Genomic DNA, 115343 nt, shown 5'->3' with positions numbered 1-115343 from the left:
TTGAGGATTTCCTGCAAGCGCGTGCGAGCACGGCTGACACGGCTCTTGATCGTGCCGACAGCACAGCCGCAGATTTCCGCAGCTTCCTCATAGGCAAAGCCCGAAGCGCCGATCAGAATGATCGCTTCGCGCTGATCGTCGGGCAATTGCTCTAATGCTGCGCGGAAATCCTGCAGATCAAGCGTGCCATATTGCGAAGGATGCACGGCGAGCTGTTCGCTGAACACGCCATCCGTGTCCTGCACTTCGCGGCCACGCTTGCGCATCTGCGTGTAGAATTCATTGCGCAGGATGGTGAAAAGCCAGGCCTTCATATTGGTCCCCATTTCAAAGGACTCCTGCTTGGCCCATGCTTTCATGATCGTATCTTGTACGAGATCATCTGCCTTGTCGTGCTGGCCAATCAGCGACACCGCAAAGGCGCGCAGGCTCGGCAGCGATGACAGAAGCTCTCGCTTGAACTGTGCATTACTCTCAACCGACGGACCGGGTGCTGTGTTCACGCATACTCTCCTGTTCAGCCTGATCGAGTTTTTGGAGAAGATCGAGGAAGCGATCCGGGATCGTCTCATCCTGTATCGAGGTGTACAGTGCCTTTAGTTTCAATCCGACTTCACAATTTGGTCCTAGTATATCCTTCTGAACGCGACGGGACGACCTGACCCCGGCTCCGTTCATGTGAAGGTTCTCTTTTTCTGCCATATCTTGATCGTTCCGGGCTCAATGCCCTACCCTATTAATCTAAGCCCCTGCTTGTCCGGAAAATGCGCGGCTTACCAAAAAGTTCCCTAATATATCTCCCAATCTCGGAACTTTTTTCAAAGCGCCCCGTTTAGAGTACCATAATGCTGCGCTCAAAGCATGGGCGGGAGGGGTCTAGAACCGTGTCCGCCAATGTGCATTCAATGAACGAAAGCGGCAGTTGAGGAGTTCCAATACCATGACGTTATCGACGCGTATCGCGCCGCACCTTCCCTATCTCCGTCGTTTTTCTCGTGCTCTTACCGGCTCCCAGGCTTCCGGCGACGCTTATGTTGCGGCTGCCCTTGAAGCCCTGATTGCCGATGTGAGCATTTTTCCGGACGCCTCGTCCGACCGGATCGGCCTCTATCGCCTTTTCTGCGATCTTTATAAGACGGCCTCGGTTCGCGTACCGGAACCAGCATCGGAATTTGCATGGGAACAGCAGGCTGCAAGAAATCTTTCGCATATCGCGCCCCTTCCGCGACAGGCATTCCTGCTTGTGGCGGTGGAAGGTTTTTCCGACAAGGAAGCCGCCGAAATTCTCGAACTGGACGATGTTGAACTGAGCCGTGTTCTCTCGGCTGCATCGACCGAGATTTCGCGTCAGGTGGCAACGCGCATCATGATTATCGAGGACGAACCGCTGATCGCGATGGATATCGAGCAGATGGTGGAAAGTCTCGGCCATGAAGTCGTCGGCATTGCGCGCACCAAGGATGAGGCTCTGGCGCTCTACAAACAGGAAAAGCCGCGTATGGTTCTGGCTGATATCCAGCTGGCCGATGGAAGCTCGGGCATCGATGCAGTGAATGAAATTCTGCAGAACGACACGATCCCAGTTATTTTCATCACCGCTTTCCCGGAACGTCTGCTGACCGGCGAGCGCCCGGAACCGACCTTCCTCGTCACCAAGCCGTTCAATCCGGATATGGTGAAGGCGCTGATCAGCCAGGCACTCTTCTTCGAAGAAGCCTCGCAGGTCGCAGCTTAAATTCAAAGGTCATAAACTCCCGAAAGGCGACAGCTTTCGGGAGTTTAATGTTGGCGCTTCAATACACCGCCAAATCACACCGCCTTAGGTCCTGACATGAGTATTTAGAGTTGTGAGCGCCTTAATTTACCCGGAAGCACGGAACCAACCTGGCCTGGATGTCGTTTCTCCTTCACACAATAAAAAGGAGACCGGACATGCTTTATTATGCGCTCGTATTTCTTGTGGTGGCACTCGTAGCAGGTGCGCTCGGTTTCGGCGGCATCGCTGGTGCGTCAGCCGGTATAGCGCAGATTCTGTTCTTCGTGTTCCTTGCTCTGCTCGTTATTTCGCTCATCGCTTCGGCGATCCGCAAGGCGTAACAGATATAAAATCAAAGGCTGTTTTTGACCTTCTGACTCACCAGCCTATATTGCTTCTTAATGAAATTCGCCGCCGCATCACGTCATGCGGCGGTTTATCGGTTCCAGAATTCGGGCCAGTTCAAGGATCACAAGACGATCGCTCGATCGAGACCCGCCGACCAGTCGATGAAATGGATGCCATGGCACGCAAATTTCCGCATAACTTTTCCGGAGCTTTTGCCGCTTTGCCAATGCGCGACCCAAATATTTGTTTCGTCGCATTCTCCTACGCAAAACCGCTTCGCACTTTTGCTGGAAATGCTCTGAATTCGGTTGCGGGATAATCGGGGCAGACATGACCGCTGGCGCAAAAGTTACCCTGCAAGAAACGGAACCTGACGCAGCCCGGCTGCGAGCCTTGCTGAGGGCCGTGCGCAACAGCAATGTCTGCGTTCTCTACCAGACACCCGATCTGATCTATTCCTGGGGGGAAAACATCCCGCTCTACTGGCAGGAAAAGTGGAAAATCGGTGGAAGTGACTGCGATTTCATTTTCTCCGTCACCTTGCACAAACTCGACGGCGCGAAGCGCGCGGCACTGGATACCGGCGAAGCGCAGAATGTGGAGATCGCCATCAATGATGGCGACAAGCTGCGCTGGATCGAATTTCACATCGACTGCGATCGTGATGATAACGGCAATATACTGGGCCTTGTCACCACGGCTATTGAAATCAGCGAACTGAAGCGACGCGAGCAGGTGCTGAAGACCCTCTTGCGTGAAGTCAGCCATCGCTCCAAGAACCTTCTGGCCATCGTGCAAAGCATTGCCAGCCAGACGGCACGCTTCACCGATTCCATCGACGACTTTCTGTTGAAGTTCCGCGGACGCATCCAGTCCCTATCCTATTCACAGGATCTGGTGACCGATTCGAACTGGCGCGGCGCACTGTTTCGCGATCTCGTGCATTCACAGGTCGAAAAATATATCGACGTCAGCGACGAACGCCTGAGCATCGATGGCGACAATCCCTATCTGTTCCCAGGCGCCGCATTGCATGTCGGCCTCGCGCTGCATGAACTGGTGGTCAACGCCACTTCCTTCGGCGGCCTCTCGATCCCTTATGGCCGGGTAAAGATTTCGGCGAAGGTCATCCATGTCGCCAGCGGCGATGACAGGCTGGAATTCCGCTGGGAAGAAACCAATCCGGCAATGCCCGAGGTTTTCGAGCACGATCCGCGCTTCGGCAGCGCGGTGCTGCAACGCATCGTCCCCGCCTCCGTCAATGGTCACGCCGATTATCGTATCGACGGAACCGGGGCCGTTTATTCGCTCGTCATCCCGACCGAACAGTTCGACGCCTGATCAGGCGCTAGCTCCTCAACGGCCACAAAAAAAGCCGCCATGGTCAGACCTGGGCCTGAACCACGGCGGCTTGCTCTGAATTTGCGGAACGCCAGCTGCATAACGTTTGACGGTTAGCGCGGCATTCTCGCCGCTCGCCTCGTGCGGGGAGGTTGAGGCGAACTCTGAAGGCCGCGTTGTGGGGGCGGGGTCACGACCTTCATGCGCGCTTAACGCCGCAGAAGAAACTTGGTTCCGTCAGTTTCGTATTTTTTTGCAATAAAGTTCCAGCCGGTGATGCACAATCTCGTAACCGAGCGATCGGGCGATCTCTTCCTGCAGTTTTTCGATCTTGTCGGAGCGGAATTCCACCACATCGCCGGAATCCATATCGATGATGTGATCATGATGCGCGCCGCTTGCCTGTTCGAAACGCGAAGGCCCTCCGGCGAAGGCGTGCCGGTGGATGGCGCCGCGTTCTTCGAGAAGCTTCATCGTGCGATAAACGGTCGAAAGCGAGATGCTGCTGTCGATCTCGACCGCGCGGCGAAAAATCTCCAGCGCGTCGGGATGATCTTCCGTCTCGGTCAATATGTTCAGGATGATCCGGCGCGGCCGCGTGATGCGGACACCTGCCTGGCGCAGTTCCTGTTCATAATCGGGTTTCTTGTATGATTCACTCATGCCCCGATTATGCACCGTCGCACCGCCAGTTGCAAATTTTTGCAACTGGACCAACCCCAATCTCCCCAACCCATTCCTGTGAATGTACTTTAGTGACTAAGATCCACTAACCGTTCGAATTCGAACCCGACAGCCTTGTCGTTCAGATGGTATTGTCCCCTGCCCACCCGCACGAAAAGCGCGTTGCCTTCCGGTTGGTTGTCTGTGCAGTTTTCGGCAAGGAACGAGAAGTATCTGGAATAAGGCCAGCCTGGAGCAACCCGGCGCACATCTCTAGGCGAGAAAGGTTCGGAAAGAATACCTTTCACCCGGACAGCATTATGGATTTGAGGATAAATATTCGATCCATTTTTCCACATGCATTAACTTTACCACCAGCACGCGCAACATTCATATCCCGCGAACACGGGATAATTGCAGATTTTCCGAATATAACGTCCAGACTTCGCCGCCAAAACGCTCATGTAATCATCTGTGATCTAGCGCTACTTTTTGTCTCCCGTTCTATTGCGAATGCGCTGTATCGGATTGTGAAATACGCTTATCCGGTAACTACGGAGAAATTCATGAAAGCAAAAATCTTATTCTTTGGAATGGCAATTGCAGCTCTCACGTCTTTCGGTGCGATGGCCCAGTCCAACGGCAATATAGCGCCAAACCAAACAAAACTACCGACGCCATACAAGACCGCAAGTCTGCTGATAGTTCCCGGACAGTCTGGCCAATGCTATTACGCCACGGGTACTGACTGCGTAAGCCAATGCGACATGGGCATCTGCAAGAAATGCCGGAATGGCTATTACGCATGTACTAAATTTGATCCGCCTCCCGTCAAGAAGTGATCCCTTGTTTAGAGTTCCGCAACGGCGGAACTCTTCTCCCAAATCCACGAATGAAGGGCATGGAAAAATCAGAAAATGCTCAGATAGATGAGCGGAGACAGACAGAGGAAGAGGCCGATGACCGCAACAAAACTGCGCCAGTAAAACAGGCCCCAAAGGCCGAAGACTATCGCCACAGGCGCAGTATAGATGCTGAATATGACAATATATCCATCATCGCCGACGCCAAAAAGCACGATATAGAAGAATATGAGTGCCGTCGCAGCACCAAAAGCCAGCGACACCACAGCAGAAAAGCACCAGTCCCGCTTGCGCACTAATCGGTGCGTACCCGCTTTATCCAGAGCCATTGCCAGTGATCGTCAGTCAGCTGGTGCAAGTACCGTGAAGAGCGCAGCTCCATCACGATCCAGCTCTTTGACTGCCACCGGATAGATGTCGCCTTCATGTGATCGGAGGCCGACCGCCGATGCCCCCATCGCGTCGGATATTGCATCCTTGCTGCCCCAGAACTTGCCGCGCTTTGTGAGGTCCACGCCGTCATCGGGAATAGCGACGCTATATTCCACCGCACCTTTATCGATACCATCACAGATGAGGTTCGCCGATCCGGTCTTGATTGAAACGCTCATCGTTCCTCCGCGCCTGATTGATCTCTTGTCGGGATCGACCCTAACGCGCATCCGCGAAAGTGTAAAATACTGTCTCCGGAAGAAGTGATGGTACGCCCAAGGGGAATCGAACCCCTGTTTGCGCCGTGAGAGGGCGCCGTCCTGACCGCTAGACGATGGGCGCTTAAGCCATGTCGCTGATATAATCGCCAAAGAGAAAAAGTGCAATCCTCGAAGGGAGAAACAAACAAGGCGGCAATCATGCCGCCCTGATCAGCCTCTATCCGCTTCATAGCAGGGCGCTGAGATGCTAACGCTATCCACGCCCTGAAAATGCTCAGTCGCCGCACGGGCTTAACCAAGTCTCGGTGAGTCAAACTCAACGCGACTTGGTATTATTCGACATTGCCGAGCTTGATGCGCCCGATGATGCGCGATTCGCGATAGTCATAGATGATGAGTTCCGTACCGCCATCCGGCAGCAGGGTTTCCAGCGAAAGTTCATTGCCGGAAAGGCTTTGCGAGAGAAGACGGGTGCCCGGCGTCAGGTTGATCTGCGATTCGATCAGCTTCGGCGGTTCCGGCTTTGCCGGAGCGGACGCAGCCTGTCCGGGGATATCCGAACGGGCTTCTTCCGCTGGCGGGGTTTCCGGCGCGCGATTGATCTTGTAGACAACGGCGACAAGCACGGCCATAAGACCGATCAGCATGACACCGATGGAGACGGCCAGAAGCCGGATCATTTTGCGGCGCACACGTTCCATGGCTGGATCAAGCTGGGGCTCGGCCTGTTCTTCCGGGTAATAGCCCTGCTGATAGTCCTGATAGCCTGAATCCTGATTATTCTGGTATCTCGGATAGTGTGGATCCTGCATTCAACGACTCCGGTTCGAACTTCGCCATGTTATGGCGTGTGCCGCGTGATAGAGCATTTTGCAGCCAAATGGAAACATTTGACGCCGCATAAATGCGGTAAAACCAAGAGATAGAGCTGTTCTGACGATTTCGTTAAAACACGCCCGCTCTCATAGAGGCCCATTCTCTTAAAGGAAAGACACGAGTGAAAGAGCTTACGACCGACTCCGATGCCACAGGCAAGCGTCTCGACCAGTGGCTGGCCGCAGCATTGGGGCCGGAACTCTCGCGCAGCCGCGTTCAGTCCCTGATTGCCGAAGGCCATGTGACCATCGACGGCGCACCCGCCCGTGAAGCCAAGCAAAAGCTGCGCGAAGGCATGACAATCGCCATCGTGCTGCCTGAGCCGGAACCAGCCGAACCCATCGCCGAGAACATACCGCTCGATATTCTTTACGAGGATGATGATCTCATCGTGATCAACAAGCCCGCCGGGCTTGTCGTTCACCCAGGCAACGGCAACTGGACGGGAACACTCGTCAATGCCCTTATATATCATTGTGGCGATAGCTTGTCGGGCATCGGTGGAATTCGCCGCCCCGGCATCGTTCATCGTCTCGACAAGGACACGAGCGGCGTCATGGTCGTGGCCAAGAATGACCGTTCGCATCGGCATTTGAGCGAACAATTTGCCGACCATGGCCGCACCGGCGATCTGGAACGCGCCTATCTCGCACTCGTCTGGGGCATGACAGAGCGCCCGCAGGGCTTCATCGATGCGCATCTTGGACGCTCGCATCGCGACCGCACCAAGCAGGCCGTGGTCAATGAAGAGCGCGAGGATGCCCGACACGCCATCACCCATTATGTGACGGTCGAAAAATTCGCCCCCCTTGAAGATGCAACCGCACTGGCCTCGCTCGTCGAATGCCGCCTTGAGACCGGCCGCACCCACCAGATCCGCGTGCACATGGCGCATATCGGCCATCCGCTTGTCGGCGACATGGACTATGGCAGCGCCTACAAGACCAAGGCCAACAAGCTGCCGGAACCGTTGAAAGAGGCCGTGCGCGGTTTCCACCGGCAGGCACTGCATGCCTGGCTGCTCGCCTTCACCCATCCGGCCACGGAGGAACTGATGCGTTTCGAAGCGCCGGTGCCGGAAGATATGGAGCACCTCCTGGAAAATTTCCGGAAGCATTCTATATAATACTGGCAACTATCGTGGTTGGCCGAAAGGATGGATAGCTGATAAACAACAGGCTGTTTCCATCATCAAGATCGGGGGGCGCGGCTGCAGTGAAAGCCGCTCTCTTGCCGCAAAAAACAATTCATTTCAGACCAAAGCGCATCCCGAAAAGTGGGAACCGGTTTTCGGGACAAGATGCGCGCAAAATAAAAAGACAGGGTATTTTCTGTGTTTCAGGAAATGCAGAAGATGCTCCAGCCACGCAACCTTTGGCCCTGAGCAGCGTTCACATTGTAGTGACAGATTGTTTCATGAGTTAAAGGATCGTGTTTTCGCCAAAATCATGCCTATATATGAGGGCTCGCGAGAGGGAAGTGCAGGAGGCAGCCCCCGCGACAGGTTCGCCAAACGGGAACCTGAAATTATAAAGGAGGGTGCTCTATGGCCCAGATGAATCTCCCAAGCATCACGTCCGGTGACGGTGGCCTTACCCGTTATCTGGAAGAAATTCGTCGCTTTCCCATGCTTGAGCCGCAGGAAGAATACATGCTGGCCAAGCGCTACCACGAACATACCGATCCCAAGGCTGCCCACAGGCTGGTGACAAGCCACCTGCGTCTCGTGGCCAAGATCGCCATGGGCTATCGCGGCTACGGCCTGCCGATTGGTGAAGTAATTTCCGAAGGCAATGTCGGTCTCATGCAGGCCGTGAAGCGTTTTGAACCTGAACGCGGTTTCCGTCTTGCCACCTATGCCATGTGGTGGATCAAGGCCTCGATCCAGGAATATATCCTGCGTTCTTGGAGCCTTGTGAAGATGGGAACGACCGCCAATCAGAAGCGCCTGTTCTTCAATCTGCGCAAGATGAAGAGCAAGATTCAGGCGCTCGATGATGGCGATCTTAACCCGGATCAGGTCAAGCAGATCGCAACCAAGCTCAAGGTCAGCGAAGACGAAGTGGTTTCCATGAACCGCCGTCTGTCCGGTGACGCGTCGCTGAATGCGCCCCTGCGCGCTTCGGAAGGCGAATCCGGCGAATGGCAGGACTGGCTGGTCGATGACAGCAGCAGCCAGGAGCAGGTTCTGATCGAGCAGGACGAGCTGGAAAACCGCCGCTCCATGCTCGAACAGGCGATGGATACGCTGAATGACCGTGAACGCCGCATTTTCGAGGCGCGCCGCCTCTCGGACGACCCGATGACGCTGGAAGACCTTTCCAGCGAGTTCGGTATCAGCCGCGAACGCGTGCGCCAGATCGAAGTGCGTGCGTTTGAAAAGGTGCAGGCCGCGGTGAAGGCCGCTGCCTACAAGCAGCAGAAGGCGCTGAACCATGTCGAGGAAGCGCACGCCTAAAGTCACAAGGCACCAAACCGACGCTGACAAGTTCTTTCTGCCGCAGACGGACAACCGTTCTGCGGCAGAATTATTTGGGCGTTACTGAGCCCCCTCGCCTTTGGCGAGTTCAAATCCTTCATCTATCCAGCCTGTCAGCCCGCCCGCCATGATCTTGACCGGCCGGTCGAGATTGGCGAGCCGCAAGGCGCCACGCGCCGCGCCATTGCAATGCGGTCCTGCACAATAGGTGACGAAAATCGTTTCCTGCGACCATTCCGCCATCTTGGACTCGATAATCTTGCCGTGCGGCAGATTGATTGCGCCCGGAATATGCGCCTCTGCAAAATGCACAGGGCTACGCACGTCGAGAAGCACGAAATCGGCTCCTTTGGACAAGGCATCGTGCACGTCCCAGCAATCCGTCTCGAATGTGAATTCGGCTGCGAAATGATCCCGCGCCAATGCGCTTGGCGCTGGCGGGATGGCAGTTACGGCTGATTTCCTGTCAGTCTTTGTCACACTATCCATGGGCGATCTCCTTTGTCTTCGGAAAGATTGTCGCCCATAATCCAATTCACTTGCAATTGGCGTGATTGACAATGTACGTAAAGATAATGACAAACCAAATACCAGACCTTAAAGGCCCACTCGTCGTAGCGCTTCTCTATGACCGGCTTTGCACCTTTGAATTCGGTATAGTCGCCGAAATCTTTGGCCTGCCCCGCCCTGAAATGGGACCGGGATGGTATCGCTTCGCCAGTTGCCCGATTGAAGACGGCCCGTTGCGTGCACATGGCGGGTTCGTCATCACGCCCGATGGCGGTCCCGATCTCATTGACGAGGCCGACATCATCATTATTCCGGGCTGGAAAGGTGCGGACATTCCGGTGCCGGAAGCCATCAGCGAAAGGCTGCGACACGCCCACCAGCGCGGAGCGCGCCTCGCCTCCATCTGTTCAGGGGCTTTCGTCCTGGCTGCGACGGGACTGCTCGACGGTGGCACCGCCACCACGCACTGGCGCTATGCCGACGCGCTGCGTAACAAACACCCCGCAATAGATGTCGATGATGCGTCGCTCTATCGCGAACATGATCGCATCTTCACTTCGGCCGGCAGCGCAGCCGGAATAGACCTCCTCATCGAAATCGTTCGACAGGATTTCGGAGCCACCGCCGCAAATTCCGTTGCCCGACGGCTGGTCATGCCTGCTCATCGCACGGGCGGCCAGGCACAGTTTCTCGAGCGTCCAGTCACAAGGCGCGAAGGCACCGCAATCAGCCCGGTTCTGGACAGGATGCGCGCCAATCTTGCCACGGAATGGACAATCGAGCGCATGGCGGCTGCGTGCCGGATGAGCCCACGCACATTCCTGCGGCGCTTTACTGAGGCAACCGGCGCCACGCCCGGCGACTGGCTCACCATGGAGCGTATTGCGGCTGCCAGGGAATTGCTCTCTCAGGGACAGGCGAGCATTGACGATGTTGCTGCTTCAGTCGGCTTTGGAAGCGCCCACACGCTTCGCCATCATTTCCGTCAGAAGATCGGGATCAGTCCGGCGGAATATCGCAGGCGGTTCCTCGCGGAAACTGTCATCCAAGCAATATAAAACCGTCAAATCACTGTAATGGATTGGCTTTAGGGACGAGGGTGTGTTTCACCCTGGAGCGGGCCAGTTGAAACGGATTCGTCGGAACCGCTCCAGCCTTTTGTTTTTACGCATGTCTTGTTCCGAAACCGGTTCCCACTTTCGGGAGACATGCTTCAGCCCGAAGGTCATCCCATGAAAAAGCTCCTGCTCGCCGCAGCTCTTGCGCTTACCGCTGCCACCGCCGCATCTGCTTCCGAATATGTCTCCTTCCTCGATTATCCGCAGAAGGAACAGGACGGGACGGAGTTCTTCACAGCCATCGAAATCCCGCAAGGCAGCTTCACCAAATATGAAATCGATGACAAGACCGGTCACATCGTCGTCGATCGCTACCAGTCCATGCCTGTGATTTATCCGGCCAATTACGGCTCGATCACCAGCACGCTTGCTGGCGACGGCGATCCGCTCGACGCGCTCATCTATACGCGTGAACCGATTGTTCCCGGCGCGATCATCAAGGTTCGTCCCATCGGCGTCCTGAAGATGATCGATGGTGGCGACCAGGACGACAAGATCGTCGCCGTCCCGACCAAGGACATCGATCCGACCTATGACAACATCAAGGAAATCACCGATCTGCCGAAGATCGAACAGCAGCGTCTCGAAGCTTTCTTCCGCGTCTACAAGCAGTTGCCGGAAGGCCGTAAGGTCGTTGAACTGGGCGGCTTCGACAGCGCCGAAGCAGCCCGAAACGAAATCGCCAAGGCCATCAAGGCTTTCGCTGAAAAGAAGTAACCGGCACCATCCCGGCTCGCGTCAAAATAAAAAAGGCCGCTTAAAGCGGCCTTTTTCTGTTTCGATATGTAAGACTAGTTCGTGCCGAGCACGTCGTTGAACGCCTTCTCGCCCGGCACGCCCTTTTCAAGGCTGATAAGGGCGCGGCGACCGTTGCGATAGGAGATCGGAATATCGATCCACTGCAGGCGGCGCATCAGTGAAAGATTGGTGTCCTGCGCCGTGCGGGCGTCGTTCAGCCACACGATAAAGAAGTTGTCGCCGATCTTCGACGGCACGGCGATCAGCGGATTGCCTGCCGCCTGTTCCGTGTCCTTGAAGGTAATGCGCTGTACATTGTCCACGACGCCGCCGGTAAACCCTTCTGGCACGGTGAAGACCAGCTCGATCAGATGGCTCGCCGGGATGGACTGATCCGTATTCTTGCGGATGGTCATCTTCAGCTCGACCTTGCTGGTCGGCATTGTAACGGTCGCGCGGACTGCCGGTTCAGCGGGTTGACCGTCTTCCGGGCTTTCCTCGATCGTCGACCAGACCACATTGCCACGCTCGACCGAATCCGAACCGGCGCCACCGCGTTCTTCATAAAGAAGCGCCTGCTGGCCGACGGCAACGGTCTGGTTCTGTCCGGGCTGCGCACCGGTCTGTGTATTGGTTTCAGCAGGTGCAGGCGTGGAAGCAGCGGTCGACGTACCCTCGCCGATACCGTTTGCAGCACCGGCAGATCCACTATCGGTTTCGCTGCCATCAGGCATCAGCCGCTGCGTCATTTTAGGTTCGCCTGCAGGCTGCTGCGGCTGTTCCGGTGTCTGCTCGCCACCCGTTGTCGCCGTGTTGGTGTCGGCTGGCGGAGTCGTCGAATCTTCGGGATGCGTCCCGGTATCGGAACCGGTCGCAGGCGCATCGCTGCGTCCAAGGCTCGACGCCAGTTCCTGAATCTTGTCCTTGTTGGCCCAGACCGCATAGCCAGCACCGCCGAGAACCAGAACGGCGACCAGAGCTGCAATCAGCCCCTTATAGGAACGCTGCTCCTTCTTGGAGGTGCGTTCGATATATTCGCTGCGGCGGGCCTGCGCCTTTTCCTTGGCGCGGTCCAGTTTCCAGTCGTCGCTGCGCTCGGCTGCAAAGGCCGGTGCGTCATCATCTTCACTGGAGAAATTGTCGCGACGCTCATCGCGCGGTGCACTGGAGAATGCGGGTTCGTCATCATCTTCATGCGACGGTACGCGCTCTGCTGCGTCCTGATTCGCCTCCTGCAGGAAATCTTCCAGCGCATCATCGACCGGCTCTTCCGGCGCGGTAGCGGCTGGCGGTGCATAAAAAGCTTCGACCTCGGCAATGGCATCTTCGAGAATATTACGCTGGCGGACAGCGACAGCCTGCGAGGCATTTGCCGTAACAAGCTTTTGCTCGATCGTTGCGCGCGCTTTCGCGTAAACGCGCTGGCGCAATTCGGGCGACTTGTCCGCCTGCGCATCGATCGTCTTTTTCAGTACCGCTACAAAATCCGCCATTCCGTCTTACCCGGTTTCCGCCCGTCCAGATGAACAATAAGCACAGGATGCAATAAATGTCCCAATAATCACAATAATCAAGGGAAAGCAAAGTCTCTGGCTACGATTTAGCGAAGACTTTCAAAATGATGCGGTGAAATAGTGGCAAAATTCACCCTGATGCGAAGCTTTGTACGGCCGATTGCGTTCTTTGTACAACGGTCGAAAAAAAATCGGAGCAGCTTCCGGAAAAGCTGCTCCGAACATGTCGCTCATTGACTGCAAACAATCAGTCGTGGAACGGATCGGTGACGAGGATCGTGTCCTCGCGTTCCGGGCTGGTGGAGAGCATCGCCACCGGCGCGCCGATCAGTTCTTCGATGTGACGGACATATTTGACAGCCTGCGCCGGAAGATCATTCCACGAACGCGCACCTGCGGTCGTTTCCGACCAGCCCGGCAAGGTTTCATAGATCGGCTTCACCCGCGCCTGCGCGCCCATGGAGGACGGCAGATAGTCGATGCGCTTGCCATCGAGTTCATAGGCGACGCAAATCTTGATTTCATCCAGACCATCGAGAACATCGAGCTTGGTGAGCGCAATGCCGGTGATGCCGGAAGTACGAACCGTCTGGCGCACGATGACGGCATCGAACCAGCCGCAGCGGCGCTTGCGACCCGTCACCACGCCGAATTCATGGCCCTTGGTGCCGAGGAATTCGCCGATCTCGTCGTTCAGTTCGGTCGGGAACGGACCTTCGCCAACGCGGGTCGTATAGGCCTTGGTGATGCCGAGCACATAACCGATGGCCGTCGGGCCAAGACCCGAACCGGCGGCAGCCTGACCGGCAACCGTGTTGGAGGACGTCACGAACGGATACGTGCCGTGGTCGTTGTCGAGCAGTGCGCCCTGCGCGCCTTCGAACAGGATGCGGTCGCCCGCCTTGCGACGTTCGTCGAGAACGCGCCAGACCTGATCGATATAGGGCAGAATCTGATCGGCAACCGAGGTCAGTTCGGTCAAAATGGTTTCAACCGCAATTTCCTCAAGACCCATGCCGCGACGCAGCAGATTGTGGTGCGCGAGCAGACGTTCGACCTTTGGCTGCAGCGTCTCCGGCTCGGCCAGATCGATGACGCGGATGGCGCGACGGCCAACCTTGTCTTCGTAGGCTGGGCCGATGCCGCGCTTGGTCGTGCCGATCTTGAGACCCGAATTGGAGCCTTCGCGCATGGCGTCGAGATCGCGATGGATGGAAAGGATGAGCGGAGCGTTTTCAGCAATACGCAGCACATCCGGGTTGATGTCGATACCCTGTGCGCGCAGCTTCTCGGTTTCAGCAACGAAATGATGCGGATCGACAACGACACCGTTGCCAATGACGCTCAGCTTGCCGCGCACGAGGCCGGATGGCAGCAGCGAAAGCTTGTAGCTGACGCCGTCGATAACAAGCGTATGACCTGCGTTATGACCACCCTGGTAGCGCACGATGACATCGGCGCGTTCGGACAGCCAGTCAACGATCTTACCCTTGCCCTCATCGCCCCATTGCGATCCGACGACAACCACATTTGCCATTGAAGAAACTCCTTGGCTTCTATTTGAAAATCCAAGGATCGAAGCGGCCCGGTCATCGCCAGTTGAGGCTACAGGGTGCTGATCCCTCGTCTCTATACAGATTGAAACGGGATTGCGCGACTCTTTCGTGCAATAAATTCGCGATTTTTAGTGCGCGGAACTAGGTCGGTAGAGATTCAGTCTCTGGGGAGGCGAAAATGGTGATCTTTGAGAACCGGCGCGCAACGTACTATGAGTACGTGAGCACCGGAAGCGCAAAAGAGCGCCATTTGCAGACCGCCAGAGACTGAATATCACCGAACCTAGCCGGCGCGGACCATATAGAGCGCATCATCCGAATAGCTCTTGAGCTTTTCCTCAAGTGCCGGAAGATCGCGGACGACAAAGCCCTTCTTTTCCCAGAAGCCTTGCGAGCCGTTGACTGCAACGAGCGACATGGTGACGAAGCCGTCGCGTTCGGCTTGCGTGGCCATCAGTTCCACGACACGTGTGGCAGCGCCGCTGGAACGGGCGTCGGGCAGAAGCGCGATATCGTGGATATAGTAGGTGTTGGTATCATCCGGCAGTTCGCCCAGAACGGCGTTGAGAGCCGGAACCGTATCGAGCTTCCACGGATGGCTGATGCCATAACCAAGGATTTCGGTATCACGGGCGAGCACGAAGCAGCCCGCCGGATAGAGTTTGAAGCGGTCCCGGAAGACCGCCTCATCTTCAAAGAAGTCGAGATGGACAACATTAGCAACCGCAGTCACGCCCGCAATATCCTGCTCGTGCATGCGCCGCCATTCCGGCTGTACCATCTCTTCAACCATTTTCTCAAACTTCTCCGACGTTGAACTCAAGCGGTGTTGCCGCCTTGATTGCCTCTTGAGCCGTCAGTTCGTCAAGTGCTGCCTGTGGAATCTGTTCATCCACATAGAGCATGGCGATCGCATCGCCACCCGGATGGTCACGTCCGAGCGAGAAGTTTGCGATGTTGATATTATGCTTGCCGCAGATCGTGCCAAGCAGGCCGATCATGCCCGGAACGTCCTTGTTGGTGACGTAAAGCATGTGCGGGCCAACCTCGGCATCGAGATTGATTCCCTTGATCTGGATGAAACGCGCCTTGCCGTCCGAGAAGCAGGTTCCGGCGATGGAGCGCTCACGCAAGGTGGTCTTTACCGTCAGCTTGATATAACCGTCGAAGATACCGGACTTGTCGCGCTTGACTTCCGAAACGATGATGCCGCGTTCCTTCACCATGATCGGTGCGGAAACCATGTTGACGTCGGCAACCTGCGGACGGATGAGACCGGCCAGAGCCGCACTCAACAATGCGCGTGTGTTCATCGTGGCGGTGGAACCGTCGAACAGCACTTCCACTTCCTGGATCGGCTCATCCGTGACCTGACCGACGAAAGCGCCAAGCACATCGGCAAGTTTTACGAACGGCTTGAGGCGCGGCGCTTCTTCCGCCGTGATCGACGGCATGTTGATCGCGTTGGAAACGGCGCCCTTCACGAGATAGTCCGACATCTGTTCGGCCACCTGAAGCGCAACATTTTCCTGCGCTTCCGAGGTCGATGCACCGAGATGCGGCGTGCAGACGACATTGGGCAGCGAGAAAAGTTCGTTTTCCGTCGCCGGTTCCGTTTCGTAAACGTCTATACCGGCACCGGCCACATGGCCGGATTTCAGCGCTGCCACCAGATCCTTTTCCACGATCAGGCCACCGCGGGCGCAATTGACAATACGCACACCCGGCTTTGTCTTGGCCAGGTTTTCCGCATTGATGATATTGCGGGTCTTGTCGGTCAATGGCGTGTGCAGCGTGATGAAATCGGCGCGGGCAAGCAGCTCGTCAAGCTCGACCTTTTCAACGCCCAGTTCCTGCGCACGAGATTCGGACAGGAACGGATCGAAAGCCACCACATGCATCTTCAGGCCGATGGCCCGGGTCGCGACAATCGAACCGATATTGCCGCAACCGACGACACCCAGCGTCTTGCCGGTGATTTCCACGCCCATGAAGCGGTTCTTTTCCCACTTGCCTGCGCGGGTGGAGGTGTCTGCCTCCGGCAATTGCCGCGCCACGGCGAACATCAGCGCAATGGCATGTTCGGCAGTGGTGATCGAGTTGCCGAACGGCGTATTCATGACAATGATACCGCGGCGCGAAGCCGCCGGAATATCGACATTGTCCACGCCGATACCGGCGCGACCAACGACCTTGAGCTTCTTGGCAGCTGCAATCAGCTTTTCCGTGACCTTGGTGGCCGAACGGATCGCCAGACCATCATAATCGCCGATGACTTCGAGAAGCTTTTCCTTGTCCTTGCCGAGATCAGGCAGGTAATCGACTTCCACGCCGCGATCCTTGAAAATCTGGACGGCAGTGGGCGAAAGCTTATCGGATACGAGAACGCGAGGTGCCATGGAGGCCTCCTTCAAACATTTTCAGACCAAACATTTCCTGTAAACACAGACCGATCTGCTTCAGGAAATGCTATGAATAGAGCGCATCCCGAAAAGTGTGAAACGGTTTTCGGATAAGATGCGCGTGAAAACAATCACTTAGAGCGCCGATCTGACTTAATCAGATCGAAATGCGCTCTAAGGGGGATGCGGACCGTGGCCGCCCCAACGCGGACCACGGCGTCATGCACGAAATGCTCAGGCAGCAGCTTTCAGCGCAGCCTTCTGCGTTGCAAAAGCCCAATCCAGCCAATGCGTCAGCGCTTCCAGATCGGAAGTTTCCACCGTGGCACCGGCCCAGATGCGCAGACCCGAAGGTGCATCGCGATAAGCGCCAATGTCATAGGCAACGCCCTCCTTGTCGAGCGCAGTGACGATGCCCTTGGCAAAAGCGGCCTGCTCGTCGGCAGACAAGGCCGTTACTTCCGGATCGACAATCGTAAGGCAGACGGAAGTGTTCGAACGCGTTTCCGGCTTCACGGCCAGATTGGCAATCCACGGCGTCTTTGCGACAAAGCCGTCGAGAACTGCAAAATTCGCATCGGCGCGCGCAACCAGCGCATCGAGACCACCGAGCGATTTCGCCCATTTCAGCGCATCGAGGTAGTCTTCCACGCAGAGCATGGACGGCGTGTTGATGGTTTCGCCGACGAAGATGCCTTCGATCAGCTTGCCGCCCTTGGTCATGCGGAAAATCTTCGGCAATGGCCAAGCAGGCTTGTAGCTTTCCAGACGTTCGACAGCACGTGGGCTGAGGATCAGGATGCCATGTGCACCCTCGCCACCCAGAACCTTCTGCCAGGAGAAGGTCACGACATCGAGTTTCGGGAAGTCGAGACGCTGCGCGAAAGCGGCAGATGTTGCATCGCAGAAGGTCAGGCCCTTGCGGTCAGCCGGAATGAAATCGCCATTCGGGACGCGCGCGCCGGACGTGGTACCGTTCCAGGTGAAGACCACATCGCGGTCGAAATCGACCTGCGAAAAATCGACAATCTCACCATAAGGCGCTTCGAAGGTGCGAACATCTTCAAGCTTGAGCTGTTTGGTCACATCCGTGACCCAGCCCGAACCGAAGCTTTCCCACGCGACCATATCGACGCCGCGTGCGCCGAGCATGGACCACAGCGCCATCTCGACAGCGCCGGTGTCGGAAGCAGGCACGATACCGATACGGTAATCGGCAGGCACCTGCAGCACTTCGCGGGTAAGATCGATGGCCTCTTTGAGCTTTGTCTTGCCGATTTTCGCACGGTGCGAACGGCCAAGCGCCGCATCGACCAGCGCATTCAGCGACCAGCCGGGACGTTTTGCACAGGGACCGGATGAAAAATTAGGATTAGCCGGGCGAACTGCCGGCTTCGCAATCGTCGTCATGTTGTTTCTATCCTCTCAGATAGCACGCGTCTCGTTGGGGAGACGTGGCCCACTTACTGGGATAGCTGAAAGCGCATTTTTCATCAATACGCCTTTCTGGGAATATTTTTACCCAACCCGCCCGAATTGCTTCGGGCGGGTAGAATTTCGTTATCGTGTCGCTGTCTTCGTTTCAGACGGCTCTTCTTCCATGCGCGCATAATAGCTCGCAATCAGCGCACCGGAGATATTGTGCCAGACACTGAAAACAGCGCTCGGCACAGCCGCCAGCGGCGAGAAATGCGCATTGGCGAGCGCCGCGCCAAGGCCACTGTTCTGCATCCCGACCTCGATGCTGATCGCCTTGCGCTTGGCAAGCGACAGACCCGCGAAGCGCGCTGCGAAATAGCCTAGAACCAGACCGAAGCTGTTATGCAGAACGACAACCGCGAAGATCAGCAGGCCAGACTGGGCGATAGCAGCCTTGTTGACAGCCACGACGGCGGAAACGATGAGCACAATGCCGATGACTGACACGAGCGGCAACATGGGCACAGCCGCCTTGACCAAACCCGGCACCAGCTTTTGCAGGATGAAACCCAGCGCCAGAGGCAGGAGAATCACCTTCACGATGCTGATGAACATGCTCATCGCATCGACCGGCAGATATTGGCTGGCGAAGAACCAGACCAGGAAAGGCGTCACGAGAGGCGCCAGCAAGGTCGTGACGCTCGTGCAGGCCACGCTTAGTGCCACGTCGCCCTTCGACAGATAGGTCATGACGTTGCTGGCCGTTCCACCGGGGCAGCAACCGACCAGAATAACGCCCGCAGCCACTTCCGGTGACATCGGGATGATACGCGTCAGCAACACGGCGAGAAGCGGCATGATGATGAACTGGGCCAGCACACCGATGGCGACCTCGAAAGGTCGTTTGGCGACTTCCGCAAAATCCTTGCCGGAAATAGTCAGGCCCATCCCGAACATGATGATGCCGAGCAGAACCACAATCCATGGCGCAAATACGCTAAACGTAGACGGCAGAACAAAGCCCAGAATGGCAAAGACAATGACCCAGACAGCGAATGTCCGGCCTACGAAATCTGAAAATGCTGCAATTGCTTTCATAACCCTCCCCTTTTCAGGAAACGCGCTCGACGCGTTCTTTCACCTGTAAGGATTCGGGTCGCATATGAAAACGAAAAATTCGACGCAACTAAAACAATAAACTGCAAAGCGGGCCGAAAGGCCCGCTGCAATTATAGCAGGGCGCTAAGATGCTAACACATCACACCCTGAAAATGCTCAATTGCCGCACGGACTTAACCAGGTCTTGATGAGTCAAACTCAATGAGACTTGGTATTACCAGGTCGTGAAGCGCACACCGGCGCGCAGCTGATGGGACTGAATATCCTTGTCGCTGAGCGTGAGGCCTGCAGCACTTGCAATATCAGCACCCTCGATGACGCCATAACGATAGCCGATATCAAGCTTGATGTTGGATGCCACGTCGATGCCCACACCCGCCATCAGCGCCCAGGCGAGACGATAATCATCGTCGGTCTTGTAGTTACCATAGGCCGTATCGATGGAATAACGCACATTGGCAAAGCCGAGGCCCGCGCCGAGATAGGGCGTGAATCCATAGTAATTACCGAGGTCCACATAGGCGTTGGCCATCATGTCCCAGCTACGGACATCGACGTCGTAATCGTCAAAACTCTGCTTGGAGTAACCGAGTGTCACATCGCCGCGCAGATTATCCGTGAACTGATAACCGACACCGACGGACGGCACGACATTTTTGTCCAGATCATAGCTTTGCGATGCGCTCCAGAAAGATGTCTCTGTCTGAACCTTGACCTTGGAGGAGAGATTGTAGCCGATATCGCCGCGCAGATACCAACCGGACCCGACCTCGACCGGCTGCTGCACCGGAGCGCCCGGTTCGTAGCTGATCATATCGAGATCGGCGGCAAAAGACTGCGATGCGACGCATAATCCGGCCAGCAAAGCAGCCGACGAACAGAAAGCACGCCATTGCATAGACATGATGATATCCCCGCTTATGAATGTATCATCATGTATGAATGAACATGGTTAAGATCACATAAATATAGGGATATGTTTACTGTACTTCTAAACAAATAAGGCCCGGATGACCGGGCCTTATTTTCATCGCGCGATTTGCAATTACTTGTAAACGGGACCGTCTACGATGGTCGAAACCTGCTGCGGAGCATAGGCCGGGCCTGCACCGCCGAACATATAGCGCAAGCCAACGCGCACATCATGCACGTTCATGCCGTTGTCGTATCCGTCACCGATCCACTGATTGCCTTCAAACATCTTGCCGCCATTGATATGGCGATAACGATAGCCCGCATCGAGCTTGAGGTTCTGTGTGAGATCGACCGACGCACCGGCCATGAGCGCGTAGGTAAAGCGCCAGTTGGCAGCGCCTTCCTGCGTACCACCATAGCGAACATCGTCGAGATCGCCCCACTTCACCCGCGTGCCACCAATGCCAGCGCCGACATAAGGCGTGAAGCCGGCAAAATTGCCGAGATCGACATAGGCATTGGCCAGAATGGAGAGAGCCGAGAAGCGACCGCGTTCGTCGGAAGCGCAGTTGATGTCACCGTTACAGGCCGAACCATAAGTGTGGCCATCAAACTTGGCGCGGGTCATGTAGTCGACCGTCAGATCGGTACGGAAATAATCCGTCACCTGATAACCGACACCGCCGCCCACGAGGAACGACCCCTTGAGATCGCCATAAAGCGTGTTGCTGCCGAAGGTCGGCGAGCCGCCGCCGCAGGTCGCGCAATTATCGATGGTCGCGTAATCAGCGTCCTTGAACTTGGCCTTGGAGTAACCGATATCGCCGCGCAAATACCAGCCACCAACGGCGGGCGGAGCGACAACGACTTCCGGAACTTCTGGAACTGGTTCCAGAATGTCCGCAGCAAGTGCGACAGGCGCCGCAGCCATCAGGGCAACCGATGCCGCCACACCGGCAAAAAGAGCTTTCGTAAAACTTTTCATATGTCTGCCCCATCGGAGAATCGCGCCGCTGAAAGCGACGGGTACGGATGTTTGAGGGGAGACTATTCGGCAAAAGTTAAATACAACTTAACCTTGTTTTTTTACCAAGTTCATTAACACTCGCTAATGTATAAAATGCATTCCAAACGCAAAAGGCGCGGGACAAAACCCGCGCCTTTGCTCGCATTATCTTTAAAGTCATCAGGCCGCAGCGCTGCCCTCGGACGAGATCACGTCGATGATATCGTTGACGACCTTTTCCACCAGACCACGATCATCACCTTCTGCCATGACGCGGATAAGTGGCTCCGTGCCGGATGGGCGGATAACCAGACGGCCCTGAACGCCAAGACGCTCGGTAGCTTCGTCAATTGCGCTCTTCACGCGCTTGTTCTCCAGCGGCTTGCCGCCCGAGGTACGAACGTTCTTCAAAAGCTGCGGCACAGGATCAAATTTGCGGCAGATTTCACTGATCGGCTTGCCCTGCTCCTGCGCGACAGCAAGGATCTGCAATGCCGAAATGAGACCATCGCCCGTCGTCGCATAATCGGACAGAACAATATGGCCGGACTGCTCGCCACCGACATTGAAGCCATGTTCGCGCATATGTTCGACCACATAGCGGTCGCCCACCTTGGTGCGGGCCAGCGTCAGATGACGGTCGGCAAGGAAACGCTCCAGTCCAAGGTTGGACATGACGGTTGCCACGATGCCGCCGCCTTCGAGACGATCGCTTGCAGCCCAGCTTTCAGCGATCACGGCCATCAGCTGGTCGCCATCGATGACGGTGCCGTTTTCATCGACCAACAGCACACGGTCCGCATCGCCGTCCAGCGCGATGCCGACATCGGCGCGCACTTCATGAACCTTCTTCATCAGGCCGATCGGATGCGTCGAACCGCAATCCTCGTTGATGTTGATGCCGTTTGGCTCGTTGTTGATGGTGATGACTTCCGCACCCAGCTCCCACAGGGCAGCAGGGGCAACCTTGTAACCAGCGCCATTCGCACAATCGACAACAATGCGCAGGCCGTTCAGGTCGATATTGCGCGGCAGTGTACGCTTCGCGAATTCGATATAGCGATAGATGTCCCCATCGACGCGCTTGGCGCGGCCAACATCACCGTGGCTGGCCAGATAAGGGGTCAGATCACCATCGATCATCGCCTCGATCTTCAGCTCGATCTCGTCAGAAAGCTTGAATCCATCCGGACCAAAAAGCTTGATGCCATTGTCATAGAATGGATTGTGTGATGCGGAAATCATGACGCCAATATCGGCACGCAGCGAGCGGCAGAGCATTGCAACGGCAGGCGTCGGGATCGGGCCAAGCAGGAAAACATCCATACCGGCAGCGGTAAAACCGGCCACCAGCGCGTTTTCGAGCATATAGCCCGAACGGCGCGTATCCTTGCCGATCACAACGCGCGAAGTCTGGCCCTTGCGGCGGAAGATGTGACCGACAGCCATACCGACTTTCATGGCAACTTCCGGTGTCATCGGGAAGCTGTTTGCCTGTCCGCGAATGCCATCGGTTCCAAAATATTTCCGTGTCATCTGTTTCGCCTTGCGCTGAGCCATGAACCGCTCTCTATGTCTTCAAATATATGCCGCCTGAATTGATCGGCGAGCAATGGCTGCCGGTTGCCGGACAGCAGATTTTCGCTGTTCTTAACGCGAAAACACCCACAAATGCAATTTCGCCTTTTGCGGCAGGTTTAACGTTCCCACGTCCTAAGTCGTAATCTGACGCAATATGATGCGCCGAAATCCTTAATGAGCCTTTGCGGTAAGCCCAAACAAAGCCAGATAACAAGAAAGCCGGGACAAGCCCGGCTTTCTTGATTTCGCTTTCAGACAGCTTATTGCGGCTGCGGCTCCATACCCGGTTCGTTGCCAGGCTCGCTGCCCTTGCGCTTGCGCGGGCTTCCAGCCTTCGGCACACCCGAACCACGCGACGGCGTATCGTTGCCCTGATCGCGCGACGGCTTATTGCCCGCAATCAGTTCCTTGATCTCGTCGCCGGAGAGCGTTTCATATTCGAGCAGACCCTCGGCAAGCGCGATCCAGTCCTTCTTCTTCTTGGTCAGGATGCGGGTCGCCTCGGCATACGCCTCGTCGATCAGGCGACGCACTTCGGCATCGATGATCTGCGCGGTTTCTTCCGAAATATTCTGCGTGCGGGACACCGAATGGCCAAGGAAGACTTCTTCCTGATTGTCGCCATAGGCCACACGGCCAAGCTTGTCGGAATAGCCCCACTGGGTCACCATCGAGCGGGCAAGCTTGGTGGCCTGCTGAATATCGGAGGAAGCACCGGAAGTGATGTTTTCCTTGCCGAACTTCAGCTCTTCGGCCACACGACCGCCCATCATGATGGCAAGACGCGATACCATCCAGGTATAGGTGGCCGAATAACGGTCGCCTTCCGGAAGCTGCATCACCATGCCGAGCGCACGACCGCGCGGAATGATCGTTGCCTTGTGGACCGGATCAGCCTTCGGCACGTTGATCGCAACGATGGCATGACCGGCTTCATGATAGGCCGTATTGGCCTTTTCTTCCTGCGTCATGGCGGAGCGGCGTTCCGCACCCATCATGATCTTGTCCTTGGCGTCTTCGAATTCCTGCATGGTCACAAGACGCTTGTTGCGGCGCGCAGCCATGAGGGCAGCTTCGTTGACGAGGTTGGCGAGATCGGCGCCGGAGAAGCCCGGCGTGCCACGTGCGACAACCCTGAGATCGACATTGGGTGCAAGCGGTACATTGCGCACATGCACTTTGAGAATCTGTTCGCGACCGACGATATCCGGGTTCGGAACCACAACTTGACGGTCGAAACGACCCGGACGCAAGAGCGCGGGATCGAGAACGTCGGGACGGTTGGTCGCCGCGATCAGGATGATCGATTCGTTGGCTTCAAAACCGTCCATCTCCACCAGAAGCTGGTTGAGGGTCTGTTCGCGTTCATCATTGCCGCCGCCAAGACCCGCGCCGCGATGACGACCGACGGCATCGATTTCGTCGATGAAGATGATGCAAGGCGCATTCTTCTTGGCCTGTTCGAACATGTCGCGGACACGGCTTGCGCCGACGCCGACGAACATTTCAACGAAGTCCGAACCGGAAATGGTGAAGAACGGCACATTGGCTTCGCCTGCTACGGAGCGCGCCAGAAGCGTCTTACCGGTGCCGGGAGGGCCCACGAGCAGCACGCCACGCGGAATCTTGCCGCCGAGACGCTGGAACTTCTGCGGATCGCGCAGGAATTCGACGATTTCTTCAAGATCCTGCTTGGCTTCGTCAACGCCAGCCACATCCTGGAAAGTCACGCGGCCATGTGCTTCCGTCAGAAGCTTGGCCTTGGACTTACCGAAGCCCATCGCACCGCGCGAGCCACCCTGCATCTGGCGCATGAAGAAAATCCATACGCCGAGGATCAGGATCATCGGAAGCCACGACAGGAGAATGCCGATCAGCGAGCTGGAACCGTCGGTTTCAGGGCGCGCAGTAATCGCGACATCCTTGCTTTCAAGGCGCGAAACAAGACCTGTATCGCCCGGCGAATAGGTCTGGAAGGTCGAGCCATTATCAGCAAACGTACCGCTGATCCGCTGGCCGGTAATCGTGACCGATTTCACGCGACCGTTGGAAACGTCGTCAATAAACTGCGAATAGGAAACTTCACGGGAATTGGAGCGCTGACCTGGGCTTTGGAACAGGTTGAACAGCGCGATCAAAAGAAGAGCAATGATCGCCCAAAGGGCGAAGTTGCGATAGTTCGGATTCATATCGGGTCCAATCGATACCACGGCCATTCCGCGGGCACGGAACGATGTTTCGGTCTAACATAGGATCGAAGGATGGCCTTGCCAAGGCGCGTTCGACCCCGCATCCTCGATTCTTCTCACTCTGGTTTACAAAAATTAGGACATTTCCGCGCAGATACGTCCGATGCGGGCTTCCACAGCCCTTGCAAGATCGAAATCATGCCCCGGCAACACGTGATCGAAGATCGCAAAATGCCGTTCGATATGAATGTCTTGCTGAAATTCTCCATCCTGCAGAAACAGCAAGGCGAACAGCCTGCCTTCCCTATAAAGAGCAGGTGAAACCAGCAAGGCCTCACGTTTTCGAGATTCGATTTCGATATTCTGCGACTTCAGGAAGTCGGCAAGTTCCTGCCGTCCCGGTGCAGCGAGCTCAAAATCCATCATGCCTTCGTTCAAGAAACGGAATCGCCCGTCCCAGACAATTGGCTTGCCCGGCTCCAGATGGAGCTTTGGCAGATTGCGTTTTTCACGAAGAAACCGATGCGGTGAGCCACTGTCGCCGCGCTCGATGAGGGCGCCGAATACGGTCAGGCGATGAGTGTCATCATCTCCAGACAGAACCCGTTCAATACGCGACCGCTCGCTATCGCCCGGCAGGAAACGGCGTCCGCCAGCGATGGCCGCAAGCAATCCTGAGAACAACCGCCTCGCATTGCCGGGAAGCGCGGCGTAAAGCTGCGGATCGACGAGCAAGGCACCGTTCGCATCAGCGCGCAGGCTCGCCGGGTTGCCCAGCGCAGCAATCAAGGCGGCATTGTCCCGCTCGCGCGCAGCACCAGCCTCGGCGATCTGGTCGAGAACCGTCTGCCTGTCAGCCTCGGCGGCAATGCCATGACGAATTCTCGGTCGTTCATATTCGGTGTTGGCATTGCTGGGATCATCCACCCAATTGATACCCCTGCCCCGCAATTCATCGCGCAGTGTCTGCCGGGAAACGGAAAGCAGAGGACGATCAAGTTCAACCGAGCCTTCGAGCCCAAGACCGTCCAGCAACGAGCGCAACGACATGGCCGCAAGCCCGCGCGCCTCGGCGTGGGCGCTACGCTCCTTGCGCATCAGAAAGGTCTCGATCTGGTCGTCCTGCGTATGGCCGGTGACAATGAAGGCTCCGCCAACATCCCGCGCGGCCTGCACCAGCAGCCGATAGCGCGCCGTCCGCGCAGCAGCGGCAAGCCCACTTGTGGGCTTGGCCTCGTCCCAGACGAGAATGCGGTGTTCAATCCCGTATTGCCGGCAAAGCAGCCCGACATTTTCGGCTTCGGCCTTCGATTCGGCGCGCAGTTGATGATCCACCGTCACAGCAATCAGCCGGGGTGGGTTCTGGAGCATGGCCATATAATCCCGGACGAGGAAAAGCAGGCCGAGAGAATCGCTGCCGCCCGAAACGGCGGCTATGACGGCCTTGGCCTGCTCAAATCCGAATGGCTCGAATAATTTGGAAATATTGCTTGGGCTAAGCCCCACGAAATAACTCCGCAATCAGCACTTTGCGCGGCTGCGCTCATCGGCAACGCGCTTCAATATCGCGGGCGCTGCCTTGGGGTAACGTTCTGGAATCTGCGCGAAGGTCGCGCAGGCGACATCGCGATTGTCCATCTTTTCAAGCGTCATGCCGAGCTTGAACATGTTTTCCGGCGCGCGTTTCGAATCGGGATAATCGCGCTGCGTATCAATGAATACCGTCGCCGCTTCCGGATAACGGCCCTGACCGTAAAGCGATTCTCCGAGCCAGAAGCGTGCTTCCGCCGTATTGGGATCAGCCGGATAACGCTTCACATGCTCGCGGAAGCCGGTTTCGGCTGCCTTGTAATCGCCCGACATCAGATACTGATAGGAAGCCTGATAGAGCGAACTGGGATTATCGTCCGTCGGAAGGGATGCAACCGTATCGCCTGCAGCATTTCCTCCCGAGGTGGCGCCGGGTGCCGCACCCGGCTGTGCCGTGCGCGGTGTGGCATCAAGCGTTTCGCCGATTACATTGCCATTGGCGTCGAACCGGATGGAACCCAGCGACTGCGGCGGCTCGCCACGTTCCGGTCCACCCTGTGCGGGTGCGTTCGAACCAATAGCCATGGAATCGGCGCCAGAAGACTGGTTGGCCGCAGTCTGCGAAGAAGCGTTGTATCCACCGTTCTGCGGGGCGCTTCCGGAAACCCCGCCAACGAGGTTTCCGTTATTGCCCTGACTGGTCCCTTGGCTGGAACCAGCATCGGCGAGCGACGTGTCGCCGCCAGCCTGCTGCACTTCCGCATCGGCGCGTTTGCCGGTTTCCAGAAACTGGAAACGGCCTTCGTTTGCTTCCTGCATCTTCTGCATCTGATCCTGCATTTCGAGGATCTGGAAGTTCATGGCTTCCGCACGCGCACCCAGCGCATCTGCTATCGCAGCGGGGTTGCCCATGCCCTGCGCGCAGAGATCGGCGCCCGGCGATGCTGCCGCGGGAGCCGCTTGAGCTGCACCACTGGAAGCAGGCGGGGTTACGCCGTTCTTCTTTTCCAGTTCTTCAAACCGGAATTCATTGTCTTCCTGCGTCTTTTGCAGCTGATTGTCGGTGAAAGAAATCTGGGCGTCCACGTCCTCGACCTTTCCGGTCAGGTTGCGCACCAGTTCCTGCTGCAGGCCGGGACTTTGATAGCCGCCGCCCTGACCGCCGCCGCTGCCATTATCACGCATGGCGTCATCGAGAATTGCTGTCGAACCGATGCTGACATGATTCTGGGCGCCGCCACGGCCCTTCTCCAAGGCCTGAAAACGCGCTTCGTTGTCGCGCTGGATTTTCAGCATCTTGTCGCGAAGCTGCAAGATGCGCGCATAGGACTGGGCGTTTTGATGTGCCAGATTGCAGACCTGCTGCGAAAACTGATCGCCGCCGGGAGCACCTGCCTGCGCGAGCTGAATCCCCCCTTGCGAAGAAACAGATGCCGCCAGAACCGGAGCACTCACCAAAAGCGGCAGCATGGCAATTGCCAGCGTCACTTTCCTCATTGGTTTCCTCATTCCCTTTTGCCCCTGCTAATTCATCCATCCGATTCACCCATCCAATTCGGGGCGAACACGATGATCGAGTGTCGCGCCTGAACAGACGCTGAACATGATTGCCGCACGATCAGCTCCGCTTTTAGAGCATTTCCCGCAAAAGTGCGAAGCGGTTTTGCGTCGGATAATGCGAAAAGCGAAGGCCTTTTGACGCTCACTATGACAAGTGCGACTTCGGCCAAAGTTTGTCGAAACGACCAAACAGGCGGTCAAAAACGAAAAAAGCGGCTCGAAAGCCGCTTTTCCGTAACACTGTCAGGTGCCCGCAGATTAGCTGCCTGCACCGTTGAGAACGGTGACGGCGCGACGGTTCTGCGACCAGCACGAGTCGGCATCGCAAACTGCGACCGGACGTTCGTTACCGTAGGAGATGGTGCGCATACGGTTGGTCGGGACGCCACGCGAAGCGAGGAAGTCGCGGGTGGCAGCTGCACGGCGCTGGCCGAGAGCAAGGTTATATTCACGCGTACCGCGTTCGTCGGCATGGCCTTCGACCGTGATCGAGTACTGCGGATAACGTTGCAGCCACTGGGCCTGCTTGGAAAGCGTCTGCTGTGCATCGGCGCGGATCAGCGAAGAATCGAGATCGAAGAAGATGCGGTCGCCAACATTGACCGTGAAGTCCTGCGAGGAACCCGGCGTTGCAGCGCCTGCACCGAGACCCAGATCACCGGCATTGTTCGGAAGGTTCTTCTTGGACGCACAACCGGCAACGGCGAGCGACATGAAAAGGGCAATAGCGATCGGGCTACGTGCAATCGACTGGATACGGCGCATGGGCCGGAGCTCCTTAAGATTTGATGTTCCTGCGTAACCATCCAATAATCATATTGAGGTTAAGACAGGCTCAAGAAGTATGGTTAATATTTTCTTGCGGCCAGATGCAACCGGCGATTTCCGGCAGCAGTTCTGGTGTTAGCCCTTGGGGGCAAAATACGGCAGAAACACGGCTTCCTGGCAATGATTGTGGCAATTTGAGCATTTCCTGCAAAAGTGCGAAGCGGTTTTGCGTGAGGATAATGCGATAAAACAAGGAGATAGAACGTTTTCCCGTTTCCGGTTGAACCGGAACCGTTCTATCCATGAAAAAGGCGCGAAACCGGAGTTTCGCGCCTTCACTTTCCATAACTATCCGCGAATCCGCTATTCGAGCAGCGGTGACCAGGCCGGATCGGATGCGAAGTTCGGCGTCTGGATCTGGCGCTCGTTGCGACCGGTCAGGTCGATGGTGAAGAGCTTCGGACCGCCTGCACCCGCCGCCTTGCGGAAGAACATCAGCACGCGACCGTTCGGAGCCCAGGTCGGGCCTTCATTGTGGAAGCCCGAGGTCAGCAGGCGTTCGCCCGAACCGTCAGTTTTCATCACACCAATGGAGAACTGGCCCTGCGACTGCTTGGTGAAGGCGATGAGATCACCGCGCGGAGACCAAACCGGCGTGGAATAGCTGCCGTCACCGGCCGAGATACGGCGCGGATTGGAGCCATCAGCACCCATGACATAGAGCTGCGGACGTCCACCACGGTCGGAGGAGAAAACAATCTGCGATCCGTCCGGTGAATAGGACGCGCTCGTATCGATCGCCTGACTGTTGGTCAGGCGCGTGGTCGAACGATTGCGCAGGTCCATCGTATAGATATTGGCGCTGCCGTCGTCCTGAAGCAGGCTCATCACAACCTTCTGGCCATCGGGCGAGAAACGCGGAGCAATGGTCATGCCGGGGAAATTGCCGACGAGTTCACGCTGGCCGGTTTCGAGCTGCAGCAGATACACCTTCGGCGAACCGCCTTCGAACGACATATAGGTGACTTCCTGACGGTTCGGCGAGAAACGCGGCGTCAGCGAAATGGCGCGACCGTCGGAAATGTAACGCACATTGGCGCCGTCCTGATCCATGATGGCAAGACGCTTGACGCGCTTCTGTGCCGGGCCGGATTCATCGACGAAAACAACACGCGTATCGAAGTAGCCCTTTTCACCGGTCAGGCGTTCGTAGATCGCATCAGCGATGATATGGGCGACGCGGCGCCAGTTGTCCGGCGTGGTGAAGAACTGCTGGCCGATCATCTGCTGGCCACCGAACGTATCCCACAGGCGGAACTCAGCCTTGAGACGGCCATCCGGCTGTTTGGTGATGCGGCCCGTGACAAGCGCCTGCGCATTGATGACCTTCCAGTCCTCGAAACGCGGAGCCGCGTCCGGATTGGAGATCTTCTCGATGAAGGCGCCCTTGTCGATCGGTGCAAAAAGACCAGACCGCTCAAGATCGGCCGCGATGACCGACGTGATATTCGGCCCGAGCTGATCAGCCGAAAGGAAATCGGTGATGGCGATCGGCAACGGTTCGATCACCCCCTTGTTGATGTTGATTTCCACGACGGCGCGCGCCGGCATGGTGCAGACAAGGCTTGCGGCAATCATACACGCGAAAGCCGAAAAGACCGTCCGGATCTTTGTATTGATGATGCCGATTTTCATGTCTTCTGGGACCTCTTTGTCCTTGCAGTAAGTTGGTTGGCGACCGGAAACCCGGTCAGAACATTTCGCTCGGGTCGAAGTTGACGATCACTTCCGACCATGAATCATATTTGTCGACTGGCAGATTGTACGGCGCGCAGCGTGCGACAGCGCGCTTGGCGCTCTCGGCTGCTGCACGACCAACACCGTCACCGCCGCCGCCCGATGTCACTTCAGGGACACCCTGAATGGAGCCATCCTGATTCAGCTTCATCTTGACGGTCACGACCAGTCCCGGCGCGTCGGCCACACCGGCAGGCACGTTCCAGCATTTGGAAATCGCACCGCGCAACGCATCCATTTCGCTCTGGCTGAGCTTGGAGCCGCCAGTATTCTTCTTGCCGCCCAGCGATGCCTGATCGGTGGAACGCTTGGCTCCGCCGCCTGCCGCCTTCTGCTTATTCAGAAGGGCAGCAACCTCATCGGCAATCGCATCATTCTTCGATTTCGAAGTCTGAGCGGCGTTCTGCGTCGGCTTCTTATCTTCCGTCGGTTTGCGGTCCGGCGTCTTTGCTGTCTGCGCCTGCGGCGGCTTCGGCTTGGCGTCGGGCGCTGGCACCTTGTCCGGCAGCTTCGGCGTTTCAGCGTCAGGGGTTTCCGCCTGTTTCTCAATGGCTTCCGCCACCGGATCAGGCTTCACTTCCTGCTTTTCTTCCGGCTTAGCCTGAACTTCCGTCGCCGGAACCGGCGTCGGCTTGGTCTCAGGCTTCTGTTCCGGTTTCGGATCAGGCTTCGGTTCCGGCTTTTTTACCGGTTCCGGTTGCGCCTTGGGTTCTTCCGCCGCCTCGATTGGCTTCGCCTTTGCATCGGGCTTTGGCGGCGTCTGGGTATCGATATCCTGATCGCCAAAATTCTCGGCGTTTGGAACAGTCTGCGGTTTGGTTGTCGGCACAGGAGCCGACTTTTCCTTCATGGGCGCAGTCTTTTCGCCCTGCTGGATTTGCGTCATCGACTCGATCGGTACGATATCAACCGGGAACGATTCCGAATCCTGCACGTCGAAAGCCTTCGGCGAGGAAAACGAAACCACTGCCAGCGCGACCGCAACGGCATGCAAGGCAACAGAAGATGTCAGGCCAGCCTTCATGATGGCGTCAGCTATCCTGCTCCTGGAGGGTCACAAGGCCGATATTTTTGAAACCGGCGGCGGAAATGCGGGCCATGACTTTCATGACGGTGCCGTAATCGGCAGCCTTGTCACCACGCACGAAAATGCGCTCTTCATAGCCCGTCTTGGCGATAGCCTGGAGTTTCGGCACCACTTCATCGATCGGAATTTCGGTTTCCTGCAGGAAGATCTTGCCTTCGCTGTTAACCGAAACAGTGATCGGCTGCGTATCGGCATTCATCGCCTTGGCCTGCGTATCGGGCAGGTCAATCGGCACGCCAACCGTCAGCAGCGGCGCGGAGACCATGAAGATGATGAGGAGAACGAGCATCACGTCGACGAATGGCGTCACGTTGATTTCGCTCATCAATGCCTTCTTGCGGCCGCGCCTGCGGCGCCCGCCCGACTGCATTCCCTGATTTCCTACCGACATGCCCATTGCAAGATTCCCGAAGGCTGAAACTACACTCGATGCTTGAAGCCGCTTAATTACGCGGCGTCAGCTTCTCATCAATTTGGCGCGACAGTATGGCGGAGAATTCATCCGCAAATCCTTCCAGCCGTCCGCCGATCTTGCCCGCATCCGCCGACAGCTTGTTGTAGGCAATAACGGCAGGAATAGCGGCGAGAAGACCGATTGCCGTTGCCAGAAGTGCTTCGGCGATACCCGGCGCCACAACGGCAAGACTGGTGTTCTTGGAAGCGGCGATTGCCTGGAACGAGGTCATGATACCGACAACCGTACCGAACAGACCGATGAAGGGGGCTGCAGAGCCGATGGTCGCCAGAAAGCCCAGACGCGAGTCGAGCTTTTCACTTTCGCGCGCCAGCGCGACATCCATGGCCTTGTCGATACGCATCTGCAGGCCAATGGGCGAGCGAGCGCCCTTCTCGAATGATTTCTTCCACTCACGCATCGCGGCCATGAAGATGGACGCCATGCCGGTGGTACGGCGTTCGCCAAGATTGCGATAGAGTTCCTCCAGCGACTGGCCGGACCAGAACGTCTGCTCGAAGCGATCAATCGCGCGCCGTGCCCGTCCGTAAGCAATCGTCTTGTCCACGATGATAGCCCAAGTCCAGATCGAGGCGAACAGCAGGCCAAGCATAACCAGCTTGACGACCCAGTTCGCCTGCATGAACAGGCCCCAGAGGGTAACATCGGCGGCGGGGGCCGCTAACGCAACATTTTCCATCGATCTACCGTCCTCGAATCCAAACGCCCGGCCACATGACCGGGCGGTATCGCAAATCCGTTACTCAACGTCTGAAAACAGACGCTCCAAACCTGCGCAGCTTTTCAACTTGAAGCCGTACCTGCCCGACGAGCGGCCGACACTTCGCACCGCAACCGCCATTCCGGATTTCAACTTTAAATCCATCACGCGCTTGTTACGGTTAATTTTGGTGAAAGGAAGGCGCTGCGCTTCAAGCCTGCCTCTCCACCGATTCCGTCAGGGTGATTAATGGAATATTATGGTTAAAGATGCGTTAGCATTCGCCCAAATAGGTATATTTGCCGCTAGCGCATCGAATTCCGCACGAACATGCCAGTGAAGACAGTCATTGGAGCGGTCCTGGGACTCAGTTCTTGCGGTTGTTGGTGAAAGCTTCCCGCCATTCGTCGGGAATGCGGCGCGGATGGCCTTCTTTGGTTATCATGACGGCCTCTACCTTCGCCTCCGAAAGCAGACGCTCCCCGCAGGTAATTTTCTGCGCCATGATGACCCGCGCGCCGCGAATTTCGCTGACGCGGGTTTCAATCAGAATAAGATCATCCATCTTCGCGGGCGATTTGTAATCGATCTCCATGCGGCGAACGACCCAGACCATTTCTTCGCCAAGCGCGCCCTCAGCCAATTCGATATGATGAACGTCCTGCAGACGCAGGAAATCCGTGCGTCCGCGTTCGTAGAATTCCAGATAGCGACCGTGATAAACGAAGCCGGAAAAATCCGTATCGGCATAATAGATGCGCGCATAGAGCAGATGCGCGCCGTCTTTCAGTTCGCCCGATACGGCAGCCTGCGCCAATTGTTCCTGTCGTTCCGTCATTCGTCTTCCATGAAGAGGCCGTATTGCGACTGCTGGATGATTTCAGCAGGCGCGGGCAATCCGAGATGCTGCCAGGCGACAGCCGTCAAGACGCGACCGCGTGGCGTGCGCTGCAGGAAACCCTGCTGGATCAGATAGGGTTCGATAATGTCTTCAATTGCGTCACGCGGCTCAGACAGGCCGGCGGCAATGGTTTCGATCCCCACCGGACCGCCGCCGAAATTGCGTGCGATAATATTGAGGTAACGCCGGTCGAGCTGATCCAGCCCGCGGTTGTCCACTTCAAGGCGTGACAGCGCCTCATCAGCGATCTTGCGATCGATGACATCGGCGCCGGCGACCAGCGCGAAATCACGCACGCGGCGCAACAACCGTCCGGCAATACGCGGTGTGCCGCGCGAACGGCGGGCGACTTCCAGCGCTCCATCCGGCGAAATACCCATCTGCATGATGCGCGCACCACGCCGCACGATATATTCCAGTTCCTCAACCGTATAGAAATTGAGCCGTGTCGGAATGCCGAAACGGTCCCGCAACGGCGTGGTCAAAAGCCCGAGACGGGTCGTTGCCGCAACGAGCGTGAACTTGGCAAGATCAATCTTCACAGAACGTGCGGCAGGCCCTTCGCCGATGATGAGATCGAGCTGGAAATCCTCCATGGCCGGATAGAGGATTTCTTCCACAGCCGGGCTCAGGCGATGAATTTCATCGATGAACAGAACGTCGCGCTCTTCCAGATTGGTCAGCAGAGCCGCAAGATCACCCGCCTTGGCAATGACTGGGCCGGATGTGGAACGGAAATTGACGCCCAGCTCCTTGGCCATGATCTGCGCCAGCGTCGTCTTGCCTAGACCCGGAGGGCCAACGAACAGGACGTGGTCAAGCGCCTCGCCACGCACTTTGGCGGCCTCGATAAAGACTTTCAGATTTGCGCGCGCTGCCGCCTGCCCGACAAAATCGTCAAGCGTCTGCGGGCGCAGCGTATTGTCTTCGTCTACGCGTCTGTCAGCATCAATGAGAGGGTTGCGGTCGCTCATGCCTTCCTCCTCGCATGAACATATCGCTCAGGCAAGTAAATCACCGCGACAATTCCTTCAGACCCAGGCGGATGAGCTTGGCCGAATCGGCATTCTCCCCCGCTTCCTTCAAGGCCGCGGCGACGGCATTGGCGGCCTGATCACGAGAGTAGCCGAGATTGGAAAGCGCCGACACCGCATCGGCAACCGGCGCCGGAGCAGCGCCCGCGCCAAGTTCCTGCTTGAGTCCGATCGTGCCGCTCGCATCACCAGCGAAGGCAGGCGCCTTGTTCTTGAGTTCGGTCACGATGCGCTCAGCAACCTTCTTACCGACACCCGGCGCGCGCGAAACCATGGCGATGTCACGCAGTGCAATTGCATTGGCGAGTTCCGACGGCGACAACGTGCCGAGCACGGCGAGAGCCACCTTGGCGCCAACGCCCTGCACATTCTGCAACAGGCGAAACCATTCGCGCTCGAGCTGATTGGCAAAACCATAAAGGCGGATCATGTCCTCGCGAACATAGGTTTCGATGAACAGGATAGCCGCTTCGCCCACACCGCCGAGATTGCCAAGCGTGCGCGCCGAACAAAACGCAACATAGCCAACACCATGCACGTCGATGACGGCATGATCCTCGGCAATTTCATCGATCACACCCTTGAGCTTACCGATCATGGCCACCTACGCGATAAGTTGTTGCAACCGGCGCGCACTTGCGATGCTTTGCCGGTGATGCGCATGACAAATGGCAATGGCAAGCGCATCGGCGGCATCGCTCGTATCGAACGATGCGCGCGGCATCAGCACTTTCACCATCATATGGATTTGCTGTTTTTCACCGTGTCCAACGCCGATTACAGCCTTCTTCACGGCATTCGGCGCATATTCGGCAACGGGCAGTCCAGCCTGCGCGGGCGCTAACAAGGCAATGCCGCGCGCCTGACCAAGCTTCAGCGTCGCCGTTGCATCCTTGTTGACGAAGGTGTGTTCAACCGCCGCCTCATGCGGCATATATTCATGCAGGACTTTGGAAAGACCTTCATGCAGCTGGCAAAGGCGCGATGCGAGATCCATCTCGGCATTCGAGGTTACAGTCCCCGAACCGATGAAATGCAGTGAATTGCCCAACGATTCGACAATGCCCCAGCCGGTACGGCGCAGGCCCGGATCGATACCAATGATGCGAATCGTTTCTTTCATAAGCGAACCCTATCCTCAGACGGATTCACTTGACAGCAGAAAAGTGAACAAAAGAGAAACATGCGCCACGAAGGGAGCACATGATCGATCGTTATGAAGCGCCAAAAGCAGTTTTGAGCAATACGATCTGTTCGGAAACCGGATTGCCACGTGGAACGCCCTGCAGCGAAACCACTTCACCGTAAACTTCGCGGTCCATACGGCGCACACGTGCCTGAAGGCGCATCGAACGTTCGACCAGCTCCATGAATGCTGCAGGCAGTTCGGACCAGCCTTGTGCGATTTCACCCGCCGATGGCGTGTCTAGACGCACCTTGGCTTTCTCGGCTGCAACCTGCTGACGGGTCATTTCACCGTTCCGCGCCGCGCGCTGGAGCAGCAACCACGAAGCAACCTGCATCAGGCGCGTGGTCAGACGCATCGATTCGGCGGCATAGAGCGTCGCAGCCACACGCGAAAGATTGCGCGCATCCTCACGGCCTTCGCCGTCGAGATAGCTTGCCGCTTCCTCGACCATATCCATGCCTTCTGCATAGATCGGCTTGAACGAATCCGAGAAAACCATGCGCTCTGCGAGGCTGATCATATTGCTCGGCATCTGGCTCTGTTCGCTAATCACTGCTCTGCCACCTTGCATGACCGCCTGTATCGACGGCCCATTCCGTTGCCGTATTCGTCCAGTGGGATATGCCAGACGGATACGAATAAAACCATTGAACCGCTGTTCGACCATGGAGGAGGCTGAGACGGAACAGCTGTGCTAAACAAGTCCACGATAAACTGCACCTTCATACACCGTCGCGCAAGTTTATGTTTAACATTCGGTTAACATTTTCAGAGGCTTTTGACGAAAGCTTGTAAATAGAACGGATTGGGCAGTTGTTCCGTTCCGCACGCCTGCATGTGGAAATCGATATTCCCCCGATATGCAGCAAAAAGCGCACAAAAAAAGAGCCGCAATGGCGGCTCTCAGGAGTTTAACAGGGAGGCGTCAAACAGAGTGGCTAAACCACTCGGTAAGAATCCAGCCGAACTGGATGTAAACCATTTAACATTCTTAAGATTAATGAATGGTTAATTTCTGCGTAGCGCTGTGGATAATCTCACGCAATCCGGCACTTTTCACTCAAAGAAAAGCCGCCCGAAATGGGCGGCTGATCAGTAGTGGTTAATAGCGCTGCATCGCGGGTTTGGAGCTTGACGCAACCTGCATCTTGACGGGTTCGGCAGCAGGAACAGCGGGCTTTGCCGAAACGGGAGCCCCCTTCTTGCCCCAACCGATGGTTGGCAGCCATTCCAGATAATAGGCCAGTGCGAACTGCATCACGATGCCGGTTGCGATCAGCAAAGTGTCATAAGGCAGGCCGCCCGGGTTCACGAGCTTCATCACCTGCGCAACCATTGCCAGCAGCGTACCGGCAATGAAGACCGGCAGCGAATGCTTGCCGAGAACGGCGAGAGGATTATCCGGCGCCGTCCGGGCAATATTGTTCAGCGTCGGAACGACGGCGATGAGATAGGCAATCGCCAGCACGTGCAGCAGACGCGGACCCGACAGGAAAGTCTTGTCGAAGCCGGTAAGAACCATGGGCAGGCCCATCGACGCATCGATGCCCCAAAGCGGAATACGCACCCATGCCAGCGCCAGCACCAGATAGCCAACGGCAAGGCCGATCAGCAGCGGATGCTTCGGCAGCTCGCCACCGCGACGCACATGAATCACGCCTGCAATACCGATTGCAAACAGGAACTGCCACGACAGCGGATTGAGGAACCAGACGCCTTCGGTCGGATAATTTACCGGCGCAACGTGATAGAGGCCTGACAGGAACCAGACCGTGCCGGAAACACCGAGCATGAGCGGCAGACTGATGCGCGCCAGCAGAAGCAGGATCGGAGTCAAAACCAGCATCACGGCATACATCGACAAAATGTTGTTATAGCCGAGCTGGTGACCCATCGTGACGATGCCGAACAGCGCTTCGACCGGGTGCTTGACCAGCGGCGCGATGTTGATCTGCGTAAGCAACTCCGAACGCTTCAGGAAGATAGCGGCAGCGGCGAAAATGGCGATGGTCGCCATGGTCGTCATGATGTGCGTCGTATAGAGCACACCAGCGCGGCGCCACATTTTCAGCGACAGAAGCAGGCGATTGCCGGGAGCGAATTTAGATCCATAGGCAAGCGCCACGGCCATGCCGGAAATCAGCACGAAAGCTTCAGCCGAATCGGAGAAGCCCAGATTCTTGTGCGTGAAATGCTCGTAGATCGTGCCGGGCACATGGTTGATGAAGATCGTTAGCAGCGCGAGCGCACGAAACACGTCGATGCGCGTGTCGCGCATTTTCGTCGGTTGTGCGGGCATCGCTTCTCTAGCGGTCGCAATATTCATTTACCAGCCTGCCTATCTTTGAAGGAAAGTGCCTGCACTTGGGATTGCGAGCCTTTCCACTTTTCTTCGTGTCATTCCGGATGGGTGCCGGAACAGTTTCACACGTTCTGCCGGAGCGTTCAGCGCCCGGTCTTGGTGTGGCTTATATACGCGTTAATCCCGGCAGAACCGGGTTGGTTCCGATCAACTTTCGTTCCAGTGGATAACATTATGCCAGCTCGGACAGGCGCGGGCCCGAGAAGGTTTCGCCAATGAATACTTGCCGAAGCCCGGTTGCGTCGCATAAATGCGACAAAACAAATAGATAGAGCCCCGCTTCCGTTTCCGGTAAACAGAACGCCTCTATTGCCCGAATTCCATCACGTTTTTCCCGTTAGGCTTGGCTCATGAACACGCCCGCTCACCAGACTGAAACCGAACGCTGCCGCATCGTGCTGGTTGCGCCTCCACTTGCCGACGGCGCGGCCCTCGCAAAGCTTTTGACGGCTGCGCTCTCGGGTGGCGACGTTGCAAGCGTCATTCTCGACACCGGCGATCTCGACGAAGCCACTTTTCAGGCCACGGCTGAAAAGGTCATCCCCGTCATTCAGGAAAAAGGCGCCGCCGCGCTTATCCTGAACGATACGCGCATCGCGGGTCGCGTCGGTGCAGATGGCGTTCATATCGAAGGCAAGGCTGCCGATCTGGCAGATGCGATCGAAAAACATACGCCGAAGATGATCGTCGGCACCGGCAATCTGCGCGACCGCCATGGCGCAATGGAAATCGGCGAGTTGCAGCCCGATTATGTTTTCTTCGGCAAGATCGGTGCGGATAACAAGCCGGATGCCCATCCGCGCAACCTGTCGCTGGCCGAATGGTGGTCGCAGATGGTGGAAATTCCCAGCATCGCGCAAGCCGGAAGCACACTGGAAAGCATCATCCCCGCAGCCGAAACCGGCGCGGATTTCGTTGCGCTCGGTCGGGCGGTCTTCGACGCCGAAGACCCTGCAAAAGCTGTCGCGGAAGCCAACCGGCTTCTCGATGAGAACGCGCCACGCTTTGAAAACTGATCCCTTCATCAAGGTCTTGCCGATGCCCATGAAGAACAAACTTCTTCTCGCTGCCATTTTGACAATCGCGCTGCCGGTCCTGCCTGCTCTGGCAGCGGGCGAGCCGGTGCACGGTCAAAAGAACAGCCATCAGGGTGATCGTCAGGATAAGAAAGCCGACAAGCCTGCCAAGCCGGTGATGCTGCCGCAACCGGCAACGACCGAACCGATGCCCCACATCGACCCAAGCCGTTTCGGCGACAAACCGGCAGACGAGGCTTTCGGTGCATTTCAGCGTGGCCTTTATCTGACCGCTTTCAATCTGGCCAAGCCACAGGCTGAAAAGGGCGACCCAGCATCGCAGACACTCATTGCAGAAATTTATGCGCGCGGCCTTGGCATCCCCGCCAACCAGAAACTGGCGGCGGAATGGTACGAGAAAGCAGCCAATAACGGTGTTGTAGAAGCGCAGTTCCGCTATGCCGCACTTCTGCTTCAGGGCACCTACGCCAGGAAAGACCCCGTCAAGGCAGAGGAACTGATGAAGAAGGCTGCCGAGGGTGGCAATGCCATGGCGCAGTTCAACTACGGCCAGATGCTGATGGAAAAAACGCCGGGCAAGCCGGGCATCGATCTCGCCTTCCCGTGGTTCGAGAAGGCGGCCGGGGCCACGCTGGCCGATGCACAATATGCACTCAGCCAGATTTATGCCAACGGTACCCCGACCATCCCCCGCGACGACAAGAAAGCGCGCGTCTATCTCCTGCTTGCTGCCGCACAGGGTTATGATACGGCGCAGTTCGATCTGGGCCGCTGGCTGATTGAGGGCCGCGGTGGCGACCGCGACTACGAACAGGGGTTTGGCTGGATGCGTCTTGGCGCACAGCGCGGCATGGTGATGGCACAGGCCTGGCTCGCCCGCCTCTATCGCGATGGCATTGGCACAGAAGGCGATCTCGTCAAAGCAGCGGCCTGGTATATTGTTGCCCAGCGCGCCGGTTTTCGCTCACCAGACCTCAACGACATGATGGACGGACTGGCTGATGACCAGATTAAACAGGCCATAGAAACCGCCAACAATCTGCGCGTCCGCTGATTTTTGGGCGAATTTTGAGGCTGGATTGGCTCTCTTTTCGCGCTCAGGCTTGCGCCAAGCGCCTTTTTATGGTCTTGAGACGCCGATTATCGTGGTTCGAGTATAAGGCAGGTGCGCAATCTCCGGAATAATGCCGGACGGTTGCCTTTTCGTCGTCATGCGTCGAACCGCACATGGTTTCACATTTTCATTCCGGATCAAGCTCATGAAGATCAATGGTAACGAAATCCGCCCCGGCAATGTCATCGAACATGCTGGCGGCTTGTGGGTTGCGGTCAAGACCAACGCCGTCAAGCCTGGCAAGGGCGGCGCTTATAATCAGGTCGAACTGAAGAACCTCATCAACGGCACCAAGCTCAACGAACGTTTCCGCGCTGCAGAAACCGTCGAGCGCGTTCGTCTGGAACAGAAGGATTTCTCGTTCCTCTACGAACAGGGCGAAGCGCTGATCTTCATGGACACCGAATCCTACGAACAGCTTGAGCTGGCCAAGGATTTCGTCGGTGACCGTGCCGCTTTCCTTCAGGACGGCATGATGGTTACTGTCGAACTCTATGAAGAAAAGCCAATCGGTATCCGCCTTCCGGATCAGGTCACGCTTGCCATCACCGAAGCCGATCCGGTCGTCAAGGGCCAGACCGCTGCTTCGTCCTACAAGCCGGCTGTGCTTGAAAACGGTATCCGCATCCTCGTTCCGCCGTTCATCGCATCCGGCGAACGCGTGATCGTTGATACCAACGAACTGACCTACGTCAGCCGCGCTTAATACGAAAAACGAGATTTGTGGTGCCTGAATCAGGCACCACTTTATCCATGTCGCAAAGTTTGCGACCGTTCTTTCTCAGATCGCTCAATTCCTCGACCTCCACCGAATGTGTTTCGGTTCGGATGTTCGACATTCTGTTTATGATTAACTGCTTGATCCCTTTCAAAATCCACGCTTCGGGATCGTGCTTACAAGGACAATGAAATGGCCCGCTCAGCCCTTCTCAACGTTATGGTACAGGCCGCTATGAAGGCCGGCCGCAGCCTCGCTCGCGATTTTGGTGAAGTCCAGAATCTTCAGGTTTCTCTCAAGGGCCCCGGCGACTATGTCAGCCAAGCAGACCGCCGCGCCGAACAGATCATCTATACGGAATTGAGCCGCGCCCGCCCGGATTATGGCTTCCTGATGGAAGAATCCGGCGAGGTTGAATCCAAGGACGGACAGCACCGCTGGCTGATCGATCCTCTCGACGGCACCACAAATTTCCTGCACGGCATTCCAGTTTTCGCAGTCTCCATCGCTCTCGAGCGTCAGGGGCAGATCGTCGCCGGCGTCATCTACAATCCGGCCATGGATGAGCTTTACACCGCAGAACGCGGCGGTGGCGCATTCCTCAATGACCGTCGCCTGCGCGTCGCATCACGCAACAAGCTGGTCGATTCCGTTATCGGCACGGGTATCCCGCATCTGGGTCGCGGCCATCACGGGCATTATCTGGTCGAACTGCGCAATGTCATGGCCGAAACCGCAGGCATTCGCCGCATGGGCGCTGTTGCACTCGACCTCGCCTATGTTGCAGGCGGCCGTCTGGATGGTTTCTGGGAAGATGGCATGCATCCGTGGGATCTCGGCGCAGGCATTCTTATGATCCGCGAAGCCGGTGGTTTCGTCTCGGACAAGAATGGCGGTCAGGACATTTTCGGCACCAAGACCATCGTTGCAGGCAATGAAATCATTCAGAAGGCATTGCTGAAAACGATCAACAAACCGATCTAAAAAAGACCTGCTGCTTTGTCGATCCAATGGTTTGTTTCACCTGGGTCATCTCCAGCAATCTAAAAACAAGGCCGAGCGCTTAAATGGCTCGGCCTTTTTATTAATTTAGAGCGTATCTATAGAAAATTATGCTACAGTTGGCCGAGAAACTTTCCCAGAGCCTCAAGTATATTCCCAAGAATATTCCACCAATTCATGCTTAGTCCCTCTCACAAAGTTGAGTGTACGAAGCAATAATTATCAAAATTAGAAAACTTAAAAATAGCAACTTATAATTTATTTATTACCATCAATTATATAGGTATATATAAGAAATAAATTATATTAAGATCACGGGATTTAATATTATAAACTTTTTGCTCTACGATATTCAGACCATCCCGCGAGCCTGACAGCACACTCCACAAATCCGCGTAATTTTCTTGTTCCAATGATTCCGCTTCACGAATTAATGAAGTAGGCTTCTTTTCAAACACGCGACCATGGAGCGGAACGCATGAGCGATTTGAGAGTTTCCCGGGACCGTCTGGACGAGGGACGCGATTACGACCCCTACCGCCTGTCGAGCCCGCGCATTGTCATTCTCTCCATGGCGATCTTCCTTATTATCGTGGCTTTTCTGGCCGCGATCCTGATGCGGCAGATCCATACGTTCTTCGTCACCAATCCCGGCCTTAACGGGCTCATTCTCGGCGTTCTTCTGGTCGGTATTCTGCTGGCCTTCGGACAGGTGTTGCGACTTCTGCCAGAGATTCGCTGGGTCAACTCATTCCGCGACGGTGACCGCGACGGCACCACGCGACCGCCCGTCCTGCTTGCACCGATGCGGGCTTTGATCGGCCGCCGCCAGTCGATGGCGCTTTCCACTGCCTCCATGCGTTCGATCCTCGATTCCATCGCGACACGTCTTGATGAAAGCCGGGATATATCGCGCTATCTGATCGGACTTCTGGTCTTTCTTGGTCTGCTCGGAACATTCTGGGGCCTTCTCGAAACGGTCGGCTCCATCGGGCGCACTATTCAGACCCTCGACCCGAATTCAGGAAGCACCGGCGATGTGCTGGATGCGTTGAAGGCAGGCTTGCAAGCTCCGCTTTCCGGCATGGGCACAGCCTTCTCGTCTTCGCTGTTCGGTCTTTCCGGCTCGCTGATTCTCGGCTTCCTCGACCTTCAGGCGGGCCGCGCGCAAAATCGTTTCTATACAGAACTGGAAAACTGGCTTTCCTCCGTCACCGATCTCGGTTCCGATATCGGTGCCGACCAGAACGGAGGCACGGAAGAAATCCGCGTTCTGGCCGACCGATTGCAGAACCTGCATGGCGGCGACGCATCCACGCAGCGCACCACGGCAGCGCTGGCCAATCTTGCCGAAGGCATACAGGGCCTCGTCAAGAACATGCGCAGCGAGCAGCAGATCATGCGCGACTGGGTGGAAAAACAAGCGGACGAGCAGAAGGCTATCCGCCAGACGCTTGATCGTCTCACCAAGGCCATCGGCGAGCGCTCGCACGACCGCAAATCCGATCGCACGGACAAGGCGGAGTAAGCAGCCATGTCCCTCGCCCGCAACCGCCGCTCCCAGAGGCATGTCGATTACTGGCCGGGCTTCGTCGATGCCCTGACGACGCTGCTGCTCGCAATCATGTTCCTGCTTACCGTCTTCGTGCTGGCGCAATTCCTGCTCAGCCGCGAGGTGAACAACAAGGATAGCGTTCTCGCACGGCTCAATAGCCAGATACAGGAACTGACACAGCTTCTGTCGCTGGAGCGCAGCAATTCGCAGGACATGCAGGACACCATCGCCAATCTGCAGGCTTCGCTGTCCAGCACGGAAAGCGAGCGTTCACGTCTGCAAAGCCTTTTGAACGAAGGCAGCGGCGCAGGTGCTGCCGCTGAAAAGCGCGCTGGCGAACTGTCCGAAAGCCTTGATGCCGAAAAGCAGGTCAGCGCTCGTGCACTCAGTCAGGTGGAACTGCTGAACCAGCAGATTTCAGCCCTTCGCCGCCAGATCGCAGCACTTGAAGATGCGCTCAACGCTTCAGAAAGTCGCGACCGCGAATCGAACGCCAAGATCGCCGATCTCGGTCGCCGCCTGAATGTCGCATTGGCGCAGCGTGTGCAGGAGCTGAACCGCTATCGTTCCGACTTCTTCGGACGCCTGCGTGAAATCCTGTCGGACAAGGAGAATATCCGTATCGTCGGCGACCGCTTCGTCTTCCAGTCGGAAGTTCTTTTCCCGACAGGCTCGGCGGATATCAATCCTGCCGGTCAGGACGAGATGAAGAAACTTGCCGACGCGGTGATCCAGCTCAATCAGGAAATCCCGGATGACATCAACTGGGTACTGCGTGTCGACGGTCACACGGATAATGTGCCTCTGACTGGCACGGGACGCTTCCGCGACAACTGGGAGCTTTCGTCAGCCCGCGCAACCGCAGTGGTCAAATTCCTGATCGCCAATGGCGTCCCCGCCAATAGGCTCGTTGCAGCAGGTTTCGGGGAATATCAACCGCTCGACGCCTCCGACACAGCCGATGCCCGATCTAAGAACCGGCGCATCGAGCTGAAGCTGACCGAACGATAAGAAGAAATAACGGGGGCAACGCCCCCCGTTTCACTTCGCAGCGAAGGCTCCAGCACCTGCCTCGAATTGCAGCTTGGCGAGACGGGCATAGATGCCGCCCTTCTCGACAAGGCTTTGATGTGTGCCTTCTTCGACAATATGGCCATGGTCGAGCACCAGAATGCGGTCGGCCTTGAGCACGGTGGCAAGCCGGTGCGCGACGACAAGCGTCGTGCGATCAGCCATCAGACTGTCCAGAGCCTTTTGCACAAGCATCTCGCTTTCAGCATCAAGCGCCGATGTCGCTTCATCAAGAAGAAGGATGGGCGCAGCACGCAAGATTGCCCGCGCAATGGCGATGCGCTGGCGCTGCCCCCCTGAAAGCGTCACACCGCGTTCGCCGACTTCCGTGTCATAGCCCTTGTCGAGCGCCATGATGAAATCATGCGCAAGGGCTGCCTTTGCCGCTGCCACAATCTCCTCGTCGCTCGCTCCGGGTCTACCGAAGGCGATGTTTTCGCGCACGCTGGTGGCGAAAATCGCCACATCCTGCGGCACGGTTGAGATGCGCGCCCGAACGGCCTGCGGGTCAGCATCAGGCAAAGCCACGCCGTCGATCAGGATCTTGCCTGACTGCGGATCGTAATAGCGCATGACGAGCGCGAAGATCGTGCTCTTGCCTGCACCCGAGGGACCGACAATCGCAACAGTCTCGCCGGGCTTCACAGTGAAGCTGACGCCATTGAGCGACGGTGCATCCGGACGCGTCGGATAGGAAAAATGCACGGAATCGAACACGACCTCACCGCGTGGCGGCACCGGCATGGCAACAGGTTTCAAAGGCGCGGCAATACCCGGCTGCTCGTCCAGAATTTCGACAAGCCGCTCCGTAGCCCCTGCCGCCTGCGCCAGTTCCCCACCCACTTCCGACAAGGCGCCGAAGGAGCTGCCTGCGAACACGGCATAAAGCACGAATTGACCGAGCGTACCGGCAGACATCGTGCCGGCCAGCACATCACGCGAACCGAACCAGAGCACCGCAACAATGCTGGAGAAGATCAGGAAAATGGCAAAGGCCGTTAGGATCGCACGCGCCTGAATGGAGGAACGCGCCGCCTGAAAGGCTTTTTCTACCGCGCTGCCAAAACGCCCGACCACCATATTCTCGTTGGTGAAGGCCTGCAGCGTGCGCATCGCGCCGATCTGTTCGCTGGCATAGGCATTGGCCTTCGCCAGCATGTCCTGCGTCATACGGGAACGGCGACGCACCGAGCGTCCGAAGGCGATCAGGGGCACAACGATGATCGGGATGGCAGCAATGACCAGCGCAGAAAGCTTCGGGCTGGTCACGACCATCATCGCCAGCGCGCCGACACCCAGAATCATGTTGCGCAGCGCGACAGAGGCCGTAGCGCCCACCACCGACTTGATCTGCGTCGTGTCCGACGACAGGCGCGAAACGATTTCACCCGACTGTGACCGGTCGAAGAATTCCGGCGAAAGCGCCGTCACATGCGAAAAGACCGCATTGCGCAAATCCGCGACCACTCGCTCGCCGAGCGAGATCACGAAGAAATAACGCAGGCCCGACGCCAGCGCGAGAATGAGCGCCAGCAACACGAGCATGCCGAAGTAATTATTGACGAAGATCGCATTCGAACCCGTAAAGCCATGGTCGATCATGCGACGCAGCGCGACGGGCACGGCAAGGGTCGTTACAGCGGCCAGCACCAGCGAAAAGAGCGCGCCTGCAACCAGGACCTTATAGGGTGCCAGAAACGGCAAAACTCTCTTCAGCGGCTTCAGCGTGCGGCGTTTGCGGCCATCTTCTGCAGTCAATTCGTGATTCATATCAATTTCAGTATCCCGGTCGGCCATTCTTGTGTTTGCGCCCTTGTTATTGCCGTGCGCCTGATGTATAGGCTCGCCAACCCTTTTGGAAGCCGTTGCCTGTAGGTAATGGGTCTTCATATCTGCCATTGGGCGAAAGTGCCGCAGTTTCGATAGTCAAGGCTGCGCTTTTCACCCCAGACTTTCAGGATTGAGAAGATGAAAGCCAATATCCATCCCGACTACCACACCATCAAGGTCGTGATGACCGATGGCACCGAATACATGACCCGTTCGACCTGGGGCAAAGAAGGCGATACGATGAACCTCGATATCGACCCGACCACCCATCCAGCCTGGACGGGCGGTTCGCAGACCCTGCTCGATCGCGGCGGTCGCGTTACGAAGTTCAAGAACCGTTTCGGCAATCTCGGCATCTAATCTGATATTGCATCTGGTTGAAAAGCCCCGCCTCGGCGGGGTTTTTTTATGCCTGAATTTCATTCATCAGGGCACAAAAAAACTCCCGGATAACCGGGAGTTTTGCATCATTGTTGTGAGCACGAGAAATCAGGCGCTCAGCTTTTCCATCACTTCGTCGCTGACTTCGAAGTTCGTGTAAACGTTCTGCACGTCGTCATCGTCTTCGAGCACGTTGAGAAGCTTGAGAACCGAACGCGCCTTTTCCTCATCCAGCTCGGTATTGGTCTGCGGCTTCCAGATCGTCTTGATCGATTCGGCTTCACCGAGAGCAGCTTCCAGAGCCTTGGACACTTCGCCGATATCTTCGAACGCGCAGATGATGACGTGTTCTTCTTCACCGGACTGCACATCGTCAGCACCGGCTTCGATGGCCGCTTCCATAACCTTGTCGGCGTCGCCGACGGAGGACTTGTAGACGATTTCGCCAACACGGTCGAACATGAAGGACACCGAACCGGTTTCGCCCAGCGCACCGCCCGACTTCGTGAAGGCTGCACGCACATTCGATGCCGTGCGGTTACGATTGTCCGTCAGTGCTTCCACGATAACCGATACGCCGCCGGGGCCACGGCCCTCGTAGCGCACTTCATCATAATTCTCGCCGTCGTTACCCGCGGCCTTCTTGATGGCGCGCTCGATATTGTCTTTCGGCATGGACTGCGCCTTGGCGTTCTGGATCGCCAGACGCAGGCGCGGGTTCATCGTGGGGTCAGGCAGACCCTGCTTGGCAGCGACGGTGATTTCGCGTCCGAGCTTGGAAAACATTTTCGACCGCACCGCATCCTGACGGCCCTTGCGGTGCATGATATTCTTAAACTGTGAATGGCCGGCCATGGCACCCCTGTTCTGTTTAAAATGCTGTGCACGGAGAAAGCGTCACGCATGAAACAGAGATCAAGCAGAGAAGGGCCACATGCCGGGCCACAGTGCTTTCCGTGCAGAATGGCGGCGTTATAAGGAATTCAGGCCCATTCGTCCAGCAAAAGCGCCGGTGCCCCCCGAATCTCTGTCAACAAAAGCAATATTGCTCGACCCGCCAGGCAAAGCGGATTATCTATAAATTCATGATTCAGCCCGCCCAGAACACCCCCAGCGAAACCATCGCAGCCCGTATCAGCCGCATTCTTGCCGACCGCATCATCGCCGGTGAGATCGAGCCCGGCACGAAACTGCGACAGGATCACATTGCCGAAGAGTTCGAGACCAGCCATGTGCCGGTGCGCGAAGCATTCCGGCGACTGGAGGCTCAGGGGCTTGCTGTTTCCGAACCTCGGCGTGGCGTTCGGGTTGCATCGTTCGACATCGGCGAAATCAGGGAAGTGGCGGAAATGCGGGCCGCTCTGGAAGTCCTGGCGCTGCGCCATGCAGCCCCGCACATCACGCAGGCAACGCTTGATGCCGCCGAACAGGCCACACTGGAAGGCGACAAGTCACGCGATGTCAGAAGCTGGGAAGACGCCAATCGCCGCTTCCATCGGCTCATCCTCGAACCATGCAAGATGCCGCGCCTGCTTGCAGCCATCGATGATCTTCACGCTGCCAGCGCCCGGTTTCTCTTCGCGACCTGGCGGTCGGAATGGGAAACCCGCACCGACCACGACCATCGCGCCATATTGCAGGCGCTGCGCCAGAACGATGTCGAGAGCGCAGTGACCATTCTCGCTCGTCATGTACAATGGATTGGACACCGTCCGGTCAAGACCGCATCGGGCAAGACGCGCGATTCGTTTGCGATTGTCGGTTGATCAGGCGCTTGCACAGATAAGCACCTCTTTTTCATCGTCGCCATTCTGGTCACTCGTGCAGATTTTCGTCTGCGCGACAGAGTCTCGGCGCGCGTCTCCCACAACCACGCGCCGTTCTCTTTGCACCACCTCTTGCGTTTATCGTCAGGAGCTTTAAGAAGATATAGATCGAATCTCAATTTTATCTATAATTTGAGGAAGCTATGACGACCATCACCCAGACGCGCCCATCCTTCAGCCCGCTCAATCTGGAATCCCGCTCCCCTGCGATGCGCCTTGCGGCCGTTGCGCTTGGTACGCTGGTTCTCGCCATCTCGTCGCAGATCGAAGTTCCGATGATTCCGGTTCCGATCACGCTGCAGACCCTGATCGTTCCGCTGATCGGCGCGCTTTATGGCTGGCGTCTTGGCATGGCCACGGTTTTGGCCTGGCTCGGCGAAGCCATGCTCGGACTTCCGGTCCTTGCAGGCGGCGCTGGTGGTCTTCCGCATTTCGCAGGCCCGACCGCAGGCTATCTCGTTTCCTTCCCGATCATCGCCGCGCTGACCGGCTATCTGGCCGAACGCGGCTGGAACGGTAACCGCGTCGGCCTCGCCTTCGTTTCGTTCCTTGCCGCCAATGTGGTCTGCCTTGCTCTTGGCGCGGCCTGGCTGTCCAGCATCATTGGCCTTGAAAAGGCTGTTGCCTTCGGCGTGACGCCGTTCCTCGTCGGCGCCCTCATCAAGTCGGCTCTCGGCGCTGCGATCCTCAAGGCCATCGCCCGCGACGGCAAGGCCTGATCTGCCAGGTGACAGTACGCCTGCGCGGCCATCACCTCCTTTGCATGCTGACTTTTGTCGGCAAAGGCTACAGCCCGGCTTTCGTCGAGAACTACGACAGGATTGCCGGGCGGCTGAGCGAAGGAGAAGATATTCTTCTCGTCGATGGCCCGGACGACATTTGCGCGCCCCTGCTCTGCGGGGGCGATTGCCATTGTTACGAAGCGAGTGTTCGCGAGCGTGACCGGCTGGCATTGGAGGCCGTAGGCAAACTTCTCGGCCAGACGCTTTCCACGCAGAACCGTTTCGGGCTCGACGCAGAGCGGCTTGCCGTAATGCGCAGCGCTTTTGCAGAAGGCACACTACGCAAAGCCTGCGAGCGTTGCGAATGGTCGAACCTCTGCACGAGAATTGCCACAACAGACCAGTTTCACGGCGTTAAAATAACGAGGCCACCCGCCTCAGGATGAGACGGGTGGCCTTGTTGTATCTGGCTTTTACTGTTGGCTTTTGCGCTTTCGCCGGGCCATCATATTGAGCGCCTCGACCAGCGCCGAAAAGCCCATGGCGGCGTAGATATAGCCCTTGGGAACGTGGAAGCCGAAACCGTCGGCAATCAGCGTCATGCCGATCATCAGCAGGAAGCCCAGCGCCAGCATGACGATGGTTGGGTTCGCCGCGATGAACCGCGAAAGCGGATCGGCTGCAAGCAGCATGACGGTAACGGCTGCGACCACGGCAATGACCATAATGGCGATCTCATCGGTCATGCCGACGGCGGTGATGATCGAATCGACCGAGAAAACCAGATCAAGGATCAGGATCTGCACGATGGCGGCACCCATGGTGAGCTGAGCCACCTTGCCACCGATATTTTCCTTGCCATCATCGGGATCGACCGTGTGGTGAATTTCCTTGGTCGCCTTCCAGACAAGAAACAGGCCGCCAGCAATCAGGATGATGTCACGCCAGGAAAAGCCATGACCGAACGCCTCGAAGATCGGATCCTTGAGCTGGACGATGATCGAGATCGTGAAAAGAAGCGCCAGGCGCAGGATGAGCGCCGCGCCAATGCCGATGCGGCGGGCGCGCGCCTGCTGCGAGGCGGGCAGCTTGTTGGTAAGGATCGAGATGAAGATCAGATTGTCGATACCGAGGACGACTTCCATCGTCACCAGCGTAACCAGCGCGGCCCAGCCGGCAGGGGTCGAAAGAAATCCCAGATACTCGGCAAAAAAATCCATTGAGTTGCGTCCCCTTGCAAAAAAACTCGTTGCAAGGAGATAGTAGTCTGGAAAATCCATTCAACTGGCAGAAAGCTGCCGGATTAAAATAGCGGCCTAATTATAGATAACATCATACTTCAAGCTAAAATAAGACGTTATCGCCAGAATACCGGAATAGTTTCCTCCAGATGCGCACCGATGCGCAAGGGAGCGGCCTTTTCTGCAAGCCCCGTGCGATCCGAAATCTCTATGCCCACACCGCAGACGGTAGCCGGACCATTCGCCGCTTCGAACCGTCCTTTGGGCACTTTCGACAGGAAGCGGTTGAGTGGCTCCTCCTTGTCCATGCCGAGTGAGGAATCATAATCACCGCACATGCCTGCATCAGACATATAAGCTGTGCCATTGCGCAAAATCTGGCAATCGGCAGTCGGGACATGCGTGTGAGTCCCGACAACAGCGCTGGCGCGACCGTCGACAAAATGACCGAAACACTGCTTTTCGCTCGTCGCCTCAGCATGGAAATCGAAGAACACGGCATCAGCCTGCTCGCCAAGGGGACAGGCTTCCAGAATTTTCTCGGCCGCGATAAACGGATCATCGAGATCGGGATGCATGAACACCCGGCCCATGACGTTCGACACGAGAACGCGGGCGCCATTTTTGGCGATATAAAGCCCCTCGCCTTTTCCGGCTGTGCCTTTCGGGAAGTTTGCCGGGCGCAGAAAGCGGTCTTCGCGCTTGGAGAAATCCAGCGCCTCGCGTTGATCCCATACGTGATTGCCGGTCGTGACGACGTCGGCGCCAGCACGAATGGTATCGTGGAAAATCTCCTCCGTAATGCCGAAGCCGCCCGCGGCGTTTTCGCCGTTGACGATTATGAAGTCCAGCTTCAGATCGGAAATCAGCCCCGGCAGCTTTTCATAAACTGCATTCCGGCCCGACCGGCCCACCATATCACCAAGAAAAAGCAATCTCATGGGAGTGCCTTATAAACCTGCGCCAAGCGAACGCAAGCCGCTCTCCGTCAGGATCTGGTTGAGCGCGATATCATGCGGCTCATTTGGCACATGCTCGACTTCCTGGCAGTCGAAGGCCATGCCGATCAGAAGTGGCTGCAATCCGCGTTCCGTGAACCGCGCCAGCGCGCGGTCGTAGTGTCCTGCACCATAGCCAAGTCGATGCCCACGCTGATCAAAACCTGCAAGTGGCATCAACAGGATCGCAGGATCGACAATCGGCGCATCTGCTCCCGGTCCCATCGTGCCGAAACCCGTCTGACGCAATCTGGCATCAGGCAGATATTCACGAAAGGCAATCGTTTCCTTGTCCAGAACAACGGGGAGGCAAAGCCGGGCACCCTTGGCGCGAAGCGCCGATAATAATGGGCGTGGGTCGATTTCAGAACGGATCGGCCAATAACCAGCAATCAAGGTGCCTTTGGGAACGTCAATTGCAGCTTCACCTTTTTTGGCTGCCGCCAGCGAAGCCTCGTAATGAAAGCGCGGATCAAGCGCATCACGGACCGCCAGAACCTTGCGTCTAAGCTCCTGCTTTTCCAGACCGGGGCTGCGCTCCGTTGCCGTCATTCCAAGCCACTCCCTGCTGCCGTTTTTCACCATGCAGTGGAACCGCAAAGAGCCAATCCGTCAAGTGACCCCGCCCGCGCCATACGCGACCTTCTCCGAGCGGTCACGAATGACCTTCAAAACAACGCCGTGGAAGTCATTGAGGAACAGTTTGCCCCACAGGTCACAGTAAAAATCGATCGGCGTGGCGATCTGATAATGGGTCGTCAGCGTGAGACGCGTGTGACCATTCGTGAGAGGCTCAAGACGATAATCACCCTGCGCAAGCTTCAGATAGGTGCTGTCGACCTTGATATGCGCTTCCACCTCGGGCGGTATGGAGCCAGGGCCGAAGCGGAAATCCCACGCCAGAAGCCGATTTTCTTCCCATTGCGTGACGATTTCCTGAAAATTGACGCCATGCGTCCACTGCAAGTCGCGTACCGCTCCAACACCAGTACCGTTCAGCCTTGCATCCACCGGCTGCGGCACGCCAAGAATGCCATGGCTGAATGTCCACGACAGTTCGTCCGGGCGCACATTGCGGATTTCAACCGTCTGCTGCCAGACGACTTCCGGCGGCGCTGCGATCTCGATCACCGTGGTTACAGCGCCATCATGCGGGATGTAGGACATCTGAAGTTCGGCTGGCAGAACGAGCAGCGGCAGCGCAATCACCAGCGTCGTGGTGCGACGCGAACGAAATTGCCGGATGATCCACAAGGTCACCGTCGAACCGAGCGCCGAGAACACCATGAAAAACGGAGCGGCCATGGCCACGCAAATTCCTGCTTCATGGAAAAAGACCATGCTGATAACGACAAGCCCGGCGATGATAGCCCATCCCATACGGACATGCCGCCACAGGCTTTTTTGCGCACGCGGGTCGGAAAGGCTCGAAGCAAGGCTGGCAACAGCCATCGGTAACAGCATCAGGCCCGCAATGACGGGCATCGCATCCGCATATTGGCCCGACCAGATCATGACATAGAGCAGAAGGCCGTAGACGAATGCGATGGGTACCGCGACGGCCAGTCTTTCCGATGAATCGGGCGATGCTGTTTCAGGAGATTTCATCAAGATGCGCAAATCGTTGGAGCTTTGCGCATGTTTACGAACACATTGTCCGTTAGATCAAGCTCATAGCTATCCTGCGACAGCCAGAGGAAAAGAAAGCGGCGACCACGACGACCGATGGTAGTGATTGATCCCGGGAACCTACAAAGTAGGTGGGCGCCATATGCGAAAGCCCGCAAGCCTTCACAGGGACAGCTCCCTTAGAGATCAATAAGGCCCCGGGGATGCTGTTACACCTGTCGGGAAGCGCAGTTCGCCAAGGCCCAATATAGTACCTGCCCGATGGGAACGCCAGTGGCTTACACCGGCTTAACAGGAAAACTTTTCAGAAAAATCTGAACGAAGTTCAGCTGTTCCGTGGTGCGATGCGCGAAGCCACCTGCTCGATGCGCGACGCCACATCCGACAGCATGCCTGTCAAGGCAGCATCGTTGCTATCAGCGCGACCAAGCGCTTCATCACGTGCACGGCGCAGCGTTTCAACTTCGCTTTCCAGACCGTTGATACGTTTCTGCATCTCGGCCATTTCGTCCATCACCATGATCCCGGCCATGACGGTCAGGCGCAGATCGCCTATCTCCCCGAAGGACGTTTTGAGATGCGTGACATATTGATCGAAACGGTCGGCAAGCCCGGACAGGTGTTCTTCCTGTCCTTCGTCGCAGGCCATGCGGTAGGCCTTGCCATCAATGGTAACGGTTACGGTCGCTATGGTAGCCTCCTATCGGTCCAGAACGGCGCGGATTGTCTCCATCGCAGTCACAAGGCGGCGTGAAACCTCGCGATTAGCAGCTTCCAGCCGCTCGGCGCGCGCTTCCGACTGATCGAGTTCCTGGGCGAGACGGCTGCGATCCGCATTCATACGCTGCACCTCCTCCTCGGCCTCGGCGAAGTCGCCTTCTTTGTCCAGCCGCAGATCGACCGCTTGTTCAAGCGTATTGAGTGCCTTTTCCAGCCGTTCCAAGACTTGCCTGAGGGTCGTTTCGGGTGCCATCCATATCCTTTCCAATGCCAATTCGCGGGCCAACTTATGGGGATCGAATCGCGCCTGCGGGACGGGCATCTTTGAAAAGATTGTAATAATCACCCGCCCGATAAGCAACAAATGAGGGGCGCATCTAAACGTTCATGCACCGTTATCGGTGCAAAAACGGCTTTTCGGTGATTGTTCTACAGCTTTCCACACAACTCAATCGATTAGTCGCGGACAGTTTATTGCCCAAAAGTCATCGGTTTATTGACTCCTTATACGCAGGTGCTATGTGTCCCGATGCCTTCTGGAGCGTGATCCCGAAACGCATGAAGCCGTTTTGGACACGGATCGTGCTCAGGCAAAAGGCATCGCCGCAACCCCGTTAACCCCTCCCAAGGAAAGACGGCTGAGACCATGACCAATTCCGACAAACAAAACCAGATGGCCAACGCGATCCGCTTCCTCTCTATGGACGCGGTAGAGAAAGCCAATTCGGGCCATCCCGGCCTGCCGATGGGTGCAGCCGATATAGCGACGACGCTTTATACCCGTTTTCTCTCGCACGACCCGCAGAACCCGCACTGGCCGGATCGCGACCGTTTCGTGCTCTCCGCAGGCCACGGCTCGATGCTGCTCTATTCGCTGCTCTATCTTTCGGGCTACGAAGACATCACCATCGACGAGATCAAGAATTTCCGTCAGCTCGGTTCGCGCACAGCAGGCCATCCGGAATATGGTCACGCCGCCGGTATCGAGACGACGACCGGCCCGCTCGGACAGGGTATCGCCAATGCCGTCGGCATGGCACTTTCCGAACGTATCCTCAATGCACAGTTCGGCGACAGCCTCGTCAACCATTACACCTATGTGATTGCCGGTGACGGCTGCCTCATGGAAGGCATCAGTCAGGAAGCCATCGCGCTTGCCGGTCATCTGAAGCTGAACAAGCTGATCGTGTTCTGGGATGACAACAACATCTCGATCGACGGCCCGGTCACGCTTTCCGACAATACCAATCAGCCAGCCCGTTTCGCCGCTTCCGGCTGGAACACCATGGCTGTTGATGGTCACGATCAGGATGCGATTGCCAAGGCAATCGAACTGGCCAAGGTTTCCGACAAGCCGACGCTCATCGCCTGCAAGACGACCATCGGCTTCGGCGCACCAAACAAGGCTGGCACCAACAAGGTGCATGGCTCGCCGCTCGGTGCTGAAGAAATCGCTGCAACCCGCAAGGCGCTCGGCTGGAATGCTGAACCCTTCGTCGTTCCGGCAGAAGTGCTGGACGGCTGGCGCGTTGCCGGTCTGAATGCCGCCAGGAAGCGTCAGGAATGGGAAAAGCGCTTTGCTGCCGTCGAAGCGGACACCCGCGCTGAATTCGAGCGCCGGATGCGTGGCGACCTGCCTTCCAACTTCGATGCAACCATCATCGAATACAAGAAGAAGCTGTCCGCGGACAAGCCGAAGGTCGCAACCCGCAAGTCTTCGGAAATGGCACTGGAAGTCATCAATGGTGTCGTGCCGGAAACCATCGGCGGCTCCGCCGATCTCACCGGTTCGAACAACACCAAGACGAGCCAGACCAAGGCCATAACGCCGGAAGACTACGGCCAGCGTTACGTCCATTACGGTATCCGTGAGCACGGCATGGCAGCAGCCATGAACGGCATGACGCTGCATGGCGGGCTGATCCCTTACGGCGGCACCTTCCTGACCTTCTCGGATTATTGCCGTCCGGCTATGCGCCTTTCCTCGCTGATGGGCATCCGCGTCGTTTACGTGATGACGCATGACTCCATCGGTCTTGGTGAAGACGGCCCGACCCACCAGCCGGTAGAACAGCTTGCCGCCTTGCGCGCCATTCCGAACCACAATGTGTTCCGCCCTGCCGACGCTGTCGAAGCGGCTGAATGCTGGCAGATTGCCCTGCAATCGAAGAAGACGCCATCGACGATGGCTCTGACTCGCCAGAACCTGCCAACGGTCCGTACCGAGCATCGCGACGAAAACCTTTCGGCTTTCGGCGCCTATGAACTTGCTGCGGCAAGCAAGGATGCCAAGGTGACGATCTTCGCGACCGGTTCGGAAGTGGAAATCGCACTCAAGGCCCGCGACCTGCTGGAAGGCAAAGGCATTGCCACCCGTGTCGTTTCGGTTCCTTGCTTCGAGCTTTTCGAACAGCAGAGCGATGCCTACAAGACCGCGACCATCGGCAATGCGCCGGTCAAGGTGGCGATCGAAGCGGCAATCTCACTCGGCTGGGAACGCTTCATCGGCGAGAACGGCATATTCATCGGCATGAAGGGCTTCGGCGCTTCGGGCGAGATCAACGATCTCTACAAGCATTTCGGCATCACGGCAGAACATGCCGCTGAAGCTGCGGAGAAGAAGCTCAACGCCGCATGATTTTAAGAACGCCGGCGTCGTAAAAACGCCGGCGTTTGAGTTTCCATTCCAGTCCGGCCGGACGAATCCTGTTCGATTTGTCCGTTCCGACGGAGTTTTGAAGCACTGCATGTGCAGTACCCTATCGGGAGATTAAGAGAAAATGGCAGTTCGCGTCGCAATTAACGGTTTTGGCCGCATCGGCCGCAACATCCTTCGCGCCATCGTCGAGTCGGGCCGCACCGATATTCAGGTCGTGGCCATCAACGACCTCGGCCCGGTCGAAACCAACGCACATCTTCTGCGTTATGACAGCGTTCATGGCCGTTTCCCCAAGGAAGTTAAGGTTGCAGGCGACACCATCGACGTCGGCTACGGCCCGATCAAGGTTCATGCCGTTCGCAACCCGGCTGAACTGCCGTGGAAGGAAGAAGGCGTCGATATCGCTCTGGAATGCACCGGCATCTTCACCTCGCGCGACAAGGCTGCGCTTCATCTTGAAGCTGGTGCAAAGCGCGTCATCGTTTCGGCTCCTGCCGACGGCGCGGACCTGACTGTCGTCTATGGCGTCAACCATGACAAGCTGACCAAGGACCATCTGGTCATTTCGAACGCTTCGTGCACCACCAACTGCCTTGCCCCCGTGGCTCAGGTTCTCAACGATGCTATCGGCATCGAAAAGGGCTTCATGACCACGATCCACTCCTATACGGGCGACCAGCCGACGCTGGACACCATGCATAAGGATCTCTACCGCGCGCGCGCAGCAGCTCTTTCGATGATCCCGACCTCGACGGGCGCAGCCAAGGCTGTCGGCCTCGTTCTGCCGGAACTGAAGGGCAAGCTCGACGGCGTTGCCATCCGCGTTCCGACCCCGAACGTCTCGGTTGTCGACCTGACCTTCATCGCCAAGCGCGCAACGACCGTCGATGAAGTCAACAACGCGATCCGTGAAGCCGCCAATGGCCGCCTCAAGGGTATCCTCGGCTACACAGATGAGCCACTCGTCTCGCACGACTTCAACCACGACTCCCATTCCTCGGTCTTCCACACGGACCAGACCAAGGTTATGGAAGGCACCATGGTGCGCATCCTGTCGTGGTACGACAATGAATGGGGCTTCTCCAGCCGCATGGGCGATACCGCTGTCGCCTTTGGCAAGCTGATCTAAGCCTCCGACCATGTTTCGCGCCCTTCTCCCCACCGTTGCGCGCTGGCGTCCGCTGGAAGGAGAAGGGCTCGAACATCTCAATATCGGCCCCGCAGGCCGCACGATCCGTGCTGAAAGCGTGGTGATTGGCGACCGCGGAGACAATCCCTACGGCGTGCGCTACAGCATCGACTGCAACAGCGTCTGGCATGTCCTCCATTTCCTGATCGAAACTACAGCCGGGCACCGGCTGGAGCTTGTTTCCGACGGCGACGGTCGCTGGAGCACGATGGCTGGCGATGCATTGCCGGAGTTCGATGGCTGCATCGATATCGATCTGGCAGGAACGCCCTTCACCAACACGCTGCCCATCCGCCGCCTTGGCCTCACACCGGAAAGCGGCACCGTTCAGCTCGACATGCTTTACGTGCCGTTCGACAGTTTCCGTCCGCTGCGCGACCAGCAGCGTTATACCTGCCTTGAGGAAGGGCGGCGCTATCGCTACGAGGCCGCCGACCGCACCTTCACCGCCGAATTGCCCGTCGACGAGGACGGGCTTGTCACCGACTATCCAACCCTTTTCCGGCGCCTGCCTGTTTGAGCTCTCCTGCTCCACCGGCACCCGAAAGACAGTTCTGGGAGAAAGATCATGAGTTTCCGCACTCTCGACGATGCTGACGTCAAGTCCAAGCGCGTACTGGTCCGCGTTGACCTCAACGTGCCGATGGCGAATGGCGAAGTCACCGACCTGACCCGTATCGAGCGTATCGTTCCGACCATTGCCGAGCTTTCCAGGAAAGGCGCAAAGGTAGTTCTGCTCGCCCATTTCGGTCGCCCCAAGGGCGTTGCTTCGGACGAAAATTCGCTGAAGCATGTCGTGAAGCCGCTCTCCAAGGTGCTGGGACCCCATATTTCTGGCCGGAGTGTCCATTTTGCCGAAGACTGCATCGGCGAACACGCCAAGGCCGCCGTTGATGCACTGAAGGACGGCGATGTCCTGCTTCTGGAAAACACCCGTTTCCACAAGGGCGAGGAAAAGAACGATCCGGAATTCGTCGCGGCTCTGGCAGCCAATGGCGATCTTTATGTGAACGACGCGTTTTCGGCTGCCCACCGCGCCCATGCTTCGACCGAAGGCCTCGCACACGTCCTGCCCGCCTATGCGGGACGCGGCATGCAGGCCGAGCTTGAAGCGCTGGAAAAGGGCCTTGGCAATCCGGCTCGTCCGGTTGTCGCCATCGTCGGCGGCGCAAAGGTTTCGACCAAGCTCGACCTCTTGTCCAACCTGATCGAAAAGGTTGATGCGCTCGTTATCGGCGGCGGCATGGCCAATACTTTCCTGGCAGCGCAGGGACACGATGTCGGCAAATCGCTCTGCGAGCACGAGCTGGCCCACACCGCCCGCGAAATCATGGCCAAGGCCGAAACCACCAAATGCGCGATCATCCTTCCGGTCGATGCTGTCGTGGGCTGGCACTTTGCAGCCGATACGCCGAACAAGACCTATGGAGTCGATGCAGTTCCAAGCGACGGCATGATTCTCGATGCCGGGGCACTCTCGACCGATCTGATCGCCTCGGCCATCGATGATGCGGCCACGCTTGTCTGGAACGGTCCGCTCGGTGCGTTCGAACTGCGTCCGTTCGACACCGCGACGGTCAAGACCGCAAAACACGTCGCCGCCCGCACCAAGGCTGGCAAGCTGGTTTCGGTCGGCGGCGGCGGCGATACGGTCGCAGCCCTCAATCATGCTGGCGTAGCCGACGACTTCACCTATATCTCGACCGCAGGCGGCGCCTTCCTCGAATGGATGGAAGGCAAGCCCCTCCCCGGCGTTGATGTGCTGAAGAAGTAGAGCATTTCCAGCAAAAGCGTGAAGCGGTTTTGCGCGGAAGAATGTATAAGAACAAATAAAGCCCCGGAAATCCGGGGCTTTTTCTTCATGCTTTGGGGGTCAGCTTCAGGAGACGTCCCGGATTGTCATCCTCGATCAGCCAGATGGCCCCGTCGGGACCGACAGCCACATCGCGGATACGGTTTTCCATTTCAAAGCGCTCGGCTTCGTCCGCCTTGCCATCCTTGTCGATCACGACACGCACCAGCGACATGACCGAAAGCCCTCCGATCAAAGCCGAGCCGCGCCATTCGGGGAACATGTCTCCCTCGTAAAAGGCAAGCCCGGCCGGAGCGATAACCGGCGTCCAGTACACCAATGGCGGCTCGAATTCCGGACGTGTGCTATGGCGCGGGATCGGCCTGCCGCTATAATTGTCGCCATTGGAAACAACAGGCCAGCCATAATTAAGACCGGGCTTGATGAGATTGAACTCGTCACCGCCACGCGGGCCCATCTCGTGCTCCCAGAGCTTTCCATCGGGGCCGAAGGCCAGTCCGTACGGGTTGCGATGGCCGGTTGACCAGGTCAATGCCCTTACACCTCCCGCATCCGCATGCGGATTATCCTTCGGCACGGAACCATCGAGATTCATGCGGAGAATTTTCCCCATGGGAGCCTCATCGTCCTGCGCGGTTGCAGGCAACATGCGGTCGCCGACGGAAAGGAACAGATGTTTGCCATCCGGCTCGAATGCAATAATGCCGCCCGGCTGTCCGCCGCGAGCCACCGCATCCTGTTTCCAGATCGTGGTCTTGTCCTGCAGCGCTGCCTTGCCGTCACCTTCATCCAGCACAGCGCGCACCAGAACGACGCTGCTGCCGTTCTTCGCCGGTTCGTTATAGGAGAAGTAGACTGCCTTGCCCTTTTCGAAATCCGGAGCAGGCGCAATATCGAGCAGGCCGTTCTGGCCACTGAATGCCACTTCCGGCACACCATCGACAGCAGTTTTGTCACCCGATTGCGTGACGATGAAAATCTTGCCGCCCTTCTCCGTCAATAAAAGTCTGCCATCGGGCAGAAAGGCGATAGCCCAGGGCGTATCGAATTCGGCAACCGACGTTGCAGTAAACGGAGCACTTGCTTCGGCCTTCCTGCCACCGGCATTGATGCTCTCAGCCGAAACATCCAGCACCGGCAGGACAACCATTGATGCTGCCAGAACAAACGGCAGGCTCAAAAGGGCGCGTCGCATATCTCCTCCTCAAATCTGGACAATGGAAAACGGGCGAGGTTTTTCTCACTGGTTTCTTACATGGGGGTTGAGAGGCGGATATCAAAACGAGTTTCGGGAAAAACCTGAGATAACCAATCTGACGGCGTTTAGGAAAACTTGCTTCACCTAAACCGTTTGAATTTTTTTCAACCGTTTCAATGGCTTGCGCTCGCCATAGTTTTAACCAACACTCCCTCATCGCTTTGATAGAAGGAGCATTGCATATGACTGAACGTCTTGAAGACATTGCGATTGCACTGGTGGCAGCAGGAAAAGGTATTCTCGCCGCCGATGAAAGCTCGGGCACCATCAAGAAGCGCTTTGACTCGATTCATCTCGCCTCGACGGAAGAAACGCGCCGCGACTATCGCGAAATGCTGTTCCGCTCGGACGAAGCGATGAAGAACTATATTTCTGGCGTCATTCTCTATGATGAAACCATAAGGCAGAAGGCCAAGGATGATACACCGCTTGTCGAAATCATCCGCAAGGCGGGTTCTATTCCGGGCATCAAGGTCGATGCTGGTGCCAAGCCGCTTGCTGGTTTCGACGGTGAAACCATCACAGAGGGGTTGGACGGTCTGCGCGAACGGCTCAATGAATATTACGCACTTGGAGCCCGTTTCGCCAAATGGCGCGCAGTGATCTCGATTTCCGATGGCCTGCCCAGCTGGGGCGCGGTGAAACAGAATGCACAGGCGCTCGCCCGCTATGCAGCGCTTTGCCAGGAAGCAAACATCGTCCCGATTGTCGAACCCGAAGTGTTGATGGACGGCCGACCGGGCGATCATACCATCGACCGTTGTTACGAAGTGACGGAATGGGTTCTGAAGACAGTGTTTACGGAACTTTACGATGCTCGCGTCAGGCTCGAAGGTATGATCCTGAAGCCGAATATGGTCATCGACGGCAAGAAAACGCGCAAGGCTTCCGTCGAGGAAGTGGCGGAGAAAACTGTCCGCTGTTTCCGCAACACAGTTCCGGCAGCAGTGCCCGGCATCGCCTTCCTTTCCGGCGGCCAGACAGGCGAGGAAGCGACCGCCCACCTTTCTGCGATGAATGCGGGCTTTGACATGCCGTGGAAAATGACTTTCTCCTATGGCCGTGCCCTGCAGGCGGCAGCGCTGGACGCCTGGGGCGGCAAGGATGAAAACATCGCTGCTGGTCAGCGGGCTTTCGCACATCGGGCAAAGATGAACGGTCTGGCTGCCACCGGCGGCTGGAAAAAAGATCTTGAAAAAGCAGCCTGACTTGTCTTGAGAAACAAGAGCCCGGCCATGTCAGCCGGGCTTTTCTTCAGCCTTCGTGCAAGTGGAACCCCACCGCCAGTGCCATGATCAATATGGCGATGACTGCGATCTTCCAGAAATCGCCGCGCTGCTTCAGGCCCGGCAGGCCAAGCGGTTTGATGATGTGCAGCCCCATCAGAAGAACAAGCAGCACAGGCAGAATTTTGGTCACAAATCACCTCTCTGCCTCCTTGTGACGCAGACAGGCCGTCGCTGCAAGATGCGTGTAACAGACACAACCCTTTTACCGACAAGGTTCCATCTTCATCTTAAGTTTCATGGACGAGCCGCCGCCGGGCGGCGTAAACTGCATGCGGAGGTGATGAAAAGCGCATGGAGGAGATAGACCAGAACAGGTCGATCTTGCGCTTTCGTCAGCAGACTAATCAGGAAGCGACAACCGCCCGACGGGTGGCGTTGCGCATGCTTCTGGGAGGAAGAGCATGACTTCGAAATATGCCGAAACCTATGCCGCATGGCAGGCCGATCCTGAACGTTTCTGGGCTGAAGCGGCGCAGGCAATCGACTGGTTCAAGCCATGGGACCAGGTTTTTGCGGGCGACGAAGGTGTCTATGGACGTTGGTTCAAGGGTGCGCAGTGCAACACCTGCTATAATGCGCTCGACCGCCATGTCGCCAAAGGGCGCGGTGAACAGGTTGCGCTCATCTATGAAAGCCCCGTCACCGGCACGATGCGCAAATTCACTTATCGCGAACTGCTGGAAGAAGTGGAAGCGCTGTCCGCCGTCATGCTCGACAATGGTGTATCGAAAGGCGACCGCGTTCTGATCTATATGCCGATGGTCCCCGAAGCGGCTGTCGCCATGCTGGCATCGGCCCGTATCGGTGCAGTCCATTCCGTCGTCTTCGGCGGATTTGCCGCCACTGAACTCGCAACCCGTATTGACGACGCCAAGCCAGTCATGATCATCACCAGTTCCTGCGGTATCGAGCCTACCCGCATCGTGCCCTATCAGGCCATGCTCGATAAGGCGATTTCACTTGCGCAGCACAAAGTCGATCATTGCATCATATTGCAGCGCGAGCAGCACCGGCACGAACCGGTAGCAGGACGTGACCTCGACTATCGCGAGGCCGTTGATGCCGCGCGCGGTCGTCATGTTCCCTGCACGCCGGTTGATGCTACCGACCCGCTTTACGTACTCTACACGTCCGGCACGACCGGTGAGCCGAAAGGCGTCGTGCGCGACAACGGCGGACACATGGTGGCGCTTGACTGGTCCATGAAGAATGTCTTCGGCGTGAAACCGGGACAAGTATGGTGGGCCGCATCCGATGTGGGTTGGGTGGTTGGCCATTCCTACATCGTTTATGCCCCGTTGATCCATGGCGCGACCAGCATCCTGTTCGAAGGCAAGCCTATCGGCACACCCGATGCTGGCACCTACTGGCGCATCATCGCCGAACATGGCGTTGAAGTAATGTTCACCGCACCGACGGCGCTGCGTGCAATCAAGAAAGACGACGCGGACGGCAATTTCGTGCGTCGCTACGACCTTTCAAAGTTCCGCGCCCTCTATCTCGCTGGCGAACGCGCCGATCCCGACACGATTCACTGGGCAGAAAATCTGCTGGGCTGCCCGGTGATCGATCACTGGTGGCAGACGGAAAGCGGCTGGCCGATGGTCGCCAATCCGCTCGGCCTCGGTCTTCTGGAAACCAAATACGGCTCACCCGCTGTCTGTCTTCCGGGTTACGATATCCGCGTGCTGGACGATGAAGGCCACGAAGTCGAGCGCGGCCAGCTCGGGAATGTTCTCATCAAGCTGCCCCTGCCGCCCGGTTGCCTGCCAACACTCTGGAACGCCGATGAGCGTTTCCGCAAAGCCTATCTGAACGAGTTCCCCGGCTACTATAAAACCGCCGATGCCGGCTACATGGATGAAGATGGCTATCTCTACATCATGAGCCGCACTGACGACATCATCAATGTCGCTGGCCATCGCCTGTCGACCGGGGCGATGGAGGAGGTACTTTCCAGCCATCCCGATGTTGCCGAATGCGCTGTGCTTGGTATTTCGGACCCGGTTAAAGGTCAGGTGCCTTGCGGCTTCCTCGTGCTGAAATCCAACATCGACCGCGATCCGCAAGAGGTCGAGAAGGAATGCGTCAGCATGGTGCGTGACGTCATCGGACCTGTTGCAGCCTTCCGGCTGGCGCTGACCGTAAAGCGTCTGCCCAAGACGCGGTCTGGCAAGATTCTACGGTCAACCATTCAGAAGATTGCCGACGGCGAAGAATGGAAGATGCCGGCCACAATCGATGATCCGGCTATTCTGGACGAAATCAGCACCGTTCTGCGCGAGCGTCACACCGGTCTCGCCTTCGCCTGATCTTAACCGTCCCGACTATTGACCGGCGGTTTCCGCCGGTCCACTCTCCATGCAAATTGGAGATCGATCATGCAATTAGAAGGCAAGGTGGCAATCGTCACCGGCGCTGCCCGCGGTATTGGCTATGCCATAGCAAAGCGCTTCCTGATGGATGGCGCAAGCGTAGTCCTGTCCGACATCGACAACGCCGCCGCCATGCGCGCAGCCAAGGATCTGGAGCAATTCGGCCCGGTTCGCCATATGGCGGCGGATGTGGGGGACAAGCTCGATGTCCACAATCTCCTGACCTTCACCATCACCAATCTGGGTGAGGTTGATATTCTCGTCAACAACGCGGGTATCGTGCATCAGGCGGATTTCCTTGACCTCAAGGAAGAGGATTTTGACCGTGTCATGCGTGTCAATCTCAAAGGCGCGTTTCTGTGCGGACAGGCCGTGGCAAAACGCATGGTGGAGCGAGTCGAATCGGGCGGTGATCCAGGCACGATCATCAACATGTCATCGGTCAACGCAATCTTCGGTTTGCCGGAGCAGCTCGCCTATTCCGTTTCCAAGGGCGGATTGAACCAGCTGACACGTACCATGGCAGTAGCGCTCGCCCGTTGGGGGATTCGCGTCAATGCCATCGGCCCCGGCTCCATCGAGACCGACATGCTTTCCGCCGTGAACACAGACGCCGATGCCCGCAACAGGATTCTATCAAGAACACCACTGGGTCGCATAGGCCAAGCCTCTGAAATTGCTTCGATAGCGTCTTTTCTTGCATCGCGGGATGCGAGCTATGTAACAGGCCAGACCATCTATGCGGATGGTGGGCGTCTGCCCCTCAGCTATACAGCAGCACCACGCTATAAGGCATGATGTTGCGGCCCCGCTATATTAGGAAGATAATGAAATAAGGATTTGCTCCTGACAGAAAGCTGTCAGGAGGGGTGTGCGATACTGCGTATCCAAGGATGAGGGAGATTTCACCATGGCACTCGCAATCGCACCATTGATCGCAGTTTTGAAGGAATACAGGCGCAGGCATGATGAACGCCGTCGTTTCATTCGCACCGAGCGTGTGATCGATGGACTGCCGAAAGACCTGCGCAAGGATCTGGGCTGGCCGGATCGCTATCTGGAACAGCGCAACACCAAATACTGCAACGGAGAATAAAACGGAATGCGCCGTGCAGACCGCCTTTTCCAGATTGTTCAGCACCTGCGCGGTGGCAGGCTCGTCACCGCGCGCCAGCTGGCCGAGCGGCTGGAAGTCTCCGAACGCACCATCTATCGCGATATTTCCGATCTGCAGTCGACTGGCGTCCCCATCGATGGCGAAGCCGGTGTCGGCTATATTCTGCGGCAAGGCTTCGAACTCCCGCCGCTTATGTTCACGCGCGATGAAATCGTCGCTCTGGTTGCCGGGGCGCGCCTCATCCGCGCCTGGGGCGGCGTTTCCATGGCGCGTGGTGCAGAAGAGGCTCTGGTCAAGATCGAAGCCGTTCTGCCCAAGGAAGAACGCGCTCGTATCACAAGTACTCAGATACATGCGCCCACGGCCCGCATCAGCATGGACGAACGCCGTATCATCGACGCGGTGGAACGCGCCGTCGATCAGGGCAATGTACTCAATATCCGCTATCGAGATCTGGAATCGCGCGAAAGCGAGCGTGATATTCGCCCGCTTGGTCTGTGGTTCTGGGGCAAGGTCTGGACGGTTATCGGCTGGTGCGAATTGCGCAATGCTTTCCGCACATTCCGGACCGACCGTATCGTTGAGGCCAGCGACGCAGGCCGCCTCTTCCGGGCCGAACGCGGCAAGACGCTGGGCGATTTCTACCGCCTCATGGAACTGAGCGAATATAACGCTTTTAAAGACTGATCATTGCCTTCCAAGCCCAAGATGACCGCTAAGCCGTTCTGGGACTGGCTCTTCTATCGCTTTCCGAGCAGAATGAATTGTATGAACTTTCAAATGAGTTCGGTTCTGACGCGATCTGGCTAACGTTGACGGTCGACAGATATGGCAAAATGCCCGTTCGGTTGATCTTTGAACCCGCGTCCTTGCTGCTGTTTCTGCCGGTGTCACACTCAGAATATGTGGAACGGCTCTGCTTCGCACGCCGATATGCTTGAAGCAGATCGACGCGCGAAACTAGAGAGGAATTTTTGAACCCGGCTTATTTCGTCAGAGCGGCAATGCGATCAAGAGCGCTTCCAAAACCTTTGAGCGAGACCTTGAAAGCAACTGGCTGGCTGGGTTCAAGTGCGGTGGCAGTGATATTGAGATTGGCTGCCGTCTTGAGCTTACCGACTTGCTTGGCATCGAAAGAAAGTGGCGCCAGACAACCCTGCGGCAGGCAGGTCGAGAAGGTGAGCGCGGGTGCTTCTCCCTCGTCGATCTTCAATGTGGCGCCCTTCGCCAGATTCAACCCAAACGGCATCAAAAGCACGCCTTCAACCTTGCCGCCAGCGACATTGCGCAGTTCGACCGTCAGGACACGCTGGCCAGTCTGGGAGGAGTTCTGCATCTGGTTCATGATGCAGTTTGTGCTCTCTTTCTGCGCCTGGCAGGAGATGGACCAGTCCTGATAGGTTTCTGTGAGGGTGCTGGCGCCTCCGGGTAACGGCGCTGCCGAAGCTGTTGCCGTGAGAGCCAAGAATGCGGCGGCGGAGAGGAACGAATAACGATAGTTCATAGAAATGCCCTTGTGAAAATATTGTTTTGATGCGCCCCTGTAATGAATGCCAGGGACACTTGATCGTTTTCATCGCCTACAGACGATGGTGGAAGTTCCATGCGACTGGCGAATGCGTTAGGGCGCGTTTCGATTTGATCGATTCAGATCGACGCTTTGTTTGTTTTAAAGCGCATCTTGTCCGAAAGCCGCTTCACACTTTTCGGAATACGCTCTAATTGACGGTAGCTTTCGTTTGTCCGCGCAGTTGCTCAATCTGGGCCGTGATCTTGCTTAAATCCTCGTTGAGGAAGTCCTGCTCACGCTGGCGCAGCCATTGGTCCAGTTCCGGCTTGGTCGCTTGAGACGGCGCATTAGCGGCATTCAGCAGAAGAAGCGGAAAGGTTTCCTTGAGGAACTTTTCCCGGGCGCCACCCTTCTTTTCATCTATGGCGCAAACCATGGAGATCGCCGCATTGGCTATCGCCTCGGTTGCTTGCAGACGCGCTGCAAGGTTCAGGATCAATTGATGAAGGTGTTCAATATCGGTCATGGTTTTATCCTGACTGGCTGGTGTTGTATTCTGGTATGGAAATCAGTTCGTGGCCCGGCGCAACCTTGTCCGTTACGATGAGCACGCTCTCAACACAGTCGCCGCGTGGCTACACGATGCTAACGATGCCGGCCGTGCTGATGCCTGCGAACCACAGCAGAGCTTTCGGCGTAGGCAACTGTCCAGAAATATCCTCGACCAGAGGGGCAAATGCCCGCAGTACAAATCTTGGATATGGTCAGGCGCGTGCCAGGCCGCCACCTCAGATCGATGAACGGCTCGGACCGGACAAGGTCACCACCCGCGTCAACAAAGGCCGCCATCGGTCTTTCCTTTCTCGCATTCAAAGTGAGGCTCCCGGTCCTCCATTGGAGTTTCGGGAGCCTCAGATTGCAGAGCTCATAGCCCAGGCCTGGGTCTTACCACTTCAACTTGAAGCCGACGGTTGCCTTAAGAGCATAGCTGTCAGCGAAGTGATTGAGTGAGGTGTTGATCGAGCCCTCACCATAGACGGCGTATTTCTGGTCCGCCCAGGCATAGGTGCCACCGGCACCGATGCCTGCCCAGGTCTTGTCGTTGTCGGTGTCGATATCAACACCGGCCACGTTGATACGCATTCCGCCAAGGAAGGACTGGTAGAGGTTGGCGACACCATAGACCGAGGTGTTGACCATGAGGCCGTCTTCACCCGTCCAGTCGTTGCGGTAGTTTGCAGCAAGGCCAAGACGCGCCGTCAGGCTGTTGGAATTGTCGAGACCAACCCGGTTACCCATAATGTCCTGGAAAGCGTCCGCATCCAGCGACGACCACATCAGCTGCGCCTGCGGCGTCAGCGACCAATGATCATCGATGGCGACACGCTGGCCTGCTTCCACACTCATGGCATAACCGAAGGCCTTCGCGCCGGTAGCCAGTGCCGAATTCATATCATCGGAAGACAGGTCATTATCGAACCAGGTAAGCTGGCCCTGCGTGTCTACATAGAAGCCATTGTTGCCATACCAGGTCGCTGTTGCACCAAGGCTCCAGGCACGCGTGTCGGTATAGCCGTCACCGAAGAACGAGCTGGTATTGCCATGGGCCGTACCGTACTGCCCGGTGATGCCAGCAACCAGTTTTCCGTTGTCATCCTCGTAGAACTGACCGTCAACGCCTGCCTGCATGATGAAGGTATTGATGTCCTGCTTCATGCCGGTGACGCTTTGCGGTTCAAGCCGGTTATGCGCTCCTTCGATACGCGCCCAGATGCCATTTCCGTCGACCATGGCGCCGTTCGTCTGGCCGTCGCCATTCTCGCCCGTCCAGTACCGGTTGCCCACACGTTCCTGCAAGGTCGGCAACTTGTTCAAGGCCTGCATGTTCTGGCCGTACCCCTGATAGACCGGCACGCCAGCGCCATAACGGGGACCATTGTTGTCTGGGTTGTTTGGTTCCGTATCACCATAACGGCTCACGAGATACCAGTTACCATCCTTGTTACCGCTGCCCGATCCTTGCTGCAGTGTATAGGCATAGGCGCCAGCCCAGATAGCCTTCTTGTTATCCTTGGTTGTGTAATCGCTGACAAGCGAGAAGGTACCATTGGACTGCCCGGCAACATCGACAACTTCGATACCGTTGACCGTCTGGCCACCAAGCCCACCACGATTAACTACTTGCAGATTGGTAGTGCCTGAGGTGTCACCAGCAACCTTCAATCTGTCGGTCTTGGAGTTGTCGTCACCAAGCACCGTGTTGATGACGAGGGTGCCATTGGAGCCGGTGTAGTTACCAGCTACCGTCAGAGTGGTTCCGGCTGTCATGTCACTCAGAGTAACAGTGCCACCATTGTCGAGGGAGGCCACAGTCGTATCGTACCCGCCAATATCCAGCGTCCCGTTGCGCGTCGTCGTATAGGCCGATGCCGAACTGAATGCACCTTGGCTTCCCTGCGCCAGCGTCCCCTGCTTGACAAGCGTTGCACCGGTATACTGGTTGGAACCAGTGAGCGTCAGGTCAGCCGCACCGGATTTGGTGAAGCTGCCAGTGCCGGACAATACGCCGCTATAGGTCGAGTCCGCAGCTTCATTGACGGTGAAGGTTCCTGAGCCAATGTTGACCGTTCCGGCCCCACTGAGACCGCCAACCGTGTTGCTGGTACTTCCGAGATCTACTTTGCCATTATCCCCGACAGTCAGGACCCCGGTGCCGAAAGCATTGTCACTGCCCGCCTTTACGGTACCGCTGTTGACCGTCAGCCCGCCGCTGAAGCTGTTGTTTCCGCTCAACGTCAGAATTGTATTCGCACCGTCCTGAGTGACCTTGCCACCGCCGGCAATATTTCCGGCGAAATTGTAGTCCCCCCCCCTGCTTGAAGGACAACGTTCCCTCTCCGTTAACATCATTGGCAACTGTCACGTCACCTTTTATGTCACCCGAGTTGGTTCCGTCACCAAGCTGGAGCACACCGTTGCTGACGGTTGTTCCGCCGGTATAGGTGTTCTGTCCGGTAAGGACCAGTTTGCCGAGTTCGGTTTTATCGAGACCCTGGTTGCCGGTAAGCACGGACCCGATGGTTGCAGTCATCGCGGCGCCATCGACGGTTCCATCGCCAACCGCAATGATCGGCGCTCCCGTCGTGCTCGTCAGGTTGAGAGAGCCGCCATTAATCACATAACCATCGACAACGAAGCGCATACCGGCCGCATTAACCTGTCCAGCAGTGTCATCGACAGTGACATTACCCTTTTTGCCACCGAAGAAAGCGAATGAGCCATCATCGAAAGGCGCAAGCACACTGGCCTTATCGTCGGACCAGTTTTTATTGGTCGCGCTCCAGGTACCATCACCTCCGACAATGTTACCACTTTCGATATCGGCGATAGTCCCTTCCCCGTTCCAGTACTGAACCTTTGCGCCATAGGTGTTCACGATATAGACTGAGCCGGTATAGGCGGTCACGACCGACATACGGTCCTTCGCCGCCTGTCCTCCCGGTACGGTACCGAACGAAAGGCCATCATCCGTCAGTGTGCCATCATAGGTGAACAGTTTGTAGGTCCCTGAACCGAAACCGCCAGTATCGACCACATTGAGGGTACCATCCATCGTCAGACTGCCATCCACATGGAAAGCAGCCTGCTGGGACACGCTGCCCCACTGGACGCTGGTTGTGCTATTAGCGGCGAGGGTCAGATCACCTCCGATAGTCAGCGTCTGCCCGCCTTTACCGTAGAGAGTTCCGCTTGCCACATCGACATTGCCGTCGATCTTGCCAGCACCGCCAACTCCGGCTGTGCTGTTGACGAGATTTACATTGCCGCCCAGTTCATTGTCGACCTGCAGATAGCCGTTGTTGACAGACGCGGTCCCGGTAGCGGCACTTGCGTCACCGTTGATGATCAGCTTGCCGCTTCCATCCTTCGACCAATCCGTGGTTCCGGTCATATTGCCAGCCAATGTCAGGTCGGCATCGTTCTGGAATGTCGCTCCGGCATCGCCAACAACCACATCACGGTCCATCGTGAACTGCGCGGTATTCTGCAACGTGCCATTCTTGATTGTCAGAGAACCGCTTGTGTCGCCCATATTGGCGTCAGCCGAAACAGCCAGCGTTCCGCTGTTGATTGTGGTGCCACCGCTATAGGTGTTGGTGCCCTTCAATGTCAGCGCGTCACTGCCGGACTGTTCGACATTGCCGAAACCACTGATCGTTCCCGCAAAGACCGGATTGCTCGACATGTCGAAGACAAGCGTGCCGTTATTGTTTGCATCTGCACCGGTATTGACATTGCCCAGGATTTTTCCGGTTGTCCCGCCATTACCAAGCTGGAGCGTGCCGCCAGCTATTGTTGTATCGCCAACATAAGTGTTGTCCTTGGCCAGAACCAGTGTTCCAGCTCCGCTCTTCGTCAGGCCGCCATTACCTGAGACAACGCCGTCAACAATCGTGTCATTGACCGTGTCATCCGTTTCGATCGTACCGTTGCCTGCTCCGAGAGCAAAGGCGCGGGCACTGGCAAAGCCTTGACTGTATTTGAGAGTCCCACCGTCAATACTAACCTGACCGCTAACATTGCCGAGGTTGTTCTCGTTGCTTACGGAAAGCGTTCCGGCCGTGATCGATGTGCCGCCGCTGTAAGTGTTGTTCCCAGTGAGGATCGTTTCGCCGGTACCCTTCTGCGCAAACTGACCGGCCCCTGAGATCACGCCACCGAAGGTAAATGTTCCAGTTTTGTTAATAGCGAATGTTGCTATCTGCGGCCCTTGGGCATCGACGGAAATTCCATCAGCTTCATTGATCGTGCCGCCGTCGCCGAGTTCAAGCGAACCCTGCAGAACATCCGTTCCACCAGTATAGGTGTTGGCACCTGTTAGAACCAGAGTGCCATAATCGGTTTTCTGCAGGCCTTCCGTACCAGCAATCGGCGCTGCGATCGTGGCCGTCATGGCCTTGCCGGCATCGGTTGTATCCCCTACACGAATGATGGGTTTATCAGTTGAGGGAGTGTTTGGGTCATGAGCAAGTGTGATGGGATTGTTACCGGTCAGACTATATCCGTCCGCTTGGAACGCCATACCGGACGCTTGAATACCCGTATCAACGGCTACTGTTCCAGCCGGCCCGTTAAAGAGAGCAAACTCATAGTTGTTCCAGAGACCTGTAATGCCTAGATCGTTTGAGTCATGCCAGCTCGGATCAGTCTGGTTCCAAGTGCCGTCGCCACCCTTCCAGGTATTCAGAACAACACCAGCAGAGTTCATAATGTTTATTTGCTTGTTAACATCATCATAGACAATATAGGCATCAGATGATTGGCCGCCCGGTACGGTACCTATCTTCAAGTTTGCGGGATCGGTTCCGGTAGCTGTGCCCTGATAATCAAACAGGCGATAGGCTCCGGGGCCGAAACCGCCAAAATCCTGAATATTCACGGTACTGCCTTGGAAGCTCAGCGCACCTTGAACATTAAACAGACCTGTGCTGTTCGGAGCTCCGTAAGCAACCTGTATCGTGCTGCCTGCCTGCATAGTCAGGCTACCACCGAAGGTCAGTGTCGCGCCATCCTGGCCCTTCAGCATTCCGGCAACCGTGGTATTGCCTCCGATTGTGCCGCTACCACCAAGGGTTCCACCGGCTGCCACACTCATTGATGATGCTGCGCTGCCAAGGGTGCCATTCACATAGAGACTTCCTGCGGTGACATTCGTTGTTCCTTCGAAGGCACTGCTATCAGCCGTGAACGTCGACGATCCCTGCCCGTTCTGCTCCAGAATGCCGCTACCGCTTAAGACATCATCAAAATTAATGTTGGTATCTGCAGCAGCATCAAAAGCGAGCGTGCCATCGTTCAACACATCGCCTGCGAGAGAACCATTATTCGATCCATCACCGATCTGTAACTTTCCACCACTATCGATGGTCGTACCGCCGTCGATAACCGCAGAACCTGTCAGAATCGTCGTGCCTGCACCAGTCTGCTCCAGTTTTCCGCTTCCGGCGATATCACCTCCATAGGTCAGTGTGTCCCGGTTGAAGATCAGAGTGCCATTGTTCTCGATATTGCCCGTCAGACTCCCGCGCAAACCGTCATCGCTGCCGATCTGCAGTATTCCCTGCTCAATGGACGTTCCGCCACTATAGGTATTGGTTCCCGAAAGCGTAAGCTTGCCTAGGCCAATTTTAGTCAGTCCGCCCGTACCGGTAATATCGCCCGCCAGTTCTGGACTGTTCATCAAGGTGTCGATTGTGCCGCCCGCGGCCTGAAGCGCAATCTCACGGTTCGACTTGAAATCGCTGCCAGTGATCTGGAGCTCGCCGCCATTGAAGGAGAGGTTGCCTGTCGAAGCTCCCAGATTGTCATCGCTGCCGACCTGCAGCACACCGTCATTTATAGACGTACCGCCCTTATAGGTGTTGACACCTTCGAGTACGAGCGCGCCTTCACCAGCTTTCGTGAGACCGCCATCACCGCTGATCACCTTGCTGATCGTCGATGTTCCCTCATCAGTCTGGATCGTCGCATCCCCGTTCAGCGTGAAGGTGCGGTCCATTGTAACGCCATTTGCCAACTCAAGCGTGGTGCCACCAGCCATGGTGACGGAACCACTCGCCTCGCCAAGATTGGCATCGGCACTGATCTGCAGAATACCGCCGTTGATCGTCGTGCCGCCAGCATAGGTGTTGGTCCCCGACAGCGTAAGCAAGCCGCTACCTGTCTTCGTCAGACCACCGGTACCGGATACAACAGCAGCAAGCGTGTTGCTGTTCGTTCCGGTGTCGACAACACCACCATCATTGAGAGTAACAGCGTGGCTGAACGCAAAAGAATTTGTCAGCTTAAGGGTCGCACCGTTGGCGATACTTAGCGCACCGGTGCCCAGATTGTCGTCTTCGCTGATAGCAAGTGTTCCAGCCGTGATCGAGGTGCCGCCACTATAGGCGTTTTGACCGGAAAGGGTGATGGTGGTACCCGTTCCCGATTGAACGACCGACCCCGTTCCGGAAATGACCCCGGTAAACTCCTGATATGCACTGCTGCTAAATTCGAGAGTACCATCATTGGTCACATCACCTGTTATCCAGCCAGCACCGCTGAGACGAAGCGTACCCTCCTTGATGAAGGTATTGCCGCTGTAGGAATTGCCGGCATTTGTCAAAACCAGTGTTCCAGTGCCGTCTTTCGTCAATTCGCCAGTGCCGGAGAGAATACCACCAAGTGTGCCCGTATTGCCCTGGGTGTCGATCAGACCTCCCGCATCGTTGATTGTCATGGCTCTTGCAGTCGTGACATCAGCGGACAACTGTAGTGTTCCACCGTTGAAAGTGACCGCACCGCTGGTTGCACCAAGATTTTCATCTTTGCTGATCTGAACGATACCGCCGTCAAGGAACGTGCCTTTGTAGGTATTGGTCCCTGCAAGAACGAGTGTACCCACGCCGGACTTGTGCAATTCACCACCACCGACGACACCGCTCAGTGTGCTGGTACCCGCCATGGTATCAATAGTGGAACCCGTCGTTCCCAGCGTAATGCCTCTGGCGCTCGTCACGCCCTGGCTGAACTGCAGTTCGGCTTCACCGTCAATCGTGACGGCTCCCGTAGCTATACCAAGATTGGTATCGTCCGAAATCTGCAGGATACCCGCCTTGATATCGGTTCCACCTTGATAGTCATTTGTTCCGCTAAGAACCAGGGTACCCGTTCCAGCCTTGTTCAACGCACCGGTTCCGGTCAGCTTGCCGGTGAGTGTGTTGACGCCATCATCAAAAACATCAATCGTGCTATTGGCATTGGTGAGTTTGATGCCACGCGTGGTATCAAAACTTTCATCCAGACGCAGGGTCGCATCACCGATGATAATGCTGTTGCTGACATCCTGGCCAAAGTTCGCATCTTCAAAAACCGCCAGCGTACCGCCATCAATTTCGGTATCGCCGGTATAGGTGTTGATACCGGTCAGGGTAAGTGTGCCGGAACCTGTCTTGGTAAGGTTGCCTCCGTCGATCACGCCTGAAATCGAATTGTCATTCCCATTCGTATCAATTGTCGCCCCGGTGCCGTCAAGCGTCAGGTCATGCGTCATGATGAAAGCATCACCAAACTGCAACGTCGCATCCTTGACATACAAATGGCTCGTGGGATTTCCCAGATTGCTATTGTCGCTGATCTGCAAGGTGCCAGCATTCACATGCAAATTGCCGGTGAACGTATTGTCACCGCCCAGAACAAGCGTTCCCGTGCCCGACTTGTTGAATTGCCCGGTGCCATCAATGACACCTGTAATCGTATCGTTGTAAGTGCCTGTATCGATGGTACCGCCAGAGGCGCCAATCGAATAACCTCGCGTCGATGACAGATCAGCAGCAAACTGAAGTGCACCGCCATCGATATCGACGACGCCTGCAACATTGCCAAGATTATTGTCGGCAGCAACGATCAGGCTGCCGCCCAGAATATCCGTGCCGCCACTATAGCTATTGGCTCCGGCAAGCGTCGTCGCGCCAGTGCCCTTCTGAACCAGCGTTCCGCGACCATCAATTATGTTGCCCAGCGTGAAATTGTCGGAACGATCGATCGCCAGAACTGGAATATATTCCTCATCTGATTTTCCCAACGTGATGCCGCCGGTGACGCTGCCGGTCGTTCCGCCGTCCCCAAGCTGAAGCGTACCAGCCTGAACGGTGGTCTGGCCCGTGTAATCATTGGCTGCAGTGAGTATCAGGGTACCAAGATCGGTTTTTTCCATACCGTCTGTACCGGATAGTACCGCGTTAATGGTAGCCGAGAAGTCTGACGATCCGGCATCACCCACACGTATGATAGGCGCATCTGTAGAACCACTTGCTAGCGTCAGTGGATCCCCGTTAATTATATAACCATCAGTATAAAAATTCATACCTGCAGTAGTAACCGGACCGCTAACCGTAACCGTACCGGCTTGGCCGCTAAACATCGCATATTGAGTAGCAACCCAACTTGCATGCAGACCGCCATCTACATCTGTCCAGTTTGTTGTCGCCGCGTCCCAGGTACCGTCGCCCCCCGTCACCGATGAACCAGAGCTGGTTACAGAACCATCCCAATATCCGAGAACCATTCCCTGATGATTTGTGAGATAGAAATCATTGCCATCGCTATGGAGATCAATATCTCCAGCAACTACACCTTGTGGAAGAGTGCCTACTTGCAATGTACCAGAAACCGTTCCGCCAAAATGGAACAGGTTGTACTGACCCGGGCCAAAACCACCGAGAGAACTGATATTCACTGTATTGTTGTTTAAGTTCAGATTGCCACTAACGTTGAACAGCGTACCCGCACTGGCATCGAATGCACCGTAGGACACATTCAGCACACCTCCCGAAGCAAGCGTCAGGTTGCTTCCGAAGTTAAGCGTTGAACCTTGTGCTCCTATAAGTATGCCACCGCTGTTGATCGTCGTATCGCCGCCGATAGTACCTTCACTACCATTACCGCTAAGCGATGCACCGCTCGCAACCGTAACAGTTCCGGTACCAAGCTTCCCGTCGACGACAAGCCCCCCCGCGCTCACCGTCGTGGCACCGGAGAAGGCCGAGTTGTCTCCGCTTACAGTGAGGCTGCCCGTGCCCTGCTTTTCCAGCGTACCAGTGCCGCTGAGAACATGGGTGAAATCAATATTATTGCTGCGATCGACAATCAATTTACTGTTGTTGACGATATCGCCGTTGATAGAGCCAGTGCCGCCGCCATTGCCGATCTGAAGCGTACCTGCCGAGATGGTGGTCGTACCTGCATAATCATTGTTGCCGGTGACTGTCAGCTTGCCCGCACCGCGTTTTTCAAATGTACCCGAGCCACTGATCTTCTTGTCATAAGAAAGATCGTCCGAACGGTCCACGATAAGCGCCGCATTGTTTACAATATCGCTGTTGAGTTTTCCGCTGGTGCCGCCGGCGCCCAGCTGAAGCGTACCGCTGTCAATCGTCGTAAGACCAGTATAGGTGCTATCACCCGTCAGAATGAGCGTGCCCGTACCAATTTGCTTCAACGAACCTGTGCCGGTGATTGTGCCAGAGTACGTGTAGGAATCGGAACGATTGAACGCCAGAGTGCCGCTGTTGGTGACACTACCAGATATGGCGCCGGTAGCTGCGCCGTTACCAACCTGCAGCACACCACGCTCAATCACAGTATTGCCGGTATAGGTGTTTGCACCAGTCAGAATCGTAGTACCAGTGCCGCTTTGTTTCAGTACACCGGAACCACTGACCACTCCTGAGAATGTACTTGAGTCACTGCGGTTGAACGCCAGCGTTGCGTTGTTGACAACATTTCCCGTAATCGATCCAGCAGCCGCCCCGCTACCGAGCTGCAATGTACCTGCGGAAATTGTCGTGCCACCACTGTAAGTATTGGCGCCCGTCAGAACCAGCGTTCCGCTACCCGTTTTGGTCAGCTTGCCTGCGCCGCTTACAACACCACTGAGCGTATCCGCATCAGTGCCCGTATCGATTGTGCCGTTCTTGTTGGTAATACTGAATGCACGCCCGGACGTGATCGTACCTGCAAGGCTGAGCGTGCCGCCATCCAGTGTCACGTTGCCGGTTGTCGCACCAAGCTTGGCATCGCTGGCGACCTGCAGTGTGCCACCGCTGATGGTCGTCCCGCCGGAATAGCTGTTCGTACCGTCGAGAATGAGCGTACCGGTTCCACTCTTGACCACCGAGCCAGTACCGCTGATGCTACCGGAATAGGTCTTGTTGTCGCTGCGGTTAAAGTTCAATGCACCGTTGTTCGTGACCGCGTTGCTGGCAAGCCAGCCAGTCGTACCGCCATTGCCGACTTGCAGGGTTCCGGCGGAAATCGTTGTTGCGCCCGTATAGGTGCTGTCGCCCGTAAGCGTCAGCGTTCCGGCACCCAACTTGGTGAGACTACCGCCACCGCTGATGACGCCAGCATAAGCCAAGTCATTGGAACGATTGAAAACCACCGAACCACTATTGGCTATATTGCTTACAATCGAACCCGTTGTGCTGCCATTGCCGATCTGCAACACGCCTGCTGCAACCGTCGTCGGCCCCGTCGCGCTGTCGGCGCCGGTCAGAATCATCGTGCCCGCGCCCGTCTTGGTCAGCGCACCCGCGCCACTGATGGCGCCTGAAAAAATGCTGCTGCCAGTGACCGTTTCGATCGTGCCGCCGCCTGCGCCAAGCGTCACGGCGCGCGCATTGTCGAAGGCAGACGAAAGACGCAGCGTGCCGCCGTTGAGGTTCAGACCGCCAGAGGTGGCGCCAAGATTGCCATTCGAACCGGCAACCAGCGTGCCGCCATTGATATTCGTGCCACCCGTATATTGATTGGTTCCAGACAGAACCAATGTGCCAGCACCAATCTTGGTCAGAGCACCGCCCGCGCCAAGATTCTGGGCAACAGTGAAAGTATTGCCCGCTGTGCTCACATCGAACGTGCCGCCACCCGCACCCCACGTGATCGCGCGGCTCGTTGAGGTGTAAGTCGTTCCCGTAATCTGAAGCGTGCCACCATTGAACGTCAGCCCACCTGTCGTCGCCCCGAGGGCAGAGTCGGCAGCAACGGAGACAACACCACCCTTTAAAGTCGTTCCGCCTGAATAGGTATTTGCACCCGTCAGCGTGATCGTGCCAGTGCCGGCGCGGGTCAATCCACCTGTGCCGGAAATAATGCCAGCGTAGCTTGTGGATGTTGCACCGTCGATCGTGAGCATATTCGCGCCCAAGACGACCTTGCCGCTTGTTCCTTCCAGCGAGCCTATCGAAAAATCGGTAGTACGCGTACTGCCGCTTATATCAAACGCACTACCGGCTCCGTCAGTCTTGACCCGGGCACCGGCCGCCGTCGCCGCTCCAGTGAATAAAAGCGAACCTGAACCTTGAGCTAAAAGTCTGGTATTTGCTGCAGCGGTGTTGCCTTTGAATTCAACCACTCCAGAACTACCGGCAATCACCGTCCATGCGTTCGTTCCAAGCGTAATGTTGGACGCGGTGGCAAAATCTATTCCGTCAAACGTAATTTTTGCACCAGCGCCATACGTCCCGAATGCAGCCGAGTTATCGCCCAAAATCGACATGGTTCCGGGCAGGGCAGTCGTACTGCTTCCGCCCGTGAATGTTTCGGTGGCGCCGGCCTCAACGAGAACACCATAAGCCGACGCTCCGGTCGTGGATATTGAAGTCGACGCGTCCATCGTAACGCTTGAACCAGCATCCTTGACCCAGACACCGTGTCCATTGCCGGACACAGTCGAGATACTCACGTTTTTGAGAGTAATGCTGGCGCCAGATTGCGCCACAACACCCTGCGCTCTGCCTGCCCCTGTCGCCTTCGTTTCAACGCGCGTTCCGGTGGCAATGATTGAGCTGCCTGCCCCATTCGCATAAAGGCCAAAGCCGTTCGCGCCTTCCGTCGAGACATTCGCACTACCAATTGTCAGCTGCCCACCGCCGTTTACAACAACACCTCTTTTGTCGTCGGATTTGGCTGTAATCGTGACACCATCACCGATGGTCGCATCTTTTCCGCCTGCAATAACCACAGCATCTGCCCCGGTGGCCATCATCTTGGTAGCGGCGCCAGTGATCGAAAGTGAGCCGCTGGTATAATAGACCGCGCTTGCGGCACTCGCGGTAATAGTGCTGCCTTGAATTCTCAGCTCACCCCCCGCAAGCCAAGCGCCGTAGGCTCCTTCCGTGGTAACGGAACTGCCATTGGACAAAATCATAAGCCCGCCACCTGCGACTTTTACGCCGGCTACGGCACCGCCGGTAGCACTGATGGCAACCTTGTCTAAGTTGACCACCCCTTTCGCCCCGGCGGACACTACTCCGACAGTATTATTATTTGTAGAATTGATCACAACATTCGTTAGATTAATGGTCGCGCCATCCGAATACGCACCGATAGAAGAATCGCCAGAGACAATAAGTGTACCGCCATTTATGGTCACCACACTTGAAGAAAGTGCAGATACGGCATCAGAATTCGCACCCGTCGTTGTTACAGTGACATTAGTGGCATTCAGAACGGAATTAGTCCCTTTTGCATACAGACCTGCAGAAAACCTCCCGCTCGTCGAGATTTTATTTTCGCCAGGAGCAACGACCGTGGTTCCATTATCAACTCGAAACCCATCGGCAATGTTAGCCGTCGTAGTAATGGTGTCACCGGCATTCAGGTTCGTATTATTCACCCCCGCCGTATAGTCCGTCGCTGCCGCCCGATGACTGCTTAGCGCCAGACCGGAAACAGAGAGCGCCAGCACCAGCGCCACCTGCGCCAAAAGACTGCCGCCACGCTCTAACCTGCCTTCGACAGCTCCGCTCGCCTGCCCCAAGGTAAAAGCGCGCGCCCAAGGAGCACGTTCAATTCCACGCATCGACATCTCGATCCGACCTTCCCGAGAAACGCGGGTCTGGGTGTTCTCGTCGCGGAATTTTCCAGCAAAGCAGCAGTCGTTCATGCCGTAAGGCCCCTTGGCAAAAGCGCGTTGCAACGCGCAAAAAAGACATCTCTAATCAACATTATAGTGAAACATCATTTTCCATCTCGTAATAAAAGGTGGAATCAAGGCCACTATTTTTAAAATAATTCCGTTATTTCATCAAAATATGCTAGCAGTCAATGCCTTAACAAGACGTATAAGCTCTATTATATTTTAGTTATACTTATATAATGTCTAAGTATATTATTATATTCTTTTAAATCGCGCAGATTTTGGGATCAGGGCATATCTCGAAAAGAAAGCATTGCGATCTGAGCAACGCCGCTCATAATTGCAGTGACGGCAGAAAATGTTCGTGATGATTGACCTGTTCGCGCCGGTGCATAGAGTGGCAAATTCCAGCACTGCCAGCCCACACGGAACCCTTGGCGCTCTACGCCGCCGACAAGCTTTCGACCGAAGCGCTTCAAAGTGTGGCCAACTGCTATGCCGATGTGCTGAAAGCACTGGATTGCCACGACGCCTGTTCCCGCAAGTGAGAAAGCAGCTTGGTTCAACAAAAAAGCCCGGCTATGAAGCCGGGCTTTTTGCATCTCGGTAAAACGGTTTCCCGTCCCGACTATTCTTCTTCGTCTTCATCCGGGGTCGAGCTCTTGAGCGAAGAGAGCTTGGCGAAAACCTTGTCCGCATCGAGCTCTTCTTCTGCAGGCTGCTCGTCACGATAATCGAAATTCTCGGTCGCAGAAGCTGGCAGCAAGGTGCTATCCGATTCCGGTGTCGCCGGACGGTTGCGCGAGGCGCGTTCGACTTCGATGTCGAGATCGATCTGCGAGCAGAGGCCAAGCGTAACCGGGTCCATCGCCGTCAGATTTGCCGAGTTCCAGTGCGAACGATTGCGAATCTGTTCGATGGTCGACTTGGTCGTACCAATCAGGCGGGAAATCTGCGCATCTTTCAGCTCAGGGTGATTGCGAACCAGCCAGAGAATCGCATTCGGACGATCCTGACGCTTGGAAAGCGGCGTGTAACGCGGGCCCTTGCGCTTGGCTTCCGGAACGCGAACCTTCGGTTCAGAAAGCTTCAGGCGATAGTATGGGTCTTTTTCGCCCTTCGCGATCTCTTCACGCGAAATCTGACCCGTGATGACCGGGTCCAGACCCTTGATGCCCTGAGAGGCTTCACCGTCGGCAATAGCCTTCACTTCCAGCGGGTGCAGCTTGCAGAAAGCGGCAATCTGGTCAAAAGACAGAGCCGTATTATCGACAAGCCAAACGGCCGTTGCCTTCGGCATAAGAAGCTGGGTGGCCATTAGATATAATCCTTCTGTTCGTCCGCTCCGGTGGCGCGGGACGTGGGCAAAACCACAATTTCCGGGAAATCACGGCCTATATATCGTTTTTTTATCGCCAGAGCAAGAATGGCTCTGAAGCTTAAGCGATATCGAGCACAATCTTGCCAATATGCCTTCCCTCCTCCATCCGCTCATGCGCGCGCCAGGCATCTTTCAGCGAAAAGATCATGTCCATCACCGGCGCGACGCGTCGTCGCGCCAGAAGCGGCCAGACTTTTGTCTCCAGTTCCCGCGCAATGCCAGCCTTGAAGTCAACTGGTCGCGGACGCAGCGTGGAGCCGGTATGGGTCAGACGCTTGCTCATCAATATTGCGAAATTGGCCGTGGCTTTCGCACCGTTGAGAAAAGCAATCTGCACGATGCGGCCATCCTCGGCTGCAGCCTTGTAATTGCGGTCAACATAATCGCCGCCGACCATATCGAGAATCACATTGGCGCCTTTGCCCCTGGTCATTTCCTTTACGACCTCGACAAAATCCTCTTGCCCGTAATTGACGGCGCGATCTGCTCCGAGTTTCAGGCACGCTTCGCATTTTTCTTTCGAGCCCGCCGTTGCAATGACGGTCGCACCAAATGCCTTTGCAAGCTGGATAGCCGTCGTGCCGATACCGGACGAGCCGCCGTGAACCAGAAAAACCTCGCCCTTCCTCAGCCCGCCGCGCTCGAACACATTGTGCCAGACGGTGAAGAAAGTTTCAGGGATCGCTGCCGCTTCGATGTAGCCATAGCCGGCAGGCAAGGGCAGTGCGTTGGTTTCATGCGCGACGGCATATTCAGCGTAGCCGCCGCCCGCCAGCAGTGCGACCACCTGATCGCCGGTCTTGAACCGCTTAACGCCGCTGCCCATGGCAACAATGTCACCGGCAATCTCCAGTCCCGGAATATCCGATGCGCCGGGTGGCGGCGCATATTGCCCCTGTCGCTGCAGGACGTCCGGTCGGTTAACCCCGGCGGCGCGTACCCGCACCAGAATTTCACCTTCCTTGGGTTCAGGCACCGAGCGCTGAACAGGTCGAAGCATATGGGCTCCGCCCGGTTCGGAGATTTCGATAGCAGTCATCTGGGAAGGCAAGTCGGCCATCATATTCAAAACTCCATTCAGATTTCTGGCCCTAAGCATCGTCGCAGAAATGCCGCACGGCGGACGCAAGACGTCACGTTAGGGAAATCGTCATCGATTTTCTCAAATATATATGCGACGATTCAAGGTGTTAAATCTTTTCTGAGCCATCATTGACCACGGAGGACGGCTATGAGCGGTTTCGATGAGGATGTGGTAAAGCCCCGCAACAGCGTGGTGCTAAGCGAAGAGGAGCTATCGCTGCTTTCGGTCATCGAGATTGACCAGCGCATAGCCCTGCTGCAATCCGAAATAGAGCGATTGAAGACAGAACGCCTCAAGAAGGACGATAGCCGCGCTGCGGCAGAAGCATTGTTTCGATAGGAATGGGGTCGTCAACGGAAATGGATACCGGAGCAAAGCAACCGGAACCATTTCCGAGCGACGCGCTTTAGGAACAACAATCATTGATCGCAGCGATCGCTCATCAGCCTCAGCACTGACAGTTCGGCTTCAGACTTCGGGAATAGAGTTTTGCGCATTTACATTCAGGTTCTGGCCCTTCTCTGCGGAACAGCCTTCCTTCTCATAGCTTCGGGACTTCACGGTCTTCTATTGCCGCTGCGCGGCGGTGTGGAAGGTTTCTCAGTGGCATCGCTCGGCATGCTCGGCACGACCTGGGCAGGCGGCTTCGTTGCCGGCTGTCTGTTTGCACCGCGCCTTGTGCGCCGTGTCGGTCATGTGCGGGCATTCGGTTGCTTTGCCGCATCGGCTGCGGTTATCGCTCTGCTTTCCGGCATCTTCGTAGATGCCACGATTTGGGTGATCCTGCGCGCCTTCACCGGCTTTTCGATGGCTGGCGCCTTCATGGTCATTGAAAGCTGGTTGAATGAGCGTGCGACCAACGAATCGCGCGGCAAGATTTTCGGCATGTATATGATGGTCAACTACGGAGCCACCATGTCCGGCCAGATGTTGGTAGCGGCAGGCGACGTACGCTCCGATCATCTGTTCATGATAAGCGGCATATTCTTCTGCCTGGCTCTCATCCCGACCGCGATCTCCACAGCCGTCAGCCCCAAGCCACTGACGGAAGTGCAGCTTGATCTCAAGGCGCTCTACAATAACTCACCTGCAGCTTTCGTAGGTTGCATCCTGATCGGCATCGCCAATGGCGCCTGGGGTACGCTCGGAGCTGTCTTCGGTGCGAAGTCCGGCATTTCGACCACCGAAATCGCCTTGATGGTCAGTGTCACCATTGCAGCTGGTGCCTTGATGCAGATTCCGATCGGACGCATTTCCGATCTGGTCGACCGGCGTTTCGTTCTGGCAAGCGTTGCGGCGCTGGCGGCACTGGTTGGCCTCATAGCCTTCCTCGTCGCTCCATCCAGCGGCCCGGTCATCATTACGATGACCGGATGCTATGGCGCACTTGCCTATGCACTCTATCCCGTTGCCGTCGCCCACGCCAACGATCATGCGACATCGGAAAGCTTTGTGAAAGTATCGAGCGGGCTTCTGCTGCTTTACGGCTTCGGCACGATGCTCGGGCCACTGCTGGCAGCAGCGGCCATGGATATTTTCTGGCCGTCCGGCCTCTTCGCCATCACCATGCTCGCGCATATTTCCATCACCGGCTATGCGTTGTTCCGTTCACGCAAGCGTGCATCCGTCCCGAAAGAAGAGAAAGACCAGTTCAAGAGCATGCCTTCCGAACGTGGGGCAACACCGGAAGCGCTGAACCTCGATCCAAGAGCTGAGACGGAAGGGTGACGGGCGCTGAAAATGACCGTCGATAAATAGAGCCGGTTAAATAGTTGAATCAATATGTTCGGCGGCTGTGTCACAGCCGCCAATACTGAATTTTGGCATCTTCGCTTGGGAATGCAAACTGCATTCACGACAAAGAAATACCAGCTCGTCAGAGCCGTTCGGTCTCCAATGTCGATGGCTTGAGACGCCTTATCAAACCGCGATCTAAGCGCGGCTTCCCTGTTAGTGACGTGTTACCTGGGATCTCAGTTTTTCGATCTGGTCCTTGAGCATAAGCTTCTTGCGCTTGAGAGATGCAACGTGCAGGTCGTCCATTGCCGGTGACGCTATGGCTTCGGAAATTTCCTGCTCCAGAGCGCCGTGCTTTTTTTCGAGCGTGGCAAGATGGGACTCGATAGCCATCATCAGATCTCCTTTGGTTGATTTCCCTTATTTACGGAACAGCGCAGACCTCGTTTGTCCGTTTACCCGCTATCCCGTCATTCAACCTGCATGAACGCCCGGCAAACCTCCTGTATTCCGGGCCAAACACGCAGTCCCGGCTGCCTTGGATGCGGTATTGCTTGTCGCCTTCGACAGCCGCCGTCCATGACAGAACCATGACAGTTTGGCATGAGTTTGGTGCAAAGTCGATTTTGTCGTGGTAGCATTTTCCTGACGCGAAAAATGTGATAAGGGCTTCGCCGGAAACGGGCTGACGCCGCACCTTTTATGGTTTGGCGCGGCCCGTAAAACTATTCAACAGAACGGGGCACCGCATGTCCGATCAGGAACAGGCCGAAATCAGATTGGCCGTCGCACGACTGAAACAGGAACACGCGGATTTCGATGCTGCCATAAACGCCATGATAGCGGTTGGCTGCGACCAATTGCGCGTCCAGCGCATGAAGAAGAAAAAACTCGCAATCAAGGACAAGCTGCAGGAGATGGAAGATCGGGTGATCCCCGACATCATCGCCTGAATGTCCATAATGATCGATGATAGAGCCGGGGTTCGCCCGGCTTTATCATTTTAATATCACCCGAAACATGCACGAAAGAAGCGGAGCAGGAAGATCAATGAGCGTTACTGCCGATGTCGCCATCATCATGGGAAGCCAGTCCGACTGGGAAACCATGCGCCATGCAGCGGACACACTGGAAGCACTCGGCATTTCCTTCGATGCCCGGATCGTTTCCGCGCATCGCACGCCTGACCGGCTCGTTGCCTTTGCCAAAGGTGCCAAGGCGGAAGGGTTCAAGGTCGTTATCGCAGGCGCGGGCGGCGCGGCTCACCTGCCCGGCATGGCTGCAGCCATGACACCGCTGCCTGTCTTCGGCGTTCCGGTCCAGTCCAAGGCGCTTTCGGGTCAGGATTCGCTCCTCTCCATCGTGCAGATGCCAGCTGGCATTCCCGTCGGCACGCTCGCCATCGGTCGCGCCGGTGCGGTCAACGCCGCCCTTCTCGCCGCCGCCGTTCTGGCGCTTTACGATGAGGCGCTTGCAGCCCGCCTCGATGAATGGCGCACTGCGCAAACGGAAAGCGTGGCTGAGCGCCCTTCAAACGAGGCCTGATATGAACAACTCCGCACTCAATTCTGTACTCAGGCCCGGTGCAACCATCGGCATCATCGGCGGCGGTCAGCTCGGCAGAATGCTTGCCATGGCCGCAGCACATCTCGGTTTTGAAACGGTAATCCTGGAGCCACAGGCCGATTGCCCGGCAGCACAGGTTGCCAATCGCCAGATCATTGCCGCCTATGACGATCCGAAAGCGCTTGCAGAACTTGCAGCAGCGTCCAACGTCATTACCTACGAGTTCGAGAACGTGCCGGTCAGCGCTGCCGACAGGCTGGCCGAAACCGCTCTGGTCTTTCCTCCCCCGGCAGCGCTTGAAGTCTCGCAGGATCGCTTTACAGAAAAGCAGTTCCTCAACTCCAGCGACATCGAGACGGCACCCTGGCGTCTTGTGGACGATGAAGAAACCCTGATTGCAGCTCTGGGCGCACTTGGCGAGCGCGGCATCCTGAAGACGCGGCGTCTTGGTTATGACGGCAAGGGACAGGTCCGCCTGACATCACTCGACGAGTCCGAAGCTCACAAGGCGATTCTCGCGATCAATCGTGCCCCGGCCATCCTCGAAGGCTTCGTCGATTTCGAGCGCGAAGTTTCGGTGATCGCAGCACGTGACCGCTCCGGCAATGTCGCAATCTTCGATATTGCCGAAAACGTTCACAAGGACGGCATCCTTGCGACTTCGACCGTACCGGCTGCCGTTTCCGAAAACACGGCCGAAGCGGCTCGCAAGGCCGCTGCAAAGCTTCTGAACGCGCTTGATTATGTTGGCGTGCTCGGACTTGAGTTCTTCGTCCTGAAGGATGGCACGCTACTGGCAAACGAATTCGCCCCGCGTGTCCATAATTCGGGCCACTGGACGGAAGCGGCCTGCGCCATTTCGCAATTCGAACAGCATATCCGTGCCATCGCCGGTCTGCCTTTGGGTAACACCGACCGGCATTCGGATTGCGTGATGGAAAACCTGATCGGCGACGATGTCGAGAAGGTGCCAGCGATTCTCTCTGAAAAGGATGCCGTGCTGCATCTTTACGGTAAAAAGGAAGCACGTCCGGGCCGCAAAATGGGCCATGTGACGCGCATTCACCCCCGCGGGAAATAATGTTCATCGGGAATCCCGTCGATTCCCGATGAATCTTTGCCACCTGCCAAGAATTTCAGCTCCAGTGCCCTGAATCTGCGGCTCAGGAGTTGACATTTGCCTGAAACCTTGTGTATTTCGGCCAACCCTTCGGGCATCTAACAGTGCCTGTAATCAATTGGCGCCTCGAGCGCCTGTTTTTATGAAGCCCCGCGGCATCTGCACGTCAACGGGCCAACAAGACCGGTGATTGACATGAAGATCAAGAACTCGCTTAAAGCGCTCAAGGGCCGTCATCGTGACTGCCAGCTGGTCCGCCGCAAGGGCCGCGTTTACATCATCAATAAGACCGCCCCGCGCTACAAGGCTCGTCAGGGCTAATCTTATTTCTGATTTTGCATTTGACGTTTCGCTGCGCATGGTAAAATCTATGCGCATGCGGAACGTTTTTGCATGTCTGGTTTCTTTTTCTGTACTCGCGTCGCTTGGTACGACGATGCCTTTGGCTTATGCCGAAGTGGCACCCGGCAAAATACCGCTCACCGCACCTCTGACACCCGTTCAAACCGGTCCCGACAGCGAACAGAAACCTGCCCCCGAAAAGCCCGCACCAGCGGCAACCCAGACGCCTGAAGAGCGTCTCGACAAGCTCTTTGCCGATCTTCGCCGCACGACGGACGAAGCCAAGGCGCGGCGCATTGCTTCACAGATCAATACGCTGTGGTCGCAGTCAGGCAGCGCAACAGTCGATCTTCTGATGCAATGGGCCAATGCGGCGATGCTCGAGCGGCGTTATCCCTCGGCAATCGACTTCCTGAATGAAGCGATCGCGCTCGACCCGGAATATGCGGAGGCCTGGAACCGCCGCGCTACGGTCTATTTTCTGCAAAAAGACTACGCCCACGCCATGTACGATATCAATCGTACCCTGGAGCTGGAACCGCGCCATTATGGCGCCCTGACCGGCATGGCGGCCATCTTGCGCCTGCGCGGCCTCAAGGAACAGGCGCTAAAAGCCTATGAGCAGGCTCTCATCGTCTATCCGATGATGCGCGACGCACAGAAGAACTTCAACGATTTGGCCGACGAACTGACGGATACGCGGACTTAGAGCCTGTTCCAGAAGTCGCCTGTATCGCTTTTTGATTCTGGCTCTTAGAACGGCTCCTGCCTCCCCACAAAACATTCTCAAAATTCGGCAAGACCAAAACAAAAAACGCGCTCCAAAGGAGCGCGTTTCTTTAGATGCCGTCCGCCATAACTGGATGAGATTTCGGCTGTGGCGAGCCGGAATCGAAGATGGGCGCTTTAGCGACCAAACTGGTGGAGTTTGAGAACCGGAGCGGAATGTACTGTTGGGTACATGAACACCGGAAGCGCAAAACAACGCCATTTGCCGGCCGTCACGGCTGGCATATTTTCAGTTTAAATGCCTGACTTTCCGTCTGGTCCAATATAGGCGATGCGCAGCATGTTGGTCGCGCCCGGCGTGCCGAATGGGACACCTGCGGTAATGATGACGCGGTCGCCAGCTTTGCCAAATTCTTCATGGAAGACAATTTCGCAGGCATGGTTGACCATATCTTCCAAATCATGCGCATCGGCGGTCACCACGCAATGCAGGCCCCAGACGAGCGACAGCTTACGCGCAGTATCGACGACCGGCGACAGGGCGATGATCGGCGTGCGCGGACGCTCGCGAGCGGCGCGCAGACCGGTCGTGCCGGAAGCGGTGTAGGTGACGATGGCCGAAAGCTTCAACGTCTCTGCGATCTGGCGTGCAGCAAGCGAAATCGCGTCGGCACCCGTTGGTTCTGGCGCAGCACGCTGCGCATCGATGATGGTCGAATAGGTCGGTTCCTTTTCAACCTGTTCGGCAATGCGGTTCATGGTGGCAACGGCTTCGACCGGATACTGGCCCGAAGCCGATTCTGCCGAAAGCATGATCGCATCGGCGCCTTCAAACACAGCGGTTGCAACGTCGGACACTTCGGCGCGGGTCGGAACCGGAGCTGTAATCATGGATTCCAGCATCTGCGTCGCGACAACAACCGGCTTGCCCGCGCGGCGCGCCTTGCGGGTAATCTGCTTCTGAATGCCTGGAACGCTTTCAAGTGGCACTTCAACGCCAAGATCACCGCGCGCAACCATCAATGCGTCCGAAAGCTCGATGATTTCATCGAGACGCGTCACGGCTTGCGGCTTTTCGATCTTCGACATCAGGCCGACCTTGCCGCGCGAAACCTTGCGTACCTCGGCCAGATCTTCCGGACGCTGGATGAAGGAAAGCGCAACCCAGTCAATTTCTTCCTTCAGAACGGCATCGAGATCCTTACGGTCCTTTTCCGTCAGCGCACCGACGCCGAGCGTCGTGTCCGGCAAGCTGACGCCCTTGCGGTCCGAAATACGCGTTCCGGAAATCACCTTGCAGCGGATCGACTTGCCGTCGCTTGCCTCGGCAACCAGATGCAGCTTGCCGTCATCGATCAGCAGGCGATGGCCCGGTTCAACAGCTTCAAGAATTTCCGGATGCGGAAGATAGACGCGATGTTCGTCGCCAGGCGCTTCATTGTTGTCGAGGGTGAAGGTCTGGCCGGGAACGAGATCGACCTTACCGTCCTTGAACTTGCCAACGCGCAGCTTCGGGCCCTGAAGGTCGGCCAGAATGCCGATAGGACGGCCCAGTTCCTTTTCCACATTACGGATGCGCTTGACGAGGGTGCGCATCAGGTCATGGTCGGCATGACTCATATTGATGCGGAACACATCCGCGCCTGCCTCAAACAGCTTGCGGATGACGGCTTCTTCACCCGACGCCGGACCTAGCGTGGCGAGAATCTTGACCTTGCGGTTGCGCTTCATTGACTATTCGTTCCTGTAACGGTGGGGTTTGCTGTCGGCGTTTCATCGGTGAGCTGAACCATCCAGCTCGATTGTTCCCCGGTGTCGTATTCCTGGAAGCCGTTGCGCTGGAAACCGCGCGCGAAGCAATCCTGGACGCCAGTAATACGGAATTCTTTCTCGGCCACGCACATATTGACCTTGCCCTCCCAGCGTCCGCCGCCCTGAGCGTCTTCGGCATAGAGGTAATAATAGCGCGATGTCAGCGGCCCCTCGATGAGGGTTTTGCAGCTTGATCCGTCGATATGCCACCAGCCTTCGGTCACCCAGCCGGTTTTGGCTCTGTAGCCGATGGACACACCAACCAGGTTTTGGGTTGCATTGCATACGCGGAAATCCGCACGAGCCTCTATGGATGTCATGCCCAGCGCAGTCATCAGCACACCGGCAAACAAAACTAGAGATAGTGGAAGTCGCATACGCAGAACCCCTTCAGCCCGCTATCGGTTTTATCGAACAATTTATATTGCACAGGGAAATCCCATCTCGGGCAAATCCCATCTCGGGTCGCTCTCTTTTCGGCAGTTTCGCCTTTGATGTCAACGCAATCCCATTGAGAACAGGTACTCTTCATCAAAGAATGATCGTTGCAATCCGGGCTTTCTCATGACAGACCTGAAACAGCTTCCCGCACAACACAGAAATAATCCCCTTATTTAGCCTCGGATTTCGCTCCATGCCGCTTCAATCCGGATCAACCGCTTCGCCGCCATTCTCACCGGCATACAGTGTCGACGGCGATTTTAGTCTCGGCCTGCTCCTGACCGCCGATCATGCACGGCGTGATGTTCCAGCCGAATATGGCACGCTTGGTTTGCGGACAAGTGAATTCGACCGGCATATCGCTTATGACATTGGCGTCGAGAACCTGACCCGCAAACTTGCAACCCGCCTGAACGCGCCTGCCGTCCTTGGCGGCTTTTCACGCCTTTTGATCGATCCCAATCGTGGCGAAGACGACCCGACGCTTATCATGCAATTGTCCGATGGGGCGGTCATTTCCGGCAATTACCCAATGTCGACAGGTGAACGCGAGGAACGGCTTGAACGCTTCTATCGTCCCTATCACGACACGGTCGCGCGAGCGAGCGAACGCGTGGTGGCTGAAAGCGGGGCAGCGCCTTTCATCGTCTCGATCCATTCGTTCACGCCGCGCTGGAAGGAAAAGTCCCGCCCCTGGCAGATCGGCCTTCTCTGGGACAAGGACGACCGCGCCGTAAAGCCGCTTTTGTCGCTGCTGCGTGAAAACGTCGATCTGACGGTTGGCGACAACGAACCTTATGACGGTGCCCTCAAGAACGATGCCATGTATCGCCACGCGACGGCAAAGGGCTTCGCCCATGTCCTGATCGAGTTACGACAGGACCTGATTGCCGATGACAAAGGAGCAGCTGAATGGGCTGACAGGCTGACGCCAATGATCGCGCACATCAACACCTTGCCCGGCATTCATGCGGCCCAGTATTTCGGCTCACGTGCTGATCGCAGTGAGTAGCAGGCCTGTCAGGAGAGGCTTTACCCGCTATCCACAGGGCTTGACCCGCCAAATCGGGTCGTGCATCGAAAAAGGCTCTTAATTTTGCCTGCGACTCGCGGGAAAAACGGTCCAGACTTTCGATAAGCGGTTTTCACGCAATGCGTGTCCGCATCATCACAGATTTTGAATTGGAGAACTCCTCGTGAGCGACGACATTACCAGCGAAGCCCAAACCATTGCTGTCGGCCAGTTGCGTGCTTTCATCGAGCGCATCGAGCGCCTGGAAGAAGAAAAAAAGACCATCGGCGACGATTTTCAAACATTCAACTGCTTACTGACTTAGAAGTTTCCCCAAAAAACATACATTTAACGACACAATCGACCGTGTCATTCTTACCGGTAATAACAATCAGATCTTTTGGAGTGAAGCTCAATGGACGAAATCGAATCATCAGCCGTAAACGCAGCCGCAAGTGAACTTCGTTCAATTATCGAAAGAGTTGAACGCTTAGAGGAGGAAAAAGCCGCAATCGCAAATGACGTTAAAGATGTCCTAGGAGAGGCAAAGGGACGCGGTTACGACACAAAAGCGATTAAGACTATTATTCGGCTTCGGAAGAAGGATGCGAATGAACGTCTTGAAGAGGAAACCATCCTCCAGACCTACATGGCTGCATTGGGAATGGAATAGCTAAAGCGCGGCTCAAAGCTTCACATGGTTTCGCAGATGCTGCAAAAGATGCGTTTTGCGAAACCATGATTTGATTTGCATCGATCAGCGCACGTCCAATAACGAGCGTCGAAGATCAGGAAGTACCTCCTTCTCGGACGGGACGTTTAAATGAACTCCTGCTTTGTTTGACAACGCAATGATCCCCGGCGACCTGTCATACCGCAAACGCACCTTTTCAACGGAAAATGATTTTACGTCGCCTATTAGACCAAACGCTGCCAGTGCAACATCTTTTGATCCTTTAACAATGACCGTTGCTTCTGAGCCGTTGGGTAGCCCAATCCCGCCAATCTGCATAAATTCTAAGCGGCTCGCTTCTGGCGACCGAGTTTGAAATGCTCTGCCCCATTTGTACGGGTCAACATCGATATTCTTTAACGTCAAATCAAAGTTGGACGCTTCAAGCAGGCGACTAATCAGACGTTGGGCGCTTCTGTTAGGGTCGATCAGCTCCAACCCCGAGGCTCCCTCACTTATTCGAAATGCCGATCTCCGAAACTCTGTTCGGGCATACGAATATTCTTGGCCAAAAGGATCCGTGACCTTTTCCACTTGCTGGATTCGTTCAAAGTAACTTCCGCTTATGAAGTCGTCTCGGAGTTGATCAAGCACAAACCCATCATCACTGCCAGCGCGGAATGAATGAGCCATTAGTTTTTGGGCCAGAGATGAAGCAGAAATCGACCACTCCACATCATACCAACGACGACGCGTCACGATGTTCTCTCCTTGCCGATATCTCCTCTTCCTGTTTTTGCTGCGACACTCGTGCCGAATGCTCGATTAGCCTGAAAAGCTCGTGGCGACGGGTGTCGGGAACGACCTTGAAGGTCTTGGGATAACGTCCGAGCGTATTGAGTCGAGCGTACCTCACAATATACTTGAATCCAGTACCCTGTTCCTGCTGCTCAAAAGCAGCCTCGAATTGCACTAGGTCATGAGGGGGGACTTGCTGTACTGATCGCCAAGTAATTGCGGTGATGTAAAAGTTTTTTTCGCGAAGCTGCCTATACTGCTCCGATGACACCAAGTTCTCTCCGCTGAGTGCAACGCTCCTTACTATGCCGAGTAATTCATTCTCCAGATCATCCTGTGCTTCATTTTCTTCGCCGATATCATCTATTTCTTCTTGAGCAATATCGGGAGAAGAAACTTTTATGCTAGTAACTGTCTCCGTTTTATAACCCTCTATGCCCGATAAAAGATCGAGAAAAAACTTCGTTCTGAATTCCGCCGGGAAACCTGAGATTGCGATACGGTTCTGAGATAAGGAAGTCTTTTTGTTCTTCTCCAATTTATCAATAAGATTGTTGACTATGCTTTGACCTTTCTCGGTCGCTGGAAGCCGCACCGTCACCTTGCCATCTTCAATACGGAAGTCTAACGCTGCTTTCCGCTCAATTCTTTGCAGCAACCTGGTACGAGAATAATCAAACTCGTTATACTCGATGGTCGCCCCCAAGCTTTTCATATTAAATGGCGGCACTGTGATTTCTTCACTGGCACCAACTTCATCTACGTACTGATCGATGGCAGCCTTGATATCTTCCGTCGAAACATCTCCTGCAACCTCTACAAATGTCGTCTTCTCCCCTCTTCTGCCCACCTCAGCTTCATCTATAAGGCCTTCAACATCTTGCAAATCATGCGGCAAGCAAGAAAGGTAATCAACAATGGCCTCTCGCTCAGCTTTGTGGGAGATAAAGATTCTGCGGTCCCTGGCGAGGTTCAGAAGGGCTCGTTCTGTCATCCGCTGCCTAGATGACGCCAAAAGATCGTAAAGCTCTTTATCTGTAGCAAACAGCTTTAAGGAACTAACGGCCATAATCCATTCCAATCTGTTCTTGAGAAAACGAAGTCGTCAGCTGAGGAACAGCTGAAATGCGTATCTTTCTCAATCGCTTAGCGAAATCAGTATCAGAATTCTTACCAGCAATCTCATCAAGGTACTCAATGATTGCTTTTTCGAAAACTATTTTCGCGTCACCAAGGTCAAAATTAACGCGGATGTCTATGTTAAAACTTTTAACTTCAAACATTTGGAAATGACGAAGGTAATCAATTAGATATTTAAAGCCGTCAACCGTCGGCACCCGTCGGTAGAATACAACAACCCCTTTCCTGACGTCGCTATCCTCTACAAAATACTGCATAACAATCCAAGGTGAAGAAAGCATTTCAAGTGTAGCCGCTCTGGCCCGATCAGCTTGGACATTCGTTTTTCGACTAAGGTCAGGATAATAATATGCGCAACAGTCACGGGACGGTATTCTTCTCTCGTCGTCCTCATCGCCTCTCATGAGTTTGATGTCGTGAACCACACGATCAAGCCAATTTATATCATCGGGTCCAAGTAGGAATAATCGAGATTTCGGCGGTAGATTAAGCTCTGTAACATCCAAATCACCAATTAACGAACCGAATTCTTTGTGATATTCCTGATCGTGATTATATACAAATAGCAACCCAGAAATCTCCGATGTCGTACCTTTGACGAGGTACTTACCCTGCCACTCTGAACTGATTTCTGCGCATGCGACTTGCTTTGCCAAGCTTACAAGGGCATCTGAGATTTTTCCTTTAGAAAAACTGGATTTCGAGTAGCTTTTAAGATCGCATTGAATATACCGCCTGACTTTGGAATAGGGCTCATCGTAAAAAAAAACTATATCAGTTGGATGTGTTGCCACCTTATGGACATCGGGGCTCTCACATTTCCAGTTTATATTGGTCGGCCCAATTCTATCCCAGAAAAATTCGTTGAAGATTTTATCCGCCAGCTTCTCAGCCATTTGCGCGATATTGACAGTCTCAGCCATTTGCGAGTCTTGCCTTACTGATTTCAGATATGAACTCATAGGATGAAATGACAAACCCATGCATAGCAACAACAACCTGTAGCTGTTCACAGGTATTTTGAGCAATTGATATTCTGTCGGGGAATATAAAACTATACGCGTACAAGGCCGGAGCACAAAGGATGGCTGTACTTTGCGGCCGCTATTCGCTCGCCGACGGAGCAACATAAGCTTACATTCGAATTACCAATGGCACCGACAACCTTGGGGACGACGGGCAATGAGCGATGCGGTCGAGCTCAATAAAGATTAGATTATCGCTTCTGGATCGAATTCGACCGCCTTCTTAAGCTATGGTCGCTAACGACCTAGGTATTCAGTCCCGGCGTCTGGTGGATCGGGTTCAGGATGAATCTGTCTGGCTCTAATGTCCAAATCTTGCAGATGTATTCGTATGGGGTGAGGCCACTGAGGGTCTTGCGCCTGCGCGCGAAGTTGTAGGCGGCCATGCAGTCCGCAAGATGCGTGCGCAATTGGTCGTGGCTGTCGTAGTGGAAGCGTTTGACGGTGGCGTCTTTGATCGTCCTGTTCATCCGTTCGACCTGACCACTGGTCCATGGATGATTGGGCTTCGTCAGTCTGTGTTCGATGCCATTTGCCTCGCAAATCATGTCGAAGCGCATCGGGCGGGAGTAGATGGTGTTCCGGTTCCGAGGCTGCTCTGCGAACTGGATTCCGTTGTCCGTGAGGACGGTGTGGACCTGAAGGGCACGGCCTTGAGCATGCGCTGAAGGAACTCCCAGGCCGTCTTCCTATCGGCTTTATCGATGAGTTGGGTCACGGCGATTGAGCATCGTGCTAACTCCGGCTCAGTGCCGCCGTTGAAGTAATTAATTTGTCTCAACAATTAGATTCCAGCTGAAGTCATTCAGTCCTTGTTCCCACATGTACCCATAAGGATTGCAAATAATGCGACTTCGGCCGACGCACACGTCGAACGCTTGATGGGTGTGCCCGCAAATCCATAGAGCAGGCGCTAATTCGGAGTGGAAGATGTCACCGAAGGCTTCTGATCCGCAAGCAAACAAATAGTTGCCGATTGAGTTGGCATAAACGTGCGGTGTGCAGTCGGAATGCGGCATGTGATGTGTCAACACTACTGTGCTGCCATCAAATGGTTCTGCTAGCCTTTGTCTAATGTATGAGGCATCTGCGCGATGCAGGTTCAGCATATCCTCCGGCGTGAACAGCTGCCCATTTTTCATACGGATCGCACGGAAGTCATTCAGTATTGCCCGCGCTTCTTGCATTCGCCGCCCTAGATCTGACTTCAGTGAGAGATTCATCTGAAAATCTACCCATAGGCTAGCACCAACGAATCTGATGTTGTTGATAATCACCTCGTCCTGATCAAGGCAGTAAAACCGTTGCGGCCACTCCAGAGATAGGGCTTCGATTGTCTTCATCGTTTGCCTGTCTCTCTCCAACGACCGTTCTCGATCATTAAAAAGCCATTTGTTCTGGTAGAATTCGTGATTTCCAGGCACATAAATAATTGGCTTTTCATAGCGTCTGATCAGGAATTGGAACGTTAAATGAAGATCAGGCGCAGCATTGAGGTCGCCAGCGATTATTATCAGATCGCACTGTGGCGCGTTCTCACGAGACGGATAGTCGACTTCCTGCAATTCATGATGCACGTCAGACCAGACCCAAAGTTTCATTCTGTTTTCTCCTTGGCCGCAATTACCGACAGTTTTCATGCCAGATTTCCTCTGGCAGGCGCTCATGTTCCTCGATTGACCCGCAGAAAAACTCAAACTGCGAATTCAGTTGATGACGTGCAGCAGCATGTGCGTTTTTCTCAATTGCCGATGTCTTTTTGGCCCAGGCGGTAAAAGCGGCTGAATGTGCGGGCGTAGTTTCTGTCAAGATCGAGAAGCCAAAGTTCTGAAGTGATACCATTGGGCACGATCTGGCCTAATCTAGGATGCTCGAACAATACGCCTTCAAGACACGTTGCGCGGCGAGCGCTGAGCTTCCAGCTAGTTATTGCTGGAGAATTTGAAAGTTGGCGCTCATCTGGATGTTCACCGTTGAATATGCGTTCAAGATCCGTGACCAAGGCCTTCAGCATATCGATTTCGACTTCCAGTTGTTCGCGATTGTATTTTCCGTTTTTGATTATGACAGCCATAATGAGGTCCTGGAGAATGAAGAAATGAGAGGCCATTCGGGCGCGTTGCTGCGCACCCGAGATTGGCGTTTCTTGAAGTTCAACGTGTTTGATTGATGCTGCGAGCAGACGCTGAACTGTTCAGCGTAAAGTATTCAACCATCTGAAAGTTGCTCAGGAACTCCGGTTACTGAGCACGACGAGGAACGAGGGTTTCAAAGTACAAAGGTTTTGCTCGTTTGAGTTCTTCGTGCGCCAAGCGATGAAAGATCGAATTGATCTGTCGATTTTTTTCTATCTCATCGCCGGAAAGATTGGCACTAAACCAAAGGCTTAGCATATTTCTCTGTTGTTTCTGAATTTCGAGCGCGTGTTGTGCGGTACCCGGTCTACCGGTTAGCTGGTCTAAATCGTGAAGCGTCCATACGCCTTCCAGATATTTTGTCTCGCTGAGTAACGGATCTATAATGACGAACTCTGTTCGTTCTATCTCAACGCCAAAGTACTGTGCTGCCAAGCGAGGCAACAAGCCTGCGAGCTTCGCCTTGTCTTCTTCGTACTGAATTAGCGCATTTCGTTCAGCGCCAATCCCGTATGCGATATGAATATAACGCAAGCATTTTTGTTGCTTATCGTAAACGATGAGATCGAATGCAAAGCCGCCTGATAAATAAGTCGGCGTCAGAGAAGGCCGTTGGAATTTTTTGCAGTCGGGTTCCTGAGAAAGAACTCCAGTCAGTTGATCAACGATACGCGCTGATATTGGAATTCCTGACGTTGTCGTTGAAGTTCTTTCATCAGCGACCGAAATTATACTTTCAAGATAACCAATGATTTTTTCTCCCTCGCTCCAAACTGCGTAACGAAAATATTCATCGACACGCTCCGTAATTTGAAAATCGTGTTTTTGCTTATTAATGCGATTGTGAATTTCGCCTAGCTGCAAGGCCGCATTTAATCCACGTCCTGGATGCCGTCGTGGAACTTCATTTTTCATGAGAATAACATGACCGATTGGGGAGTTTTCAGGCATAAGTTCTCCTGTCCGGCACATGGGTTACATGCGCCAAATTCGATGTGAAACCACTTCAAACGATGACGTCATCGACGGACAAAAAGGGGCAATCCGCCTAATCATCAAATCTTTAACTCACTGATTCGGTGTCTGTGTGAGCAATAATCTGGCTTATGTCATAATTGCCATAAATAGGCAATTAAATTCCTAAAAAAGGCAAAAAAATGCCTATTTAAGGCAAATTAGGGGGTGTAGCGGTTGCATACTCCCTGAATTAAAAGAAAAGGATGGATATACCGATTGCACTTTTGCGCGCCGCAAGGCTCGCGCTTGACTTAAGTCGAGAGGAACTCGCTGCAGAAGCGGGGGTAAGCGTGCGGACTATCGGAAGCTTTGAAAGAAATTCAGGCGTAAAAATAGAAACTCAGCGGAAAATCCAAACTGCGCTCGAACGTAGGGGCGTGACCTTTATCTATAAAGATAAAGCCAAAGGTTTTGGTTTACTAATGCCGAAAAACTGGCCTTGATAAATAATTATTACACGTCGGCTTAATGGAAAAATCTAATTGCATTATGTTATATTCTCACTATTGAGCGCTACTGCGTAATCTAGCAGCCATTTGAAGCAAAGTCGGCATCACGACCCAGTGCGCGATGTCGATTCACCCATTACGATTTGGTAGGGAATAATGTCAGTGACCTTGGTAATAATGGGCAAAGTTTACCCAGTCATTCAGCAGTTCCTCAGCGTCGAGTTCGTCTGGTTCTATACTTTGTAGAGCTGCCACATGTCGAAGAAATGCATCCGACGGCTTTTTTGGCTTACTGCGACGAACGTTTTTCAGTTCACGCTCTTTGTCGTAAAATGACACATTTCTTTCCCTTAATACGGCGAAGTACGGGTGAGCTCGGCTAAATCCAGCAACCTGAGGCTTAAGCCATCCTTTTAGATCTGCTTCGTAAGCCACTAGCCACATATTCGAGTTAAGTCCTTCAACTGTCATCGCTTGTGTCCAAAGCGATACATCGAATTCGCCATCGATTAGGCCCATTTCTCGCATGTCGAGTAGTATCAAGGCGCATATAGAACTTTCAAGTCTAGTAACGGGCTGCACCCAATCCACTGGTAGAGTAATTCTGAGCATCTTGGCGAGAAACAATGTCCACGCAATCTCATAGTGAGCAGCGGACGGTCCGCTTCTCGCTATGACATCTTTGATGAGTTTTGCAACTCGGTCCTTCTTCACTGGGAAATTCTTTGAATCATAAAGTGCGAAAAGATGAACTACCATTGGGATAGTTGTTGCGTTTGACCTAGCTATTTTCAGAAGATAAGTCTCGAACTGGTGCCAATTGACCATTAGGATATCTACACTTCGCAATAAACTTACCGCGAAACGCAGCACATTTTGTTCTTTGTAAATAGACGCGTAATAAAAAGCTTGAGCGAAAAAATGATCAATGGTTTTTGTCTGATTCAATAAGTCCGAAGATATAGTAATTTGGCGCATCGCGGTAGGCCAAACAGGTTGGACTTCGCTAAACGCGTTGACCACCTTTGTCTTCTCAGGGTGGACCTCTAACTCGTAATCGCGTGCCGAGGCAGAAAGAACAGCTATCGCTTCTTCCGCTAAGCCAGCGTTGTCGAAACCGATATACCAATCGTCCACGTTCCGGACAATACTATCTGCGGCCAGATTAAGTTGCTCTTGCACTCTTGCGTCAATTGCAACAGCAACAATCTCTGCAATGATGCGTGAAGTATCCGGCCCAACTGGGATGCCTATAGTTTGGTTATCCTGTCCTTTGCGAACAGCTTTGTCTAACCGCGCACCAAGTGACGCTTCATACGCCGCAGTGTTCAGATTGTCCTTCGCCCAAACCTTCTTATGTAATGCCCAAGGAATAGCATGGGTATAAAGCGTGCCATAAAAACGAGAAATGTCGGCCACAAGCGCATGATTGTGTATCGCTGAAATCTCTGAATGACGCAGAGAGACAAGTCTAAAATCGGGCGACGGCACTGCTCTAGTTTCACCAGATTTGATCGATATGTGTTCGACGCCAAAGCTGCACGAACTGAGGTGCTTGTTAATTTGCTGCCAATCATCCGAGATAAGCTTTGCGACATGATACTGGGCAATTGGGTTTACGATTGCTAATTCCCGTCGCCAATCGCTGGCTTTTGGAATACTAAATCTCTCGGGACTTGTTTTCGGATAATTTGGATAGTTTTCCAGCCTCGCCCAAGCGGCACCGATAGATTTTCGATACTTGGCAAAATCAACGGTTGTGAACGGTGGCGGTAGTTCCTCAGGGAAGTATCCTGCGCTTAGTAAGGCCTTCAAACGCTCGTTTTTCACCATAGCCCCCCAAAAAAATTCAGCCCAGCCATATACAACAAACTTTGATCAAGAAATTTAAATGTTTACAGCATTTTTCGCCCAAACTCCGTCCATGGAACGTCCCTTATCTAAGCTCGCTCACGACTGTGAGCGTCGGCAACCAGCCCGCGATATATTTACCGAAATTTCTTCAACAATGATCGATTTGTATTCAAACGCTGATTCCACTTTCAGCGGGAGCGAACAAATTTTTGAACGAAGTAATAGCCTAAGGAACCAATGGTGGAGTTGCAAGTAGATTGGAGGAAAAAACAGGAAACTCAAACCCGAGTTGCTTTTTAAGCCTATCGATCATTTCCCTATACCATGATGGTGCAAATGGAGAAATGAGGACCCGCTCAATTAGAGTGTCAATATCACATTTTAATGATACGCCAGGATTTATGGGACGATTATCTTCGACAATATTGTCAAACCGCATTGTTTCTTTGTTCCACGAGAATTCAGGCAGAGGGTTGTGCATATCCTCGGTATCCCAATACACGAGTCTAACTTCTTGCTCATACGAATAACTCACTCGCTTGACCATTAGAGTGTCGAACGAATTCGAAGCACCAATTTGTAATACGTTTGGATCTTCATACCGTACCGCGCCAAGGTTCAGTACTTGAGAAGTCATAGCTAACGCTGACTCGAGTCTCGCTCCGTTGCTGACTATCGCCACTCCCGCGCCAGGTGATGCATAAATCTTCCACATAGCAATGGACTCGTGCAACGCCGCATGCCAACAATTCATATAGTAGTTGCGACGACCGAACTGCGTATACATGCAGCTCTGCTCCTCCAGCATGACCCAAGATGCAAATGCCGAATCTTCGGTATTGCCCTCGCCTCTGCCATAGATATCAATAATTTGTCTCCGTAGAGGTTCGGGCACATCTTCGAGTTTCTTCCATAGCCTATGAGGAAAGCGAATTGGCCCAGGCCATCCTTCATATGGGTCGTCAGAAGATAAAATTTCGGCGTTCGTAAGCCAAAGCTGACGGGAGGTGATCAGGTCAACAAACTTTGAAAGGTCAGTATAACGCCACAGAGGAGTAGAAGCTTTCGGACGATTGAAACTAGGATGGTGGCTGATTGGCATTCGTCTCTACTTTCAGCTTACTGTATAAATTTATAGGCGTGGCAACCGTCGTATATAAGTATGTAAATGACCGACGTCTGGATGAAATACAACTCCTAAGTGTTTGAAACATGCGTGTGATCTTTGCATTCGCCGCTATGGTGACCTGTTTTGCAAAACGCAAAAAGAACGTCGCTTATCATGAGCCAGATGCCCGTGCCTCTTATGGCAACTGGATAATGCCCCGCCCGAAAAGGTCCTCGGTCCTTGTGGGTATCTGAAATCCCAATCCAAATATGACGGACAACCCGAAATCATCGCCACCTCTCAACGACTTATTCGTACTTAACAGAACATCTAAAACCTGACCGCAACATGGACGCCAAAGATACAGTGTATAATCGAAAGAAGGGTAGCGACCAGATCTGAAATCCATAAACCAAGATAGGCAGTCGGTCCGCCAATGGGCGGCCTCATTCCCCGGCATCTTTTGCGTACCGACCAGCTATCGCACGTATCACCGCAAATTTCGACGCACTCTTCTACATGACACGTTCGGGCGGTCGGTGCCGTGATCTGCTCGGGGTTTATCACTCGGTAAGCCTCGAAAAGTGTTATTACGACCCCGCCTACCGTTTTCACCATTATGAAGAAGAGCCAACTCTTTGCGACAGCTCTCTCTCAAGCCGAGCGATCTTTTCCAACAGCATAATGTTAGTCAAATGAGCTTCGTTCAACTCTTGATCTTTCTTCTTGATGGATCGTTTTGCACCTCTTAGTTCTACAGTAGCCTTCGTGCTAATCTTGTCTCCTCGGCCCGCGCGTCGCTTATTCTTTGTTTCACCTGACGCCAAGATGTTACCTATTCTCTCCTTCTCTTTTTCAATGAGTGAAAACAGGTCTGGGTTATTAACGTGAAGCGCATCCGTACCGCAACGAACCTTCCTTCTAAGACCTTCCCAGTGGAATTTAACGCCCCGTTCCAGTTCACGTGCAAGGTCATCTGGAGTTTGGACGCTCACGAGAAAATCTAAAAGCTCCTCCACCTTCTTCCGAGCAAGACCTGTCTTTGTTTTTTCTGATGAATTGACACTAACTTGGTCCATTTTTCGTCTTTTATAATTTCTGTGCACGGATCACCTTCAGAAATTTCTCGGAAATTCTTCTGCCTTTACGCGCTAGTTTCTTTAGAACTCTAGGGGTTCTGATATCTTCTTCCATAGCCTTATGACGGTCATAGGCTTGCGACCAGAAAGTTTCAAAGGTAGGTGTTGTCAGAAAGTTAAAGCATTCTCCGCAGACGGTCTCGACTTTATTTACAGGGGGCCACTCCTTGCCAGTACCCGGTTCGGGGGATTGTCGACAGCGCGCCGTACGGAATGCATGTCGGTCCCAGAGGCAGTAACCAAAGGGCAGCGGGTATACCCGCATAGCCTCCCTCTTCATGCCCTTCTCTAATTTATGTAAAACGTCATCAGGTGCGGAAAGCCTGAAATCTAGACGAGCAATTATCGATTGTACCTTCTTCAGGCCGCCTCCAATGAGCGGGAGACCACTAAGTAAGCTCTCGCCAAAAAGACGAGTTGTCATTCGAGTTTGAGATTCGCGGACGATATCTGGTCTGGCAATGCGGCGTGAATAGAGCACGGTTGTCGTCAGGTCAGCGTGATTGAGATGGCGCTGAAGAGCCCTGAACCTACCTCCAAAACTATAGTAGTTAACCCACAGTGTCGGGAAAAAGCGCCGGAAATGTCGCGGAATGATTTTTATATTGCCCAGAACGCCGCTACGCACATGCCTCTTACCGAAATCTGCCATCCGATTGCGAAGAGACGTTTGGTCGCTAATCGAATCTCGAAGTCGGTTATCACGAAGAAAGAGTTTTTTTGAACCAGTTTCTTGCCGGGCCTTTGCACCAAGGCGGATGACAAGTTGAATCGCTTTCACAACCACATCAGGGCAGGCATGGCGTGTTTCACTTCCAATCAGATCGTTGCGGTCCTTGAAAACTCTCGATTTAAGATACCAGCCGTCTACCCCCTGTTCTAGGCAATCAACATCAAGATCAAGGACTTGGCCCGTCCGCTCAGCCTGCCACGCGAATATTATGATTGAGACTGATGTCCACAGGTCGGTGATAGCGGCTTCAAGACTATGAGATGAATGCCGCGATGCCCCTATTGTCGTGATGGGCCAAGGAGACGCGCTGCCAGTAAGCTTTCCACTGTATGGGAGCCCAATCTTTCGACCAGCATCCCGCGTTCTTACCGGAGTTTTTTTTACCTTTTGCCGACTTGATTTCGCGATCTTGGATAACCTTTGGACGAAAGTATGTTTTTCCGTCACTGTCCCTTCTCGAACACGGAGAGTTTCTAGTATCAAGCTTTTAAAACGGGGGTGATAAATATAGGTTACGTTGACGCCAACATAGAGCGCAATTCTAGAGTACGCTGGCCCATCGACGGGCAGAAGCTGGCTAACCTCCTTGAGGACCTCTCCGGCCATCAATTCGGCCAAAAGAGCTATCCGCTCCCCAGGGCTCACCCTTGATGAGGTAGGCGGAGAAAGTCCATCAGCAAGCTCCTGCAGTTGTATCAGTTCGTCCGAGTAGTCAAAGACATACTGCAAGGCAGCATCGGTGTAAGCAAAGACTGCCTCTTCATCGATATCGTCCGTCTGCTGTTGATCACTGCCCCTTCGCTTACCATCAGTTAGCGCCGCTTCGAAGTCGTCATACAGAGAATACTGAAAGCCGTCATTGAGCACATACTCGCCATTCTCTAAAGGAAAGCGGTACAGTTCGAATAACTCATGGATAACTCCGAGAAGCGTGGATAGGTATGCTTTAGTGAGCCGTGTGTTTTTTTGTTCCTCGAAGCTTTGTGCTAGTTCAACACGAACTGTTCCTGGACGCGCCCGAATTTTCTTTTCTTCACCGTGGGCTACAGTTATTCCGTTATCGATTGAATCGACTAACGTTTGAACAGCGGCGGCGCTAACCGTAGAGAAAGACGAACAGCCAATTGATATCAGCCAGTCTATTAGTTGGAAAACCACATTCATGCGCATCATTGCAGTCGCTCTGTCGAGGACGCGCGGGCGAAGGACGCGTAGGTAACAATAATATCGGCGGCACATCTCCAAGAGCGAAGCGCGTATGGGATCGCTAAGTTTTCCGTTGATCAATTGGCGATCCCATGAGAGCCGATTGGGCTTGTTTGGATGCTCCTTATGATCCCATACGGTCTCCTCGCGTCGGCTGATCACATCCGGCGGCAGTTCGATATGAACGAGTATTCTTTCACCGTGCAAATTAGCTAATGGAAGAGTGTGTGGCTTTTGCATCAGAGTACTGGCCCATAAAATATCGGCCGCTCAGCCAGAAGCTTCTTGGCATCTCTGATCACGGATGCCGCCATCGATTCGATAATTTGTGTGCAGACGGCTATCAGCGGAAGCCAAAACTCCTCGTAACGGGTTGTCCCCTTTATCGCTTTTCCATTCGCAACTATGTGTTCTTTGAAGGCAATAATTTCGGCCGCCACCTCGGCCGTTTCGACGATCAAAAACTTACTACCACACAAGATGCTTTCGAGTGCATCAACCTTGGCCTTGGCCTCTCCAGGGGTCCCGGTTAAATTATACCCTAAAAAGCCAGACGAAAACGCGGCCTGCCTAATGTGTGCCTCCCGCTCCGGAGAGATACCTAATTCGCGCAAAGATCGTCCCGTTCTCCGACCCAAAGCTATTGTAAGGGAATCTTGCACGGGACGAACCGCGCCGGCGTCGACAGTATCCGCAGCTAAGTTGTCAATGTACCTTGCGGTAATTCTAATGTCCTTTTGTCCCAGCAAATCAGCGACTTTAAATATGTCTCCCGACGTGAAAAACTCACCTATAGCGCCGGTTGGACGGAACTGCGACAATGTGAAGCCCAAGGCCGACAGTAACCCTGACCGGCTGCGAAACATTATCCATTGCTTGCTTATCCACTGTGGGTTCGCCGACTTGCCAACTGCCCGCCCGTCAAACGTGTCCCTGACCAGCACGAGTTGATCATCCTCACCCGGTAAGGCCTTGGCCTGCAGCGGCCTTGAAAGCACATCGATAACGCGTAACGCTTGGGCTGCAGTAATGTTTGCGTTACTACCGATACGCAAAGCGGATGCACAACCGCTGGGCAGATCATCACTCAAACGGCGATACTTTGCCCTGGCTTTGGTCCATCTTGCCTGATGTTCGCCAACGGTAATCTTTGAAAAATCTTTTCGTTTCATTGATAATGGAGAGGCTAGGTTCATTTTTGGCCTCTCAAGCAGGATGAGTGTCAGCAGCGAAGTAAGAGACTCATATTCAAGATGAAAGCGCCCCTTGAGCGAATTTGAGTGATAGTGATATGCACATTTAACAAAATGGGGGTCGTCATTTTTTCCAGGCATGACACCGTCAAATTTTCGGTCAACATATACAAGTAAATTCGATAGAGATTTAAGTTCATCCCTCCATCCCCGTTTTCTCTTCAATTCTCCATTAACAGTATACTCATATTTTTCACAGTATTTTATGAAATCGAACGATTTATTATCAATAATTAACTTTTTTGATTCTTGAAATATGCCCCACCATTTTCTGATTTCTTTTTGCGCATAATGTCGCACCACGCGCAAGATAATTGAGCTCCTCTTTTTTACTGTCGTTGGGCTCGCGAGGTCATTCAAGAGCAACAATTCGGCCCACGCAGCACGGTCAATCTCATCCCATGACTTTAAAAGCGCATCTTGAACGCTGGTTGCATTGACGCTCGATACAGCGGGGCGGGGGGTGCCTCGCGCGCATGGTACTGGGCTTGGCCATCTGAACTTCGGCACCATGTGCCGCTTTTGGAGATGGTTGAAAAACATTCGATTGCTCGACAAATAACCATTAGCGGTGATGTCAGAGAGTGCAGCGTCACTTTTAAGATCATAAAACCAGACTGCAGCAAATTGCCTCCATCGGCCTGATGTAACGGATTGCAGTTCTGTATTTTCACCCTGAAGTTCGCCTACAAACGAAACAAGGAAAGAGCGTAAGGCTATCAAATGGCTGTCCGCAGTTGCCTTCTGATATACTTTCGCAAATTCTAGGAACTCACGAGCGATGACGCGGCCAAAGTCGCCGGTCCCCTTCAAGATCGCGAGGTTAAAATGAACCGGGCGACCTGGACGACTATGAGTTGGTGAGTGAACGCGGAGCGGAAACCTACTCCCCGTATTGAGGGAAGTGGGCATCTCGGTTACGAAAAGGTCAATTGGGGATGAGCGTCTTCGCACCATCACCTTCTCCCTATCCGACCACGCGAAATCATTCGGAGTTTTGTTTCATCCAAAGCCCTCAAGCGCTCAAGGACCACGTCATCCCTAAGCTTATCCACATGCCCCTGCTTCACCAAGACCGACTTTCGCCTTCGTTGTCCTAAGTGGAGATAGCGGGTTATTGTAGAAAGACTCATCCCAGCATTTGTCATCACGTCCAGCATCGCGTGCAAAGGGTCGATGCCATTCTCCAACAGTGATGTCATTGTATCGGTGACGCAGCGATGCCGGTGAACGTGTGGATGGACGCGCAACATATCGCCTATTTCAATGGAGCCGCCCCCTTCATTACGAGCTGTCGTTATAGCTTTCTTGCGCGCCACACAGTATTGGTTGGTTATAGTCTGAGGATGAAGCTGTTTTCCATTGCGGCTCGACACGAATATAGCACGCTCACCCATCGCAGGTCGGAGCGCCGGTCTATCATCGTCAATGAAATCTCTGATCCTTTCCACTAGGCTCAAAGAAAAATTGACGACACGCACCCTTCCTGTCTTCCCGCCGATCACTTTTATTGGAACAGGTTTAGGAATGCCGGAAGATTTCGCAGCAGCGCGTAATGCCTCAACTTTAGCTGTAGGTGGGATCGCCTGTATAGGCAAAGTCACAGCTTCCCAACGCCTCAAGCCTTCGTCCATAACCAAGGAAATTAATGTGTTGCGTCTGCGGATTACTGGGTCTGCAAACATTTCTTCGCGTGCAGCCAGAACCGCGTCAAATGCAGTCTCGTCGGGTATAACCACCTCATCGGGCTCGATTTTATCCGAAACTAGCCTGTGAACCGGAAAGGGGTCGCACTCTTCTAGCTCGATATTGTAGCGCCGTTGACTATCGCGAACTCCAATTAGACCTTGGACCAAGCCTCTTTTCTCGCAATATAACAGATACTGGAGAAAGACAGATAGGTTGGCATTCCAGACCTCGTTCGTTACTCCTCTGCATCCGGTAGCTTTGTTCTGGGAAAGCTTAGGACCCGTAAAATGGCTCTTAAGGCGTTCGAGAAATTGATCTGAGAGCGACTTTAGTGCGACACCATCTCCATCATTGGAGTTGGCCACCACGAATAGCACATCCACTAATTGTCGACCGGTTTGGTGAATCGCCTCCGCAGAGTTTGTACGACTTGCTTTTCTCTTCACCCTTAGAAAGTCAGTAGGCCCCACCATCATCCGTCCGTACCTATCGACTATGATCGGTTGATACGGCGCGAACGGCGGTACATCTGTTCTCACGATCTTTACCTTCGGACCATCATAAATCGGCTTGGCCCCTCTTAGTTCACCCGTACCTGCCCTCGCCGCATATTCCATTAGCTCTTCGCCTTCCGGAAAATTTTCGAGAAAGTTCGGCTTAACACTAAGCTTGCACAGTACAGTAAAGCAAGAACAATTATCCATTTACTCTTATTTATATCGCAGTAAATCAATATTAAATTCTGATTTTAGCATCAAAAAATAATATTAGGCATATTCAATGTTTTTTTATCTTTAAAATATTACGATATGGAAATAATAAAATTATAATATTAAAAATGATTCATTATATATTGCACGATTAAGGCATTATAAAAAAATAATCAGGAATTTTCATCGGATTATCCGCCACAACCACCGCCGGAAATTTCTTTTTGAAAAGGTGCCACAACCAACAATACCAGCGAGCGATGCAAGCTCCTTCCGCCACTTTCAAAGCCCACCCTGCGCTTCGCTACGGTTGGGTCCGAAACGCTGCTTCGCAGCAGCGGACGGGCTACCGCCCGACTCTATCCTTTAATTGAGGGTAAGCCATCCGGCCGTTTAGTGAGAAGCATAGTCCGAATGGCTTGCCCTCAATTATTGAAACGGTGTCCGTCTAGTCGACGGACGCTTATTTTGCTAGAGCATCAGCGGTAAGCAACTTCTCCGTAGTTTGAAAATGACGATATCAAGGAAGTTTACGCGGAATTGAAGGGCTCGGGGTTTGACAGCAAGGTCGTGAGGACCATTATTCGTCTGCGTAAAAAAGAAGACCATGAACGTCAGGAAGAAGAAGCCATGCTGCAGCTTTATATGGATGCGCTTGGCATGAGCTGATTTCGGCTCTTCCCGGAGCCTTCCTTCTTCCCGAAATCGAAACCCGACGGATCGTCCGCGATTCGTATTCAGAGGAAGGGGATAAGGTCTATGGAGTTCAGGAAGCTCGGACGTACCGAACTCAATGTTTCGCCACTTTGCTTCGGTGGCAATGTATTTGGATGGACGGTCGATGAAGCGACATCTTTTTCGCTTCTCGACCGTTTTGTCGATGCCGGATTCAATTTCATCGACACAGCGGATGCTTATTCCGCCTGGGCGCCCGGAAATGTGGGCGGCGAATCCGAAACCATTATCGGCAACTGGCTGAAATCTCGCGGCCTGCGCGACAAAGTCGTCATTGCCACCAAGGTCGGCTCCGAAATGGGGCCTGACGAAAAAGGTCTTTCCCCGGCCTATATCCGCAAAGCGGTCGATGCCTCCCTCAAACGGCTGCAGACGGATTATATCGATCTCTATCAATCGCACTGGGACGATCCCGAAACACCGTTCGAAGATGTGCTCGGCACCTATAAAGAGCTGATCGACGCAGGCAAAGTGCGCGCCATCGGTGCGTCCAATCTCACGCCTGAGCGACTGACTGAAGCGCTTGATGTCGCCCGGACCAACAATCTGCCGCGCTATGAAAGCCTGCAGCCGCTTTATAATCTGTATGATCGAGCAGATTTCGAGAATGGGCTGGAGAAAATCTGCCACGAAAACGAGCTTGGCGTTATTTCCTATTATTCGCTCGCAGCAGGGTTCCTGACCGGGAAATATCGTTCTGCTGACGATCTCGGACAAAGCGCACGCGGCAAATCGGTCGAAAAATATCTGACGGATCGTGGTTCGCGGATCATAGCGGCACTCGATGACGTAGCACGAAATCTCGATGTCACGCTTGCGCAGGTTGCAATCGCATGGCTCATCGCGCAGCCATCAGTCACAGCCCCTATCGCCAGCGCCACACGCTCGGCTCAGCTCGGTGAGCTGATTAGCGCAGCCGAACTGAAACTCAGCGACAATGAAATCGCCTTGCTGAACAAGGCGAGCAGTTAAGTTCGAAGATTATGTCGAAGGGTAGCCCTACCCTTCGATTTCCTCTCGCAGCATTTCCAGCTCCAGCCATTCTTCTTCAATGGCCGCATTTTCGGAGCGCTTCTTCTCAAGAAGATCGGCAGTCTTGGCAAAAAGCGCCGGGTCCTTGGCATAAAGCTGCGGATCGGCGAGCTTGCCTTCCAGCACTACGATTTCCTTCGAGAGAGCGTCCATCTTGCCGGGCAGCGTTTCGAGCGCGAATTTCTGCTTGTAGGAGAGCTTGCGCTTTTCCTCACGCTTGGGCTGTGGCGCGTCCTCTTCCGACTTCTCGTCACTGCGGACGCCTGAGACCTTGACCGAGCGGCGGCTCAAGGCCTGCTCCTTGCGCTGCGCCATCATGTCGGCATAGCCGCCTGCATATTCGAGCCAGCGCCCGTCACCTTCCGGCGCAATCACCGACGTAACCGTGCGATCCAGAAAATCACGGTCGTGGCTGACCAGAATGACTGTGCCGGGAAAACCTGCGACCAGTTCCTGCAGCAGATCGAGCGTTTCCATATCAAGATCGTTGGTAGGCTCATCGAGGATAAGCAGGTTGGCGGGCCGCGCCAAAACACGGGCCAGCATCAATCGCGCACGTTCACCACCGGAAAGCTCCCGAATGGGGGTACGCGCCTGCTCAGGCTGGAACAGAAAGTCCTTCATATAGGATACGACATGCCGCTGCTCGCCGTTGACGACAAGGCTTTCGCCGCGCCCATCCGTCAGATAATGCGCCAATGTCTCATCCAGATTGAGACTTTCGCGCTTCTGGTCGAGTTCGGCCATTTCGAGATTGACGCCAAGCCGCAATGTTCCGGAATCCGGCGCAAGCTTGCCAGTCAGAAGCGACAGAAGCGTGGTCTTTCCGGCACCGTTGGGTCCAACGAGACCGATACGGTCACCGCGCTGCACACGGATCGAAAAATCCTTGACCAGAACACGCTCGCCATAGGCCTTGCTCAACCCCTTGGCTTCGATCACCAGCTTGCCGGATTCCTTGGTATCGCTTGCCGCCAGTACCGCCGTCCCTTGTGCCTTGCGATGATTGCGAAAATCGGCACGCATGGAATGCAGTTCGCCGAGACGGCGCATATTACGCTTGCGCCGGGCGGTGACCCCGTAGCGCAGCCAGTGCTCCTCGCGCGCGATCTGCCGCCCCAGCTTGTGATGGTCGCGCTCTTCCTCTTCCAGCACCTTGTCGCGCCATTCCTCGAAATGGCCAAAGCCCTGCTCCAGACGACGCGTAAGACCGCGATCCAGCCAGACCGTCGCCCGGCTGACATTTTCCAGAAAGCGGCGGTCATGCGAGATCAGCACAATCGCCGAGCGAATCTGGCGCAGTTCGCTTTCCAGCCATTCGATGGTGGTCAGATCCAGATGGTTGGTTGGTTCATCCAGCAGCAGAACGTCGGGCTGCGGCGCGATCACTCGCGCCAGAGCGGCACGGCGTGCCTCGCCGCCGGACAGATGATCCGGCTTTTCGTCGCCAGTTAGTCCGAGATGCTCGAGAAGATAAGTGACACGATGCGGGTCATCGGCAGGCCCCAGCCCCGCTTCCACATAGGCGCGAACATTGGCAAAGCCATCCATATCCGGCACCTGCGGGAGATAGCGGACAGTTGCACCCGGATGTTTGAAAACCTCACCCGACGTCGCTTCCACCATACCGGCGGCGATCTTGAGCAGCGTGGATTTACCCGAACCATTGCGTCCGACCAGCGCGATGCGATCGCCTTCGCTTACCGAAAGGCTGGCATCTTCCAGAAGCGGCGTGCCTCCGAAGGTTAGCTTGATCTCGTCGAGGCGAAGGAGCGGTGGTGCCATGGTTCTCTTCGATAAACAGGGTTAAAAATTCCGCCCTGCTTGTCCGCGACAAAAGCCGTTCTGTCAAATGGTACGGCACGAAAAGACCCGTGAAAAACAAACAGGCCGGGTTTCCCCGACCTGTCAGCAAACTTATTTATCCAGCTATTGCTGGCCCAGTCAGCACTGGCCCAGTGTTACTGGCAAGGCGCTTCGTAGACGCGGCCATAAGGATCGCGGTAACGGCAGTACTGCGTTCCGTTGCGCGTCTGGGCTGCACCAAGGAGCGTACCGGCAACGCCGCCGATAGCAGCACCGGCAAGAGCGCCACGGCCATTGCCGCCAATTGCACCACCGGCGAGTGCGCCGAGTGCTGCGCCACCAACGCCGTACCCGGCCGTGCGCTGTTCATTCGTCGTGCATGCAGCCGTCGAGAACGCGAGCACGCCAGCAACAGCAATCATCGTAAGACGTGACTTCATTGAAACATCTCCTACAAGAGTTGAACTAATCACCGACTTTGCGTCCCCAATTTCGGCGTAAAGCAGATGACACCCGCTTGGCCCATTTACAATACGTTTCGCCTGCCAGCGTCAAGCTCTTTCGATTGATAAGGTTATCGGCCCCGGAGCGGTGTTTCCTCCATCGCCAAGTTGGCGATAAGTATCGCTAATCCAGAACTCGCAGTAACGCGAAGTGTTCCACGAACTACATTGGAAACTGTCCATGAAGAGCCGAATGGCAGTGTCACATTATCTAACGGCCACTCCGCATTCGTGATCGAAAGGCCTTCGATAGTGCTGAAATTAATCACACTGAACGGCGTCCCGTCCGGAAAATCATAAACATAATCTCCGGGCGGCAAAGGCCAGGCCTCCTCGGAACCGCTGGACAACAGCACGTTCCGCCCTTTTGCAGCCTGCGCTGTTGCCATGGTCAGATGCAGAAGCGTGTGATCGGTGCGCTGACCGCCGAAGGCTCCGCAAAGGATCACCCGATCCGCACCCCGCATATAGGCCTCCTCGAAGGCCAGTTCCCCGTCCGTCATGTCCTTGGCAGCAGGGAACCTCTTTTGCGGCACGTGTCCATATTGCACGCGAAGCTCAGCAGAAGCCGAATCGAAATCGCCAAGCCAAAGTTCCGGTTCGACACCAAGAGCAGCAGCGTGCCTGATCCCGCTATCGGCAGCGAGAATACGCGCACCTGCAATTTGGCGTTTCAGGCGATCGGTCACGACCAGATCACCGCCGAGAAGAATGACGAATGTGCTCATAAGCCGCTCATAACACGGGCAAATCCATGCCGGAAGCCTGCATTCGCCGCCATTGCGCTCCCTTGCCCTTCCCGTTGCGAAAGATTATTGTCGCAACCGCTCTAACGGGGTGCCGTCTGCTTTCGCGGATGGCTGAGAGGTCGCATTCCCGGCCAACCCGCTGAACCTGATCCGGTTTGCACCGGCGGAGGGATTAGATGCTCCATAAACGGCGCTCAATCCTCTTGTTGTAAAAGAAAGGAAGTGCCGTGATGCGGCTTTTATCTTTGCTGGCCTTTTCATTCTCCACAGCCCTCGCTTTCACGCCTTCTGCGCAGGCGAAGGACAAGCTCACTGTTTATACCTATGACAGTTTCGTTTCCGAATGGGGTCCGGGCCCGAAGATCAAGGAAAACTTCGAGAAGGAATGCGATTGCGAAGTGGACTGGATCGCTTCGGCCGACGGTGTCGCGCTGCTCAACCGCCTGAAGCTTGAAGGTGGCAATACCAAAGCCGATATCGTCCTCGGTCTCGATACCAATCTGACGACCGAAGCACGCGCCACCGGCTTTTTTGCTCCAAGCGGCATCGACCAAAGCAATGTGAGCATTCCGGGCGGGTTCAAGGACAATATCTTCGTTCCCTATGATTATGGCTACTTCGCCGTGGTTTACGATTCGGAAAAATTGCCCAATCCGCCCAAGAGCCTGAAAGAACTGGTGGAAGGCGATGCTTCCCAGAAGATCGTGCTGCAAGACCCGCGCACGTCGACGCCAGGGCTGGGCATGTTGCTCTGGATGAAATCGGTTTATGGCGACGAAGCGGAAGCGGCCTGGCAGAAACTGCAGAAGCGTGTTCTCACCGTCACACCCGGCTGGTCGGAAGCCTATGGTCTTTTCACCAAGGGTGAAGCGCCGATGGTGCTGTCCTATACAACGTCTCCCGCCTATCACATGATTGCGGAAAAGACGGAGCGCTATAAGGCTCTGGCCTATCCGGAAGGTAATTATCTCCAGATCGAGCTGGCCGCCCAGACCACCACTGGTGCGAAAAATCCACTGGCACAAAAGTTCCTGGCTTTCATGACCAGCCCCGGCTTTCAGGATGTTATTCCTGAAACCAACTGGATGTATCCAGCGAGCAAGACATCCACCCCGCTTCCAGCCGCTTTCGACGCGATGCCGAAGCCGGAAAAGACTCTTCTCCTGCCTTCCGACGAAGTAGCCAAGAACCGGAAGTCATGGGTCGATGAATGGCTGGCGGCGACCAGTAAATGACGACATTCCCGGCACAGCACCGCTCGAAAGACGCACCCGCCGCCAGACCGGCTGCGGGCGTACTGGCGCTTGTCTTTCTGGTCGTGCTTGCCGGTGGTGCGCTTGTCGCACTGGCATTCGAAGCGGGCCGCGGTGGTTTTGACGCCGCGGTTAATTTCGACACCTATC

106 protein-coding genes, 1 tRNA gene, 1 other RNA gene, 3 pseudogenes and 1 riboswitch (2 of these 112 only partly in view) are annotated in these 115343 nt (G+C 55.2%); of the genes and pseudogenes, 42 read left to right on the top strand and 69 right to left on the bottom strand.

Annotation, left to right across the window (positions count from 1 at the left end; genetic code table 11):
• Both OANT_RS06420 and OANT_RS06415 read right to left on the bottom strand, forming a co-directional pair.
• Positions 1–503: the 5' portion of an RNA polymerase sigma factor gene (locus OANT_RS06420; RefSeq protein ID WP_010661345.1), read on the bottom strand. 70 nt of this gene lie to the left of the window's left edge; only the first 503 of its 573 coding nucleotides appear in the window; the start codon lies at positions 501–503; its stop codon lies beyond the left edge, outside the window.
• Positions 475–702 (bottom strand): NepR family anti-sigma factor, encoded by a 228-nt coding sequence (locus tag OANT_RS06415; RefSeq protein WP_012091358.1) that lies wholly within the window; start codon positions 700–702, stop codon positions 475–477. Before OANT_RS06415 ends, OANT_RS06420 begins: the two co-directional genes overlap by 29 nt.
• A 238-nt stretch (positions 703–940) precedes the next feature.
• Here OANT_RS06415 and OANT_RS06410 point away from each other — a divergent pair, with 238 nt between their 5' ends.
• The 3 genes from OANT_RS06410 (at position 941) to OANT_RS06400 (ending at position 3445) form a co-directional block, all read left to right on the top strand.
• Positions 941–1735 (top strand): response regulator, encoded by a 795-nt coding sequence (locus tag OANT_RS06410; protein WP_010661347.1) that lies wholly within the window; start codon positions 941–943, stop codon positions 1733–1735.
• A 197-nt stretch (positions 1736–1932) separates the two neighbouring features.
• A complete protein-coding gene (locus OANT_RS25515; protein WP_006473348.1) occupies positions 1933–2097 on the top strand; it encodes a DUF1328 domain-containing protein in 165 nt (54 codons plus the stop codon).
• Positions 2098–2434: 337 nt separating this feature from the next.
• On the top strand, positions 2435–3445 hold the full coding sequence (locus OANT_RS06400; protein ID WP_012091357.1) for a sensor histidine kinase: 1011 nt from the start codon (positions 2435–2437) through the stop codon (positions 3443–3445).
• A gap of 237 nt (positions 3446–3682) precedes the next feature.
• Here the strand turns inward: OANT_RS06400 and OANT_RS06395 are convergent, their stop codons facing one another.
• Both OANT_RS06395 and OANT_RS27105 read right to left on the bottom strand, forming a co-directional pair.
• Entirely contained in the window at positions 3683–4108 is a 426-nt protein-coding gene (locus tag OANT_RS06395) for a ferric uptake regulation protein (protein ID WP_010661349.1), read from the bottom strand.
• Positions 4109–4197: 89 nt separating this feature from the next.
• Complete coding sequence (locus OANT_RS27105; protein WP_012091356.1) at positions 4198–4467, bottom strand: hypothetical protein; 270 nt, start codon at positions 4465–4467, stop codon at positions 4198–4200.
• Between the two features lie 207 nt (positions 4468–4674).
• On the opposite strand from OANT_RS27105, the gene OANT_RS06390 reads away from it, so the two are divergent.
• The gene (locus tag OANT_RS06390) at positions 4675–4950 is read left to right on the top strand and encodes a hypothetical protein (protein ID WP_012091355.1); all 276 of its coding nucleotides are present in this window, start codon (positions 4675–4677) and stop codon (positions 4948–4950) included.
• Positions 4951–5018: 68 nt separating this feature from the next.
• Here OANT_RS06390 and OANT_RS06385 read toward each other — a convergent pair whose 3' ends face one another.
• The 4 genes from OANT_RS06385 to OANT_RS06370 form a co-directional block, all read right to left on the bottom strand.
• Complete coding sequence (locus OANT_RS06385) at positions 5019–5300, bottom strand: hypothetical protein (protein ID WP_012091354.1); 282 nt, start codon at positions 5298–5300, stop codon at positions 5019–5021.
• A 12-nt stretch (positions 5301–5312) separates the two neighbouring features.
• Positions 5313–5582, bottom strand: coding sequence for a hypothetical protein (locus OANT_RS06380; protein WP_040129098.1), 270 nt, complete (start codon positions 5580–5582; stop codon positions 5313–5315).
• A gap of 88 nt (positions 5583–5670) precedes the next feature.
• A tRNA-Glu gene (locus OANT_RS06375) sits at positions 5671–5745 on the bottom strand.
• A gap of 211 nt (positions 5746–5956) precedes the next feature.
• Positions 5957–6436 carry a hypothetical protein gene (locus tag OANT_RS06370; RefSeq protein ID WP_012091352.1) on the bottom strand — a complete coding sequence of 160 codons (480 nt, stop codon included), beginning with the start codon at positions 6434–6436 and terminating at the stop codon, positions 5957–5959.
• A 185-nt stretch (positions 6437–6621) separates the two neighbouring features.
• Between OANT_RS06370 and OANT_RS06365 the strand changes: the two genes are divergently transcribed.
• Both OANT_RS06365 and rpoH read left to right on the top strand, forming a co-directional pair.
• Positions 6622–7626, top strand: coding sequence for an RluA family pseudouridine synthase (locus tag OANT_RS06365; protein WP_012091351.1), 1005 nt, complete (start codon positions 6622–6624; stop codon positions 7624–7626).
• Between the two features lie 420 nt (positions 7627–8046).
• Positions 8047–8958: an RNA polymerase sigma factor RpoH gene (rpoH, locus tag OANT_RS06360; RefSeq protein WP_010661355.1), complete on the top strand. Its 912-nt coding sequence runs from the start codon at positions 8047–8049 to the stop codon at positions 8956–8958.
• Positions 8959–9039: 81 nt separating this feature from the next.
• Here the strand turns inward: rpoH and OANT_RS06355 are convergent, their stop codons facing one another.
• Positions 9040–9468, bottom strand: coding sequence for a rhodanese-like domain-containing protein (locus tag OANT_RS06355; RefSeq protein ID WP_012091350.1), 429 nt, complete (start codon positions 9466–9468; stop codon positions 9040–9042).
• An 86-nt stretch (positions 9469–9554) separates the two neighbouring features.
• Here OANT_RS06355 and ftrA point away from each other — a divergent pair, with 86 nt between their 5' ends.
• Together ftrA and OANT_RS06345 are read left to right on the top strand one after the other, a co-directional pair.
• Positions 9555–10547 (top strand): transcriptional regulator FtrA, encoded by a 993-nt coding sequence (ftrA, locus tag OANT_RS06350; protein WP_040129097.1) that lies wholly within the window; start codon positions 9555–9557, stop codon positions 10545–10547.
• Between the two features lie 174 nt (positions 10548–10721).
• Positions 10722–11324, top strand: a complete 603-nt coding sequence (locus OANT_RS06345) for an inorganic diphosphatase (RefSeq protein WP_012091348.1) — start codon at positions 10722–10724, stop codon at positions 11322–11324.
• Positions 11325–11398: 74 nt separating this feature from the next.
• Here the strand turns inward: OANT_RS06345 and OANT_RS06340 are convergent, their stop codons facing one another.
• The 24 genes from OANT_RS06340 to OANT_RS06230 form a co-directional block, all read right to left on the bottom strand.
• On the bottom strand, positions 11399–12838 hold the full coding sequence (locus tag OANT_RS06340) for a transcriptional regulator (protein WP_012091347.1): 1440 nt from the start codon (positions 12836–12838) through the stop codon (positions 11399–11401).
• A gap of 268 nt (positions 12839–13106) precedes the next feature.
• A complete protein-coding gene (locus OANT_RS06335; RefSeq protein ID WP_010661360.1) occupies positions 13107–14396 on the bottom strand; it encodes an adenylosuccinate synthase in 1290 nt (429 codons plus the stop codon).
• Between the two features lie 302 nt (positions 14397–14698).
• Positions 14699–15208: a GNAT family N-acetyltransferase gene (locus OANT_RS06330; protein WP_010661361.1), complete on the bottom strand. Its 510-nt coding sequence runs from the start codon at positions 15206–15208 to the stop codon at positions 14699–14701.
• A gap of 4 nt (positions 15209–15212) precedes the next feature.
• Positions 15213–16814, bottom strand: coding sequence for a phosphoglycerate dehydrogenase (serA, locus tag OANT_RS06325; protein WP_010661362.1), 1602 nt, complete (start codon positions 16812–16814; stop codon positions 15213–15215).
• 237 nt (positions 16815–17051) lie between these two features.
• Entirely contained in the window at positions 17052–18227 is a 1176-nt protein-coding gene (locus OANT_RS06320; protein WP_012091346.1) for a phosphoserine transaminase, read from the bottom strand.
• Between the two features lie 150 nt (positions 18228–18377).
• Positions 18378–19334: a bile acid:sodium symporter family protein gene (locus OANT_RS06315; RefSeq protein ID WP_012091345.1), complete on the bottom strand. Its 957-nt coding sequence runs from the start codon at positions 19332–19334 to the stop codon at positions 18378–18380.
• Positions 19335–19569: 235 nt separating this feature from the next.
• On the bottom strand, positions 19570–20259 hold the full coding sequence (locus OANT_RS06310) for an outer membrane protein (protein ID WP_012091344.1): 690 nt from the start codon (positions 20257–20259) through the stop codon (positions 19570–19572).
• A 141-nt stretch (positions 20260–20400) separates the two neighbouring features.
• A complete protein-coding gene (locus OANT_RS06305) occupies positions 20401–21255 on the bottom strand; it encodes an outer membrane protein (protein ID WP_012091343.1) in 855 nt (284 codons plus the stop codon).
• 201 nt (positions 21256–21456) lie between these two features.
• On the bottom strand, positions 21457–22812 hold the full coding sequence (gene glmM / locus OANT_RS06300; protein ID WP_010661367.1) for a phosphoglucosamine mutase: 1356 nt from the start codon (positions 22810–22812) through the stop codon (positions 21457–21459).
• A gap of 305 nt (positions 22813–23117) precedes the next feature.
• Positions 23118–25046 carry an ATP-dependent zinc metalloprotease FtsH gene (gene ftsH, locus OANT_RS06295; protein WP_010661368.1) on the bottom strand — a complete coding sequence of 643 codons (1929 nt, stop codon included), beginning with the start codon at positions 25044–25046 and terminating at the stop codon, positions 23118–23120.
• Between the two features lie 135 nt (positions 25047–25181).
• On the bottom strand, positions 25182–26552 hold the full coding sequence (tilS, locus tag OANT_RS06290) for a tRNA lysidine(34) synthetase TilS (RefSeq protein WP_012091340.1): 1371 nt from the start codon (positions 26550–26552) through the stop codon (positions 25182–25184).
• 15 nt (positions 26553–26567) lie between these two features.
• Positions 26568–28085 carry a tol-pal system protein YbgF gene (ybgF, locus tag OANT_RS06285; RefSeq protein WP_012091339.1) on the bottom strand — a complete coding sequence of 506 codons (1518 nt, stop codon included), beginning with the start codon at positions 28083–28085 and terminating at the stop codon, positions 26568–26570.
• 309 nt (positions 28086–28394) lie between these two features.
• On the bottom strand, positions 28395–28901 hold the full coding sequence (pal, locus tag OANT_RS06280; RefSeq protein WP_010661371.1) for a peptidoglycan-associated lipoprotein Pal: 507 nt from the start codon (positions 28899–28901) through the stop codon (positions 28395–28397).
• Positions 28902–28971: 70 nt separating this feature from the next.
• On the bottom strand, positions 28972–29250 hold the full coding sequence (locus OANT_RS25505) for a hypothetical protein (protein ID WP_012091338.1): 279 nt from the start codon (positions 29248–29250) through the stop codon (positions 28972–28974).
• 17 nt (positions 29251–29267) lie between these two features.
• Positions 29268–30599, bottom strand: coding sequence for a Tol-Pal system beta propeller repeat protein TolB (gene tolB / locus OANT_RS06275; protein WP_010661373.1), 1332 nt, complete (start codon positions 30597–30599; stop codon positions 29268–29270).
• A gap of 55 nt (positions 30600–30654) precedes the next feature.
• Positions 30655–31725, bottom strand: a complete 1071-nt coding sequence (tolA, locus tag OANT_RS06270) for a cell envelope integrity protein TolA (RefSeq protein WP_012091337.1) — start codon at positions 31723–31725, stop codon at positions 30655–30657.
• Positions 31726–31732: 7 nt separating this feature from the next.
• Positions 31733–32185 (bottom strand): protein TolR, encoded by a 453-nt coding sequence (gene tolR, locus OANT_RS06265; protein ID WP_010661375.1) that lies wholly within the window; start codon positions 32183–32185, stop codon positions 31733–31735.
• A gap of 46 nt (positions 32186–32231) precedes the next feature.
• The gene (gene tolQ, locus OANT_RS06260; protein ID WP_010661376.1) at positions 32232–32942 is read right to left on the bottom strand and encodes a protein TolQ; all 711 of its coding nucleotides are present in this window, start codon (positions 32940–32942) and stop codon (positions 32232–32234) included.
• Positions 32943–33330: 388 nt separating this feature from the next.
• The gene (locus OANT_RS06255; protein ID WP_012091336.1) at positions 33331–33801 is read right to left on the bottom strand and encodes a YbgC/FadM family acyl-CoA thioesterase; all 471 of its coding nucleotides are present in this window, start codon (positions 33799–33801) and stop codon (positions 33331–33333) included.
• A complete protein-coding gene (gene ruvB, locus OANT_RS06250; RefSeq protein ID WP_012091335.1) occupies positions 33798–34838 on the bottom strand; it encodes a Holliday junction branch migration DNA helicase RuvB in 1041 nt (346 codons plus the stop codon). Before ruvB ends, OANT_RS06255 begins: the two co-directional genes overlap by 4 nt.
• Before the next feature lie 40 nt (positions 34839–34878).
• Positions 34879–35496 (bottom strand): Holliday junction branch migration protein RuvA, encoded by a 618-nt coding sequence (gene ruvA / locus OANT_RS06245; RefSeq protein WP_012091334.1) that lies wholly within the window; start codon positions 35494–35496, stop codon positions 34879–34881.
• A 6-nt stretch (positions 35497–35502) separates the two neighbouring features.
• Positions 35503–36021: a crossover junction endodeoxyribonuclease RuvC gene (ruvC, locus tag OANT_RS06240; RefSeq protein ID WP_010661380.1), complete on the bottom strand. Its 519-nt coding sequence runs from the start codon at positions 36019–36021 to the stop codon at positions 35503–35505.
• 91 nt (positions 36022–36112) lie between these two features.
• Entirely contained in the window at positions 36113–36619 is a 507-nt protein-coding gene (gene rcdA, locus OANT_RS06235) for a protease adaptor protein RcdA (protein ID WP_010661381.1), read from the bottom strand.
• 570 nt (positions 36620–37189) lie between these two features.
• Positions 37190–38413 (bottom strand): OpgC family protein, encoded by a 1224-nt coding sequence (locus OANT_RS06230; RefSeq protein WP_012091332.1) that lies wholly within the window; start codon positions 38411–38413, stop codon positions 37190–37192.
• Between the two features lie 386 nt (positions 38414–38799).
• Between OANT_RS06230 and OANT_RS06225 the strand changes: the two genes are divergently transcribed.
• The 6 genes from OANT_RS06225 (at position 38800) to OANT_RS06200 (ending at position 44886) form a co-directional block, all read left to right on the top strand.
• Entirely contained in the window at positions 38800–39465 is a 666-nt protein-coding gene (locus tag OANT_RS06225) for a thiamine phosphate synthase (protein WP_010661383.1), read from the top strand.
• A gap of 28 nt (positions 39466–39493) precedes the next feature.
• Positions 39494–40540 carry a tetratricopeptide repeat protein gene (locus OANT_RS06220; RefSeq protein WP_040130061.1) on the top strand — a complete coding sequence of 349 codons (1047 nt, stop codon included), beginning with the start codon at positions 39494–39496 and terminating at the stop codon, positions 40538–40540.
• Positions 40541–40745: 205 nt separating this feature from the next.
• Entirely contained in the window at positions 40746–41306 is a 561-nt protein-coding gene (gene efp, locus OANT_RS06215) for an elongation factor P (RefSeq protein WP_010661385.1), read from the top strand.
• Positions 41307–41510: 204 nt separating this feature from the next.
• Complete coding sequence (locus OANT_RS06210) at positions 41511–42302, top strand: inositol monophosphatase family protein (protein WP_010661386.1); 792 nt, start codon at positions 41511–41513, stop codon at positions 42300–42302.
• A 496-nt stretch (positions 42303–42798) separates the two neighbouring features.
• The gene (locus tag OANT_RS06205; protein ID WP_012091329.1) at positions 42799–43848 is read left to right on the top strand and encodes a MotA/TolQ/ExbB proton channel family protein; all 1050 of its coding nucleotides are present in this window, start codon (positions 42799–42801) and stop codon (positions 43846–43848) included.
• 6 nt (positions 43849–43854) lie between these two features.
• Positions 43855–44886, top strand: a complete 1032-nt coding sequence (locus OANT_RS06200) for a peptidoglycan -binding protein (RefSeq protein ID WP_010661388.1) — start codon at positions 43855–43857, stop codon at positions 44884–44886.
• 30 nt (positions 44887–44916) lie between these two features.
• Here the strand turns inward: OANT_RS06200 and OANT_RS06195 are convergent, their stop codons facing one another.
• A complete protein-coding gene (locus OANT_RS06195; protein WP_029376274.1) occupies positions 44917–46845 on the bottom strand; it encodes an ABC transporter transmembrane domain-containing protein in 1929 nt (642 codons plus the stop codon).
• A 69-nt stretch (positions 46846–46914) separates the two neighbouring features.
• Between OANT_RS06195 and rpmE the strand changes: the two genes are divergently transcribed.
• A complete protein-coding gene (gene rpmE, locus OANT_RS06190; protein ID WP_002964804.1) occupies positions 46915–47136 on the top strand; it encodes a 50S ribosomal protein L31 in 222 nt (73 codons plus the stop codon).
• 129 nt (positions 47137–47265) lie between these two features.
• Here the strand turns inward: rpmE and OANT_RS06185 are convergent, their stop codons facing one another.
• Positions 47266–48012, bottom strand: a complete 747-nt coding sequence (locus OANT_RS06185) for a YebC/PmpR family DNA-binding transcriptional regulator (RefSeq protein WP_010661390.1) — start codon at positions 48010–48012, stop codon at positions 47266–47268.
• A gap of 230 nt (positions 48013–48242) precedes the next feature.
• On the opposite strand from OANT_RS06185, the gene OANT_RS06180 reads away from it, so the two are divergent.
• The 3 genes from OANT_RS06180 to OANT_RS06170 all read left to right on the top strand — a co-directional run bounded on the left by OANT_RS06180 (position 48243) and on the right by OANT_RS06170 (position 50151).
• Positions 48243–48923: a GntR family transcriptional regulator gene (locus OANT_RS06180; protein WP_012091328.1), complete on the top strand. Its 681-nt coding sequence runs from the start codon at positions 48243–48245 to the stop codon at positions 48921–48923.
• A 203-nt stretch (positions 48924–49126) separates the two neighbouring features.
• A complete protein-coding gene (locus OANT_RS06175) occupies positions 49127–49702 on the top strand; it encodes a biotin transporter BioY (RefSeq protein ID WP_012091327.1) in 576 nt (191 codons plus the stop codon).
• Positions 49703–49710: 8 nt separating this feature from the next.
• Positions 49711–50151: a DUF1284 domain-containing protein gene (locus tag OANT_RS06170; protein ID WP_012091326.1), complete on the top strand. Its 441-nt coding sequence runs from the start codon at positions 49711–49713 to the stop codon at positions 50149–50151.
• A 27-nt stretch (positions 50152–50178) separates the two neighbouring features.
• On the opposite strand, the gene OANT_RS06165 is transcribed toward OANT_RS06170, so the two are convergent.
• From OANT_RS06165 to OANT_RS06140, 7 genes are all read right to left on the bottom strand, one after another.
• Positions 50179–50925 (bottom strand): TerC family protein, encoded by a 747-nt coding sequence (locus OANT_RS06165; protein WP_012091325.1) that lies wholly within the window; start codon positions 50923–50925, stop codon positions 50179–50181.
• 137 nt (positions 50926–51062) lie between these two features.
• A complete protein-coding gene (locus OANT_RS06160; RefSeq protein ID WP_012091324.1) occupies positions 51063–51887 on the bottom strand; it encodes a TIGR00282 family metallophosphoesterase in 825 nt (274 codons plus the stop codon).
• A 9-nt stretch (positions 51888–51896) separates the two neighbouring features.
• Positions 51897–52496, bottom strand: coding sequence for a 5-formyltetrahydrofolate cyclo-ligase (locus tag OANT_RS06155; protein ID WP_012091323.1), 600 nt, complete (start codon positions 52494–52496; stop codon positions 51897–51899).
• A 60-nt stretch (positions 52497–52556) separates the two neighbouring features.
• Positions 52557–53552, bottom strand: coding sequence for an SRPBCC family protein (locus OANT_RS06150; RefSeq protein WP_012091322.1), 996 nt, complete (start codon positions 53550–53552; stop codon positions 52557–52559).
• A gap of 99 nt (positions 53553–53651) precedes the next feature.
• Positions 53652–53810, bottom strand: a non-coding RNA gene (gene ssrS, locus OANT_RS25500) — 6S RNA.
• Positions 53811–53898: 88 nt separating this feature from the next.
• Positions 53899–54264 (bottom strand): cell division protein ZapA, encoded by a 366-nt coding sequence (locus OANT_RS06145; protein WP_029376275.1) that lies wholly within the window; start codon positions 54262–54264, stop codon positions 53899–53901.
• Positions 54265–54273: 9 nt separating this feature from the next.
• Positions 54274–54546, bottom strand: a complete 273-nt coding sequence (locus OANT_RS06140; RefSeq protein WP_010661399.1) for a DUF4164 domain-containing protein — start codon at positions 54544–54546, stop codon at positions 54274–54276.
• Between the two features lie 393 nt (positions 54547–54939).
• Here OANT_RS06140 and tkt point away from each other — a divergent pair, with 393 nt between their 5' ends.
• From tkt to OANT_RS06120, 4 genes are all read left to right on the top strand, one after another.
• On the top strand, positions 54940–56931 hold the full coding sequence (gene tkt, locus OANT_RS06135; RefSeq protein ID WP_012091321.1) for a transketolase: 1992 nt from the start codon (positions 54940–54942) through the stop codon (positions 56929–56931).
• Between the two features lie 142 nt (positions 56932–57073).
• Complete coding sequence (gene gap / locus OANT_RS06130; protein WP_010661401.1) at positions 57074–58081, top strand: type I glyceraldehyde-3-phosphate dehydrogenase; 1008 nt, start codon at positions 57074–57076, stop codon at positions 58079–58081.
• A gap of 10 nt (positions 58082–58091) precedes the next feature.
• Positions 58092–58661: a putative glycolipid-binding domain-containing protein gene (locus OANT_RS06125; RefSeq protein ID WP_010661402.1), complete on the top strand. Its 570-nt coding sequence runs from the start codon at positions 58092–58094 to the stop codon at positions 58659–58661.
• Positions 58662–58709: 48 nt separating this feature from the next.
• Positions 58710–59915 carry a phosphoglycerate kinase gene (locus OANT_RS06120; protein WP_012091320.1) on the top strand — a complete coding sequence of 402 codons (1206 nt, stop codon included), beginning with the start codon at positions 58710–58712 and terminating at the stop codon, positions 59913–59915.
• 85 nt (positions 59916–60000) lie between these two features.
• Here OANT_RS06120 and OANT_RS06115 read toward each other — a convergent pair whose 3' ends face one another.
• Positions 60001–61149 (bottom strand): PQQ-dependent sugar dehydrogenase, encoded by a 1149-nt coding sequence (locus OANT_RS06115; RefSeq protein WP_012091319.1) that lies wholly within the window; start codon positions 61147–61149, stop codon positions 60001–60003.
• Positions 61150–61394: 245 nt separating this feature from the next.
• On the opposite strand from OANT_RS06115, the gene OANT_RS06110 reads away from it, so the two are divergent.
• Positions 61395–62420 (top strand): class I fructose-bisphosphate aldolase, encoded by a 1026-nt coding sequence (locus OANT_RS06110; protein ID WP_012091318.1) that lies wholly within the window; start codon positions 61395–61397, stop codon positions 62418–62420.
• A 46-nt stretch (positions 62421–62466) separates the two neighbouring features.
• On the opposite strand, the gene OANT_RS26845 is transcribed toward OANT_RS06110, so the two are convergent.
• Complete coding sequence (locus tag OANT_RS26845) at positions 62467–62631, bottom strand: hypothetical protein (protein ID WP_012091317.1); 165 nt, start codon at positions 62629–62631, stop codon at positions 62467–62469.
• A gap of 271 nt (positions 62632–62902) precedes the next feature.
• Between OANT_RS26845 and OANT_RS06105 the strand changes: the two genes are divergently transcribed.
• The 4 genes from OANT_RS06105 to OANT_RS06090 all read left to right on the top strand — a co-directional run bounded on the left by OANT_RS06105 (position 62903) and on the right by OANT_RS06090 (position 66680).
• Positions 62903–64813: a propionyl-CoA synthetase gene (locus OANT_RS06105; protein WP_012091316.1), complete on the top strand. Its 1911-nt coding sequence runs from the start codon at positions 62903–62905 to the stop codon at positions 64811–64813.
• Between the two features lie 69 nt (positions 64814–64882).
• On the top strand, positions 64883–65674 hold the full coding sequence (locus OANT_RS06100) for an SDR family NAD(P)-dependent oxidoreductase (RefSeq protein WP_010661409.1): 792 nt from the start codon (positions 64883–64885) through the stop codon (positions 65672–65674).
• Positions 65675–65786: 112 nt separating this feature from the next.
• Complete coding sequence (locus OANT_RS06095) at positions 65787–65972, top strand: hypothetical protein (protein ID WP_012091315.1); 186 nt, start codon at positions 65787–65789, stop codon at positions 65970–65972.
• A gap of 6 nt (positions 65973–65978) precedes the next feature.
• On the top strand, positions 65979–66680 hold the full coding sequence (locus OANT_RS06090) for a helix-turn-helix transcriptional regulator (protein ID WP_010661411.1): 702 nt from the start codon (positions 65979–65981) through the stop codon (positions 66678–66680).
• Positions 66681–66978: 298 nt separating this feature from the next.
• On the opposite strand, the gene OANT_RS06085 is transcribed toward OANT_RS06090, so the two are convergent.
• From OANT_RS06085 to OANT_RS06060, 6 genes are all read right to left on the bottom strand, one after another.
• Positions 66979–67497, bottom strand: a complete 519-nt coding sequence (locus OANT_RS06085) for an invasion associated locus B family protein (RefSeq protein WP_012091314.1) — start codon at positions 67495–67497, stop codon at positions 66979–66981.
• A 214-nt stretch (positions 67498–67711) separates the two neighbouring features.
• Positions 67712–68029 carry a hypothetical protein gene (locus OANT_RS06080; protein ID WP_010661413.1) on the bottom strand — a complete coding sequence of 106 codons (318 nt, stop codon included), beginning with the start codon at positions 68027–68029 and terminating at the stop codon, positions 67712–67714.
• A 419-nt stretch (positions 68030–68448) separates the two neighbouring features.
• Complete coding sequence (locus OANT_RS06075; protein ID WP_049768394.1) at positions 68449–70296, bottom strand: autotransporter family protein; 1848 nt, start codon at positions 70294–70296, stop codon at positions 68449–68451.
• Complete coding sequence (locus tag OANT_RS26320; RefSeq protein ID WP_144243790.1) at positions 70229–80989, bottom strand: autotransporter-associated beta strand repeat-containing protein; 10761 nt, start codon at positions 80987–80989, stop codon at positions 70229–70231. The genes OANT_RS06075 and OANT_RS26320 overlap by 68 nt, the downstream gene beginning before the upstream one ends.
• Before the next feature lie 601 nt (positions 80990–81590).
• The gene (locus OANT_RS06065) at positions 81591–82280 is read right to left on the bottom strand and encodes a DUF1013 domain-containing protein (protein WP_012091312.1); all 690 of its coding nucleotides are present in this window, start codon (positions 82278–82280) and stop codon (positions 81591–81593) included.
• Positions 82281–82401: 121 nt separating this feature from the next.
• Entirely contained in the window at positions 82402–83406 is a 1005-nt protein-coding gene (locus OANT_RS06060; protein WP_012091311.1) for an NAD(P)H-quinone oxidoreductase, read from the bottom strand.
• A gap of 168 nt (positions 83407–83574) precedes the next feature.
• Between OANT_RS06060 and OANT_RS06055 the strand changes: the two genes are divergently transcribed.
• Positions 83575–83766 (top strand): DUF1192 family protein, encoded by a 192-nt coding sequence (locus OANT_RS06055; RefSeq protein ID WP_012091310.1) that lies wholly within the window; start codon positions 83575–83577, stop codon positions 83764–83766.
• Between the two features lie 150 nt (positions 83767–83916).
• Entirely contained in the window at positions 83917–85155 is a 1239-nt protein-coding gene (locus OANT_RS06050; protein ID WP_012091309.1) for an MFS transporter, read from the top strand.
• Between the two features lie 222 nt (positions 85156–85377).
• On the opposite strand, the gene OANT_RS06045 is transcribed toward OANT_RS06050, so the two are convergent.
• Positions 85378–85560 carry a YdcH family protein gene (locus OANT_RS06045; protein ID WP_012091308.1) on the bottom strand — a complete coding sequence of 61 codons (183 nt, stop codon included), beginning with the start codon at positions 85558–85560 and terminating at the stop codon, positions 85378–85380.
• 353 nt (positions 85561–85913) lie between these two features.
• On the opposite strand from OANT_RS06045, the gene OANT_RS06040 reads away from it, so the two are divergent.
• The 5 genes from OANT_RS06040 to OANT_RS06020 all read left to right on the top strand — a co-directional run bounded on the left by OANT_RS06040 (position 85914) and on the right by OANT_RS06020 (position 88901).
• On the top strand, positions 85914–86117 hold the full coding sequence (locus tag OANT_RS06040; protein WP_006471281.1) for a YdcH family protein: 204 nt from the start codon (positions 85914–85916) through the stop codon (positions 86115–86117).
• Between the two features lie 97 nt (positions 86118–86214).
• The gene (gene purE, locus OANT_RS06035) at positions 86215–86709 is read left to right on the top strand and encodes a 5-(carboxyamino)imidazole ribonucleotide mutase (protein WP_010661420.1); all 495 of its coding nucleotides are present in this window, start codon (positions 86215–86217) and stop codon (positions 86707–86709) included.
• A 1-nt stretch (position 86710) separates the two neighbouring features.
• Positions 86711–87811 (top strand): 5-(carboxyamino)imidazole ribonucleotide synthase, encoded by a 1101-nt coding sequence (locus OANT_RS06030; protein WP_012091307.1) that lies wholly within the window; start codon positions 86711–86713, stop codon positions 87809–87811.
• Between the two features lie 234 nt (positions 87812–88045).
• Positions 88046–88171 (top strand): type B 50S ribosomal protein L36, encoded by a 126-nt coding sequence (gene ykgO / locus OANT_RS06025; protein WP_010661422.1) that lies wholly within the window; start codon positions 88046–88048, stop codon positions 88169–88171.
• A 37-nt stretch (positions 88172–88208) separates the two neighbouring features.
• On the top strand, positions 88209–88901 hold the full coding sequence (locus OANT_RS06020; protein ID WP_012091306.1) for a tetratricopeptide repeat protein: 693 nt from the start codon (positions 88209–88211) through the stop codon (positions 88899–88901).
• A 314-nt stretch (positions 88902–89215) separates the two neighbouring features.
• On the opposite strand, the gene pyk is transcribed toward OANT_RS06020, so the two are convergent.
• The gene (pyk, locus tag OANT_RS06015; protein ID WP_012091305.1) at positions 89216–90652 is read right to left on the bottom strand and encodes a pyruvate kinase; all 1437 of its coding nucleotides are present in this window, start codon (positions 90650–90652) and stop codon (positions 89216–89218) included.
• Positions 90649–91110, bottom strand: a complete 462-nt coding sequence (locus tag OANT_RS06010) for a DUF1036 domain-containing protein (RefSeq protein ID WP_010661425.1) — start codon at positions 91108–91110, stop codon at positions 90649–90651. The genes pyk and OANT_RS06010 overlap by 4 nt, the downstream gene beginning before the upstream one ends.
• Positions 91111–91367: 257 nt before the next feature.
• Between OANT_RS06010 and OANT_RS06005 the strand changes: the two genes are divergently transcribed.
• The 3 genes and pseudogenes from OANT_RS06005 (at position 91368) to OANT_RS06000 (ending at position 92859) form a co-directional block, all read left to right on the top strand.
• Complete coding sequence (locus tag OANT_RS06005) at positions 91368–92186, top strand: N-formylglutamate amidohydrolase (RefSeq protein WP_012091304.1); 819 nt, start codon at positions 91368–91370, stop codon at positions 92184–92186.
• Between the two features lie 184 nt (positions 92187–92370).
• A pseudogene (locus OANT_RS25420) lies at positions 92371–92487 on the top strand (GapR family DNA-binding domain-containing protein); the annotation flags it as partial.
• A 114-nt stretch (positions 92488–92601) separates the two neighbouring features.
• Complete coding sequence (locus tag OANT_RS06000; RefSeq protein ID WP_012091302.1) at positions 92602–92859, top strand: DUF2312 domain-containing protein; 258 nt, start codon at positions 92602–92604, stop codon at positions 92857–92859.
• An 84-nt stretch (positions 92860–92943) separates the two neighbouring features.
• On the opposite strand, the gene OANT_RS05995 is transcribed toward OANT_RS06000, so the two are convergent.
• The 7 genes and pseudogenes from OANT_RS05995 to OANT_RS05960 all read right to left on the bottom strand — a co-directional run bounded on the left by OANT_RS05995 (position 92944) and on the right by OANT_RS05960 (position 98908).
• Positions 92944–93618 carry a hypothetical protein gene (locus OANT_RS05995; RefSeq protein WP_012091301.1) on the bottom strand — a complete coding sequence of 225 codons (675 nt, stop codon included), beginning with the start codon at positions 93616–93618 and terminating at the stop codon, positions 92944–92946.
• Positions 93596–94726, bottom strand: coding sequence for a hypothetical protein (locus OANT_RS05990; protein ID WP_012091300.1), 1131 nt, complete (start codon positions 94724–94726; stop codon positions 93596–93598). The genes OANT_RS05995 and OANT_RS05990 overlap by 23 nt, the downstream gene beginning before the upstream one ends.
• Complete coding sequence (locus OANT_RS05985; protein WP_040129093.1) at positions 94716–95720, bottom strand: PD-(D/E)XK nuclease domain-containing protein; 1005 nt, start codon at positions 95718–95720, stop codon at positions 94716–94718. Before OANT_RS05985 ends, OANT_RS05990 begins: the two co-directional genes overlap by 11 nt.
• A 347-nt stretch (positions 95721–96067) precedes the next feature.
• A pseudogene (locus tag OANT_RS25415) lies at positions 96068–96543 on the bottom strand (integrase core domain-containing protein); the annotation flags it as partial.
• Between the two features lie 46 nt (positions 96544–96589).
• The gene (locus OANT_RS05975) at positions 96590–97462 is read right to left on the bottom strand and encodes a metallophosphoesterase (RefSeq protein ID WP_235823014.1); all 873 of its coding nucleotides are present in this window, start codon (positions 97460–97462) and stop codon (positions 96590–96592) included.
• A gap of 101 nt (positions 97463–97563) precedes the next feature.
• Positions 97564–97896 carry a hypothetical protein gene (locus OANT_RS25410; protein ID WP_235823015.1) on the bottom strand — a complete coding sequence of 111 codons (333 nt, stop codon included), beginning with the start codon at positions 97894–97896 and terminating at the stop codon, positions 97564–97566.
• A gap of 166 nt (positions 97897–98062) precedes the next feature.
• A complete protein-coding gene (locus OANT_RS05960) occupies positions 98063–98908 on the bottom strand; it encodes a hypothetical protein (protein WP_040129089.1) in 846 nt (281 codons plus the stop codon).
• 269 nt (positions 98909–99177) lie between these two features.
• On the opposite strand from OANT_RS05960, the gene OANT_RS05955 reads away from it, so the two are divergent.
• Positions 99178–99417, top strand: a complete 240-nt coding sequence (locus OANT_RS05955; protein WP_040129088.1) for a helix-turn-helix domain-containing protein — start codon at positions 99178–99180, stop codon at positions 99415–99417.
• Between the two features lie 165 nt (positions 99418–99582).
• On the opposite strand, the gene OANT_RS05950 is transcribed toward OANT_RS05955, so the two are convergent.
• The 6 genes from OANT_RS05950 to OANT_RS05925 all read right to left on the bottom strand — a co-directional run bounded on the left by OANT_RS05950 (position 99583) and on the right by OANT_RS05925 (position 109022).
• Positions 99583–101256, bottom strand: coding sequence for an RNA-directed DNA polymerase (locus OANT_RS05950; protein ID WP_012091295.1), 1674 nt, complete (start codon positions 101254–101256; stop codon positions 99583–99585).
• A gap of 247 nt (positions 101257–101503) precedes the next feature.
• Complete coding sequence (locus OANT_RS05945; protein WP_012091294.1) at positions 101504–102379, bottom strand: DUF2971 domain-containing protein; 876 nt, start codon at positions 102377–102379, stop codon at positions 101504–101506.
• Between the two features lie 623 nt (positions 102380–103002).
• The gene (locus OANT_RS05940; RefSeq protein ID WP_012091293.1) at positions 103003–103464 is read right to left on the bottom strand and encodes a hypothetical protein; all 462 of its coding nucleotides are present in this window, start codon (positions 103462–103464) and stop codon (positions 103003–103005) included.
• Between the two features lie 10 nt (positions 103465–103474).
• Positions 103475–105703 (bottom strand): hypothetical protein, encoded by a 2229-nt coding sequence (locus tag OANT_RS05935; RefSeq protein WP_012091292.1) that lies wholly within the window; start codon positions 105701–105703, stop codon positions 103475–103477.
• On the bottom strand, positions 105703–107529 hold the full coding sequence (locus OANT_RS05930; protein WP_144243789.1) for a hypothetical protein: 1827 nt from the start codon (positions 107527–107529) through the stop codon (positions 105703–105705). Before OANT_RS05930 ends, OANT_RS05935 begins: the two co-directional genes overlap by 1 nt.
• A gap of 143 nt (positions 107530–107672) precedes the next feature.
• Positions 107673–109022 (bottom strand): tyrosine-type recombinase/integrase, encoded by a 1350-nt coding sequence (locus OANT_RS05925; RefSeq protein WP_040129087.1) that lies wholly within the window; start codon positions 109020–109022, stop codon positions 107673–107675.
• 603 nt (positions 109023–109625) lie between these two features.
• Between OANT_RS05925 and OANT_RS25405 the strand changes: the two are divergent.
• Both OANT_RS25405 and OANT_RS05920 read left to right on the top strand, forming a co-directional pair.
• Positions 109626–109784: pseudogene (locus OANT_RS25405) on the top strand (GapR family DNA-binding domain-containing protein); the annotation flags it as partial.
• Positions 109785–109874: 90 nt separating this feature from the next.
• Positions 109875–110822, top strand: a complete 948-nt coding sequence (locus tag OANT_RS05920) for an aldo/keto reductase (RefSeq protein WP_012091289.1) — start codon at positions 109875–109877, stop codon at positions 110820–110822.
• A gap of 27 nt (positions 110823–110849) precedes the next feature.
• On the opposite strand, the gene OANT_RS05915 is transcribed toward OANT_RS05920, so the two are convergent.
• The 3 genes from OANT_RS05915 to OANT_RS05905 form a co-directional block, all read right to left on the bottom strand.
• Positions 110850–112667 carry an ABC-F family ATP-binding cassette domain-containing protein gene (locus OANT_RS05915; RefSeq protein ID WP_012091288.1) on the bottom strand — a complete coding sequence of 606 codons (1818 nt, stop codon included), beginning with the start codon at positions 112665–112667 and terminating at the stop codon, positions 110850–110852.
• Between the two features lie 176 nt (positions 112668–112843).
• Positions 112844–113128: a YMGG-like glycine zipper-containing protein gene (locus OANT_RS05910; protein WP_010661429.1), complete on the bottom strand. Its 285-nt coding sequence runs from the start codon at positions 113126–113128 to the stop codon at positions 112844–112846.
• 134 nt (positions 113129–113262) lie between these two features.
• Positions 113263–113919, bottom strand: coding sequence for a thiamine diphosphokinase (locus tag OANT_RS05905; RefSeq protein ID WP_010661430.1), 657 nt, complete (start codon positions 113917–113919; stop codon positions 113263–113265).
• Positions 113920–114014: 95 nt separating this feature from the next.
• Positions 114015–114129: riboswitch (TPP riboswitch) on the top strand.
• A 41-nt stretch (positions 114130–114170) separates the two neighbouring features.
• On the opposite strand from OANT_RS05905, the gene thiB reads away from it, so the two are divergent.
• Both thiB and thiP read left to right on the top strand, forming a co-directional pair.
• Complete coding sequence (gene thiB / locus OANT_RS05900; RefSeq protein ID WP_012091287.1) at positions 114171–115175, top strand: thiamine ABC transporter substrate binding subunit; 1005 nt, start codon at positions 114171–114173, stop codon at positions 115173–115175.
• Positions 115172–115343: the 5' end (the start) of a thiamine/thiamine pyrophosphate ABC transporter permease ThiP gene (gene thiP, locus OANT_RS05895; RefSeq protein ID WP_012091286.1), read on the top strand. The gene runs 1454 nt beyond the window's last position; 172 of the gene's 1626 nt are visible here — the first part of the coding sequence; the start codon lies at positions 115172–115174; the stop codon falls past the right edge of the window. Before thiB ends, thiP begins: the two co-directional genes overlap by 4 nt.

Source organism: Brucella anthropi ATCC 49188, from assembly GCF_000017405.1.
In the GTDB taxonomy this organism is placed as follows: Bacteria; Pseudomonadota; Alphaproteobacteria; order Rhizobiales; family Rhizobiaceae; genus Brucella; species Brucella anthropi.
Note: the sequence above shows the minus strand (reverse complement) of the source record. Positions and strands in the feature narration are given on the sequence as shown.

Excerpts from the sequence above, each read along its gene's own strand:
- OANT_RS06395 (WP_010661349.1), bottom strand. The coding sequence starts at position 4,108 with ATGAGTGAATCATACAAGAAACCCGATTATGAACAGGAACTGCGCCAG.
- OANT_RS06105 (WP_012091316.1), top strand. The coding sequence starts at position 62,903 with ATGACTTCGAAATATGCCGAAACCTATGCCGCATGGCAGGCCGATCCT.
- pal (WP_010661371.1), bottom strand. The coding sequence starts at position 28,901 with ATGCGCCGTATCCAGTCGATTGCACGTAGCCCGATCGCTATTGCCCTT.
- OANT_RS06140 (WP_010661399.1), bottom strand. The coding sequence starts at position 54,546 with ATGGCACCCGAAACGACCCTCAGGCAAGTCTTGGAACGGCTGGAAAAG.
- ybgF (WP_012091339.1), bottom strand. The coding sequence starts at position 28,085 with ATGAGGAAACCAATGAGGAAAGTGACGCTGGCAATTGCCATGCTGCCG.
- OANT_RS06220 (WP_040130061.1), top strand. The coding sequence starts at position 39,494 with ATGAAGAACAAACTTCTTCTCGCTGCCATTTTGACAATCGCGCTGCCG.
- OANT_RS05945 (WP_012091294.1), bottom strand. The coding sequence starts at position 102,379 with ATGCCAATCAGCCACCATCCTAGTTTCAATCGTCCGAAAGCTTCTACT.
- OANT_RS06110 (WP_012091318.1), top strand. The coding sequence starts at position 61,395 with ATGACTGAACGTCTTGAAGACATTGCGATTGCACTGGTGGCAGCAGGA.
- OANT_RS06155 (WP_012091323.1), bottom strand. The coding sequence starts at position 52,496 with ATGACGGCAACGGAGCGCAGCCCCGGTCTGGAAAAGCAGGAGCTTAGA.
- ftrA (WP_040129097.1), top strand. The coding sequence starts at position 9,555 with ATGACAAACCAAATACCAGACCTTAAAGGCCCACTCGTCGTAGCGCTT.
- tolB (WP_010661373.1), bottom strand. The coding sequence starts at position 30,599 with ATGAAAATCGGCATCATCAATACAAAGATCCGGACGGTCTTTTCGGCT.
- gap (WP_010661401.1), top strand. The coding sequence starts at position 57,074 with ATGGCAGTTCGCGTCGCAATTAACGGTTTTGGCCGCATCGGCCGCAAC.
- OANT_RS06255 (WP_012091336.1), bottom strand. The coding sequence starts at position 33,801 with ATGACGGAACGACAGGAACAATTGGCGCAGGCTGCCGTATCGGGCGAA.
- efp (WP_010661385.1), top strand. The coding sequence starts at position 40,746 with ATGAAGATCAATGGTAACGAAATCCGCCCCGGCAATGTCATCGAACAT.
- ykgO (WP_010661422.1), top strand. The coding sequence starts at position 88,046 with ATGAAGATCAAGAACTCGCTTAAAGCGCTCAAGGGCCGTCATCGTGAC.
- OANT_RS06230 (WP_012091332.1), bottom strand. The coding sequence starts at position 38,413 with ATGAATATTGCGACCGCTAGAGAAGCGATGCCCGCACAACCGACGAAA.
- OANT_RS06355 (WP_012091350.1), bottom strand. The coding sequence starts at position 9,468 with ATGGATAGTGTGACAAAGACTGACAGGAAATCAGCCGTAACTGCCATC.
- OANT_RS06315 (WP_012091345.1), bottom strand. The coding sequence starts at position 19,334 with ATGAAAGCAATTGCAGCATTTTCAGATTTCGTAGGCCGGACATTCGCT.
- OANT_RS06345 (WP_012091348.1), top strand. The coding sequence starts at position 10,722 with ATGAAAAAGCTCCTGCTCGCCGCAGCTCTTGCGCTTACCGCTGCCACC.
- OANT_RS06180 (WP_012091328.1), top strand. The coding sequence starts at position 48,243 with ATGATTCAGCCCGCCCAGAACACCCCCAGCGAAACCATCGCAGCCCGT.
- OANT_RS06185 (WP_010661390.1), bottom strand. The coding sequence starts at position 48,012 with ATGGCCGGCCATTCACAGTTTAAGAATATCATGCACCGCAAGGGCCGT.
- OANT_RS05985 (WP_040129093.1), bottom strand. The coding sequence starts at position 95,720 with ATGGCTGAGACTGTCAATATCGCGCAAATGGCTGAGAAGCTGGCGGAT.
- OANT_RS05905 (WP_010661430.1), bottom strand. The coding sequence starts at position 113,919 with ATGAGCACATTCGTCATTCTTCTCGGCGGTGATCTGGTCGTGACCGAT.
- OANT_RS06100 (WP_010661409.1), top strand. The coding sequence starts at position 64,883 with ATGCAATTAGAAGGCAAGGTGGCAATCGTCACCGGCGCTGCCCGCGGT.
- OANT_RS06175 (WP_012091327.1), top strand. The coding sequence starts at position 49,127 with ATGACGACCATCACCCAGACGCGCCCATCCTTCAGCCCGCTCAATCTG.
- pyk (WP_012091305.1), bottom strand. The coding sequence starts at position 90,652 with ATGAAGCGCAACCGCAAGGTCAAGATTCTCGCCACGCTAGGTCCGGCG.
- ruvA (WP_012091334.1), bottom strand. The coding sequence starts at position 35,496 with ATGATCGGTAAGCTCAAGGGTGTGATCGATGAAATTGCCGAGGATCAT.
- OANT_RS06150 (WP_012091322.1), bottom strand. The coding sequence starts at position 53,552 with ATGAAATCTCCTGAAACAGCATCGCCCGATTCATCGGAAAGACTGGCC.
- OANT_RS06055 (WP_012091310.1), top strand. The coding sequence starts at position 83,575 with ATGAGCGGTTTCGATGAGGATGTGGTAAAGCCCCGCAACAGCGTGGTG.
- tolQ (WP_010661376.1), bottom strand. The coding sequence starts at position 32,942 with ATGGAAAATGTTGCGTTAGCGGCCCCCGCCGCCGATGTTACCCTCTGG.
- OANT_RS06380 (WP_040129098.1), bottom strand. The coding sequence starts at position 5,582 with ATGAGCGTTTCAATCAAGACCGGATCGGCGAACCTCATCTGTGATGGT.
- OANT_RS05925 (WP_040129087.1), bottom strand. The coding sequence starts at position 109,022 with ATGGAATATGCGGCGAGGGCAGGTACGGGTGAACTAAGAGGGGCCAAG.
- OANT_RS06000 (WP_012091302.1), top strand. The coding sequence starts at position 92,602 with ATGGACGAAATCGAATCATCAGCCGTAAACGCAGCCGCAAGTGAACTT.
- tkt (WP_012091321.1), top strand. The coding sequence starts at position 54,940 with ATGACCAATTCCGACAAACAAAACCAGATGGCCAACGCGATCCGCTTC.
- OANT_RS05940 (WP_012091293.1), bottom strand. The coding sequence starts at position 103,464 with ATGGACCAAGTTAGTGTCAATTCATCAGAAAAAACAAAGACAGGTCTT.
- OANT_RS06090 (WP_010661411.1), top strand. The coding sequence starts at position 65,979 with ATGCGCCGTGCAGACCGCCTTTTCCAGATTGTTCAGCACCTGCGCGGT.
- OANT_RS06120 (WP_012091320.1), top strand. The coding sequence starts at position 58,710 with ATGAGTTTCCGCACTCTCGACGATGCTGACGTCAAGTCCAAGCGCGTA.
- OANT_RS05990 (WP_012091300.1), bottom strand. The coding sequence starts at position 94,726 with ATGGCCGTTAGTTCCTTAAAGCTGTTTGCTACAGATAAAGAGCTTTAC.
- OANT_RS06410 (WP_010661347.1), top strand. The coding sequence starts at position 941 with ATGACGTTATCGACGCGTATCGCGCCGCACCTTCCCTATCTCCGTCGT.
- rpmE (WP_002964804.1), top strand. The coding sequence starts at position 46,915 with ATGAAAGCCAATATCCATCCCGACTACCACACCATCAAGGTCGTGATG.
- OANT_RS27105 (WP_012091356.1), bottom strand. The coding sequence starts at position 4,467 with ATGTGGAAAAATGGATCGAATATTTATCCTCAAATCCATAATGCTGTC.
- OANT_RS05915 (WP_012091288.1), bottom strand. The coding sequence starts at position 112,667 with ATGGCACCACCGCTCCTTCGCCTCGACGAGATCAAGCTAACCTTCGGA.
- OANT_RS06020 (WP_012091306.1), top strand. The coding sequence starts at position 88,209 with ATGGTAAAATCTATGCGCATGCGGAACGTTTTTGCATGTCTGGTTTCT.
- OANT_RS25505 (WP_012091338.1), bottom strand. The coding sequence starts at position 29,250 with ATGGAAAGTGAAGGCGCGAAACTCCGGTTTCGCGCCTTTTTCATGGAT.
- OANT_RS06095 (WP_012091315.1), top strand. The coding sequence starts at position 65,787 with ATGGCACTCGCAATCGCACCATTGATCGCAGTTTTGAAGGAATACAGG.
- OANT_RS06065 (WP_012091312.1), bottom strand. The coding sequence starts at position 82,280 with ATGGCCACCCAGCTTCTTATGCCGAAGGCAACGGCCGTTTGGCTTGTC.
- serA (WP_010661362.1), bottom strand. The coding sequence starts at position 16,814 with ATGGCACCTCGCGTTCTCGTATCCGATAAGCTTTCGCCCACTGCCGTC.
- OANT_RS06040 (WP_006471281.1), top strand. The coding sequence starts at position 85,914 with ATGTCCGATCAGGAACAGGCCGAAATCAGATTGGCCGTCGCACGACTG.
- OANT_RS25515 (WP_006473348.1), top strand. The coding sequence starts at position 1,933 with ATGCTTTATTATGCGCTCGTATTTCTTGTGGTGGCACTCGTAGCAGGT.
- OANT_RS06385 (WP_012091354.1), bottom strand. The coding sequence starts at position 5,300 with ATGGCTCTGGATAAAGCGGGTACGCACCGATTAGTGCGCAAGCGGGAC.
- purE (WP_010661420.1), top strand. The coding sequence starts at position 86,215 with ATGAGCGTTACTGCCGATGTCGCCATCATCATGGGAAGCCAGTCCGAC.
- ruvB (WP_012091335.1), bottom strand. The coding sequence starts at position 34,838 with ATGAGCGACCGCAACCCTCTCATTGATGCTGACAGACGCGTAGACGAA.
- OANT_RS05950 (WP_012091295.1), bottom strand. The coding sequence starts at position 101,256 with ATGGTGAAAAACGAGCGTTTGAAGGCCTTACTAAGCGCAGGATACTTC.
- OANT_RS06310 (WP_012091344.1), bottom strand. The coding sequence starts at position 20,259 with ATGTCTATGCAATGGCGTGCTTTCTGTTCGTCGGCTGCTTTGCTGGCC.
- OANT_RS06195 (WP_029376274.1), bottom strand. The coding sequence starts at position 46,845 with ATGGCAGATATGAAGACCCATTACCTACAGGCAACGGCTTCCAAAAGG.
- OANT_RS06160 (WP_012091324.1), bottom strand. The coding sequence starts at position 51,887 with ATGAGATTGCTTTTTCTTGGTGATATGGTGGGCCGGTCGGGCCGGAAT.
- OANT_RS06390 (WP_012091355.1), top strand. The coding sequence starts at position 4,675 with ATGAAAGCAAAAATCTTATTCTTTGGAATGGCAATTGCAGCTCTCACG.
- OANT_RS06225 (WP_010661383.1), top strand. The coding sequence starts at position 38,800 with ATGAACACGCCCGCTCACCAGACTGAAACCGAACGCTGCCGCATCGTG.
- ftsH (WP_010661368.1), bottom strand. The coding sequence starts at position 25,046 with ATGAATCCGAACTATCGCAACTTCGCCCTTTGGGCGATCATTGCTCTT.
- OANT_RS06080 (WP_010661413.1), bottom strand. The coding sequence starts at position 68,029 with ATGACCGATATTGAACACCTTCATCAATTGATCCTGAACCTTGCAGCG.
- OANT_RS26320 (WP_144243790.1), bottom strand. The coding sequence starts at position 80,989 with ATGAACGACTGCTGCTTTGCTGGAAAATTCCGCGACGAGAACACCCAG.
- OANT_RS06330 (WP_010661361.1), bottom strand. The coding sequence starts at position 15,208 with ATGGTTGAAGAGATGGTACAGCCGGAATGGCGGCGCATGCACGAGCAG.
- OANT_RS06335 (WP_010661360.1), bottom strand. The coding sequence starts at position 14,396 with ATGGCAAATGTGGTTGTCGTCGGATCGCAATGGGGCGATGAGGGCAAG.
- thiB (WP_012091287.1), top strand. The coding sequence starts at position 114,171 with ATGCGGCTTTTATCTTTGCTGGCCTTTTCATTCTCCACAGCCCTCGCT.
- OANT_RS06005 (WP_012091304.1), top strand. The coding sequence starts at position 91,368 with ATGCCGCTTCAATCCGGATCAACCGCTTCGCCGCCATTCTCACCGGCA.
- OANT_RS06045 (WP_012091308.1), bottom strand. The coding sequence starts at position 85,560 with ATGATGGCTATCGAGTCCCATCTTGCCACGCTCGAAAAAAAGCACGGC.
- OANT_RS06030 (WP_012091307.1), top strand. The coding sequence starts at position 86,711 with ATGAACAACTCCGCACTCAATTCTGTACTCAGGCCCGGTGCAACCATC.
- OANT_RS06400 (WP_012091357.1), top strand. The coding sequence starts at position 2,435 with ATGACCGCTGGCGCAAAAGTTACCCTGCAAGAAACGGAACCTGACGCA.
- tolR (WP_010661375.1), bottom strand. The coding sequence starts at position 32,185 with ATGGGCATGTCGGTAGGAAATCAGGGAATGCAGTCGGGCGGGCGCCGC.
- OANT_RS06305 (WP_012091343.1), bottom strand. The coding sequence starts at position 21,255 with ATGAAAAGTTTTACGAAAGCTCTTTTTGCCGGTGTGGCGGCATCGGTT.
- tolA (WP_012091337.1), bottom strand. The coding sequence starts at position 31,725 with ATGAAGGCTGGCCTGACATCTTCTGTTGCCTTGCATGCCGTTGCGGTC.
- OANT_RS06010 (WP_010661425.1), bottom strand. The coding sequence starts at position 91,110 with ATGCGACTTCCACTATCTCTAGTTTTGTTTGCCGGTGTGCTGATGACT.
- OANT_RS06060 (WP_012091311.1), bottom strand. The coding sequence starts at position 83,406 with ATGATGGCCGACTTGCCTTCCCAGATGACTGCTATCGAAATCTCCGAA.
- OANT_RS25410 (WP_235823015.1), bottom strand. The coding sequence starts at position 97,896 with ATGGCTGTCATAATCAAAAACGGAAAATACAATCGCGAACAACTGGAA.
- OANT_RS05960 (WP_040129089.1), bottom strand. The coding sequence starts at position 98,908 with ATGCCTGAAAACTCCCCAATCGGTCATGTTATTCTCATGAAAAATGAA.
- rpoH (WP_010661355.1), top strand. The coding sequence starts at position 8,047 with ATGGCCCAGATGAATCTCCCAAGCATCACGTCCGGTGACGGTGGCCTT.
- OANT_RS05975 (WP_235823014.1), bottom strand. The coding sequence starts at position 97,462 with ATGAAAACTGTCGGTAATTGCGGCCAAGGAGAAAACAGAATGAAACTT.
- ruvC (WP_010661380.1), bottom strand. The coding sequence starts at position 36,021 with ATGAAAGAAACGATTCGCATCATTGGTATCGATCCGGGCCTGCGCCGT.
- rcdA (WP_010661381.1), bottom strand. The coding sequence starts at position 36,619 with ATGCCGAGCAATATGATCAGCCTCGCAGAGCGCATGGTTTTCTCGGAT.
- OANT_RS05910 (WP_010661429.1), bottom strand. The coding sequence starts at position 113,128 with ATGAAGTCACGTCTTACGATGATTGCTGTTGCTGGCGTGCTCGCGTTC.
- OANT_RS05920 (WP_012091289.1), top strand. The coding sequence starts at position 109,875 with ATGGAGTTCAGGAAGCTCGGACGTACCGAACTCAATGTTTCGCCACTT.
- OANT_RS05935 (WP_012091292.1), bottom strand. The coding sequence starts at position 105,703 with ATGCAAAAGCCACACACTCTTCCATTAGCTAATTTGCACGGTGAAAGA.
- OANT_RS06210 (WP_010661386.1), top strand. The coding sequence starts at position 41,511 with ATGGCCCGCTCAGCCCTTCTCAACGTTATGGTACAGGCCGCTATGAAG.
- OANT_RS05955 (WP_040129088.1), top strand. The coding sequence starts at position 99,178 with ATGGATATACCGATTGCACTTTTGCGCGCCGCAAGGCTCGCGCTTGAC.
- OANT_RS06085 (WP_012091314.1), bottom strand. The coding sequence starts at position 67,497 with ATGAACTATCGTTATTCGTTCCTCTCCGCCGCCGCATTCTTGGCTCTC.
- OANT_RS06205 (WP_012091329.1), top strand. The coding sequence starts at position 42,799 with ATGAGCGATTTGAGAGTTTCCCGGGACCGTCTGGACGAGGGACGCGAT.
- OANT_RS06320 (WP_012091346.1), bottom strand. The coding sequence starts at position 18,227 with ATGACGACGATTGCGAAGCCGGCAGTTCGCCCGGCTAATCCTAATTTT.
- OANT_RS06415 (WP_012091358.1), bottom strand. The coding sequence starts at position 702 with ATGGCAGAAAAAGAGAACCTTCACATGAACGGAGCCGGGGTCAGGTCG.
- OANT_RS06200 (WP_010661388.1), top strand. The coding sequence starts at position 43,855 with ATGTCCCTCGCCCGCAACCGCCGCTCCCAGAGGCATGTCGATTACTGG.
- OANT_RS06115 (WP_012091319.1), bottom strand. The coding sequence starts at position 61,149 with ATGCGACGCGCCCTTTTGAGCCTGCCGTTTGTTCTGGCAGCATCAATG.
- OANT_RS06165 (WP_012091325.1), bottom strand. The coding sequence starts at position 50,925 with ATGGATTTTTTTGCCGAGTATCTGGGATTTCTTTCGACCCCTGCCGGC.
- OANT_RS06125 (WP_010661402.1), top strand. The coding sequence starts at position 58,092 with ATGTTTCGCGCCCTTCTCCCCACCGTTGCGCGCTGGCGTCCGCTGGAA.
- glmM (WP_010661367.1), bottom strand. The coding sequence starts at position 22,812 with ATGACACGGAAATATTTTGGAACCGATGGCATTCGCGGACAGGCAAAC.
- OANT_RS06340 (WP_012091347.1), bottom strand. The coding sequence starts at position 12,838 with ATGGCGGATTTTGTAGCGGTACTGAAAAAGACGATCGATGCGCAGGCG.
- OANT_RS06370 (WP_012091352.1), bottom strand. The coding sequence starts at position 6,436 with ATGCAGGATCCACACTATCCGAGATACCAGAATAATCAGGATTCAGGC.